Origin of the sequence: Pseudomonas peli (genome assembly GCF_050563605.1) — a bacterium.
GTDB lineage: Bacteria > Pseudomonadota > Gammaproteobacteria > Pseudomonadales > Pseudomonadaceae > Aquipseudomonas > Aquipseudomonas peli_A.
Window position 1 is genome coordinate 111,377 of record NZ_JBNXUH010000009.1, and the last position, 115,343, is coordinate 226,719.

Here is a 115,343-nt window from a genome sequence, read left to right on the forward strand (position 1 = left end):
CAGGCCGGTGATGCTGACCAAGTAGAACCACCACTCTGAACCCGCCAGCGCCGGGTACAGGCGCGCCAGCAGAAACACCCCGGCCTTGACCATGGTCGCCGAGTGCAGATAGGCCGACACCGGCGTCGGGGCGGCCATCGCATGGGGCAACCAGAAATGGAACGGGAACTGCGCCGACTTGGTGAACACCCCCAGCAGCACCAGAATCAGCGCCAGCGGGTACAGCTCGTGAGCGCGAATCGCGTAACCGGCAGCCAGCACCTGGGACAACTCGAAACTGCCGACGATATGGCCGATCAACAGAATCCCGGCAAACAGCGCCAGGCCGCCACCACCGGTCACGGCCAGGGCCATACGCGCGCCTTTGCGTGCATCCGTACGGGCGCCCCAGAAGCCGATCAGCAGGAACGACGACAGGCTGGTCAGTTCCCAGAACATCAACATCAGCAGCAGGTTTTCCGAGAGCACCACGCCGAGCATCGCACCCATAAACAGCAAGAGGAAGGCGAAGAAGCGCCCCATCGGCTCCTTCTTCGACAGGTAATAACGCGCGTAGAGAATGACCAGCAGGCCGATGCCGAGAATCAGCAGGGCAAACAGAAAACCCAGGCCATCGAGACGCAGACTGAGGTTCAGGCCCAAGGCCGGCAACCACTCCAGCTTGACCTTGAGCAGCTCGCCGGCGAACACCGCAGACTGCTGCGAGAGCAGCAGTACCAACGCCGTCAGCGGCGCTACCCCTGCCGCCGCAGCGCAGGCGGAACGGCCCAGGCGTTCGGCCAGCAGCGGCAGAAAGATGCCGAGAAATGGCAAGGCGATGATCAGCGCAAGCGTCATAGAAAAACCCCTTAATACGAACCCGGCACGTACCCGTCCCCGGCTGACTCCCTAACCTGCTCACTGCGGTCAACCGCAGGCTTTTGCCTGCGCAGCAACCCGCGCAAAAGTATTGCACCGCGCGGCGACTAAAGCCCGTCGGCGCAAAAGCGTGCGCGATTATCCATAACTATCGGCAAACCGTCATGGATAGAATTATTACTAAACACTGTGTTTTCCGCGAGCTTGCCTGAATAACCCGCCAAACACCGATAAACATCTGGTTTATCTAGAAAAAAGACATAAAAAAACCGGATCAGTCAGGACTGATCCGGTTTCTTGGACACTCAGTGAGTAACGCGGCTGGTGCCATTCACAGTCATGATGCGCACGCGCTCGCCGACCCGGAAAATCTGATTTTCTTCGACCGCCTGGACGTAGGCACGCATGCTGCCGTCATCTTCGCGCACGGTGATTTCCACGCCTTGGGTGCGGGTCAGACCTTCCTCGGTCATCGCACCCAGCAGGCCACCGGCCACTGCACCGATCACCGCAGCGACAGCGCTGCCACGCCCGCCACCGACGCCGCTACCGGCCACGCCGCCGATTACCGCACCGGCACCGGCGCCGATCGGGGTTTTCGTGCCTTCGATCTTCACTGGGCGCAACGCTTCGATGGTGCCCATGCGCACGGTCTGCACGGTGCGTGCTTCATCGCGCGAGTAGGTGTCGCCCGTCAGGCTGGAGGCGCAACCGCCCAACAGGGCCAGCGCGGCAAACGAGGCAGCCAACAGAAAGGGTTTACGCATGATTGTTTCTCCAGTTATGCAGATGCTCATTAAAACGCCTGCGCAGCGCCGCTGTCACCCGCCAATATGCGGCAAAACTTTACCCAAGCTGCAGCGCAGGGCCCGGCGCGACACTTCGCCACGTGCAAGCGCAGCACCCAATCAGCCTAAGCTAAGGCTTGGCTTGGGGGATTTATGGATTACTTTATCGTCGCCATCACCAGCATTGCCGGGCTGTACTTCCACTGGTGGCTGTATGTGCGGATCAAGCGCTGGATGGACCGGGACCTGGCGCTATCACTGGCCGGCGAATCAGCGGCCAAACGCAGCTATATGCTCGCCCGTCTGGCAGAGGCGCAAACCGCCGGCATCAAGCGCAGCGACCTGCCCGCCTGGCTGGAGCAAGCCGCCGCGCAGTACTCCGGCGACTGAAGCGCGCTCAGGGCGCCAGGCGCTCACGCAGCCAGGCGGCGTCCTGCAAACGAAAATTGAGACGGTCATGCAGGCGGCTGGAACGGCCCTGCCAGAACTCGATGCGCTCCGGCAGCAGGCGATAGCCGCCCCAGTGCGGCGGGCAATGCGGCGCGCGATCGAGAAAACGCTGTTCGGTCTCGGCCAGCAGGCCTTCCAGCTCGGCGCGGTCGGCAATCACCCGGCTCTGCGGAGAAGCCCAGGCGCCCAGACGGCTGCCCAGCGGACGCACCTGGAAGTAGGCATCACACTCTTCGGCACTAACCCGCTCGACACGCCCCTCGATACGCACCTGGCGCTCCAGGCTGGGCCAGAAGAAGGTCATGGCGGCAAAGGGATTGGCAGCCAGGTGCTGGCCTTTGGCACTGTCGTAGTTACTGAAGAAGGTAAAGCCGCGGGCATCCAGACCTTTGAGCAGCAGCACCCGGCAGTGCGGGCGCCCTTCGCCATCGACGGTCGCCAGAGTCATGGCATTGGGTTCGACCGGCAGTTGCTCGGTCTTCACCGCATCGGCAAACCATTGCTCGAACAGCGCAAACGGCTCAAGCGGCGCTTGCGCCTCGCTCAAGCCATCGCGGGTGTAGTCACGGCGCATATCAGCCAGGGTTTGAGTCATCGGCAAATCCTCTCGAACAAGTATTGCCTAGCTTACCCGCGAGCGCTCTATCTGGCTTGATCTGCGGCAACACGCCGCTGCCTAGCGACTATTGGCGTAATGCGTTACTGGCTGCTGGCTGGCTTATCAGCCTTCGCTACGGTTTTCGCGCTCTTGTCAGCGGCAGGCTTGGCAGCGGCTACTGCATTGGCAGGCGCAGGTGCTGGCTGGCTGTACTTGGAGATCAGGGCGTTAAGGGTGGCTTTCGAAGTCAAGAGGATTTCCACTCGGCGGTTCAGCGCACGGCCTTGCTGGCTGTCGTTGGCGGCACGTGGCATGTCCGAGCCTAGGCCTTTAACCATCAGACGGTTCTGTTTGAGACCGCTGAGGCGGAAAATCGAGGTGAACGCGCGGGCACGCTGATGACTCAACTCACGGTTGGTACTTACTTCACCGCTGCTGTCGGCGTGGCCGAGAATCAGTACACCGATGGTTTCATCGCTTTCCAGCAGCTTGGCCATGCGGCTCAGCGGGCCGAGGGTGGTCGGCAGCATCATGTGTGGACGGTCCGGGTTGAACGAACCCTGCACCGGAGCGGTAACGACTAACAGGTTTTCACGACGCTCGAACTCGAAATGGGTGCCCTTGATCGCTTCCCGCACCTTCGGCTCGTACACATCCAACCAGGCCTGGGTCACTGCCGGTGGCGGCATTGGCACCACTTTCGGCGCAGGCTTTGCGGATTTGTCGAAAAGACTGCAACCGCTGATCAGTACACACAGAGCGATGGCGAGAGTTTTATTGGCGAGCATCGGGTATCCACACGTGATGAGCAAAAAAGAAGCCGGTCAGTGGCCCGCTCAGACGGCCGGCCATGCCATGTTGCGCAGCAGTTTAGCCGAGCTGGCTATAAACAATCAGCCAATAGACGCGCAAGTTTCTGCGCACGAGGGTCCATCAAGACGAACGGTCCTAGGTTGTTGGTGACAAAACCGAAGGCCACATCCCGCTCCGGATCAGCAAAGCCAATGGAACCGCCGGCTCCAGGGTGACCAAAGGCACGCGGGCCCATGCCGTAGGTGGCGTTGGCGACCTCGGGCTGGTCGAGCATGCAACCCAGACCGAAGCGGGTACGGGTCAGCAGGGTCTTGTCCTCACCCACCGCGTGCTCGCGGGTCAGCTCGGCAAGCAACTCGCTTTCCAGCAACTGACCATCCAGCAGGCCGCTGTAGAAGCCAGCCAGGCTACGGGCATTGCCGTGGCCGTTGGCCGCCGGCTGCTGCATGCGCCGCCATTCGGGCTTGTTAGTGCTGGTCATGATCGACGGCGGGTTGGTAAAAGCCCGCGTACTCATGGCTGCCGGCTCACTCATCATGGTTTTGAGTAGGCGCTGGGCTGCCGCATCGCCGAAGTTGCCCTTGCCGCGGGAGATGATCGATACGCGATCGAACTCCTCATCGGCCAGACCGACATGGAAATCCAGGCCCAGCGGTTTGGCCGTGCGCGCGACGATGGATTCGCCCGGCCCGCGCCCCTCAACTCGGCGCAACACCTCACCGACCAGCCAGCCATAGGTGATCGGCGCATAACCATGGCCCTCGCCCAGTGGCCACCATGGCTGTTCGGCGGCTAGTGCGGTGGTCATGGCCTGCCAGTCGTACAAGGCTTCGGCCGGCAGCATCTCGCGCAAGGCTGGCAGCCCGGCCTGATGGCTGAGCAAGTGACGCAGGGTGATCTTGTCCTTACCGGCTGCAGCGAACTCGGGCCAGTAGCGCGCCACCGGCGCATCCAGTTCGAGCTTGCCCTCGCCCACCAGTTGCAGCGCGGTGACAGCAGTAAACGTCTTGGTACAGGAAAACAGATTAAGGATGGTGTCGCTGTGCCAGGCCTGCTGGCCATCCTTGTCGGCAACCCCGGCCCACAGGTCGAGCACAGTTTCGCCGCCGATTTGCACGCAGAGCGCCATGCCGCGCTCCTGCGGCTCATCGAACAATGCCGCAAAGGCATCTCTCAGCGCCTCGAACTTGAGGTCGAAATAACCCTGTATCTGCACCACCCTGCCCCTTCTCTTACTCGGCCAAATGCTTGGCAGATTGTTTCAGCTGTAACGCCCGCGGTGAACCCTGCGCAAGGCTGGCAGCGGCACTATCAGACCGCTGAATAGCTCTTACGGCGCAGCAGGAACTGGCGCTGATACGGGTTTGAGCAGCGTTTTCGGCACATCCAGGTTGGCTTTGCGCACGGCTTTGACGAAACCATCCCACGGCCGGTCAGTGATCCCGACTAGGCCCAGGTGACCATTCTCGCCGTCCAGAAGACGCCCGGTCACCGGCTGGTCGAGGTACTGGAACCAGTGCAGACCGACGATCTGTGGCTCTTCCAGGGCCTTGCTCAGAAAATGCGCATAGGCCGGGCCGCGTTCTTCTTCCTTGTACACCTCGGCAACCCCGCCCCAGAACGGCCCACGGTCACGCGAACCAAAGTGGAACTCGGTGATCATCAGCGGCTTGTCCAGCTGGCGCAGCATGGCGAAGTCATAACCGTGCTGCGGCTCGCGGGTGTAGAAATTGAAGCTCAACACATCGCAGAAGCTCGCACAGGCATTCACCGCCTCGGGGATGCTGCTGGCGAAACGGCCACCCAGCAGCAGGTGATTGGGCGCATGCCAGTCGAGCGAATCGGCAATGGTCTTGAAATAGGTGTCGGCATACAGGCGCAAGAATGCCTGCATGTCCTTCTCGATGGCCGGGAACTCGGCACTTGGCAACGGCGCCTTAAAGCCCGGATCCTCCATCAGCTCCCAGGCCGGCAGCTCGATACCCCAGGCGCGGGACAGGCCATTCTGATTACGATACTTGTCACGCAACTGCTTGAGGAACGCGCGCTTGGCTGGCACATCAGTGGTCAGGCGCAGCGTGGCGTACGCCAGGGCGTAACGGCCATGGGGATCATCCGCAGGACCGGCCCAGGCCAATTCGTTATCGGCGAAATAACCGAGCAGCCAAGGGTTGTCGCGGTGATCGCGCGAGGCAATCGCCACAGCGCGCTCGGTGGCCATGGCAAAGCGCGGGTCGAACGGATCAGGCATCGCGCCCCACCAATCGACGCCGGTGCTGATGGTGGCATAGTCACCATGAATCGACAGCGGAATGCTAAACGGCATGCGGCTATCACCACCAAAGGCCGGCTCGCTCCAGTTACCCAGGGTATTGAAACCCCAGGCCTGCAGGCGGTCCTGGCTCAGCGTGCGCCAGGCAGCCGGATCAACCTGGCCATAACTGCGTTGCAGGTTGGCCTTGTAGAAATCGAACCAGCGCCCACTGGCAAATGCCCGGCCCTGATTGGCGCCGGTGTCGCTGCGGCTGTCGGACGTGCCGAAATAGGCCGCCAGCGCCTCGCCCGGTTGTGGCAAGCCGGCAAACATCGCCTCACGCCCCTCGACGTAAGTAGCGCTCTGCTGCGCGGTGACCGCATTAACGCCCAGCGAGTAGAACGGATGGCCCTCTGGCGTTACCAGATACCAACGGCCGTCGCGTTTCTCAGTGCGAAAGAAGCCACTCGCCTCAAACGGCAGCCCGCCGGTCCAGCCAGCAAACTTGTCCTGCGCAGGGCGTTCAGCCAGCCAGGTATGCAGTTGCTTCTGCTCCTGGATCACGGCCTGCTGCAATTGCTCGTCGTTCTTGACCTTGCCCGGCCAATCGGCCCGCGTGTACTGGCCGTAACTGTCGACGATGCCAACATAGGCCGCCGCCGAAAGCAGCTCGGCGTTCACGCCAAATTGGCTAATCAGAATATGTTGCGCGGCTTTCGGCTGCGGCATGGACAGGGTAACCGCGCTGACCTTGCTCAGGTCCAGCGCACCCGTGACGGTGTCCGCCAACAGCAGCCGCTGGCCCTTATGCGTCCAGGGCATCGGTACACCGGCTCGCATGCCTTGATCGCGGGGCGACGTGGCCTGCAAGGGTATCAACAGGGTTTGCGCGGGACCGGCAGGCAGGGCAATGCGCGCGCTCAGCCGTTGACCATCCGTGCTCTCGACCAGCACATCCAGGGTCAACGCCCAATCCATGGCGTTCTGCACACGCAGGCTCATTTGGGTTTGCTGCGACCAGTCCCAGCTGCCGCTTTGCGGAGTCAGGCGCAGGCTCGGCTGCTCGGCGGGATGGAAGGTCACCCGGCGCAGCACTTCGCCTTGCGGGGTCGGCTCGCCGATGCGGTTGGGCAGATCGGCATCCTGCGTCGTGACCTGCACGGCATCCATTGGCCGGACAAAGTTGAACAGCTCCTGCTGCTCTGTCGCCATGGCCGCCCCGTAAAAGCCCATGAGCGCTGATACCAGAACAGCCGTTTGCAGCCTGCGCTTAACCTTCACGAACCACACTCCCCCATTGTTTCAACCGCCTCGGGCAACACTGCCGGAGGCATAATTCTGGCCTTGGTGCTTACCAAGGCATTGTCCATGCGCCACTTGGAGCCGATAAGGCTCAACGAGTTGCTTACCAGATGGACTGCTAACTGATTTCCCGACGAAACGGCGGCAAGGCATTGAGAATCGATTTGCCGTAGCGCTGGGTGACCACGCGCCGGTCCAGCAGGGTAATAATGCCGCGATCCGCTTCGGTGCGCAGCAATCGGCCGCACGCCTGCACCAGACGTAGCGAAGCATCCGGCACGGCAATTTCCATAAAGGGGTTGCCGCCACGCGCTTCGATCCACTCGGCCAGCGCCGCTTCCACCGGATCGTCCGGCACGGCGAAGGGAATCTTGGCGATCACCACATGCTCGCAGTAGGCGCCCGGCAGATCGACACCTTCGGCAAAGCTGGCGAGACCAAACAGCACGCTCTCCTCGCCGCTGTCGACCCGCGCCTTGTGTTTGTTCAGGGTTTCCTGCTTGGACAGGTTGCCCTGGATAAACACCCGCTTGCGCCAGTCGCGCTCCAGCCCTTCGAAGACTTCCTGCATCTGCTTACGCGAGGAAAATAGCACCAGGGTGCCGCGCGAACCTTCAACCAGACCGGGCAGATCGCGAATGATTGCCGCCGTATGCGCCACCGCATCACGCGGATCGGCATTCAGGTTGGGCACCCGCAGCACACCAGCATCGGCATGATGGAACGGGCTCGGCACCACGGTGGTAACTGCCACTTTCGGCAAACCGGCGCGCATGCGATAGCGATCAAAGGTGCCCAGCGCCGTCAGGGTCGCCGAGGTCACCAAGGCGCCATAGGCGACATTCCACAGGTTGCGCCGCAGGGTTTCCGCCGCCAGGATCGGGCTGGCGTTAACCTCGATATCGAACAGCGCACCGCTGTCGGCCAGGGTCAGCCAGCGCGCCATTGGCGGGCTTTCCTCCGGATCTTCAGCAGTAAAGGCCAACCACAGCTCCCAATTGCCCTTGGCCCGCGCCAACAGGCTGCCGAACAGCGGGTACCATTCCTCGGCCTGGTGACTGGCAATACCGACAGAGCCCTCGCCATCCATCGCTTCCTTGAGCTGCTCAGTCACTCCGGTGAACAGATCATTGAGCTTGGAAAAACCCTTTTTCAGCTCCAGACCCAGCTCGGTCAAGTGCTCCGGCACCACACCGCCGATAAAGCGATGGCGCGGCCGCTCGCGGCCCTGCATATCTTCTCCCGGCTTGAAGTCGGCCACCTGCTCACAGGCGGCGAACATAAATTGCTGCTGGGTTTTGAGCTCCCGCGCCAGTTCCGGCACCTGCTCAATCAGCCTGCCTAGATCCCCGGGCAGCGGATTTTGCGCCAGCAACTTGGTCAGATTCTTGTCGATCTGGGTCAACCAATCGGCAGTCGAACGCAACCGAGTAAAGTGGGCGAAATGGCCGATGGCCTTGTCCGGTAGGTGATGGCCTTCGTCGAACACGTAAAGGGTGTCGCGCGGGTCCGGCAGCACCGCACCGCCGCCGAGGGCCAGGTCGGCCAGGACCATGTCATGGTTGGTGACGATGACATCGACCTTACCCATACCCTCGCGCGCCTTGTAGAAGGCGCATTGCTGAAAATTCGGACAATGGCGGTTGGTGCATTGGCTGTGATCGGTGGTCAGTTGCGACCAGCGTGTGTCTTCCAGCTCTTCCGGCCAGCTGTCGCGGTCGCCGTCCCATTTATTGCCGGCGAGTTTTTCGATCATCGTGGTGAAGAGCTTCTGGCTCTGCTCATCCACATCGATCTTGAAGCCTTCTTCCTCGAACAACTGGGCGGTGGCGCTCTGCGCCTGGCCTTCCTGCAGCAGAATATCCAGCTTGGATAGACACAGATAACGGCCTCGACCCTTGGCTAAGGCGAAGCTGAAATTCAGCCCGCTATTGCGCATCAGATCAGGCAGATCCTTGTGCACGATCTGCTCTTGCAGGGCCACGGTGGCCGTGGCGATCACCAAGCGCTTGCCCGCCGCCTTGGCAGTGGGAATCGCCGCCAGGCTGTATGCCACGGTCTTGCCCGTACCGGTGCCGGCCTCAACCGCGACCACCGCGGGATCACCCAGGCGCCGGCCTTCGTCGTCAGTCTTGATCGCACCCAACACCTTGGCGATTTCAGCAATCATCAGGCGCTGGCCGTAGCGCGGCTTGAGCGACTTGGCTTCAAGAAAACGGGAATAGGCGCCCTGAATCTGGGACTTGAGTTCGGTACTGAGCATGGGGTCTTGGCGCGAAAAGGCTGGATAAATTTTCAGTGTTTGTAATCGGCGGCTATCATAGCGCGCTAATCGATCCAGCGCTGAACCGCTTAACCAACAGGAGTGCCTGCATGACCCCTTATGCCTTCATCTACAGCCTGCACCTGCTCGCCGCCCTGGTTTGGGTGGGCGGTATGTTCTTCGCGTGGATGATCTTGCGCCCGGCAGCCGTCGCCGCATTGGAAGCCCCGTCCCGCCTGAAACTCTGGCTGGAAGTCTTTCCGCGGTTTTTCTACTGGGTATGGGCGGCGGTGATTGTGCTGCCGGTCACCGGCGTGGGCATGCTGCACCTGCGCTTTAGCGGCTTCGATACCGCGCCGCGCTACGTGCACATCATGATGGGGCTATATATCGCCATGCTGGCGCTGTTTCTGCGCATCCAAGCACTGCAACTGCCGGAACTGCGCCGCGCTGTGGCGGCAGAGGATTGGCCGAACGGCGGCGCGGTACTTGGACGTATTCGCAAGCTGGTAGGCATCAATCTGCTACTGGGGTTGCTGGTAGTGGCAATCGCCGGTATCCGCCCCTCGCTCTAACTGCACTAAATCAACCGCTGCCTGAGGGCAGCGGTTAGACACACGTGACCGGTTAGAACTGCACGACATTCAGAGCGCCTGCCGGTCCTGGCTCACCGGGCTGGCCGGCCTGCCCAGGCTTGCCGTCGCGAGCACCATCAGTGCTGTACAACCAGCAACCCTTGCTCATACCACCTTGACCACCTGCACCTGGCACGCCCGGCTGTCCGCCGCTGCCGCCATCCAGACGCACCTGCAACTGCTCAACCGGGAAACCTTGCGGTACTTCCAGACGCACCTGCGCACCGGCGGCACCCGGCTGACCGTCACCACCATTCAAGCCATCATGGCCGCGACTGGCTTCACCCCAGGTGCAGCCACCCGGTTTGCCATCGGCACCGGCAAGGCCGGCATAACCAGGCGCACCTGTACCGCCCCGGGCGTCCAGCACCAGGTTTTCCAGAGTCACTGCCTGCATGCGCAGGCTCAGGTTACGCCCCGGCAGAGCCGGCTTCTCAGCACTGCCCTGGGCGCCGCGCGCACTGATCTGGGCGCCACTGGCAATCTCGGCGGTTTCCACTTCAAGACGCAGCACCTGATCACTGGGAGCAATCGCCAGGCGCGCATCGCGCCCCAGGCTTAGCTGCGCCACACGGATTTCGGTCAAACCTGGAGGAATCAATAAGGTGCCGTGATCGGCAATCTCCAGGCGGTCCAGCAACAACACGCTGGTATTGCTCGGCAGACGCATAACCGCATGGGAGTCGACTTCAATCACCGCCTGGGCCAATGCCAGTGGACTGAACAACGCAGCGAGGGCGAGCAGCTTACGCATTTTCGGCCTCCATCTGCAGCGCTTGCTCAGGCTCTGCTACGCCGGCAACAGCAGTTTGCGCAGCAGGCAAGCCAAGCAGTTGGAAAATCCCGAACAACATGACCTGCACACGCTCCTGAACAGGCTTGGAGCAAGCGGCGATGCGCTTGTCAAAGAACCAAAGCTCCAGCGCATGGATCAGCAGAATAAAAGCCCCGGCGCCGTTCAACAGCAGCGCGAAAGGCTGTGCGAAGGGTTGCAGCAGATTGGCCAGGACGACGCCCCAGAACAATGCCGTCAGCACCTTACCCAACGTGAGAAATGTTTTCATACCCGGCCCCAGCAGTTTTTTATTTCGCTGCACCTTATCTGCTTTGGGAGTGTGCTGCCAGAAGACCAGTAAAAACCATGGAGGCTGAATGCCTTCATAGCTTTTACTGGGTTGAAACTATCTCTGGCTGGCAGGCCGTTGCGAACCCGGCAAATAGGTTCGCAACGGCCTGCCAGCGCGTCACATCGGTTATGGCTGCGCCTCGACCTCCGCTTCAACCCGGCGGTTGATCGCCCGTCCGGACTCACTTTCATTATCAGCGACTGGCTGCGACTCACCGTAGCCGACAGAAGAGACCCTGCCGCTGTCGATACCATGCTGATTGACCAACACATCACGCACCGCATTGGCGCGGCGCTCGGACAGTCCCTGGTTATAGGCATCACTGCCTACAGCGTCGGTATGTCCTTCAACGGTTGTGGTGGTTTGTGGGTACTGCTTCATAAAGTCGGCAAGGCTCTTGATATCGGCCTGGCTGTCTTCTTTAACATCGGACTTGTTGAAATCGAACTTCACATCCAGCTCTACCCGAACCGAGTCCACAACTTCGATGGGCTCAGGCTCTGCTTCGGCAGGCGTACTGGCATATTCTTTGATCGGACAGCCGTTGTGATGCACCGGCGTATTAGGAGGGGTTCCTGGGCAACGGTCACGACGGTCAAACACGCCGTCATCGTCTTCATCACCATCCTGGGCGTAACAAATCAGCGTACCAATGACCGCACCGGCCACGGCTCCACCTGCTGCCCACGTTGAACTTTCGATTGCGCCCAGACCAGCACCGGTCAGACCGCCAATTACACTGCACAGGGGCCAGTTCCCTTGGTTGAGCGGCGCATCTCCCGTACTGGAAGTTGTGACGCAACCTGAAAGAACACTGCTGACCAAGAGAATGGGGGCTACCCCCATCATGGATCTAACTCTCATGGTAGAAATCTCCTGTAATGCCGGCTACTGCCGGTAACTTAGGAGTAAAGACCTACCCTTCGAGCTGCACAAGCCAGACCCCGAGGGGTCTGGCTTGTTTTCTTCAGAAAGTCTGGAATCAGACGATCAAGGACGAGCTTCTACTTCTGCTTCTACGCGGCGGTTGACGGCGCGACCGTCGGCACTGGCGTTGTCCGCAACCGGACGAGATTCGCCATAGCCCACAGCGTTAACGCGATCACTGCCTACGCCGTACTGGTTAACCAGTACGTCACGTACCGCATTGGCACGACGCTCAGACAGAGTCTGGTTGTAAGCGTCGCTACCAACGGAGTCGGTATGACCTTCAACCACGGTGGTGGTTTGTGGGTATTGGGTCAGGAAGTCAGCCAGGTTTTTGATATCGCCATAGCTTTCTGGTTTGACCTGAGCCTTGTCGAAGTCGAACTTGACGTCCAGCTCTACGCGTACTGCTTCGGCTGGTTCGGCAACTACAACTTCTTCAACCACTTCTTCAACCACAACAACTTGCTCATCGCTGGCGCCATGCACCCAGCAATATGCAGCTGCCATACCAGCGCCAACTACTGCACCGCCACCAGCCCAGGTAGAGCTTTCAATAGCGCCCAGAGCAGCACCGCCCACACCGCCAATCGCGGCACAGGTTGGCCAATCCGTTTTCTGCAGCCCGGCACAACCGGTCAAAAAGGTACTCGCGACAATCAGGGGTAATGCTTTCCTGGTGATGCTCATATATACGTCTCCTATTGGTAAATCGGCAAAAACCGATACTGACGAAGTAAAGACGCCAGTAACAAAATATGCCAGAGAATATGCAAACACATTACTAGCACAATCCGCACTAGGCCGCGTTACTGCTGCACGTTAGTCTTTGCGCACTTGAGCGAGGAGCCGTCATGTCTGCAACCCCGTCCACCCGAACACCCCAGCAAGCCCTTGCCGCTCTGTTGGCGCGTTACACCCCAGAACGCCTGTTGGTAGTCGGTAGCCGAAAATTACCTGCGATTGATGCATTTATCCAGGCCCATCCAAGCTGCCACCTCGTTCATGCGGATGCCGGAGCGCTACCGGGTGAAGTAGCTGCGCAACGTTTCGATCTGGCACTGATCGTCGATTGCCTTGAACATCTGCCGAAACGCGCCGGACTAGAGCTGCTCGGTGGCATTCGTAACCTGAATGCCAGCCGTATGGCCGTACTGGTCGACCTGCACGCCTGTGAATGGCAAGAGACCGACTTCTTTGCCTTGGCCCTGCAAGCCAGTGAGTGCTTCCAGCGCGATGAACAGACACTCAACCTGTTCACTTACGACTTGCTCGACTACAAGCAAGTACCCGACTGGCTGAATGCCAAGTTCTGGGCCAACCCGGAAAATTTCGGCAAGTACTGGTGGTAAACCCATGAGCAGCACAACCTGCCCATGCGGCAGCGGCCAACCGCTGACAGCCTGCTGCGGCCGCTTTCACGGAGGCATTCCAGCGCCCAGCGCAGAAGCATTAATGCGCTCACGTTATAGCGCCTACGCCCTGGGGCTGATCGATTACTTGGTGCACAGCACACTACCGGCCCAACAAACAGGTCTCGACCACGAGGCTATCCGCGCGTGGAGCTTGGGCAGTACCTGGCTCGGGCTTGAGGTTGAAGAAGCGCAGTTGGTCGAGGGCGAACCCCAGCACGCCTATGTCACCTTTACCGTTCACTGGCGTGATGAGAGTGGCGCGCACAGCCACCGTGAACGCTCGGCATTCGTGCGCAATAACAGCAACTGGTATTTCATTGACCCTACAGTCGAGTTGAAGCTTGGCCGCAATGACGCCTGCCCTTGCGCCAGCGGGTTGAAATTCAAGAAGTGCTGCGCCAGTTATTTTTGACTGCTGAAGCGAGTTGATCGCGCAGAAAGCACCGATAAGGCGCGCTCTGAGCTGCGCAGACTAATCCTGCAATTTCAGATGGGAGATATCCGGCGGCGGCCCGGCCGGAGCTTTTTTCGCCTCGCCCATGTCGCTGCCGGCTGGCGCCAGACTGAACTGCGACAAATCCAGGGCTGGGGCCTGCACCTGCGGCTTGCCGTCCTGCACATCATCACCGAGCGGCGCAATGCCGAAATCCGGCGCATCCACCTCAGCGAATGCGGCCATATATTCATCACGCGGTGCTACCTGCAGGCGCCCCGCCGGTTTGCTGGTGACCGCTGCCTCAACAGGTGACGCAGCCGACGCAGCAGCTGGAGCCGCGACTACAGCAGGCGGCGCGGCCAACTCGATTTCTTCGATCTCATCGTCCAGGCAGGCCACTTCGGCAACAGCCCCAGCGCGCTCCAGCGTCGAGCGATATTTTTCCGCGCCGGCCGCATCCAGGTTGCTTTTGATCACGATACGTCGCCCCGAGAACAACAGCGCCAAACGCTGCTCATCCGCCTGGAACAACTTGGCCAGATTGGCTTTCACCAACTCCAGCTGGGCACCCGGGACCAACTGCGCACTAAAGGCAATTTCGTAGCGAGCCATGGTCATACTCCTGTCCTATTCGTTGCTCAGTATGGCGCAGGTTTTTTTACCGTCACAACAGGTTGCAGCCAAGCACTTGCTTGTTACACTGATGCGTCATTCGGAGTATGCAATGTTTTATCAGGCGCAAACGATAAGAATTCTCAGCCTATTGATGTTTTTTGGCCTCCTGTCGGGCCTTAGCGGTTGTTCCTCTCCAGGCGATATGAAATCGCCCGAAGTACGTCTCGTTAAAGTCGACGTCGTTAAAGCCAAACTGCTGGAGCAGCATTTCACGCTGCGCTTTCGCATCGATAACCCCAACAACTTCAGCCTGCCAGTGCGCGGGATGGATTACTTGGTGCATCTGAACCAGGTCAAACTGGCTGAAGGCGAATCCAGCGTTTCGTTCACCGTGCCAGCCCACGGCCACCACAACTTCTCCATACCAGTGCGCACCAACCTCTGGCGCCACCTGCGACAAATCGTTAAAGCCCTGGAAAAACCCGACCAGCCCATCCCTTATCGCCTGCAAGGTGCGGTAAAAACGGGCTGGCTGTTCGGACAGAGCGTGCACATGTCGCGCAATGGCGAGATAATTCCCGGCGATTACATCCCGGAGTAACTCGCATGACCCAGCAAGAACACGTCCACGGTCCTGACTGCAATCACGACCACGACCACGACCACGCTCACCACCATGATCACGGCCACGTGCATGGTCCAAACTGCAACCACGGCCACCAGGAGCCTGCGCGCAACGCCCTGAAAGACGTTGGCCGCAACGACCCCTGCCCATGCGGTAGCGAGAAGAAATTCAAGAAATGCCACGGCGCATAAGCCTGCGATGAACAACCTCACTCTACTCGTACTGATCGGCAGCGCAGTATTGATTGCCGCACTGACGCTCTACGCCCTGCACCTGTGGCGGCGCGTCTGGGCCCAGGAAAAAGCCCAGGCTGCAGCGCTCAACACGCAGCGCGAACGTATCGGTGGCGATCTGCATATCCTCGCCAGCAGTTTGCTTGAGGGTCAGCTGCCGCTGATCGAGGGCGCGATTCGGATCAAGGTGCTGCTGGATAACTACGACAGCCGCCTCAGTCAGGATCAGCGCTGTGAGGTTTTTCACCTGCTGTTCGCAGCAACCGCCCAGGTGCCGACCCACGCCGAGTGGAAGGCCCTGGAGAAAAGCGTGCGCCGCCAGCATGAGCAGCGTTTCAGCGAACTGGAGCTGCAGCACAAGGCAGCTGCTCGCGCCGCCGCCCGCTGGCTGCTCGATGAAGCCCTGCCGCCCCTGCGCCAAAGCGCCTGATTTGCCTACCCTGCGCCTTGTCAGGCGCAGGGCCGCTGGCTAACTTAGTACGTCCGCACCTGCGCGCCCACGCACCGGTCGGAAAGCGCACACCCCAATCGACCGTTTTCCACCCGCAAGGAGCCTGCTGCATGCTAGCGCGCGCGTTACGCCCCATGGCCCACCTCAGCCTCGCCGCCGTTCTTACGGCCGTCGTCGCGCTCACTGGCTGCCAGTCATTTCTGAACAGCCGTTACAGCGACAGCGTGCACCCGGACCAGGGCATTGTCCGGGTCAAGGGCCTGGCGCAAAGCGTGGTGATCCGTCGCAATCCTTTGGGCATGCCGCTGATCGAAACCACCACCTTCCATGACGCGCTGTTCGCCCTGGGCTATGTACATGCCAGCGACCGTCTCAGCCAGATGGTAGGCCTGCGCCTGATGGCCGAGGGCCGACTGGCCGAAATGGCCGGCCCCGGCGTGCTGGAAATGGACCGTTTCATGCGCGCGGTCAATCTGAAGAAAAGCGCCGAGGTGCTCTATAGCAACTCCTCGCCGCGTATCAAACGCTTCTTCGAGGTGTATGCCCGCGGGGTCAACGCCTACCTGTTCCGCTACCGCGACAAACTGCCGATGGATCTGGCCGAGTCCGGCTATCGCCCGGCGTACTGGAAGGCCGAAGACTCGGTGCTGGTGTTCTGCCTGCTGAACTTCGGCCTGGCGGTGAATCTGCAGGAAGAAATCGCCTCTCTGGTGCTCGCACAAAAAGTCGGTAGCGAACAGCTGGCCTGGCTACTGCCAACCTACCCTGATGAGCCGTTGCCACTTGAAGAAGCTGCCAAACTCAAAGGCCTTGACCTCAAGGGCCAGCTGGCTGGCTTGAGCGATGTCAGCGCAGCCGTCAGTCAATTTGCCGATGCGCATATGCTCGGCGTGGCGGCGTCCAACAACTGGGCCTTTGCCCCGCAGCGCACACGCAGTGGCAAAAGCCTGCTGGCCAACGACACCCACCTGCCGCTGTCGATGCCCTCGGTGTGGAATTTCGTGCAAATTCGCTCACCCAAATACCAGGCAGCCGGCGTATCGATTGCTGGCGTACCGGCGGTGGTGGCCGGTTTCAACGGTAAACTGGGCTGGGGCATGACCATGGTCATGGGCGACAACCAGGACCTGTTCCTCGAGCAGGTCAAACGCCAAGGCGGTCGCCTGCATTACCTGGCCGACGGCAAATGGCTACCGGCACAGCAACGCCAGGAGACCTTCTTTATCAAAGGCCAGCGGCCAATCCGCGAAACCATTTTCGAAACCCGCCACGGCCCACTGTTGAATTCTGTGCTGGGCGAACGCAAGCACATGCTGCAACCCATGCAGCTGAGCAGCGGTTATGGCCTGGCGCTGAAAACCACACAGCTCGAAGCGGATAAAACCCTCGATGCCTTCTTCGACCTGTCGCGCGCCCAGTCGGTCGAGCAGGCCTTTGAAGCCACTCGCGAAGTACGCGCCATGCCGCTGAACATCGTGTTTGCCGATGCCCAGCATATCGGCTGGCAAGTCACCGGACGCTTCCCCAATCGCCGCGCGGGCCTGGGTCTGATGCCCTCCCCTGGCTGGGATAGCCAATATGAGTGGGACGGTTTTGCCGACCCAATGCTGCATCCCTACGATCAGGATCCGCCGGATGGCTGGCTGGGCACGGCCAACCACCGCACCGTACCGCGTGGCTATGGCATGCAGCTGTCCAACTCCTGGTTCTATCCGGAACGGGCCGAGCGCATCGCCGCTCTGGCAGCAACGGGCAGGCATGACACTCAAAGCATGATTGCCATGCAGTACGACCAGACCTCGCCTTTTGTTGCCAAGCTGCAGAATATGTTCCGCGCACCAGGCATGGCTGAGGGCCTGAAAGCGGCTATCGACGCCCTGCCGGCAGCCGAGCGCAGCAAAGCCGGCGAAGCGTACAGCCGACTGATGAAGTTCGACGGCAAAATGGCCGCCACCTCGGCAGACGCAGCGCTGTACAGCGCCTTCCTCTACCAGAGCGCACGGGAAACCTTCCTCGACGAATTGGGCCCGGACAGCACACCAGCCTGGAAGACTTTGGTCGAAACCGCCAACAGCTCCTACTCCGCCCAGGCGGACCACCTGCTGGGTCGTGAAGACAGTCCGTTCTGGAACGACACCCGCACCGCACAGCGTGAAGACAAACCCGCCATCCTCGCGCGCAGCCTAGCCGGCGCCGTCACCCTGCTGGAAAGCAAGCTGGGTAGCGAACGCAGTGCCTGGCAGTGGGGCAAGTTGCACACCTACAACTGGACCACCGAAACCAGCCAACTGGCGCAATACATGAGCTCCAGCCAACGCACCAGCATCAACGCCATCAAGGGTTATCTGGATCGCGGCCCCTATCCAGCAGGCGGCGATCACGGCACGCTGAACGTGGCAGCCTACAACTGGGGCGAGAACTTCGACACCTGGCTGATTCCGGCCATGCGCATCGTCGTCGACTTCGGCCGCGAAGAGCCACTGATCGGCCTCAACAGCTCCGGACAGTCCGGCAACCCGGCCAGCAAACACTACGCCGACGGCATCGATGCCTGGCTCAAGGGCAGTTATATGAGTTTCCCCTTCCAGTCGCAAAACCTCGACAAGGTGTATGGCAACAAGCGCCTACTGCTGATGCCAACTAAATGAGACGGTGCTGCGATTAACGACCGTTCGTCGGCAGCTGCTGAACCAATTCAGCGGCTGCCACTCTGAGTAAGCGGACTTACTCCATAGATCATCATCGTTTTAGGGCGCTTTTAGCGCCCTTTCTTTTGCCTGCGATTTAGTTCAACAGGCTGCGATCAAAGGTGAAGATTCCAGATGCCTGGGGCTTATGCGCCAATAGGTATTGAGGCCGCCCCATCTTCGGGTAGTTCTTCTCGCCGGTATCACTGATCCAGCCCTGCTGCTTCATCTTCTCCAGGCGCCCGCGCAGGGTAGTGTGCTGTACCGCCTGGCCCAGGCAGGCCTGAAACGCTGCCAGCGCCTCGGTCACGGTAAAGCACGGAGCCAGCAGATAGAGCGGCAGAGAGGTGTACACCGACTTGCCGGCCAGCCGCTCCAGCGCTTGCGCCACCAACTGCACATGGTCGAATGGCAGCGCAAAGCGCTCATCGAGCACCTGCGCCAGGCTGGCAAAGCACAGATCCTCACCCGGCAGCTCGGTATCGGCGGGCAACAGGGCCAGGTAGATGGTGCTCAGCGACCAGCCGCGCGGGTCGCGCAGCGCATTGCCCACCGTCGCCACCTGTTCCAGGTGCTGCGGCTGCACCCGTGCCTTTTCCTGCAACGCACGGGTCGCCGCGGCATCCAGGCTGAGGTCGGCACACCGGCCGTTGACCAGCACACCGGGCAACGCCCACTGCCCGGCGAACGGCGCCTGCGCACGACGAATCAGCAGCAGCTCCAGCTCGCCCGCCTCGCTCAGGCGCAGCGCGACGATATCCACACTGGCCAGCACTTCTGCAGAACCCATTACCCCTCCAATCCCTTCGACTTATTTCATCTTGACCAATAACCCGGCGAATTTCACTTGTTTCGGAGAAAAGCGCTTGACCACATATTACATCAGATGGAATATGTAGCCACGCAAACCAGCGGAAAGGAGTGTCAGCATGAAAATCGCCAGCTTCGACGTCGATGCACAAAAGGGCTTCACCCCGCTGTGCCCGAATGAGCTGCCGGTAGCCGGCGGCGAGCAGATCGCGCCTGCCCTGAATGAGCTGGCCAGCCGCGCCCACCTGCGCCTGGGCAGCAAGGACGCGCACAGCCCGCAAGCCGCCTGGATCGCACCGAGCCATGCGGAGATGCTCAAACCGCTGCCGCTGGCCAACGCCGATGTCAGCTGGGTCAGCCACTGCGTGCCGGGCACGCCCGGTTTCGAGTTGCTGGATGAGCTGCCACAGCCGCTGGACTACGACTACTTCGTGTGGAAAGGCGTGGAGCCGGACCTGCACCCCTACGGCGCGTGTTACCACGACCTGGCCGAGAAACGCAGCACGGGCGCCATCGAGTTTCTCCTGCACAATGGCGTGCAGCGCGTACTGGTCGGCGGCCTGGCCCTCGACTACTGCGTGAAGACCACCGCCCTGCAACTGCGCCGCGCCGGTTTTGACGTCGGCGTCTACCTGCCGGCCTGCCGCGCCATTACCGAAGCAACCGCGCAAACCGCCTGCAACGAGATGCGCGCAGCGGGTATCGAGCTGTACGCCAGCCTGGATGAGCTGGACGCGGCCCTCAATACGGACAAGAGGATCTGATCATGGGTGAAAGCGTATTTGCCGAGCGTATCGTGCAGAACCTGCTGGATACCGACTTCTACAAGCTGACCATGATGCAGGCGGTGCTGCACAACTACCCCAACGCCGAGGTGGAGTGGGAATTCCGCTGCCGCAATGCCGAGGACCTGACGCCCTACCTGGCGGAGATCCGCTACCAGATCGAGCGCCTGGCCGAGCTGAGCATGAGTGCCGACCAACTGGCCTTCCTCGAACGCATCCCGTTCATCAAGGCCGACTTCATCCGCTTTCTCAGCCTGTTCCGCTTCAACCTGCGCTACGTGCACACCAGCATCGAAGACGGCCAGCTGTGCATCCGTCTGCGCGGCCCCTGGCTGCACGTGATCCTCTACGAGATCCCGCTGCTGGCCATCGTTAGCGAGGTGCGCAACCGCTATCGCTACCGCGAGGTGGTGCTGGAGCAGGCCAGCGAGCGCCTGTACGAGAAACTCGACTGGCTCAAGGGCGAGGCCTCGGCCAGCGAACTGGCCAATTTCCAGATCGCCGACTTCGGCACCCGACGGCGCTTCTCCTACCGGGTGCAGGAGCAGATGGTGCACATCCTCAAGCGCGACTTCCCCGGACGCTTCGTCGGCACCAGCAACGTGCACCTGGCCCGCGAGTTCGACCTCAAGCCGATCGGCACCATGGCCCACGAATGGCTGATGGCCCACCAACAGCTCGGCCCAAGGCTGATCGACAGCCAGAGCGCCGCGCTGGACTGCTGGGTGCGCGAGTACCGCGGCCTGCTCGGCATCGCCCTGACCGACTGCATCACCATGGATGCTTTCTTGGCTGACTTCGACCTGTACTTCGCCAAGCTGTTCGACGGCCTGCGCCACGACTCCGGCGACCCGCTGCAGTGGGCGGAAAAAGCCATCGCCCACTACGAAAAGCTCGGCATCGACCCCAAGAGCAAGACCCTGGTGTTCTCCGATGGGCTCACCTTGGAGAAGTCACTGCGGCTCTACCGTGCACTTTGCGGGCGGATCAACGTAAGCTTCGGCATCGGCACCAACCTGACCTGCGACATTCCCCGGGTCGAACCGATGAATATCGTGATCAAGATGACCGCCTGCAATGGCCAGCCGGTCGCCAAAATCTCCGATGCGCCGGGCAAGACCCAATGCCGCGACGACAACTTCGTCAGCTACCTGAAACATGTTTTTCGCGTCAGCGACGCCAATTGAGGAACCCGAGATGAGCAATCGCCAAGCCGAGATCGCCGCAGCCCTAGATGTGGTACCGCCCTTCGCCGACGAAGCGGCGCTGGTGGCGCAGATCAACCAGCGCAAAACCTTTATCAAGAACTGCCTGAAGAACTCCGGGCTCAAGGTGCTGGTACTGGGCATCAGTGGCGGCGTTGACTCTCTGACCGCAGGTCGCTTAGCACAACTTTCGGTGGAAGAGTTGCGCAGTGAGACCGGCGACAACGCCTATCGCTTTATCGCCGTACGCCTACCGCATGGCACTCAGCACGATGAGCACGACGCCCAAGCCTCGCTGCAATTTATCCGCGCCGATGAAGAAGATACGGTGAATATCGCGGACAGCGTGCAAGGTCTCGGTGAGCAGGTTACCCACCTGCAGCAGCTGAGCGATGCCCGCCGCGACTTCGTCACCGGCAATATCAAGGCGCGCATTCGCATGGTCGCCCAGTTCGCCATCGCCAACGCCAACAACGGCCTGGTGATCGGCACCGACCATGCAGCAGAAGCTGTTATGGGCTTCTTCACCAAGTTCGGTGACGGCGCCTGCGACCTCGCCCCGCTGTCCGGCCTGGTCAAGGGTCAGGTACGCGCCATCGCCAAACACCTCGGCGCCCCGGAAAACCTGGTATTCAAGGTGCCGACGGCCGACTTGGAAGAACTGCGCCCCGGCAAACCGGACGAAGAAGCCCACGGTGTCAGCTACGCCGAAATCGACGCTTTCCTGCACGGCCAACCCGTGCGCGACGAGGCATACGCCATCATCGTGCGCACCTACGACAACACCCGGCACAAGCGCGAGCTGCCGTTAGTCCCTTAACAACTCGCCAAGGGCACAGGCGGCGCTTGATCTGGCACTAAAGGCCCACCCGGTTCAGTAGGCTGATCCGGCAGTACTGGCTCATCCGGGGTATCTGGTTCAGGCTGCCCCGGAATGCCGCCAGCAAATCTGACGACCCCAAGGGGCATGGATAGGGTGCTGCACAGTTGAGGCGTATGCATGTCGTTTAACTCCTTCGATCAGTAATGACACTGAGCATTAGAGCGCCATGCCCGAACAAGAATTCCCAAAATATTTAGCCTGGGCTGCAACCCACCTCGATTAAGCAGTTTAACGAGCACATAACGGGCAGACATGGCACACAAAGCATGATTGCCATGCAGTACAAGCAAACCTCGCCCTTGCCGCCAAGCTGCGGGATATGCTCAGCACACCGGGCATGGCCGCAAGCCTGCAAGCCGCCATCGACGCCCTGTCGACAGCAGAACGCAACAAAGTCCACGAAACGCACGGCCGACTGATGAAGTTCGACGGCAAAATAGCTGCCACCCCAGCAGGTGATCGGCACCGACCATGCCTCCGAGGCATATGCCACCACCGCGCGCACCTACGGCAACACCCGTCACAAACGCGAACTGCGCTAAGCACCTAAGCCGCGGGCTGACATGCCCGCGGCAGGCTACGCTTTTTTGAAGAACTGCTCAGCCACTCAAGCCAGGCAGGCCTAAGGGTACTTCAGGAAAGGAAAGCCATATGTCGCCGAACGCCACACCTGAGCAGATTATCACTCGCACCCTACTCGATACCCTGATCCGCGCAGGCTTGGTCGCCGCCCTGGTGGTCGCCTGCTTCCAGGTGTTCAGCCCGTTCCTCAGCCTGATGATCTGGGCACTGATCCTCGCCGTCACCCTCTATCCGCTGCACAACATGATCAAGGCGCACACCGGCCACAGCGATAGCCGCGCAGCCACGCTGCTCATATTGCTTGCCATTGCCATTCTATTGATCCCTGCCTACCTGCTCGGCACATCCCTGACAGAGTCGGTGGAAGTGGTCATCGCCAACGTCAAAGCGGACGGTGTGCATATCCCGCCACCGCCGGATGCGGTTGCCCAATGGCCGCTGATCGGCAAGTCACTGCATGGTTTCTGGGAACAAGCGGCTTCCGATCTAACCGGAGTCTTGCAACGCCTGGCACCGCAGCTCAAGGATGTGACGCTGGGCTTACTCGGCAAGCTCGCTGGAGTAGGCATCGGCATGCTGGTATTCATCGCTGCGTTGATGATTGCCGGCATCATCATGGCGTTTGGCAACACCGGCCACCGCAGTGCCCAACGCATTGCCGCACGGGTGATAGAGGCTGAGCGCAGCGACGCCCTGGTCGAGTTATGCACCGCGACCATCCGCGCCGTGGCTCAGGGGGTGATAGGCATTGCCTTTATCCAGATGCTGCTGATTGGTGCTGGCTTCATCTTCATGGGTGTTCCCGGTGCCGGCCTGCTGGCCTTGGCCGTACTGCTACTGGGGATCATGCAGCTGCCGGCCACGCTGATCACCCTGCCAGTAATCGCCTTCGTGTTCTTCAGCGAAGGAGCCTCCCTAGCAACCATCATCTTCGCCATCTACGTCTTCGTCGCCGGCCTCGCCGACAACGTGCTCAAGCCGCTGCTACTGGGGCGCGGTGTGGATGTGCCAATGCCCGTGGTGCTGATTGGCGCGCTGGGCGGGATGGTAAGCGGCGGCATCATCGGCCTGTTTATCGGCCCGGTGCTCCTGGCGGTGGGCTACAAACTGTTCTGGCAGTGGGTCGACACGCCACAGGCCAACAGGGCGACCAGCCCGCAGGATGACGAATAAACATCGGCGCGCCTAAAAGCTACCAAGGAGAAGCCATGTTCCTGAGCCTGATGATCGGTCTGCCGCTGATACTGCTGTGCCTGCTTCTACAAACCGTGATGGTTGCCCTCAGCCTGCGCCGCTATGCCGAGTACCGGCGTAGCCTCAGCCAACCCTCGCTGGGCAGTACCATCTTGATTCTGAGTCTGGTGATGCTATTGCTTCTGGTGGGCAACTTTGTGCAGATGGCCATCTGGGCTGTGCTGTTTATCGCCCTTGACGAATTCCAGAGCTTTTCCCAAGCGCTGTACTTCTCCGGCGTGACCTTCACTACCGTTGGCTACGGCGACCTTGTGCTTTCAACCCCACGGCAACTGCTCAGCCCGATAGAAGCGGCCAACGGCATCCTGATGTTCGGCGTATCCACCGCAGTAATGACTACGGCCCTCGGCGACGTGGTCAAGCACTACACCCAACATCAGAAAAGTTCGCAGGCATAATCTGCACAGAACAGCCAGAAAGAACGTGTATCAGTGACTGACTTACCTGAGGCAAAAATAGAAAAAGCCGGGCAATGCCCGGCTTTTTCTATGGATCGACTGAAGTGACTCAGGCCCTAGGCAGGGTCACACCCAGCTGGCCCTGATACTTGCCACCGCGATCTTTGTAAGACACTTCGCAGGCCTCATCGGACTGCAGGAACAGCATCTGTGCCACGCCTTCGTTGGCATAGATCTTCGCCGGCAAGGTGGTGGTGTTGGAAAACTCCAGGGTCACGTGGCCTTCCCACTCCGGTTCCAACGGGGTGACGTTAACGATAATGCCGCAGCGCGCGTAGGTGCTCTTGCCCAGGCAGATGGTCAGCACATCGCGGGGAATGCGGAAAAATTCCACAGTGCGCGCCAGGGCGAAGGAGTTCGGAGGAATAATGCAAACATCGCTTTTCACATCGACAAAGCTCTTCTCGTCGAAGTTCTTCGGGTCGACAGTTGCCGAGTTGATGTTGGTGAACACCTTGAACTCATCGGCGCAGCGTACATCGTAGCCGTAGCTGGAAACGCCGTAGGAAATCAGTGGCTGTGCGCCCTCGGCACGTACTTGACGCTCAACGAAGGGCTCGATCATGCCGTGCTCTTGAGCCATGCGGCGAATCCACTTATCCGATTTGATGCTCATGGCGTCTGTCCTGCTATAGCGAAGGGTGAAAAGTGCACGCATCTTACCGGGGCCAGCGACTGGGTTCAAAGGCTCTTGAACCAGCGCGGCGCGCAAAACGGCAAACAGTCTGTCTGTCGCTAAATAACAGAAAGATGCACAGAGCATTCGCGCTTAGCGTTAAAAGCGAGTATGGTTGTTTCACTGTGCTGCATGTGTCACCGCGAATCGCTACTTGATGCCTAGATTTCGATCCAAACATCGTCCGACTCCTAGTACTCGTTGCACTCAGTCCCGGCCTGGGCTTTTCCAGGGCTGTTAATAAATTTGTTAGGAGACATAACATGTCGAATCGTCAGAATGGCACCGTCAAGTGGTTCAACGATGAAAAAGGCTACGGCTTCATCACCCCACAGTCCGGTGACGACCTCTTCGTACACTTCAAAGCTATCCAGAGCGATGGCTTCAAGAGCCTGAAAGAAGGCCAAGCAGTGACTTTCGTCGCTACCCGTGGTCAGAAAGGCATGCAAGCTGAGGAAGTTCAGGTTGTATAACCTGCACTAACCTCGCTTGATAAAAAGCCCCGCCTAGTGCGGGGCTTTTTTATGGGCGCTTATTTATCTGCGCGCACGATGTGGCGCACGTGCGTGCGCCACTACCGGATCAGTCTTCGCTAATCACTATGGTTGGCATTGCCTGCTGCGCACCACCCTGAGCAATCCGCGCACCGACGTTGCGTGCAGTTTCCTGATAGATCATCGCAATCTGGCTTTCCGGATCGGCAATGGTAGTTGGCTTACCGCCATCGGATTGCATGCGGATGGCCATCGACAGCGGCAAGGACGCCAGCAGATCGACGCCAAACTGCGCCGCCAGCTTCTCGCCACCGCCTTCACCAAACAGATGCTCGGCATGCCCGCAGTTTGAGCAGATATGCACGGCCATGTTTTCCACCACACCGAGCACCGGGATATTCACTTTGCGAAACATCTCCACGCCCTTCTTGGCATCCAGCAGGGCCAGATCCTGTGGCGTGGTGACGATCACCGCACCCGCCACCGGCACCTTCTGCGCCAGGGTCAGCTGGATATCGCCGGTACCTGGCGGCATATCGACCACCAGATAATCCAGGTCATCCCAGGCAGTCTGGGTGATCAACTGTAGCAGCGCGCCAGAAACCATCGGCCCGCGCCAGACCACTGGAGTGTTCTCATCGGTGAGAAAGGCCATGGACATCACCTCCACACCGTGGGCCTTGAGCGGCACAAACCACTTCTGGTCTTTCACCTGCGGCCGAGTGCCTTCCGGAATACCGAACATGATGCCCTGGCTCGGCCCGTAGATATCGGCATCGAGAATGCCGACCTTAGCGCCTTCGCGAGCCAAGGCCAGTGCCAGATTGGCTGCCGTAGTGGACTTGCCCACCCCGCCCTTGCCAGACGCCACGGCGATCACGTTTTTCACATTGGCCAGCGCCGGCACCTGATCCTGAGCCTTGTGTGCTTCGATCACACAGTCAATCTGCACCTGAGCACGCTCGACGCCGTCGAGGTTTTCCAGAGCCATTTGCAGCATCTGCGCCCAGCCGCTCTTGAACAGCCCGGCCGCGTAACCCAGCTGCAAACGCACCTTGACCTGCCCACCCTGGATATCCACCTCACGCAGGCAACCAGCGCTGACCGGGTCCTGATTCAGGTGCGGATCGGTGTATTGGGACAGGGCGGCTTCGACCGCTGCGCGGGTAACGACACTCATGGAAGGCTCCGAAAGGCTGAGTAAAGCAGGCAGGCATCTTACCCCAGGCTAACTCCATAGGCGCGCACCGGCAGGCATTGCCCGTGCAAGGATGAAAAATATCCGCTGCCCCTATATAGTTGCCGGCTTCCCTGAGTTACCAGTGCAGCCGATCCCATGAGCCAAGCCCGCAAGATTCTCGTCACCAGCGCCCTGCCCTACGCCAACGGTTCGATCCACCTTGGCCATATGCTCGAGTACATCCAGACCGACATGTGGGTGCGTTTCCAGAAGCTGCGCGGCAACCAGGCCATCTACGTCTGCGCCGACGACGCGCATGGCTCGGCGATCATGTTGCGCGCCGAGAAGGAAGGCATCACCCCGGAACAACTGATCGCCAATGTGCAGGCCGAACACACCGCCGACTTTGCCGATTTCGGGGTCAATTTCGATAACTACCATTCGACCCACTCGGACGAAAACCGCGAACTGTCGGCGGCTATCTACCTGAAGCTGCGCGACGCCGGGCATATCGCCACCCGCTCGGTAACCCAGTACTTCGACCCCGAGAAGGGCATGTTCCTCGCCGACCGCTTTATCAAAGGCACCTGCCCCAAGTGCGCGGCCGAAGACCAGTACGGCGATAACTGCGAAAAATGCGGCGCCACCTACGAGCCCACCGAGCTGAAGAACCCGCGTTCGGCCATCTCCGGCGCGGTGCCTGAACTGCGCGACTCCAAGCACTTCTTCTTCAAGCTGCCGGACTTCGAGGCCATGCTGAAGAGCTGGACCCGTGGCGGCGCGTTGCAGGATGCAGTAGCCAACAAGATCGCCGAATGGCTGGATTCCGGCCTGCAGGAATGGGATATCAGCCGCGATGCGCCCTACTTCGGCTTCGAAATCCCCGACGAGCCGGGCAAATACTTCTACGTCTGGCTGGACGCGCCGATCGGCTATATGGCCAGTTTCAAGAATCTTTGCACCAAGCGCCCGGAGCTGGACTTCGACGCATTCTGGAACAAGGACTCAACCGCCGAGCTGTACCACTTTATCGGCAAGGACATCGTCAACTTCCACGCCCTGTTCTGGCCGGCCATGCTCGAAGGCGCCGGCCTGCGCAAGCCAACCGCAGTGGCCGTACACGGCTACCTGACAGTCAACGGACAGAAGATGTCCAAGTCACGCGGCACCTTTATCAAGGCGCGCACCTACCTGGATCACCTGAACCCGGAATACCTGCGCTACTACTACGCGGCCAAGCTGGGCCGTGGCGTGGATGACCTCGATCTGAACCTGGAAGACTTCGTACAGAAGGTCAACTCGGACCTGGTCGGCAAGGTTGTGAATATCGCCAGCCGTTGCGCCGGTTTTATCCACAAAGGCAACAACGGTCTGCTGGTGGCTGGCAATGCCGCACCCGAGCTAACTGAAGCCTTCCAGGCTGCCGCACCGAGCATCGCCGAAGCCTACGAGGCCCGCGATTTCGCCCGCGCCATGCGCGAGATCATGGCCCTGGCCGACCGCGCCAACGCCTGGATCGCCGACAAAGCACCCTGGTCCCTGGCCAAACAGGACGGCAAGCAGGACGAAGTGCAGGCCATCTGCGCCCTGGGCGTGAACCTGTTCCGCCAGTTGGTGATCTTCCTGAAACCAGTGCTGCCGCAGCTGGCCAGCGACGCCGAGGCCTTCCTCAATGTCGCGCCGTTGACCTGGGACGACCACCAGACGCTGCTGGCCAACCACCAACTGAACCCGTTCAGCGCCCTGCTGACCCGTATTGAGCCTGCGAAAATCGACGCCATGATCGAAGCCTCCAAAGAAGACCTGGCCGCCAGCGAAGCCGCTCCAGCAGCCGCTGGCAACGGTGAGCTGACGAAAGACCCACTGGCCGCCGAAATCGCCTTCGACGCCTTTGCTGCGGTCGACCTGCGTATCGCCCTGATCGAGAAGTGCGAGTTCGTTGAAGGTGCCGACAAGCTGCTGCGCCTGACTCTGGATATCGGCGACGCCAAGCGCAACGTGTTCAGCGGCATCAAGAGCGCTTACCCGGACCCGAGCAAACTGGAAGGCCGCCTGACCCTGTACGTAGCCAACCTGGCCGCGCGCAAGATGAAGTTCGGCATCAGCGAAGGCATGGTCCTGGCGGCGGGTCCTGGCGGCGAGGAAATCTACCTGCTCAGCCCAGACAGCGGTGCCAAACCAGGCCAGCGGGTCAAATAAACCTGCGACCCAATAGCGCAGCCACTCTGATCAGGCTGCGCTAGCCTTATGGCAGCACCTCAGGAAGGCTGATCCGGCTTGTATGGCAGGATCGGCTTACCGATAATAGCCACCCCTTTCCTGCGGCCTTTGCCCGTCCATTCACGGAACCTGCAATGACCGAACTCGCCTTGATCATGGTCAGCGCCATCCTGGTCAACAACTTCGTGTTGGTCCAGTTCCTTGGCCTGTGTCCCTTTATGGGCGTCTCGAAGAAAATCGAGACGGCTATCGGCCTGTCGCTGGCCACCACCTTCGTGCTGACCCTGGCTGCCATGTGCAGCTACCTGGTGCAGCAGTACGTGCTCAAGCCGCTGGATATCGAATACCTGCGCACCATCAGTTTTATTCTGGTGATTGCCGTGGTGGTGCAGTTCACCGAAATGGTGGTGAACAAGACCAGCCCGCTGCTGTACCGCGTGCTCGGCATCTTCCTGCCGCTGATCACCACTAACTGCATCGTTCTGGGCGTGGCCCTGCTCAACGCCAACAAGGCCGAATTCACCTTTATCACCGCCACCGCCAACGGCTTTGCTGCCGGCCTCGGCTTCTCCCTGGTACTGGTGCTGTTCGCCGCCATGCGTGAGCGTATCGCCATCGCCGATGTACCAAAGTCCTTCCAGGGCGCGGCCATCGGCATGATCACCGCCGGGTTGATGTCTCTGGCGTTTATGGGCTTTACCGGGCTGATCAAGCTATGAGCCTGGTGCTGATCGCCGTTCTCGCCCTGCTCGCCCTGTGCCTGGTGGCCGGCGCCATCCTCGGTTTCGCGGCCGTGCGTTTCAAGGTCGAAGGCAACCCGATTGCCGAGCAGATCAACGCCCTGTTACCACAAACCCAATGTGGCCAGTGCGGCTATCCGGGCTGCAAACCCTACGCCGAAGCGATTGCCGGCGGCGACAAGATCAACAAGTGCCCCCCCGGCGGCGAAGCCACCATCCAGGCTCTGGCTGACCTGCTCGACGTTGAAGCCGAGCCGCTCGACGCGGTGGAAGGCGAAAAACCGCAGATGGTCGCCTATATCCGCGAGGCCGAGTGCATCGGTTGCACCAAATGCATCCAGGCCTGCCCGGTGGATGCCATCGTCGGCGCGGCCAAACAGATGCACACAGTGATCGTCAGCGAATGCACCGGCTGCGACCTGTGCGTCGAACCCTGCCCGGTGGACTGCATCGACATGATCGAAGTGGGCAGCACCGTGCAAAGCTGGAAATGGGAAAAACCCCTGCTGCCCGGCCAACTGATTGCCAGTGACCGGGAGCAAGCGGCATGAGCGCATTGCACAAAGCTGAAGCACTGATCTGGGATATCCCCGGCGGCATTCACCCAGCCGAGCGCAAGGAGCTGTCCAACCGCACGCCAATCCAGCCGGCACCGCTACCCAAGCGCCTGACGCTGCCGCTCAACCAGCATATCGGCGCGCCCGCAGAGCCCGTGGTAACCGTGGGTGAGCGCGTACTGAAAGGCCAGCTGATCGCCGCTGCCACAGGTTTTGTCAGCGTACCCGTGCACGCGCCGACCTCCGGCACCGTGAGCTTTATCGGCCCACAGCCTTACCCGCATGTATCCGGCATGCTCGCCCCGGCCATCGTGATCGACAGCGATGGGCTGGAGGAATGGATCGAGCTGACCCCACAAGCTGACTATCGTCATCTTGAAAACAGCGCCCTGGTTGAGCTGGTTCGCCAGGCGGGCATCAGCGGTCTCGGCGGTGCGGGCTTTCCCACGGCGGTGAAGCTCAACGCGCGGCCGACGCAGAAGATCCACACGCTGATCATCAACGGCACCGAGTGCGAGCCCTATATCAGCGCCGATGATCTGCTGATGCGCGAGCGCGCCAGTGAGCTGATCAGCGGCATCGACATTCTGGTGCAGCTGATCCAGCCGGATCAGGTGCTGATCGGTATCGAAGACAACAAGCCCGAAGCCATCGCCGCCGTTCGCCATGCACTGGCCGAGCGCAGCTATCAGCTCAAGGTATTCCCCACCAAGTACCCGTCCGGTGGCGAAAAGCAGCTAATCCAGATTCTTACTGGCGTGGAAGTGCCGAGCGGCGGCCTGCCGGCGGATATCGGCATGCTCTGCCAGAACGTCGGCACCTGCGTGGCCATTCATAACGCGGTGATCCACGGCAAACCGCTGATTTCGCGCATCACCACCCTCACCGGCGAAGCCCTGGCGCAACCGACGAACGTCGAGGTGCTGCTCGGTACCCCGGTGGGTGAGTTGCTGGAGTTTGCCGGCCTCGACCGCAGCAAGCTGAATCGCTTGATCATGGGCGGCCCGATGATGGGCTTTACCCTGCCCGACTTTGCCGTGCCGGTGATCAAGACTACCAACTGCCTGCTGGCCTCGACCACCGACGAGCTGCCGCCACCGCCACCGGCCATGCCGTGCATCCGCTGTGGCGAGTGTGCCGAAGCCTGTCCGGCCAGCCTGCTGCCGCAGCAACTGCACTTCTTCGCCATCGGCCAGGAGCATGAACAGCTCAAGGCGCATAACCTGTTCGACTGCATCGAGTGCGGCGCCTGCGCCTATGTTTGCCCGTCGAGCATCCCCCTGGTGCAGTACTACCGCGCCGCCAAGGGCGAGATTCGCGACCTGGAGCAGAAGCAGCTCAAGGCAGAACAGTCGAAACAGCGCTTCGAGCTGCGCCAGGAACGCCTGCGCCGCGCCGAAGAACAAAAGGAAGCCGAACGCCAGGCCCGTGCCGCTAAAGCAGCCCAAGCCAAGGCCGCTCAAGCCCAAGCTGCACCAGCGGCGGCTAGCAGTGATACAGCAGCGGCCAAACCGGCCGGGCTGAGTGATGAACAGAAGAAACTCAAGATCGAAGCCAGCATGGCCCAAGTCGCCCTGAAAAAAGCCGAAAAGCAGCTGGCAACCCACGCCAGTCCCGAGTTGCAGGCCCAGGTTGACGAACTGCGCAGCGCAGCAGCCATCGCCCAGCAAGCGCTCGACAGCGCCATGGCCGCCAACCCGCCTGCCCCGGCCGCAGCGCCAGCAGCCGACGATGGCGCATTGAAAAAGGCCAAAATCGACGCCGCCATGCTCCGCGCCCAGGTGCGCAAGCTGGAAAAGCTCGAAGCGCCAAGCGACGAGCAGCAAAGCGAACTGCAACAACTGCGCAGCCAGCTGGAAGCCGCCGAAAAACTGCTGGCCAGCCTGGAAGCCCAGGCGCCAGCACCAACCGCCAAACCGGCTACCGACGATGGCGCATTGAAAAAGGCCAAGATCGACGCTGCCATGCTCCGCGCCCAGGTGCGCAAGCTGGAAAAGCTCGAAGCGCCAAGCGACGAGCAGCAAAGCGAACTGCAACAACTGCGCAGCCAGCTGGAAGCCGCCGAAAAACTGCTGGCCAGCCTGGAAGCCCAGGCGCCAGCACCAACCGCCAAACCGGCTACCGACGATGGCGCATTGAAAAAGGCCAAGATCGACGCTGCCATGCTGCGTGCCCAAGTGCGCAAGCTGGAAAAACTTGAAGCGCCAAGCGACGAGCAGCAAAGCGAATTACAGCAACTGCGCAGCCAGCTGAAAGCTGCCGAAAAACTGCTGGCCAGCCTGGAAGCCCAGGCACCGACCGCTCCCGTAAAAGCGCCTGATGCAGAAGCCCCCGACCCGCTGAAAAAAGCCAAGATCGAATTGGCGATGAAACGTGCCGAACTGAAAAAAGCCGAGAAAGCTGGCAGCGATGAAGCCGCGCTTGGCAGCCTACGCGAAGCATTGGCGGCCGCCGAGCAGGCGCTGCACCAGGCCGAGGATGCATCTGGCAAGCCCGCGCCAGAGCTGGTACGCACCGACAAGAAGCCAATCGACGAAACCACCCGCGCCTTGAAAACCGAAGTGGCCTTTGCCCGCGCCGATCTGCGCAAACTCGAACGCGACACCGACAGCCCAGCCGACGCCCTGGCCGCCGCACGCCAGCGCCTGGCGGATGCTGAAAGCCAATTACAGGAGCACGCAGGCAGCTGATAACAGCTCTGCGTAGCCAACCCAAGCAACAACCGGAGCGCCAATGGCCCTGCCCCGCATCACATCGCCCCACGCCAAGGGCAGCAATCGCACCCAGCAAGTTATGCTGCAGGTGCTGCTGGCTACGGTGCCAGGCATTCTCGCCCTGACCTGGCTGTTCGGCGCCGGCACACTGATCAACCTGCTGTGGGCCAGCGCCTGCGCCCTGGGGGTTGAAGCAGCCATCCTGGCGCTACGCAAGCGCCCGGTGCTGTTCTTCCTCAAGGACTACAGCGTATTGGTCACCGCTGTGCTGTTGGCCCTGGCGCTGCCGCCCTACTCGCCCTGGTGGCTGACGCTGGTGGCCACCGGCTTTGCCGTGCTGCTCGGCAAGCAGCTGTATGGCGGCCTCGGGCAGAACCCGTTCAACCCGGCCATGCTCGGCTATGTGGTGGTGCTGATTTCCTTCCCGGTGGAGATGACCAGCTGGCCAGCGCCACATACGGTCGGCCTGCTTGAAGGCCTGCAACAGATTCTCGGCATCGCCAGCCTGCCTGACGGCTGGGCCCAGGCCACTGCGCTGGACGCACTGAAGGTCAATAAGAGCCTGACCATCGACGAGCTGTGGGCACAGAACCCAGCGTTCGGCTACCTCGGCGGCGCCGCTACTGAGGCGGTCAATCTGGCCTTCCTCGCCGGCGGCCTGTATCTGCTGCACAAGCGCCTGTTCACCTGGCATGCACCGGTGGGCATGCTCGCAGCACTGGCCGTGATGAGCCTGCTGTTCTGGAACGGCTCAGGCTCGGACTCCAACGGCTCGCCGCTGTTTCACCTGCTGACCGGCGCGACGATGCTCGGCGCCTTCTTTATCGTCACCGACCCGGTCAGCGGCGCCACCAGCAACCTCGGCCGGCTGATTTTCGGCATAGGCGTTGGCGTGTTGGTCTATGTGATTCGCGCCTGGGGCGGTTACCCGGACGGCGTCGCCTTCGCTGTGTTGCTGATGAACCTGGCAGCACCGACCATCGACTACTACACGCGGCCGCGCACCTACGGCCACCGTAAGCCGACACGCGGCTTCAAGTTGGGAGAGTAACCGTGGCCCTGCCTGAAATTAGCCGCTCGATGCTGAAGAACGCCCTGGTGCTCGGGCTGTTTGCCATCGCCACCGTGGGCCTGGTGGCCGTGCTGCAACAAGCCACTGCCGAGCGCATCGCCAACGCCGAGCGCGAAGCTCAGGTGCGCGCCCTGAGCGAAATTCTGCCCCAGGACAGCTACGACAACCACCTGCTGGATAACAGCATCCAGCTGCACGATCCGCTGCTCGGCAGTAAATCGCCGCAGACCGCCTATATCGCCCTGAAAGACGGCAAACCCAGCGCGGTGATCCTGCGCGCCACCGCGCCGGACGGCTACAGCGGCGCAATCCATTTGCTGATCGGTATCCATGCAGATGGTCGCCTGGCCGGCGTGCGCGTCCTCGGCCATCGGGAAACCCCGGGCCTGGGTGACAAGATCGAGCTGGCCAAGAGCGCCTGGATTCGTAGCTTCGACGGCAAGTCATTGAGCAATCCCGGCGAGGATGGCTGGGCGGTGAAGAAAGATCGCGGCGAATTCGACCAGTTTGCCGGCGCCACCATCACCCCGCGCGCGGTGGTCAAGGCCGTGCATAAGGCCCTGCAGTATTTCGATGCCAATCAAGAGCAGCTGTTCGCAGCCCAGGTGAAGTCCAATGGCTAGTCCCAGCTACCGCGAAATCACCCTTAACGGCCTCTGGAAGAACAACCCGGCGCTGGTGCAGCTGCTCGGCCTCTGCCCGCTGCTCGGAGTAAGCAACTCGGCGGTCAACGCCCTCGGCCTGGCGCTGGCTAGCGCCGTGGTGCTGGTGTGCTCCAACACCGCGGTGTCGCTGGTGCGCGGCGTGGTCAACACGGCGGTGCGGCTGCCGGCCTTTGTGATGATCATCGCCGCCCTGACCACCTGCATCGAACTGCTGATGCAGGCCTTCACCTACGAGCTGTACCAGATTCTCGGCATCTTTATCCCGCTGATCACCACCAACTGCGTGATCCTCGGCCGCGCCGATGGCTTCGCCGCGAAGAACGACCCGGCCCGCGCCGCCTATGACGGCCTGGTGATGGGCCTGGGCTTTGGCGTGGTGCTGGTGATGATCGGCGCCCTGCGCGAGCTGTTCGGCACCGGCGCGGTGTTCGCCAATATGCATTTGCTGTTCGGCCCCATCGCCGCCAACTGGCAGCTGACGCTGATCCCCGAGTACAAGGGCTTCCTGCTGGCTATTCTGCCGCCTGGCGCCTTTATCGTGCTGGGCCTGCTGATCGCCTGCAAAAACCGCGTGGACGAAGTGCTGGCCGAGCGAGCCAAGGCGCAACAGGTTGATACCCCGGTGCAAAGCCGCCGCGTGCGGGTGACCGGAGTAATCGAGTGAACGCCGCCAAGCGCTACGAGATCTTCCGCCGTCTGCATGAGGACAACCCCGAGCCGAAGACCGAGCTGGCCTACAGCTCGCCGTTCGAACTTTTGGTAGCGGTCACCCTGTCCGCCCAGGCCACCGACGTCAGCGTCAACAAGGCCACCGCCAAGCTATTCCCGGTCGCCAATACCCCGGAGGCAATCTACGCCCTGGGCGTGGATGGGCTGAGCGGATATATCAAGACCATCGGCCTGTACAACAGCAAGGCAAAGAACGTCATTGAGGCCTGCCGCCTGCTGATCGAAAAGCACAACAGCCAGGTGCCGGACAACCGCGAAGACCTCGAAGCCCTGCCCGGGGTCGGGCGCAAAACCGCCAACGTGGTGCTCAATACCGCGTTTCGCCAGTTGGCCATGGCGGTGGACACGCATATTTTCCGTGTCAGCAACCGCACCGGCATCGCTCCCGGCAAGAACGTGCTGGAAGTGGAAAAGAAACTGATGAAGTTTGTGCCCAAGGAATTTCTTCTCGATTCACACCACTGGCTGATCCTGCATGGCCGCTATGTGTGCCAGGCGCGCAAGCCACGCTGTGGCAGCTGCCGCATCGAAGACCTGTGCGAATACAAACAGAAAACCTCCGACGATTGAGCCGCTATTCAGCCGCTCAATAAGGCGATTGAAAAAATCTTTTTTACCCGCCCAGGTTTTGCCGCTATAAGGTGCGCAAATGGCCCTAGTAGCCTGGAGTGGATTTGATGAGCACTGATAAAGAAGAACTTGAGCTCGACGAAGATTTTGTTGCCGAAGAAGCGGATGACGCCGAAGCACCAGTAGAGGTTGCCAAAACCAACCTGACCAAGCGCCGCATCATCGACAACTTCCTCGAAGAGCGCCGCCTGCACAAGCAATTGGCCGAATACGACTTCGACCTCTAACGCCGCCCGCAATAAAAAGCCCCGCTACACTGCGGGGCTTTTTAGTTGCTCAGCCAACAGCCTGCAAGCTGCGTCGTGAACACTTGTTGGCATACATCGCAGCATCCGCCTGAGTCAGCAACTGCTCCAGGCTTTGATCAGCCTGCAACGACGACTCCGCCGTACCCACGCTTAACGACAATGGCCGCCCCGTGCGCTGACGGAAGGTCTGCAAGGCTTTGTCCAACCGCGTCAGCACCTCTTCACTGGTGCTGTAATGACTGGCCAGCACCACGAACTCGTCGCCGCCAATCCGCGCCACCACATCGGTGGTGCGAAACAACGATTTGAGCAAATCGGCGGCGTCGACCAACATGCCATCGCCGGCAGCATGGCCGAAACGGTCGTTGGCCAACTTCAGGTAGTCCAGATCGACATACAGCAGCAGGCTGCGCCCCCGCCGCCTGCGCGCAACTTGCAGCTCGCGCTCAGCCAACAGCAGGAAGCCCCGGCGGTTGTACAAACCGGTCAGTTCGTCGGTCAGCGACATCTGTCGCACCAACTGCTCGGCGCGCAGACGCTCAGCCACCTCGTCCTGCAGCAGCTGGTTGGCCTGCGCCAGTTGCGCCGTGCGCTCCTCGACCCGGCGCTCCAGTTCGGCATACACCTGAACATTCTCCAGGGCCACCGAGGTCGCATCGGCCAGAGCTTGTAGCATCTCGACCTGATCGGCCGTGGCGCGGTACTGGCTGGCCCAATAGGTGCCAATTGCGCCGATAGGCTCCAGGGTGCGGATCGGCACCATGACCAGGCTTTTGACGAAGGTCGGTCGATAGGCGGCGTGGGGAATTCGATCATCCAGGTAGATGTCTTCGATCACCGTCGCCTGCCGGTTGAGCATGGCCCAACCGCTGATACAGGCTTGCAGGGGAAAACGCTGACCTTTCCATAACGGACAGATGGCATCTTCATCACGGTAAAAACACTGCTCGCCATCACGCAAGACAAAGGTGGCGCCATCGGCTCCCACCAGTTCACGCGCGGCGTAGCGCACCACTTCGGCAACAGCATCCATATCCCTTGCCATGGACAACTCCTGCACGGCCCGAATCAGCCGCTTTGCATAGTTTCCGCTGGTCATGGAACACCTCGTCTGGCCGGGTAGATTGGCCATTCGCTTTGTAAGCCATTACTTACAAAGATAGCAGCTATCAATCGGCACGCGAAGGCGACAGCAGCTCAATTTTGTAACCGTCGGGATCTTCGACAAACGCCAGAATACTGGTGCCATGCTTCATCGGGCCCGGCTCGCGGGTGATTTTGCCACCACGGGCGCGAATGTCTTCGCAGGCTTTGTAGACATCGGCTACTTCCAGAGCGATATGGCCGTAACCCGTGCCCAGCTCGTAGCTCTCCACGCCCCAGTTATGGGTCAGCTCGATCACGCTGTTGTGCGCCTCATCGCCGTAACCGACGAACGCCAGGGTGAACTGCCCTTCTGGGTAGTCTTTGCGGCGTAGCAGGGTCATGCCCAGCACTTCGGTGTAGAACGCGATGGATTTATCCATATCGCCGACGCGCAGCATGGTATGCAGCAGTCTCATCAGGTGTCTCCTCATCGTTGCCCATCTTGCGGGCTTATAAATGCAAACCCCGGCTTATGGCCGGGGTTTGGTGTGGCTCAGGCGCTCCAGTCTATCAGAGCATCTTGCGCCCTTTGCCCGCCGCGATGCGCATGCGCAGGGCGTTGAGCTTGATAAAACCACCAGCGTCGGCCTGATTGTACGCGCCGCCATCTTCTTCGAAGGTGGCGATATTGGCGTCGAACAGCGAATCATCAGACTTACGACCAGTGATGATCACGTTACCCTTGTACAGTTTCATGCGTACCACGCCGTTCACGTTGGCCTGGGAAGCGTCGATCATCTGTTGCAGCATCAGACGCTCAGGGCTCCACCAGAAACCGTTGTAGATCAGGCTGGCGTATTTCGGCATCAACTCGTCTTTCAGGTGAGCGACTTCGCGGTCCAGGGTGATCGACTCAATGGCGCGGTGGCCCTTGAGCATGATGGTGCCGCCAGGAGTCTCGTAGCAGCCACGGGACTTCATGCCGACAAAGCGGTTTTCAACGATATCCAGACGACCGATGCCATTCGCGCCGCCGATGCGGTTGAGTTCAGCCAGCACGGTGGCCGGGCTCATTTCCTTACCGTCGATGGCAACGATGTCGCCCTTGCGGTAGGTCAGTTCGATATAGGTCGCTGCGTCAGGCGCTGCCTCGGGGGAGACAGTCCATTTCCACATGTCTTCTTCGTGCTCGGTCCAGGTGTCTTCCAGCACGCCACCCTCATAGGAGATGTGCAGCAGGTTGGCATCCATGGAGTACGGCGACTTCTTCTTACCGTGACGCTCGATCGGGATGGCGTGCTTCTCGGCGTAGTCCATCAACTTCTCGCGCGACAGCAGGTCCCACTCACGCCATGGGGCAATCACTTTGACGCCGGGCTTGAGCGCGTAGGCGCCCAGTTCGAAACGCACCTGGTCGTTACCCTTGCCGGTAGCGCCGTGGGAAATGGCGTCTGCGCCGGTTTCATTGGCGATTTCAATCAGACGCTTGGCGATCAATGGGCGGGCAATCGAGGTGCCCAGCAGGTATTCGCCTTCGTAGACGGTGTTGGCGCGGAACATCGGGTAGACGAAATCGCGGACGAATTCTTCGCGCAGGTCGTCGATATAGATTTCCTTGACGCCCATGGCCTTGGCCTTGGCGCGTGCCGGCTCGACTTCCTCACCCTGGCCGAGATCCGCGGTGAAGGTCACCACTTCGCAGTTATAGGTATCTTGCAGCCACTTGAGGATCACGGAAGTGTCCAGGCCACCGGAATATGCCAGGACTACCTTGTTTACGTCGGCCATGCCATCAACTCCACGGGGTTGTGCGGGAAAACCGACGATTCTACTGCCCATGCCGCCTGATTTACAGAGGCGCGACAGCTTGTGACGACCAAGCGACGGATAATTGTTGGACAACCGACGAACCGCCTGGCGCTGCAGGCGGTGGGAACGTGTCGGGATAAGCGCCGCAATCCGGGAAAAACACAGACAAATACGGTGTTTTAGGAGGTGGCCGCTGGTTCTGCTGGTTCGGCGGCGGGTGCAGGCGTGGGAGCTGGTTCTGCAGCAGGTGGTTCTGTAGCAGGTGGCACCGCCGCTTCGGGAACCCGATCAAGCAGGATACTGACCCGGCGATTCTTCGCCCGGTTGGCTTCGTTGGTGTTCGGTGCCACCGGGTAGCGCTCGCCATGAAAGCGCATGGTGATCTGCTCAGCTGGAATGCCATTGGCCTTGAGGTACTCCATCACCGCCAGGGCGCGGCGGCGCGACAGGTCACGGTTGGTCAAGCGATTGCCGCCATTGTCGGCATGCCCATCGAGTTGGATGCGGTTGACGCTGGGGTCGGCCTTGATGAAGTCCAGGATGATGTCCAACTTGGCCTGGGCCAGCGGTTCCAGCGCCACACCGCCACCTGGAAAGCCCACCTGGCTCTTGCGCACCTGGTCGAAGTTCACCGGTAGCAGTTTGGCCGTGCAATTGAGGTAGTCGTTGTAGGCCTTGTTGAACTTGGCCGGCAGCAGACGCACTTCCACGGCATCGCCGCCCATCGTCATGCGATGGCGCACCAGCGGGCTGCGGCCTTCGAGTAGGCCGGTGAGCAAGCGCGTGCCCTGCTCCTCGGAACTATTGAACAGCACCTCGGCGGGCGCCACCCTGACCGAACCCAAATTAATGTCACCACGCCCGGGCTGCCAGGGCGCAGCAGCAGCCAATAGCGTGGCCTCGCCAGTGCCCATCCAACGCTCGCGGCTCTTCAGGCTGAAAGTCACCTGCTCGCCGGCGCGGCGCACAAACATCCCGGAACCGAAATCGGTGATCGGCTGCGACAGGCGACACTCGAACTGATCACCTTCGACCTGCCACTCGATCTTCTCCAGACGAGTCTGGAAGCTGATGGCTAGGACGGGCTGGCTTGCCAGCAGGCAAAGCACCGCGAGTGAATAGGGTCGCACGACAGACTCCGGGGAATACGGCTTACCTGTTGTCTATCGGTGCCACGGCGGAAAACTTGAGCGGCGCTTTACTGCTCTTGCGCAGAGCTCGCTGCGGCGAACCGCGACCTTGCATCCGCCTTTGTCCGCCGCGCCTGCTTTCAACGTGCTGCCACGGGGCTTTTCCGGTAGCATTCTCGCCACGTTTTGCCCGCCTGGAAGCTTCCATGACTGACCGCCTTACCCTGCTGCGTCCCGACGACTGGCACATCCACCTGCGCGACGGTGGCGTCCTGCCCCACACCGTCGCCGATGTAGCCCGCACCTTCGGCCGCGCCATCATCATGCCCAACCTGGTGCCGCCGGTGCGCAACGCCAGCGAAGCCGATGCCTATCGCCAGCGCATTCTCAGCGCCCGCCCTACCGGCAGCCGCTTCGAGCCGCTGATGGTGCTGTACCTCACCGACCTGACCCAACCTGAAGATGTGCGCACGGCCAAGGCCTCGGGCTTTGTGCATGCAGCCAAGCTCTACCCGGCCGGCGCGACCACCAACTCAGATTCTGGCGTGACCAGCATCGACAAGATTTTCCCGGTGCTCGAGGCCATGGCCGAAGTCGGCCTGCCGTTGCTGGTACACGGCGAAGTAACGCGCAGCGAGATCGATGTATTCGACCGCGAGAAGATCTTTATCGGCGAGCACCTGAGCCGTGTGGTCGAGCGTTTCCCGACCCTGAAAGTAGTGTTCGAGCACATCACCACCCGTGATGCGGTGGAGTTTGTGCAAGGCGCTTCGGCCAACGTCGGCGCCACCATCACCGCCCACCACCTGCTATACAACCGCAACCACATGCTGGTTGGCGGTATTCGCCCGCACTTCTATTGCCTGCCAATTCTCAAGCGCAACACCCACCAGGACGCTCTGCTGGATGCGGCCACCAGTGGCAATGCCAAGTTCTTCCTCGGCACCGACTCGGCGCCGCACGCCAAGCACGCCAAAGAAGCCGCCTGCGGCTGCGCCGGTTGCTACACCGCCTATGCGGCCATCGAGCTGTATGCCGAAGCCTTCGAGCAGCGCAATGCCCTGGACAAGCTGGAAGCCTTTGCCAGCCTGAACGGCCCGGACTTCTACGGCCTGCCGCGCAACAGCGACAGCATCACTCTGGTGCGTGAAGACTGGACCGCACCTGCCAGCTTGCCGCTGGGCGAGCAAACCGTTATCCCGCTGCGCGCCGGTGAAACCCTGCGCTGGCGTCTGCTGGAGAGCCAAGCGTGAGTGAAGACCTGTACGACGACGAAACCGAAAGCGGCAGCCACTCCGGCCCGCGCCACCCGATGGCCGCACGCTTTCGTGGCTACCTACCGGTAGTCGTGGACGTGGAAACCGGTGGTTTCAACTGCGCCACCGATGCCCTGCTGGAAATCGCTGCCACCACCATCGGCATGGACGAAGGCGGCTTCCTCTATCCGGAGCACACCCAGTTCTTCCGTATCGAGCCGTTCGAAGGCGCGAATATCGAACAGGCTGCACTGGACTTCACCGGCATCAAGCTCGATCACCCGCTGCGCATGGCGGTCACCGAAGAGCACGCGTTGACGGAAATCTTCCGTGGCCTACGCAAATCGCTGAAAGCCAACAGCTGCAAGCGGGCGATCCTGGTCGGCCATAACAGCAGCTTCGACCTGGGCTTCCTTAATGCCGCGGTTAACCGCACTGGCATCAAGCGCAACCCGTTCCACCCGTTCTCCAGCTTCGACACCGCCACCCTGGCCGGCCTCGCCTACGGCCAGACCGTATTGGCCAAGGCCTGTCAGGCCGCTGGTATCGATTTTGACGGCAAGGAAGCGCACTCGGCCCGCTACGACACCGAGAAGACTGCCGAGCTGTTCTGCGGCATCGTCAATCGCTGGAAGGAGATGGGCGGCTGGATGGATTTCGACGACTAAAACCCATAGTCGCCGCATAACCATCGCTCATAAAAAAGCCCCGCACTTGGCGGGGCTTTTTATTGGGGCAGGAACAGCGCAGGCCAGGCCTGCGCTGCTTCTATCAGGCGCTTTGCGCCAGGTCCATCAGCTCGCGGTTAGCCACAGCGTACATTGCGTAATCGGTGTTGGTGGCCGCGCGCAGCTCGCCCAGCATGACCTTCCAGCGATCCACCAGGCGGCGGTGCTGATCCAGCCACACGCCGACCCGCTCTTCGATATCCGCAGGGCCTTCGGCCATTTGCAGTACCGACACGGTGATGGCGCGTTGCTGCCAGTCCAGGTCATCGCGGAAGGCTTCACGGGCCAGCGCTTGCCAGTTGTTTTCCACCGGCAGGCTGGTGATCTGCTGCAGGTACCAGGACAGCTCCAGCGACCCGCCAATGGCAAAGTACGCCGCTGCTACGCGATCCGGCTCCTGCCCGGTCACATCCGACGCCTCGATGATCGGCAGCAAGGTGTACAGATGGCTGGTGCCAGCAACAACACGCGCTAGTTCTTCCGGCACACCGGCTTCGACATACGCTTGGAAGCGCGCCAACCATTGTTCACGGGCCGGGCCTTCAAGCAGTTCGTCGAGTCGGCCAACCAGGGCTTCGATACGCGGTGCGAAATGCGCCACATCACGGGCAGCGTCCAGCTCGTTGCGGCGGCTGCGCAGGAACCAGCGGGTAGCGCGGCGGCCCAGACGCATCAGCTCGTCCATCAGCTGCAGTTGCAGCTCGGCCGGGACCTTGTAATCCAGCGCTTCGATCTGCTTCCACCACTGCGGCAGACGGAACAGGTCACGCACGATCACATAGGCGCCTGCGACATTCGCCGCGCTCATGCCGGTGGACTCCTTCAGGCGCTGCACGAAGGTGATGCCCATATGGTTGACCAGATCGTTGGCGATCTGCGTGCTGACGATTTCGCGCTTGAGGCGATGGCGACGCATCGGCTCACCGAACTTCTTCGCCAGCAGCGGCGGGAAGGCGGTTTCCATCTCACGCGCCAGGTACTCGTCATCCGGCACCAGGGACTTAAGCAGCGACTCCTTGAGGTCGATCTTGCTGTAGGAGATCAACACCGACAGCTCCGGCCGGGTCAGACCCAGGCCATTGGCAGCGCGCTCGTTGAGTTCGTCATCGGTGGGCAGGAACTCCAGGGCGCGGTCCAGCTTGCCGGCCGCTTCCAGGGCGTTCATCAGACGTTTGTACTCACCGACCCGCTCGCGGGCGCGGCGTTCGGCCAGGGACAACGCCTGGGTCTGCTTGTAGTTGTTGCCCAGCACCAGGCCGCCAACCGCGTCGGTCATTTCCACCAGCAGCTTGTTACGCTGCTTGCCGGTCATGTCGCCAGCGCCGACGATTTCGCCGAGCAGAATCTTGATGTTTACCTCGTGGTCGGAGCAGTCCACCCCACCGGCGTTGTCGATAAAGTCGGTGTTGCTCTTGCCGCCATTCAGACCGTATTCGACGCGGCCCAGCTGGGTCATACCGAGGTTACCGCCCTCACCCACCACCTTGGCGCGCAGTTCGCGACCATCTACGCGCAGCAGGTCGTTGGCCTTGTCGCCGACATCGGCGTGGCTTTCCTTGCTGGATTTCACGTAGGTGCCGATACCGCCGTTCCACAGCAGATCCACCGGCGCCTTGAGCAAGGCGTTCAGCAGTTCATTCGGCGCCAGCTTGTCGGCGCTGATATCAAAACGCTCTTTCATCTGCGGGCTGATGGCGATGCTTTTGGCGCTGCGCAGGAAGATCCCGCCGCCCGCCGAAATCAGCTTGGCGTCGTAATCGGCCCAGCTGGAGCGCGGCAGGTCGAACATGCGCTTACGCTCGACGAAGCTCTTGGCCGCATCCGGATTCGGGTCGATAAAGATGTGCATATGGTTGAAGGCGGCGACCATCTGCAGGCTTTCCGAGAGCAGCAGACCGTTGCCGAACACGTCACCGGCCATATCGCCGATGCCGATCACGGTGACGTTGTCCTTCTGCACGTCGATGCCGCGCTCGCGGAAGTGGCGCTGCACCGAGACCCAGCCGCCCTTGGCAGTGATGCCCATGCCTTTGTGGTCGTAACCAGCCGAGCCGCCCGAGGCGAAGGCATCGTCCAGCCAGAAGCCGTATTCGGCAGCAATGCCGTTGGCGATATCGGAGAAGGTCGCGGTGCCTTTGTCGGCCGCTACCACCAGGTAAGGATCGTCACCATCGTGACGCACCACGTTCTGCGGTGGCACCACGGCGCCGTCTTTCAGGTTGTCGGTGATATCCAGCAGGCCGCTGATAAAGATGCGGTAGCAGGCAATGCCCTCAGCCAGCACATCATCACGGGTGCCGCCGACCGGCATACGCCGTGGAATAAAGCCACCCTTGGCGCCCATCGGCACGATGACCGCGTTTTTCACCTGCTGCGCCTTGACCAGGCCCAGCACCTCGGTGCGGAAGTCTTCCTCACGGTCCGACCAGCGCAGGCCGCCACGGGCTACGTCGCCAAAGCGCAGGTGCACGCCTTCAACACGCGGCGAGTAGACGAAGATTTCGAACTTCGGCGTCGGCCGTGGAATATCCGGAATCGCTCGCGGGTTGAGCTTGAAGCTGAAGTAGGACTTATTCTGCCCGGCCGCATCGGTCTGGTAGAAGTTGGTGCGCAAGGTGGCTTTGATCAAGTCCAGGTAGCGGCGCAGGATGCGGTCTTCGTTAAGTACCGCAACGTTGTCCAGCGCGGCGAGAATCGCCTGCTCGAGCTTCTGCTGCTTGTCTTCCAGGTCATCGGCGGTGAGCTTGCGCGCCAGGTAGAAACGCGTTTTGAACAGACGCACCAGCTCCTTGGCGATATCGGCGTGGTTGACCAGGGTGCTGGCGATATAGCTGAGGTCGAAACCCAGGCGAATCTGCTTTAGGTAGCGCGCATAGGCACGCAGCAGCGCGACGTCACGCCACGGCATGGCTGCCATCAGCACCAGACGGTTGAAGCCGTCGTTCTCCGCCGCGCCGCCAACGATATTGACGAAGGCGCCCTGCAGGGTGTCGTTGAGCTGCTGGATATCGACATCCAGGCCTTCGGCATAGGTGAAGGCGAAGTCGTGAATCCAGAACTCGCGGCCATCGGCGCGACGCAGTTTGTAAGGGAATTCGCCGAGCACGCGCAGGCCAAGGTTCTCCAGAATCGGCAGCACGTCCGACAGCGGCAGCGGCGTATCGGCGTGGTACAGCTTGCAGTGCAGCTGCTGCTCGCCCTGGGTCAGCGGCTGGTAGAAGCTCATCACCAGTTGGCGCTCGCTGTTCAGGCTGAGCAGGTGCTGCATGTCCACCACCGCCGAGTGCGGGGCGAAACGCTCGCGGTAGCCGGCCGGGAAGCCGCCGGGGAACTCGCTGAGCACTTCGGTGCCCTGGGCTTCGCCGAGGCTTTCGACGATCAGGCTGGTGTAGTCGTCCTTCCACGAACGGCAGGCCTGGATGACTTCTTTTTCCAGGCGCAGCGGGTCGATCTGCACACGGTTCTTCGGGTCGACCTTGAGGATGAACTGCACCCGCGCCAGTACCGACTCGGAGAAGAAGGTCCAGAACTCGCAATCGGTGGCCTGCAGGCGCTCCATCAACACCTGCTGGATCTTCATGCGGGTTTCGGTGGAGTACACATCACGCGGCACATAGGCCAGGCAGTAGCAGAAACGGCCATAAGGATCGCGGCGCAGGAACACGCGAATCTTGTTGCGTTCCTGAATCTGCACGATCGCCATGGTGGTGTTGAACAGCTCGTCCACCGGGGTCTGGAACAGGTCATCACGCGGCAGCACTTCCAATACCTGTGCAAGCTCTTTGCCCAGGTGCGCGCTGCTGTCGAAACCGGAACGCTGCTTGATCACCGCTACCTTGCGGCGGATAAACGGAATGTTCCACACGCTCTCGGCGTACACCGCCGAGGTGTACAGGCCCATAAAGCGGCATTCCTTGATCACCTTGCCCTTGGCGTCCAACTCGCGGATCGACACCAGATCAGGATAAGCCGGACGGTGCACGCGGCTCGGCACGGCAGCCTTGGCGAAGGACAGCAGCTGCGGCTCACGCAGGTAGGCGACGGCTTCAGGCTCGATATGCAGTTCATCAGCCTTGAGGCCGCTGCGCAGGCGCTTGGACATACCCAGCAGGGACTTCTCGTCGTAGACCATGCTGCCGCCGCCGGCGCTGTCGGCAACGGTGAATTCTTCATAGCCGAGGAAGGTGAAGTGGTCGTCGAGCAACCAGCTCATGAACACCTTGATCTCTTCCAGCTCGGCGCCTTCGACCTTGAGCTTGGCCTTATCCAGCCAGGCCAGCAGTTCCTTGGCCTTGGCTTTCATCGGCTGGAAGTCGGCGACGCTCAGGCGTACATCGCTGAATACTTCGTGCAGGTCTTTTTCCAGGGTCTTCAACTCGCCGACGTTGGCGCAGCGGTCAATCTCCAGGAACATCAGTGCTTCTTGCTGCACATCCTTGCCCTGGGCACCCTTGGGCAGGATTTCCTGCAGCTCGCCGCTCTTGTTGCGGCGCACGCTGAACACGCTGTTCTGCAGGGTGTGGATGCTGTAACCGCGACGGTTCAGCTCCATGCGCACCGAGTCGACCAGGAACGGAATGTCGCTGTGCAGAATTTCCACGGCAGTGTGGGTGGACTGCCAGCCATGTTTTTCATAATCGGGGTTGAATACCCGCACTTCGGGCTTGGCCGGTTCAAAACGCTCCAGCACGCGCCAGGACGACAATGTGCAGCCGACCAGATCAGAGAGGCGACGCTGAGTCAGCTCCTCGAGGGCGATGATGCCGAAGAATTGCTCGGCGAACAGGGCTACTTGTGGCAGAGCCTGTTCACTGACGTGCTGCGCCAGCGCCGTTTGCAGGTGATGCTGAAAATCGGCTTTGCTGGCCGCCGTAAAGAACGCCATGGGTTTGCTCCGTTTGGCTTGTTATTCGTCAGGGGACTCGGTCAAGGCAGTCGCGAGTAATGACCTTCGCCACAACCTTGTTGTTCAACGTTAGTCTAGGAGGCAGCGATTGCATTAAAGTGGCTGCCACTTAACTCTGGCGAGATTCAAGACTCGCTGGTCACATTTGCCGGATGAGCTTAACGATGGAACACCGTGAAGCGCTTGTCGCGCTGCGACATTTTCTTTCAAGTCAGATCCTCGGCCAGGAAAAACTCATCGAAAGGCTGCTGATTGCCTTGCTCGCCGATGGCCACATGCTGGTCGAAGGCGCTCCCGGTCTGGCCAAGACCAAGGCAATCAAGGAGCTGGCCGAAGGTATCGAGGCCGAGTTCCACCGCATTCAGTTCACCCCCGATCTGCTCCCGGCAGATATCACCGGCACCGAAATCTATCGTCCGGAAACCGGCAGCTTCGTGTTCCAGCAGGGGCCGATCTTCCACAATCTGGTGCTGGCCGATGAGATCAACCGTGCACCGGCCAAGGTGCAGTCGGCACTGCTCGAAGCCATGGCCGAGCGCCAGGTCAGCGTGGGCCGCAGCACCTATCACTTGTCGCCGCTGTTTCTGGTGATGGCCACGCAGAACCCGATTGAGCAGGAAGGCACCTACCCGCTGCCCGAAGCCCAGCTCGACCGTTTTCTGATGCACGTAAAGATTGGCTTCCCCGACGCCAGCGTGGAACGCAAGATCCTCGCCCAGGCCCGTGGTGAAGCGCTGAATGGCGAAACCAAGCCCGAGCAGCTGGTCAGCCAGCAGGCGATTTTTGCCGCACGCCAGGAAATCCTTGGCCTGTATATGGCCGATGCGGTGGAAGAGTATTTGGTGCAACTGGTCATGGCCTCGCGCACCCCGGCCAAATTTGATCCGGAACTGGCCGAGTGGATTGCCTACGGCGCCAGCCCGCGCGGCTCGATTGCTCTGGACCGCTGCTCACGCGCCCACGCCTGGCTCGCCGGGCGGGATTTCGTCAGCCCCGAAGATATCCAGGCGGTGCTATTCGACGTGCTGCGCCACCGCATCATTCTGTCGTTCGAGGCGGAAGCCGCCGGCATCGACCAGGACCGCGTGGTGCAGCGCATTCTCGACGTCGTGGCGGTCGCCTAACCACCATGCACGACCAACCCACGCAACCCGGCATTCGCGTCAGCCTCGGTGAACTGATCGAGATGCGCCACCGTGTGCGTGAGGTGCAGCTGTTTTCCACGCCGGCGCGGCGCAGCCCGCTTATTGGTCTGCACCACTCCAAACTGCGCGGGCGCGGCGTGGACTTCGACCAGGTGCGCGTGTACCAGCCAGGCGACGACGTGCGCACCATCGACTGGCGAGTGACCGCGCGCACCCAGGAACCGCACACCAAGCTGTTCCACGAAGAGCGCGAGCGGCCGATCTACATCATGGTCGAGCAGAGCAAGCGGCTGTTCTTCGGCTCCGGGCTGATGTTCAAGTCAGTACTCGCGGCTCAAGCCGCCAGCCTGATCGGCTGGGCCGCCCTGGGCCACAACGACCGCATCGGCGGCCTGGTATTTGGCGATCTGGAACACCACGAAATCAAACCACGGCGCAGCAAGCAGAGCCTATTGCAGCTGCTCAGCCGTCTGGCCAAAGCCAATCAGGCCCTGAGCAATGACACCCAGGGCGGCCGCGACAGCTTCGGCCTCGCTCTGCGCCGCGCCCGCGAAGTGCTGCGCCCTGGCAGCCTGGTGGTGATTCTGTGTGATGAGCGCACCTTGAGCGACAGCAGCGAACAGCAGTTGCTGCTGCTGGCGCGGCATACCGACTTGCTGTTGCTGCCACTTTCCGACCCGCTCGACCATGCTCTGCCAAATGCCGGCCTGCTGCGCTTTACCGAGCACGGCGCGCAGCTGGAGCTGGACACCCAGGACGCCGAACTGCGCCAGGCCTACCGCAGCCTGGCCGATGCCCGCCAGGCGCGCTGGCAGCGCTTAGCACAGAAACTCGGCGTGCCGCTGCTGGCCCTGAACACCCAGAGCGAGATGATCGAGCAGCTGCGTGAGCACCTAAATGCCCAGCGGCCGAGGAAGGCCCTGTGAACCCGCTGGACCAGCTCGAACCGCTGATCGCCCCTGCGCCGATCAGCTGGTGGCCGCCGGCACCCGGTTGGTGGCTGCTCGCGGTTCTGCTGCCGCTGCTGTTGTGGGCCGCTTTCAAGCTGCTTAAACGCCTGCCGCGCAAAGCTGCCGGGCAGTCAGCCGAAGCAACCCTCGACCCACTGCGCCAGGCAGCACTGAACGAACTCGAACGCCTGAGCAAACCCTACGACGGCGTCGATGCCGGCCCCTGGCTGCAGCAACTCAATGCCATCCTCAAACGCCTGTGCCGCGAGCGTTACCCGCAAAGCCACAGCCATATCCTCAGCAGCCGCGCCTGGCTGGCTTTTCTCGACAGCCGTTGCCCAGCCGCCGGCCTGACTCGCTGGATGATTCTGGTGGAAGGCGCCTATCGCCCGCACTGCAGCCTGGATGACAAGGCCATCGCCGGCCTCAACCAGGCGGTGTCGATCTGGATTCGCAAACATGTTTGAGTTTGCCTGGCCCTGGGTCTTTCTTATCGCCCCCCTGCCCTGGCTGCTGCGCGCCTGGCTACCGCCTGCGGACAGCGGCGAGGCAGCGCTGAAAATCAGCTTTCTGGCGGAGCTGGAAGGCCTGAGCGGACGCCGCGCCCGCGTGCGACTGCCGGCCCTGCGGCAACAGGCTCCGTTTGTCCTGATCTGGTTGTTACTGCTGCTCGCCAGTGCGCGTCCGCAATGGCTGGGTGAACCACTGCCGTTGCCGGCCAGCGGCCGTGATCTGCTGCTGGCGGTGGATGTGTCCGGTTCCATGGATTACTCCGACATGCTCTGGGAAGATCAGGAAGTCAGTCGCCTGACCCTGGTTAAACACCTGCTCGGCGACTTTATCGACGGCCGTCAGGGTGATCGGGTCGGCCTGATCCTATTCGGCAGCCGCGCCTACCTGCAGTCGCCGCTGACCTTCGACCGACAGACCGTACACACCTGGCTGGATGAGGCGCAGAAGAACATCGCCGGGCCGCAGACCGCCATCGGCGACGCCATTGGCCTGGCGGTCAAGCGCCTGCGCGAGCGCCCGGCGCAGAGCCGCGTACTGGTGCTGGTGACTGACGGTGCCAACAACGGCGGGGAAATCGATCCCTTGACTGCCGCACGCCTTGCCGCCGAAGAAGGCATCACCATTTACCCCATCGGCATCGGGGCCGATCCTGAGCAAGGCGGCGTGCTCGGCATGCTCGGCTTCAACCCCGGTATCGATCTGGACGAACCAAGCCTGCGCGCGATTGCCGAGGCCACCGGCGGTGAATACTTCCGTGCCCGCGACAGCGAAGAGCTGCAAGCCATCGAAGCGACCCTCGACCGGCTGGAACCGGTGGCGCAGAAGCCGACTCTGGCGCGGCCAACCTTGCCGCTCTATCCCTGGCCATTGGGCTTGGCCCTGCTGCTCAGCCTGCTGCTAGTCAGTCAAACACTCTGGCCGAGCCTACAACAACGCTGGCGCAATCAGCTGACACTGCTGCGGGGGAAACAGTCATGAGCGAACTGACCAGCCTCTGGCCGCACTGGCAGCGGCCCTTCTGGCTGCTGCTGATTCCGCTACTAGGCATCCTGCTCTGGCAACTCTGGCACCGGGAAAAACGCACCGGCCGCTGGCAGGCTCTGCTCCCAGCCGCCTTTCAAGCTGCACTGTTGACTGCCACCGGCGGGCGCAACAGTCGTCTACCCTGGCTGGCCCTCGGCCTGGCATGGCTGCTTGCCCTGCTTGCGCTGCTTGGCCCGAGCTGGCAACGCATCGAACAGCAAAACCCCAAGCCGGCCGACCCGCTGGTGGTACTGCTCGAACTGACGCCAGAGATGCTCGCCAGCGACGCCTCGCCCAATCGCCTGGCCCAGGCCAAGCGCAAGCTGCTCGACCTGCTGGAAGCGCGCCAGGATGCGCAAACCGCCATCGTCGTATATGCCGGCAGCGCGCATACCCTGGTGCCGCTGTCCGACGACCTGGCGACCAGCCGCAATCTGCTCGATGTGCTAAGCCCTGAGATCATGCCGGAGCCTGGCAAACGCGCCGACCTGGCCGTGGCAAAGGCCTTGCAACTGCTCGAACAGGGCGCCCAGGGCAATGGCCGCCTGCTGCTGCTGACCAGCAGCCTCGACGAAACCCAACGCCAAGCCATCAGCCAAGCCCTCGGCCGCCGCGGCGAGCGCCTGCGTATTCTCGGTATTGGCAGCACTCAGGGCGCGCCGATCATTCAGGAGGACGGCTCGTTCCTCAAGGATGCTCAGGGCACCATCCTGCTGCCGCGCCTGGACAGCAACGGCCTCAAGCGCTTTGCCAGTGAACTGGGCGGCCTGTATCAGGGCGTCACCCTGGATGAACGCGACCTGCGCAACCTGGGCTTACTCGATGCACCGCAACAGCTGCGCCGCGATGGCGAGCTGACCCGCCTGCAAGCCTGGGCCGATCAGAGCCACTGGCTGCTCCTGCCCCTGCTGCTGCTCGCTGCCTGCGCCGCGCGCCGCGGTTGGCTGCTGTGCCTGCCGCTGTTGCTGCTGAGCCTGCCGCAGAACAGCTACGCCTTCAGCTTCGACGACCTCTGGCTGCGCGCCGACCAGCAAGGCCAGCGCCTGCTTGAGGCGCAGCAGCCAGCGGCAGCCGCGCAGCGTTTCCACGATCCACGCTGGCAAGGCCAGGCGCTCTACCAGGCCGGTGATTACGCCGCGGCCGCCGAACGCTTCGCCAATGGCGAAACCGCCAGCGACCACTACAACCGTGGCAACGCCCTGGCGCGCAGCAATGAACTGGAAGCCGCCGTGGACGCCTACACCCAGGCGCTGGAACTGCAACCCGACTTGGCCCAGGCGCAAAAGAACAAAGCCTTGGTCGAAGAACTGCTGCGCCAGAACCAGCAGCAACAGAATCAAGCCGACAATCCGCAAGAACCCAACGAGCAGCAGAATCAGCCCAGCAGCCAGCCGCAGGCAGGCCAGTCCGATCCAGATGCCCAGCAGCAGGCCGAGCAATCGCCGGCCAAGCCGTCAGAGCCAGAGGACAAGGGGGAAAACCCCGCACAACCTGGCGCAGATGAAGACGCGGATACGCCGCCGAAACAACCAGAAGAAGACGACAGCGACAGCGGCGAAGAACAAATCGCCAGCGCCGAGCCGAGCCTCGACGGCGAGCGGCGTCAGGCATTGGAACAATGGCTGCGGCAGATCCCCGACGATCCGGGCGAGCTGCTGCGGCGTAAATTCAGGCTGGAACAACAACAGCGCCAGGAACAACTGCAATGAGCCGACTGCTCTGTACCCTTCTGCTTGGCCTGCTGGCCCTGAATGTCAGCGCGCAAAGCCTGACCGCCAGCGTCGACCGCACCCGCCTGGATGCCGGCGAGAGCGTTGAGCTGACCCTGGAATCGGATGACGCCACGCTGTTCGGCAAACCCGATCTGCAGCCGCTCAATGAGCTATTCGAAGTGCTCGGCACCCGCCAGGTCAACCGCCTGACCAGCGGCAGCAATGGCGCCCAGGCCAGCACGCGCTGGATCGTCACCCTGCAACCCAAACACAGCGGTTATGTGGTGATACCGCCGCTGAGCCTTGGCCAGCTGCAAAGCGAACCCATCACCCTGCATGTACAACAAGCCTCCAGCGCCGATGACAGTCGCCTGGCCCCGGTATTTATCGACGCCAGCCTGGATCAGGAAAGCGTCTACGTGCAGGCGCAAACCGTGCTGACGCTGCGCATCTACCACTCTGTTTCGCTTTACGACGACAGCAGCCTGACCCCGCTGGACATGCCCCAGGCGCGCGTTGAGGCGCTCGGCGAGCCGCGCACCTACGAGAAAGACATCAACGGCGTGCGCCATGGGGTGATTGAGCTGCGTTACGCGATCTTCCCCCAGGAAAGTGGCGAGCTGCTGATCCCCGCACAGGCCTTTACCGCCACCGCGGTTGACCGCTCCGCCAGCAATACCTACAACCCGTTCGGCCCGCGCCCAGGCAAGGTGGTACGGGTCAGGTCTCCGGAAATCCCGCTGACGGTAAAAGCCAAGCCGGGCAGCTACCCAGCCGATGCCCCCTGGCTGCCAGCACGCGCACTGACCCTGAGTGAAGTCTGGAGCCCGCAGCCGGAGACAGCCCGCGTCGGCGACTCGCTGACCCGCAGTCTGCTGCTCAAGGTCGAAGGCCTTGCCAGCGCACAACTGCCGCCCTTGCCAGCCACTCAGGTTGCCGGCCTGCGCCGTTACCCCGATCAACCGCAACTAGCCAACCAGGCCAGCGACAACGGACTGGTGGCCAGCCGTGAAGAGCGCGAAGCACTGGTGGCCAATCGTGAGGGAATGATTGCCTTGCCGGCAATCGAAGTGCTGTGGTGGAACACCAAGACCGATCAGCTGGAACGCAGCAGCTTGCCGGCTCGCAATCTGCAAGTAGCCGCCAACCCGAATCTGGAAACCCTGCCGGTTGAAGCAGCGCGCCCTGCAGTCAGCGAGGTGGCCAACGTACAACTCTGGCCCTGGCAGCTGAGCAGCGCACTGCTGAGCCTGACCACCCTGCTCGGCTTTACCCTGTGGTGGCGCGCGCGTCGCCAGCCTCCCGTATTGCCCAGCCAGCAGACTGGCCCCAGCCAACGCAACCTGCTCGATGACCTCAAACGCAGCTGCCTGGCCAACGACTCGCAGGCCACTCGCCATGCGTTGGACGCCTGGGCGCGTCAGCAACCGGAAACCCTGGCCGATATGGCTGCGCGCTTTACCCCGCTGTCCGAGGCCCTCGACGGCCTGAATGGCGCACTGTACAGCGAAAGCGGCCAGCACTGGCAAGGCCGCAATCTGTGGCTGGCCATTCGCAGCCTGCCCGCTGTAGAAGACCTCGAAAGCACCGCCAATCAGGACACCAGTGCCTTGCCACCACTGTATCCGCGCTAGCAAGTTAAGCTCCGGCGCAGCGGTTGTAGGGTGGGTTAGTGGCATACGCTGGGGTTGAACCACAACTGCGCAACTGTTCTGCCAGGTACCCCACCAAGCGGTTATCGGTTTACCTCGAGTAATGGATTACCCGTCACCCTTGTAGGCGCGGGCTTGTCCGCGAAGCTGCTGGGGTCTAGCGCAATTCGCGGGCAAGACGGAGTGCCGCCCAGCCGCTCCTACAATCCGTAGCCCGAATGAAATCCGGAAAATGTTCGTTTACGCAGCCCCATGGACTACATCCGGCTACAAACCGAGGGCAGCGCGATTCACGGGCACGCCTGCGCCACAAAAGCCATCTGCAAACCTAACCCTTAGACAATAAAAAACCGCGACCCAAGGGCCGCGGTTTTTAGTGTTGCGACTGCGTATCAGGCTTAGCCCTTGTTACGCAGCTTCTCCGGGTTGATCAGGAAGCGTGCCAGAGCAGGCAGCAGCCAGATCGCACCGATCATGTTCCAGAGGAACATAAAGGTCAGCATCAGGCCCATGTCGGCCTGGAACTTGATCGCCGAGAAGATCCAGGTCGCTACACCGATCGCCAGGCAGATGCCGGTGAACAGCACCGCTTTACCGGTCGACTTGAGGGTCTCGTAGTAGGCCTCCTGCAGCGACAGCCCCTGACGCAGGTAAGTCTCCAGACGGCTGTAGATATAAATGCCGTAGTCGACACCAATACCCACACCCAAAGCGATTACCGGCAGAGTCGCCACCTTCACACCGATGCCCATAAAGGCCATCAGGGCGTTACCCAGTACCGAGGTCAGTACCAGCGGCAGCATCACACACAGCGTCGCAGCCAAGGAGCGGAAGGTCAGCAGACACATGATGCCCACTGCGGCGTATACCGCGAGCAACATGGTGGTCTCGGACTTGGCAATCACTTCGTTGGTAGCCGCTTCGATACCAGCGTTACCGGCTGCCAGGATGAACTCCAGGCCGTCCTTGTTGTTTTCCTTGGCAAAGTCTTCGGCAACCTTAACCGCACGAGACAGGGTTTCTGCCTTGTGGTCGGTGAGGAACACCAGCAACGGTGCCACCGAGCAATCACCGTTGTACAGGCCATCGGCCCGAGCAATGGAGTTGTTCAGCACGTCCTGGTTACGCGACAAGGTTTCCCATTTCAGGTTGCCCTCGTTCATGCCTTTGATCACCTGACGCGACACGGTGACCATGGAAATGGCCGACTGCACGCCTTCGGTGTTCTCCATCTTCCACATCAACTCATCCATGGCCGACAGAGTCGGGTAAGTCGAGCAGCCTTCAGCCGCCGTCTTGACCATGATCACCAGTACATCGGAGCTGGTGGAGTAGTTGCGGATGACGAAATCGTTATCCAGGTTGTAGCGCGAATCCGGATGCAGCTCAGGCGCGCCCTGGTCGAGGTCACCGATCTTCAGGTTCTGCCCGTACCACACACCACCTGCCAGCGCCGCGACTGCAACCACCACGGAAATCGGGGCTACCATCGGGTGCGCACAGTTGGAGATAAAGCGCCAGAACGGATGATCCTTATCAGCTTCTTCGCGGCTGATCTTCACCGCCTTCTTGCTGATGCCGACATAGGAAATCATCACCGGCAGCAGAATCAGGTTGGTCAGAATGATCACCGCCACACCCATGGATGCGCCGATGGCCAGCTCACGGATCACACCGATATCGATCAGCAGCAGAGTGACAAAACCCACGGCATCCGACAGCAGCGCCACTAAGCCCGGAACAAACAGCTGACGGAAGGCCATACGTGCGGCAGACAGCGAATCGGTCGCCTCACCAGAGGCCATGGCAATGCCGTTGATCTTCTGCACGCCGTGGGAAATACCGATGGCGAAGACCAGGAACGGCACCAGCATCGAGTACGGATCAAGCCCGAAGCCCAGGGTGTGCAGCAGACCCAGCTGCCAAACCACCGCAATCAGCGTGGCCAAAACCACCGCCAGGGTGCTCTTGAAGCAGTGGGTGAACCACAGCAGCAGAACGAAGGTAATGGCGATTGCCACCGCAAAGAACAGCGCCACGCCAATCAGACCATCGATCAGGTCGCCGACTTTCTTGGCGAAACCAATGATGTGAATTTTGACGTTGGGATTCTGCGCCTGGTATTTATCGCGGATTTTCTCTTCCAGCTCGTGGGAGAACTTCTGGTAATCCAGCGGGATCTGCTTGCTCTGATCGTTCGGGTCGGCATAGGTCTCAAGCAACGGCAAATCGACGATGCTCGACTTGAAGTTGTTGGCCACCAGACGGCCAATCTGCCCGGACTTGAGAATGTTGCTGCGCAGCTCTTCCAAACTTTCCGCAGAGCCGTCGTAGGTTTGCGGAATTACTTCACCGCCGGCAAAACCTTCTTCAGTCACTTCGGTCCAGCGTACGCTTGGGCTCCATAGAGACTTCAGGCCGGAACGGTCGACACCCGGAATATAGAAGGCTTCGTCGTTGATCTGACGCAGCGTCTCCATGTATTCCTTGCTGAAGATATCGCCGTCTACCGCTTCCACCGAGATACGCACGGTGTTGCCCAGGTTCGCCAGGTCATTGCGGTGTTCGAGCATCTTCTGAATATACGGATGCCCCAGCGGAATCATCTTCTCGAAGCTGGTCTGCGGACGCACCTGCGCCGCCTGGAAGAACAGAAACAGACTGATCAACAGGCACAGCAGAATCACGGCCGGGCGATTGTTGAAGATCAACCGCTCCAGGAAGGAGGCAGGTTGTTGTTGATGCTTACTCATGCAAAGGCTCCTGGCTTATTGTTGTTGGCCCAGATCGGCGCCAGTAGGCGCAGCAGCATGAACGCCACCCTGCCCTACCAGAATCAGATTGCCGTTTTCCATTGCTGCAACGCCTGCCAGCGAAAGCCGGTCGGCACGATTGATCACACTGAAATTGCGGCCGCTGTCGGTGCTCTTGAGTACGGTGCCGCCATGGCCAACCACCACAATGGAACCGTCGGCCAGACGATTACCGTCAGCCAGACCAAACTCCAGAGGGCCATTGTTGGCGGTGCTCAGGCTGATCGCCTGCCAGGTCATACCGAAGTCTGCCGAACGGAACAGATGCCCACGCAGGCCATAGACCAGCAGCGCTCCGGCTTCATCAGTGCCCAAGGCACCGAACAGCGACCCCTCGTAAGGGCCTTCCAGGGTTTCCCAGGTTTGCCCCCAGTCCGGGGAGCGGAACATCGCGCCCTGCTCGCCCACAACAAACAGGCCGGAGTCTTTGACTTCGACAATGGCGTTGAGGTGGTAGGCGTCTTCGTTGTCCATGCGGTCGCTGACATCTTCCCAGTTGGCGCCACCGTCAGTGGTTTCCAACAAGGCGCCGTAAGCACCTACGGCATAACCGTTGTTACGGTCTTTGAACCACACATCCAGCAGCGGCGCCTCACGCTCAAGGTCTTCGAACTGCTTGACCCAGGTAGCGCCGCCATCGGTGCTAGCGAGAATCTGCGCATCATGACCAACCGCCCAGCCGTGGCTGTCGTCGATAAAGAACACGGCAGTAAGCATCTGCTTGGTCGGCACCTTGGCCTGAACCCAGCTTGCGCCGTTGTCGTCGGAGTACAGGATATGCCCACGATCACCGACGGTGACTAGGCGCTTACCCAGGCTGGCGACATCCAGCAGCAGGCTTTGATGAGCTTGGGCAGAGGTTACCGAGTAATGACTGGCGTCATCGCTGGCAGCCTGCAATGGCGCACTGGTAAACATCAGCACGGATAGCACACTACACAGCGACAGCGCTTTGGCTATCGGTGAGTGGACGCGGAGCGCCGGTGCGCGGGACAACCCCACAACACGACCGGCCTGGGTGCGCCGCATGACGGGCTCACTCATATACCTTCCCCCTTATTCTTATAGGTAGCACTACCCTTATAGCAGTGCGCCTATCCTACTGAGCTTTCAAAAGGCCTGACAATCGGCGCGACGTTATGTTTTGTTAAACCCGCCCGCCTACCATGCCCTGTTGGACTGACAAATAGCAAAAGGCCGCTACAACAGTAGCGGCCTTTTGCTCAACCTACACGCGGATTAACGCGTACCGCGGCGACGCAGCGCAGCAGGTTTGAAGTAACCATCATCCGGCACAGCCTGGCTGAAGTCGATGGTGCTTGGCTCTTCGTTATCCAGGTTCTGCACGTGGTAACGACGCGCCTGCAGGTCGTGGAAGCTATCCAGCGCAGACCAGGTGGTCGGCAGGTCGTAGTAGTTTTTCAGGTAGGCAATCGAAACGCGCCACAGCTCGCCACGACCGTCGTACTGATCAACCACTGCTGCTTGCCAGCTGTCCTCGTCGAGGAACAGGGTACGCTTGGAGTAGATGTGACGCGAACCCGACTTCAGCGTGCCCTCGACTACCCACACACGGTGCAGCTCGTTGCGAGTAAACGCTGGGTTCAAGTGACCGACTTGCAGCAGGTCCTTGTACTTCACTTCAGGGCTGGTGACCTTGTAGCTGTTGTAAGGAATGTAGATTTCCTTCTTGCCGATCAGCTTCCAGTCATAACGATCTGGCGAACCGTTGATCATGTCGGTGTCGTCTGCAGTACGCAGGCCGTCAGCGGCAGCGATCGGGGTGTCATAAGCCAGGTTCGGCGCACGACGTACGCGACGCTGGCCGGCGTTGTAGCCCCAAGCCTGACGCGGCTCTTTTACCTGATCCAGGGTTTCGTGCACCAGTACCGCACCACCGGCCAGACGCGCCGGGCTCTTGGTGAAGGACAGGTAGTAGAACATGATGTTGTTCAGGTCAGCGGCAGTCCCTTTCGGGTTGTAGAACTTGAACATGGCTTCCTGCTGCGAGGTCACCAGGGAGTAGCTGCCGTTACGCTGTACGGCCACTTCCGAAGCGCGACGCACGATGTAGGTACCGCGATAGCGTGCGATGTGGTTCCACAGCGCTTCTACACCATTTTGCGGGATCGGGAACGGGATGCCGCCGTAAGCGTCGGAGAAGCCGTTACCACCATCAAGCAACTTGGCCGTGCTGGCGTTCTTGATGGTGTTGTCATACACCCACTTTGGCGCAGAACCGGAGCGGCGGGTCTGGTAGACCGGCATCTGGTAGCTGTTCGGGTAGGTATTGAACATCGCAATCTGACCTGGGGTCAGGTTGTCTTTGTACTGATCCAGGTTGGCTTTGGTGATGGTGAACAGCGGTTTGTCATCAGCAAAAGGATCGACATGGTGCTGGCCTGGCGTCTTGTAAGCCGCTGGTGCCTGAGTAATACCACCGGTCCACTCAGGGATGGTGCCTGCCGCGTTGCCGGCTTTCTCGGCACCAAACGGGGTGAGGCTTGCGCCCAACTTGGCCGCTTCCGCAGGCGAAACTGCAGCGAACGCGCTGCCAGCGGACAGGGCCAGCGCAATGGCAGCACCAATCAGCGTGTGCTTTTTCAGCATCTTGATTCTCCGTGAAATAAGTCATCAACCGAGTGCCCGCAGGCACTCGATATTTTCTAGTTATGTTTAGAAAGAATACTTGACGTTCAGGCCGATATTGTCGCGGTCGCGGCCAGAATTGCTTTGACCGGCGCCCATAAACTCGGTGTATTGAATTTCAGCTTCCAGGCTGTTCAGGTAGCTGGCGCGAAGACCCAGCGTGTATGCCTTGCGGTCTTCAATAAAGTTACCAGTCTGATGGCCATTACCTTCAAAATCATGTTTGAAAATAGTAAATGGCGACAGATTTACACCCGCATAAACGTCGTTCCAAGTACCGGACAGCACTAGCGTATAGCCATAAGCATCAGTCGATGCACAGTCTTGCTTGGCCATGGCGGCATCTGTTGAATAGGAGGTATTAGCACGACCAGCAATGCAGCGATCGCCATTGATAGCGCTATATTTCAGGCTATCGCCACGAAGATGTTCAGAAGCAAGTTCCGCAACACCAAACAGCGAATCGAAGCTCAGCACATTACCGAAGTTATGGATAGCACCAATAGATGCATTAAACGCTTCAACGCGACGATAGTTGCTTACAGAGCCATCACGCGTAATTTGCTGACCAGAAATAAGCGCCGTGCCTGCACCAGGAAGAGCACCTGAATTATCTGCGAGCTTAGCGCCCTGCAAAACCAGATCACCCAGCAGATCGTTGGTCGCAGCAATACCTACAGGAAGATTAGGGCGATAGGCCAACTCACCGAAAACTGACGTCTCGTTTACGGTAGTGTTAAAGCTGAATCCATACATACGAATATCTTCAGCATATTCGCGCTTGGCCTGAGTAGAGCCTAACAAGTCAACGGTTGCCAAACCGCCTGCAGCTGCCGGCCCCACCAAGCCTGACAGCGTTGTTAAGTCAACTCCCGTATAGCCATTCAGATCAGCATAAATAGCTGGTTCCTTAGCATGATAATTAACAAAGTAAGCACCAAACTCGGTAGAGTTTAACTCTTCAGCAATATATTTGAATGAAAAACCATACTGACCATCATCCTTGGCGTTAATGTCACTAGTAACATCAGCAACTTTCAGAATATCGCCAAACGAAGAATTAACGCCATTCTGATACAAGCCTGTCGCTTGCAGCAATGGCAATGCTGGGTTCAGTGGGTTAGCAGCAGCATTATACCCAGCAATAGCCGGAGCCAGAGCCGTACCTGCAAAATTGTTATAAGCAGTATTACCACCCTCACCAAAAAGATCCGTCTCAGAGAAGAAGGTACCTACCGGATCAATAGCTGACTCTTTCCAGTTGAATTGATAAAAAGCGTCCATAGAGATATTGTCAGTCAGGCCAACGCTAAAGCTCAGTGCTTCAACTGGAACTAACACCTCTTTAACTTCAGCACCTGGCAGGCGGAATTTGCCAGCGTCCACCGGATTGGTGGTATTCACGCCACCGCGATAGAACAGACCTTCGCCCCAGTTGAACACTTGCTTACCGAAGCGCACGCCAACCGGCATGTCAGCAACATCCCAGTTACCATAAACGTATGCATCGAGAATTTCCGCATTACGACCAGCTGAGTGACGAGTAGCTCGGGTAAAACTGTCATCGTTTGGAGCATTCTGGCTTGGCTGATAAGCCAAGCTGGTGTCGTAGTAATTGTTGCGTTTATCCATGATCTGGGTGTCATAGAACGCAGTACCGCGCACAAAAGCACCGTAGTTCTGGTAGGTCACTTCCATATCGGTAGTGATCTTGAACACTTCAGATACCAGACCGGTATTGAAGTTACGGTTACCGTCGTTGGTGTTGATGTCGTTGTTGGTCTTGTCCTGGCCCTGTACGCGCCAGAGTTGGCCGTAGGACACGGTGGTATCGATGGAGCCGCTGATTTCATCGTCGGCGAAGCTGAATTCCACTGCCTGGGCGTGAGCTGCTACCAGCAGAGGAAGAAGACCGACAAAAGCAAAACCCGCCTTGGCAGGTGCGAAACGCAATACGGGCTTACGGGACTTAATTTCCATCGAAACATTACTCCGTGGACAGATCATCTTTTTTGTACCCCAACCGCTGAGGCACGTTATGGCCATACTGATGACGGCCTTAAATGTTGATTGGAAGGCAAGCCCCCAACGCGCTTACACGCACCTCACTGTTTGGCGTGCACCATGACGAGGTCAAATCAATTTAGTTCCCTGCAACCATGGTGCCAATTCAAACGGCCGTATAAAAAAATCAGCAACACGCAACTCAAACCAAAAAACCATTTTATGACTGATCATTCAGCAACCAATCAACTGTATGCGGTGACGGATTTTTCCTATTTTGTCCTACCATCTGGCGTGATCAGTCACCCCACCCGGGATTAAGCATTCAGACGCTTCAAACAAATCGGCCAAGGTCAAGCCAAGCAGGCCAATTCAGATTGTGCAAACTTTGCTTACATCTAATCGGGTAACACAAAAAGTGTTACCCGATCGAAACAGGTAACACTTTTATGCGACTCGGAAGGACTTCGTGAAGAGCATCTAACCCCATGCATTGCACACAGGCCTGTTTGATCGGTCTTTAGTATTAACGAATTGATCGAAAAACGATCAGACACATACAGATTTAAGTAGGGGCAGCATGACCGCCCCTACTTTGTTACCGCTGATCAATTAACCAGCCAGACTCTTGCTGACCACTTCATACACGTCGCTAGACAGCTCACCCGAAGCCAGAATTCGTTGTAGCTGCTCCTTCATTTGAGCCTGGCGTGCACTGCCATATTTGGCCCAACGAGTCAGCGGCGCCAGTAAACGCGACGCGATCTGCGGGTTGAGGGCATTCAGGGTAATAACCTTGTCGGCCAGGAAACGATAGCCGCTGCCATCAGCCTGATGGAAACCCAGCAGGTTCTGCCCGGCAAAAGCACCGATCAGAGCGCGTACCTTGTTCGGATTCTTCAGGGTAAACGCCGGGTGCTGCATTAATTGCTCAACGCGCTGCAGCGCGCCGGGCAAGGCGCAAGCGGCCTGCACGCTAAACCACTGATCCATGACCAGCGGGTTGTCCTTGAAGAAGTCGGCGAAGCTGGCCAAGGCAACAGCCTTCTCAGCCTCGAACGGTGAATTGACCAGCACCGCCAACGCGGTCAGGCGCTCGGTCATATTGTCGGCGTTCTCGAATTGCTCAAGACAAACCGCCAACACGTCGGCCTTGCCGCTGAGCATCAGGTAGGACAGCGCGATGTTCTGCAGGCTGCGCCGAGCAAAGTGTTCGGCCTCTGCCACATAGGCGCTGGCACGGGACACCTCGCGATTGCGCTGGTAGCGCTGCCACAGCAGATCGAACAGCGCATCCGACAGTTGCTTACGGGCAAACTCACGGGCGGCGTGGATGGCCTCAACATCAGCCACTTCGCTGATTTCAGTCAGGTAGGCCTCACCAGGTAGCGAGAGCATTTCGGCGACCATGGCCTGATCCAACGACTCGTCCACCAGCAGAGTACGACAGGCCTCAACCAGGCGCTGATCGAGCACCAACGGCTCGCTACGCTGATGCTGACCAATCAACTCCTGCAGCACTTGCACGGACAGTTGCTGCCCCGCCTCCCAGCGGTTGAAACCATCGCTGTCGTGCTGCATCAGGAACATCAGCTGATCACGGCTGTAGGGGAAACTCAGTTTGATCGGCGCAGAAAAGCCACGCAGCAAGGAAGGCAGCGGTTTTTCCGCCAGATTGACAAAGGTGAACGCCTGCTCGGCTTCGGTCACCTGCAGCACACGCGAAAGCCCTACCGACGTGTCTTCACCGACCAGTTGCAGCGGTAGCTCACGGCCCTGGGCATCCAGCAGGGCCAGCTCCACAGGGATGACAAAGGGTTGCTTCTCAGCCTGCCCTGGCGTGGCCGGGCAACTCTGGCGGAATTGCAAGCGATAGCTGTTAGCGGCGGCATCGTAGCTGTCGCTGACTTCCAGGCGCGGCGTGCCGGCTTGGCTGTACCAGCGCTTGAACTGGGTCAGGTCGATACCATTGGCTTCTTCCATCGCGCGGATAAAGTCGTCGCAAGTCACGGCCTGACCGTCGTGGCGAGCGAAGTATAGGTCGCTGCCTTTGCGGAAACCCTCGGCGCCAACCAGGGTGCGGATCATGCGCACCACTTCCGAGCCCTTCTCGTACACCGTCAGGGTGTAGAAGTTGGAGATTTCCATAAAGGCGTCTGGACGCACGGGGTGGGCCATCGGACCGGCATCTTCGGCGAACTGGTGAGTACGCAGATAAGCCACGTCCTCAATACGTTTGACCGTGCGCGAGTGCATATCGGCGCTGAACTCAGCATCGCGGAAGACGGTAAAGCCTTCTTTCAATGACAACTGGAACCAATCGCGACAGGTCACGCGGTTGCCCGACCAGTTGTGGAAGTACTCGTGGGCCACCACTGCTTCAACGCGCTGGTGCGCAGCGTCGGTGGCGGTTTCGGCCTTGGCCAGTACGCAGCTGGAGTTGAAGATATTCAGGCCCTTGTTTTCCATGGCGCCCATATTGAAATCGTTGACCGCGACGATCATAAAGATGTCCAGGTCGTACTCACGGCCGTAGACCTCCTCGTCCCACTTCATGGATTTTTTCAGGCTGTCCATGGCGTGCTGGCACTTGTCGATGTTTTCCGGCTCGACATAAATGCGCAGCGCCACTTCGCGCTTGCTCATGGTGGTAAAGCTGTCTTCCACACACCAGAGGTCACCGGCGACCAGGGCGAACAGGTAGGCCGGCTTCATAAACGGGTCTTCCCAGGTCGCCCAATGCCGACCGCCTTCCTCACTGCCGCTGGCAATCGGGTTGCCGTTGGACAGCAGCACCGGGTAACTGTGCTGCTCTGCGCTCAGGGTGGTGGTGAACTTGCTCATCACGTCCGGGCGGTCGAGGTAATAGGTGATCTTGCGAAACCCTTCGGCCTCGCACTGGGTGCAAAACATGCCACTGGACTTGTACAGCCCTTCCAGCGCGGTGTTGCTCTCCGGATGGATGCGCACGCTGCTGTCGATAACAAAGCTGGCCGCCGTTGGCTGCAGGGTCAGATGGCTGTCGCTCAGCTGGTAATCGCCGGCACTCAGTTCGCGGTCGTCAAGCGCCACGCTGAGCAGTTCCAGCTGCTGACCGTCCAGCACCAGCGGCGGCAGACCGCTGCCGGCAGCCGGGTTGCGGCGCATTACCAGTTGCGCGTGCACCAGGGTGTGGTCGTCGAACAACTCGAAGGTCAGGTGCGTTTCATCGATCAGATAATCCGGGGCCTGGTAGTCCTTGAGGTAGATCATCTTCGGCTGTTCGGTGCGCATGGCTTGTGGCCCTTTGTCTGCGGCGCGCGGGCGCCGGGTTCGCGAATAGAAAACTCAGGCGGCCAGTTCGTGAACGGCCAGCTGGTAAGCGGTGTACTTGCGGATATTGATCACGCCGGTATCGAACATCAGGTACTGGCCCTTGATGCCCAGCAACGTGCCCTCGGCCAGCGGATTCTTGTCCAAATTAAAACTAGTGATCTTCGCCGGATAAGCCTCAATCGGGTAGGCAATCTGCACCACGGCTTGATCGCTGAGCGGCTGGATGGCCTGGATGCCAAAGCGCTGCTGCAACTCAGTGAGCCCGCTGCCACAACTGGCAAACAGCTGTTCGCGCACGGCGAGCAGATCAACCGGCGCGGCATCGCCCTTGAGCAGCGCGCGCCAGTTGGTTTTATCCGCCACCTGGCTACGCAGCAGGTCTTCGACAAAGCCGGACTGCTGACGGGTCGCCACCCGCAGAATCGGCAGAGCCTGGGTCGCGCCCTGGTCGATCCAACGGGTAGGAATCTGCGTGGCGCGGGTGATGCCGACTTTGACGCCACTGGAGTTGGCCAGGTAGACCACATGATCAGTCATGCAGAACTGCTCGCCCCAACTCGGCTCGCGGCAGGTGCCGGCCTCATAGTGGCAGCGCTCCGGACTCATGATGCAGATATCGCACTGCGCCAGCTTCTGCATGCAGGGGTAACAATAACCCTGGCTGAAACTGCTCTTGGTTTTGCGTCCGCAATGCGTGCAGTGGATTGCGCCAAGGAACTCCAGACGCAGGCTCTTGCCGATCAACGGATTAACCGGCAGCAACTCATCGCCCAGGCGAAAGCTGTACTGCACCGGCGCATCCAGCTGCGCCGTCATTTTGCTCAGGGCACCACGGGCCAACTCGCTCATCAGTGCAGGGTATCCGAGGACTTGAACAACAGGTTGGGCACCGGCTCGGACTTGGAGCTGCACTCCTGCGGTCCCATATAACCGATGCGCTCGTCTTCCGGCAGGTTGTGGATTTCCCAGGCAATCAGGGCTTGCAGGGTCAGCTCCTTCTGCTCTTGGGTCAGCTTGCGGCCATCCGGCCATTTGCCGATTTCCACCGCCAGCTTGAGGCTCTGGTAGATCTCAGGGGTGATGTTTTCAATCGCTTCGAGAAAGGACGACATGGCGCCTCCAAATGCAAAGTGGCAGTTTACCAGCCTGTAGAACAACTAACTGTGTCGCCGACGCGCCAGCTCACCGCCGACCAGCCCGGTCAGACAACCGGCCAGCAGGCCGCCGACATGCGCCGCGTTGGCAATAGCGCCGAATTGCAGCAGCTCGAAGATGCCGGTCATGCAGATCAGTAACCAAGCCAGCATCATCACCAATACGCCTGGCGGCAGCCGATAGGCGGGAGTAGGCGCCAGACGCTGGAAGATCCAGCAATGCCCGAGCAAGCCGTACAGCACCCCAGACAAGCCGCCAAACAGCGATGGGCCGGCATGCAAGTACTGGGCGAAATTGGCCGCCAGGCTAAATAGCAGGGACAGCCCCAAGAACATCACGGCACCCTGACGCGCCTCAATCCGCCGGCCCAGCTCCCAATACCACAGGGTATTCATCGCAAGATGGAGGATGCCGAAGTGAATCAGCATCGGTGTCAGCAGCCGCCACCACTGGCCGCTGGCCAGTGTGTCGTTGAGGTAGCTGAAGTAGATGTAATCGCCCTGCACGCGGTAATCGACAAAGCTCAGCCAGCTTACCGTCGCCAGGTTATCGCCCAACAAAGTGATGGCTGCGGCAATAAAAGTCAGCAATAGAACAACAGCCGTCATGCGACTGGCTTTCAGCTGTTGAACAAAGCCCGGAGCGGCCTCCGCAGATTCCTGCGACCGCTCAAGCAGCACCTCGGCATCGCCCTGCGGGTAGCGGCCATAGAGTTCGCGCACCTGTTCGGCCAGCTGTTCTTCTGGCACCCAGAGCACCTGCTCGCCCGCCTCTTCCGCAACGCGGTGCGGCACCTGCAGACGCTGCAACAAACTGATAAAGCCGCTTAGGTCGACATGCTCGGGCAAACGCATCGCCGCTACTGCACTCATGGTCGTGCCTCCGGGCTTTCGACGTCGACCCAGACAAACTTGCTGGCATCCAGACGCGATTCCTGGTCGAGGCGATAAGCCACCAGCTTGCCGTTGAGCACGGCGCTGTAATCCAGGCAGGCCAGGTTGCTGCGAATTGGCGCGGGTTTGCCGCTGCGCCAGTAGTGGCCGACAAACAGCAGCGGCTGATCGCCTCGGTACTTGAGCAGTTCAGTCTTCTGCATCTCGCTGAGCGGCATCTGCGCCGCCAGTTCCGGCAGGGCATCGGGCTGGAAGACAATATCGCCGTAGGTTTGCGGGTCTTCTTCCCAGAACTTGGTGCGAAAGTGCGCGCGGGTAAAACCGTCATCGCTGGTCAGGGTCATACCATGCGGCAGGCGCATGTCGGTGCCGCGCAGCAGACGATCAAACGCGGTATTGGCAAAACTGCCATGCACGGCGGCGGCCTGGAGAAAATGCTCATCGATGCAGCCATCGGCAAACTGCGCGCGCAACGGCTCGATCAGGCTGTCGTCCCAGCAGGCATGCACCACGCGGAAACGCCCGGCATCGATAAACAACGGCAGCTCGTAGAACCAGTCGAGAAACTCTTGCCACTCCAGCGGGTAGGCGTCGAATTGCTCCAGGGTTTCCTTGATCAGCCGCGCATGCCGTGGCGTGTGCTCACGAACGAACTGCCGACCGCTGCCCGGGGCTGCCGGCGTGCTCCAGGCCAGGGCATTGAATTCATGGTTGCCCATGATGCACAGCGCCTGGCCGGCCACGACCATATCGCGCACCAGGTGCAGCGCCTCACGGATGCGCGGGCCACGGTCGACCAGATCACCAAGGAAGATCGCCATACGCTGCGGATGGCGCCACACACCTGCCTGCAGGCGATAACCCAGGGTGCTCAGCAGATGCTCCAGGGTTTTCGCGCAGCCATGGATATCGCCGATCAGGTCGTAACCACGAGCGGGATCGAGGTGCATTAATCACCCCCGCCGAGCCGGCTACCCCAACCCAGCTTGTTGCGGCAGACCTCGTAATAGTTGTGGTCCAGCGGGTGAATCAGGCGCAGCTTCTGCGGCCGCTTAGCCACGGTAACCGTGTCACCGGGGGCGCAGGTGAAGTGATTTTGTCCGTCACAGGACACCTGCGGATAGAGCTGCAGATCCTTGGACACGACGATTTTCAGCTCGCTGTTGCCATCCACCACAATCGGCCGGCTGGAGAGCGTGTGCGGGTACATCGGCACAATCACGATGGCGTCCAGCTTGGGGTGCATGATCGGCCCGCCGGCGGACAGCGCATAGGCCGTGGAGCCGGTCGGTGTGGCGACGATCAGACCGTCGGCCTTCTGACTGCAGACGAACTGGCCATCGATAAACAGCTCGAACTCGATCATGCGTGTGGATTTACCCGGATGCAGCACCACATCGTTGAGCGCATCGCCCTGGCCGATGGCCTCGCCGTTGCGCCGTACTTCGGCCTCTAGCAGAAAGCGGTTTTCCGTCAGGTAGTGCCCTTCGAGCACCTGCGCCACCTTCACTTCCAGCTCATCGGGGCGAATATCGGTAAGAAAACCCAGGCTACCGCGGTTGACGCCCAGCACCGGTACCTTATGCCGCGCCAACGCACGCGCTGCGCCAAGCATGCTGCCATCACCGCCGACCACGATCACCAGGTCGCACACTTCGCCGAGAATTTTCCGCGAAGAGGTCTGCAGGCCATGACCCGGCAGCACTTCGGCGATGGTGTCTTCGAGGATCACATGCAGGTGACGAGCGAGCAGAAATTTCTTCAGCCGGCGAATGGTGTCGAGAACCTGGGTGCTGCCCAGTCGACCGATGATGCCGATATTACGAAACTGCTCCATGGTGCTCCCGCCAGGCTCTGGATCTAGTGGGTCGGATTATGGGCGAAAGCCCATGGCAGCGGCAAACCGCTGACCGGCTATGATGGCGGTCAAACGCTTGGAGAAGAGCTCGCGAGGCTGTTTTCAACCCCGCAGAACCGACGCGCAGCAGATCGTAAACAGCCTCTAAGCGCTATGCTCGCAACATGACGCCCTTCCCTTCACTCATCGACCTACCCTCGCAGTTACGCCAGCCCGCTGTGCGCGACCTGGCCTGGGCGCTGCTTTCTCCGCCGCTACTGGCGCAGACACCCTGGCCACAACGTCACCCACTCAAGGCCAGCAGTTGGAGCCAGCAACCCGATGCGCTGGCGGACTGGTTGCTAAGCCTGGATGCCGACAGCCATACCCTGCAACATTGGCTGAGCCAGAGCTCGGTGCGCCGCCTGGGGCTGTATTACGAACGCCTCTGGCAGTTTGCCCTGCATGCCGCACCCGGTATCGAGGTGCTGGCAGCCAACCTGCCTATTCGCCAGCAGGGTCATACCCTGGGCGAGCTGGATATGCTGCTGCGCGATGCCGAGGGTGTGCATCACCTGGAGCTGGCGATCAAGCTGTACCTCGGCCAGCCGCATTGCAGTGGCGTTGACCCGGCGCATTGGCTCGGCCCCGGCAGCCACGACCGCCTGGATATAAAACTGGCACATCTCGGCCAGCACCAGCTACCGCTGTCCGCACGCACGGAAGCCCAACAGAGGCTGGCCGAGCTGGATATTCAGCAACCTCAGGCGGCGCTGTGGCTGGGCGGTTATCTGTTCTACCCCTGGCAGCAGCCCGCCTATGTCGCACCGCGAAATGGCAACTCTGCGCACCTGCGTGGGCGCTGGCTGCATCGAGGAGACTGGCCAAGCTTTGCTATGCATAACCCAGGTCACTGGCAGCCGTTAGCACGGCACGCCTGGCTGGCGTCAGCGCGTATCGAGAAAGAGCATCTGTGGTCGCCCGAGCAATTCAATCAGTGGTTCGCCGCGCTACCGGGCGATGCCAACGCGCAGTTGCTCGTACGCCTGACTGAAGGCCCACAGGATGACTGGCTGGAAGCCGAGCGGGTGTTTCTGGTGAATGATCACTGGCCGGCGCAACCGGCCAGCTAGCTCACAGGCTGCGTTCGGTGCGCCCGCCCGAGCGCGCCAGATAGCCCGAGCCACTTTCACACAACAGCGCATCACGCTGGATCGCCGGCAAGGCATCCACACCATCACGCAGGGCGTAGGCGCTGTAGCCAAGCTGCGAGAGGAGAAACACCGCACTACTGCTGCGTTTGCCGCTGTCGCAGTAGCACAGGTAAGTACGCGTCTTATCCAGAAGACGCGCTTTCAGACGCAGCAGCTGCAGCGGCATATTCAGTGACTGCAACGCGTGGGCCCGCTCGTATTCTTCCTGCAGGCGCACATCCAGCCACTGCGCCCCCGCGGCGAGCAACCGCGACGCCTCACCCAGCGATACCTCATCGACCACCGGGGCCTTCAGCAGGGCGAAGAAGTCCTGGCGATCCAAACGCAGCACTACGCCGTCTTCCAGCATGGTCACTGTGGCGTTGCGCGGGCTGTCGGCCAGCAAGGCCTCCTCACCAAAGCAGGCGCCAATTTCCAGCTCGGCCAACACCTGCTGCGCACTGTCTGCCCCGCGGATCACCTCGGCCCGACCATTTTTCAGGAAGTAGCAGCTGTCACCCAGATCACCTTCCTGCAACACGGTACTGCCAGCAGCCAATTCGATACGCTGCAAACGCTCCAGCATGGCGCGCACGTTGGACGGCGGCACCTTGGCAAACAGCGGGTTTTCCAGCAGACGTTCCAGCCACTCGACCTCGGCATGGTTCTGCCCCAGCTCCAGCAGCAGATCCTGATAGGCCAGGCGCCAAGTCAGCAGACGATTAAGGGTCGCGGTGTCCAGCGCCAGCACGCTGGCATCGGTCAGCGCCCGTGCTTCATGCAAGCGCGGCAGGCTCGGTGACAGCGGGTGACAACTGGCCTCGCTGCCGGCCTGCAAGCGTTGCTCCTGACCATCAACCGATTGCAGCAGCAACTCGCCCGCCAGCAGGTAGTAGGTCAACCGCGCCTGATCCCCCGGACGAAACAACAACTGCCCCGCCAGCAAAGGCTGCGGCACCAGCTGTGTACGCAGCTCGCGCCACTGCTGCTCGGACAGCACATTAAGTGGCGTCAGGCTGCGTAACTGTTCGGGGTTAAGAGGTTCGCTCATGGAATATCCAGGCTCCGCTGGTGAAATTCAGTGTAGCCGGGTTAATCGGCCGAGCATGCTTTAAGCGCCGCAGCACGGCCCTGCAAGCCACCCGTATGCACAAACACCAGGCGGCTGCCGCGAGCAAAGTAACCGGCCTCGACCTGCTGGCGCAACGCCATTAATGCCTTGGCGGTATACAGCGGCTCCAGCGGCACGCCACTTTCGGCTTCCGCCGCATGCATAAAATTGAGCAATTCGGCATCCACCTTGGCAAACCCGCCACGACTGGCCTCCTGCAACTGATAACGTCCCACAGGCATGCCAGCAGCCTGAACAATCGCCTGCACCTGCTGCTCGACGCCATGATCGGCCGGCACCGCCAGCGCCGCATACACCGGATGCGCGGCAGCCTCACCAAGCAGCAGACCTGCCAGCGTGGTGCCCGTCCCTGCCGCCAGCCACCAGGCGTCGTAATCCGCCCAGCTCAGACTTGGCAGCTGCTCACGAACCTGCTGCACCAGACTCATGCACCCCAGCGCGCCCGGCAGGCCACCACCACCCTCGGGCAGCGGATAAAAGCCCGGATAGTGTGCCTGCCAGGGCAACCAGAAGTCGGCTGCATGTCGAGCTCGGTAGCCCGCATAACCCAGCCAGTGCAGCTGCATACCAAAGGCCTGCAGATCATCCACAGTCGGGGTCTGCTGCGGATGGCCACGCAAAAGCCCGACCGCCTGGAAATTGAAACGTTTACCGGCAGCGGCCAGGGCATGCAGATGATTGGAATGCGCGCCGCCCAGGCTGATCACGCCAGTGGCACCACAGGCTTCTGCGGCGCGTAGATGCTCGGAGAGTTTGAACCATTTATTGCCGCTGATCAGTGGATCAAGCAGGTCCAGACGCAGCACCGCCAGCTCGATTCCGGCAGCTAGCGCCCACTCCAATCGCAAGGGTTGCAAGGGCGCGCGCGGCGCCCAGTCAGGCAGGACAACCGGCAAGGTTAACTGACAGTACGCAGACGACTACTGGCCTTATGCCGCGCACAGCAATTGGATTCACCCAGGGCAAAGCGGCTCGGCGTGTCGATACGGTCGATCGGGATGGCGCAGCGCTCGCCACTTGGTAGCGAGGCCTCACAGCTTGGCTGCTGATAATGCGCCAGCCAGTGACGGTACTGCTCTTCGCTGACAAAACACTTGGCCGCGGCATAAGCCAGCGGGTTGTCCTGGTACGAAGCGATGTCCTGCAGCGGGATGGTCAGGTGACCAGCACCTGGGTGATAGACCACGAAGACCACACCGAGCTTGGCCAGGCGCTCGAGAATCTGATCACCGCCCTGGCTGGCCAGATCGGCGTAAGCGCGCTTGAGGCGATTGATCTCCTGCAGCGCCTGGGTGTCCTGCTCGCTGCGATAAGCCAGCTCAACGTCGCGAATAGCAATCTGCTCTTTGTATTCAGCCACTGCCGAGGCGATTTTGGCCTGCATCTCACCTTCGAACTGCGCACGCAGGCTATCGCTCTCGCTGCGACCGTCACGCTCCAGCGCACGCAGCTGTTCGGTCATATCCTCGCGGGAAGTCTGGAAACTCGCGGCCTGAGCTGCCAATTGCGTCTTCAGCGCAGCGTTATGCTCTTCCTGCTGACGCAACGCCTGATGGAGGCCGTGGATTTGCGCCTGCAGATTCTTGCTCTGTTCATCGCTGGCCAGCTTGAATTTGGCCAGTTCTTCTTCGTGCTGCTGGGTCAGGCTGCTGATGCGCAAACGCTGCTGCTTGATCAACTGCGCGGCTTTCAGGCGCTGTTCCTGGTCAAGCTTTTCAGTGGCCTTGGCGGCTTCTTCCTGAGCGGGATCGGCTGCGTACCACTTGTCCTCAGAGGCCATCTGCAGACGTTCGGGCGCAACCGCCTGAGCGTTCTCATCTTCGGCCAGCAAACCCAGGCTGTTGCGCTTGACCACATCGCGCAGCAGCGCCAGGTCGTTATTGCCGGGAGTCAAGCTAGGGTCCCAGAGGTGCATCTGATGCCAGGACACAGGGCACTGGCTGCGGCAAGCCAGACGAATCGGCCCGGCACCCAGATCAGGCCCACGCCCGGCACGCTCGGCCAAGGCTTGCAAAGGGATATTCCAGCCGGAATCCGGCGCGCCCTTCTCGTCGAAATCCAGGTAGAAAAACACCAGCGCCTTGATCAACAGGCGCGGATTGATCAGCACGTACGCCACACGCATCTGCTCGTCGGCGAACTCCGGCATATTCACTACGCCATCGAGCAAGGCTTCGAATTCGGGGAAAAACATTTGCTTGCAGATGCCGCCGCGCTCACTGAAGAACAGTACGGCCTCGACCATCTGCGGCTTGTTCTGCATGCTCATCGGTTTTCCTCTAGGCCGAAACGGACGCTCCGCTCAGCGCGTGACACATCCGGCCTATGCTGCGCAAAAACTGGCACACATAGCAAGACTGCCAACATTCTGACGGGTTAAGCAAGGCCTATGCTGCAGGCGCTATACCCTTGTTCAGGCAAGTCTAGGGGAAAAACCAAGCCCAGCAATGTGACTGGGTTGGCAGTCGCCCTGCCAGCCAGCCGCTAAAAACCGGCTTACAGGGCGAAACTGTGATGGATTTGGTGCAACGACTCAGCCTTTCGCCGCAGCCAGGAATGGAGCCAGGCGCCGCCCCATTTCCTCGCCCAAGGCCTGCAGGCCACTCATGGGGCGAACCATCACTTCAAAATCGACGATCTTGCCGGCTTCATCGAAGCGAATCATGTCGATGCCCTTGAGCTCGCGCTCGCCCACCTTGGCACTGAACTCCAGCACCACATTGAGACCATCGGCGCTGGCCAGCTCGCGGTGGTAGGCAAAGTCGACGAACACCTTACTCACGGTATTGAGAATCAGCGACACCATGGGCGCCCCGACATAGGGTTTGTGCGCCATGGGTGAACGGAACACCGCCTGCGGGTGTAGCAATTCCGGCAGGCTGCGCAAATCGTTGTTCTGCATCAGGCCATGCCACTGAGCGAGCGTGGCGGCCGCTGCCGGTTGTAATTGAGGATTATCGGACATGAGCTTCTCCTTATTGTTGTGAGCCACATGCAAAACGCCCCGCACTAGGCGGGGCGCTTGCTATCAGAGTTCGGCGGCGAGGCGCGAGCCCTGGTTGATCGCGCGCTTGGCGTCCAGCTCGCTGGCCACATCGGCACCGCCTATCAGGTGCACGTTCTGCCCGGCATTTTCCAGCCCCTCCTGCAGCTCGCGCAGCGGGTCCTGACCGGCGCAGACGATTACTGTATCCACTGGCAATACCTGCGGTTCGCCACCGGCGATGCTGATATGCAGGCCGGCGTCGTCGACCTTGAGGTACTCGACCGAGTTGAGCATCTGCACATTCTTGTTCTTCAGGCCGGTACGGTGAATCCAGCCAGTGGTCTTGCCCAAGCCGTCGCCGACTTTGGATTTCTTGCGCTGCAGCAGGAACACTTCACGCGCTGCCGGGTGCGGATGGGCCTGAATACCCGCCACGCCGCCACGGGCTTCCAGCGCGCCGTCGATGCCCCACTCCTTCCAGAACTCCTCGCGGTTGAGGCTGGTGGCCTCGCCCTGATGGGTGATGAATTCGGACACATCGAAGCCGATACCGCCGGCGCCAATCACCGCAACCTTCTGGCCGACCGGCTTGCGCTGCAGGATGGCGTCCAGATAGCTGATCACCTTGGCGTGCTCGATACCCGGGATGGCCGGAGTGCGCGGCGCGATACCGGTGGCCAGGATGATTTCATCGAAGCCGCCCTTGGCCAGCTCGTCGGCCGAAACACGGGTGTTCAGGCGCAGATCAACGCCAGTGGTTTCCAGCTTGCGCTTGAAGTAGCGCAGGGTCTCAAAGAACTCTTCCTTGCCCGGCACGCGCTTGGCCACGTTGAACTGGCCGCCGATTTCGCTAGCCGAATCGAACAGGGTCACGCTATGGCCACGCTCGGCGGCCACGGTGGCAGCGGACAGGCCAGCAGGACCGGCCCCGACTACGGCAATCTTCTTAACCGCAGTGGTCGGGATGTAGTTCAGTTCGGTCTCGTGGCAAGCGCGCGGGTTGACCAGGCAGCTGGTCAGCTTGCCACCAAAGGTGTGATCCAGGCAGGCCTGGTTACAGCCGATGCAGGTGTTGATTTCATCGCTACGGCCTTCTGCGGCCTTGTTGACGAAATCCGGGTCAGCGAGGAATGGACGGGCCATCGACACCATATCGGCGTCGCCTTCGGCCAGCACTTGCTCGGCCACTTCCGGGGTGTTGATGCGGTTGGTGGTGATCAGCGGAATGCTGACCTCGCCCTTGAGCTTGGCGGTGACCTTGGTGAACGCCGCACGCGGCACCTTGGTTGCGATGGTCGGGATACGCGCTTCGTGCCAGCCGATACCGGTGTTGATGATGGTAGCGCCGGCCTTCTCGATGGCCTTGGCCAACAGAACGATCTCATCCCAAGTGCTGCCGCCTTCGACCAGATCGAGCATCGACAGGCGGTAGATGATGATGAAATTCGGCCCCACAGCCTCCCTGACGCGGCGGACGATTTCCACCGGCAGGCGCATGCGGTTCTCGTAGCTACCGCCCCAGCGATCAGTACGATGATTGGTGTGGGCAGCGAGGAACTGGTTAATGAAATAACCTTCCGAGCCCATGATTTCCACACCGTCGTACTCAGCCTGTTGAGCCAGCACAGAGCAGTTGATGAAATCCTGGATCTGCTTCTCGATGCCTTCCTCGTCCAGTTCTTTCGGCTTGAACGGGTTGATCGGCGCCTGGATCGCGCTTGGTGCTACCGATTTCGGGCTGTAAGCGTAGCGGCCGGCATGCAGGATCTGCATGCAGATCTTGCCGTCCGCCGCGTGCACCGCACGGGTAACGATCTTGTGCTTTTCCGCCTCTTCCGGGGTGGTCAGCTTGGCCGCGCCGGAATACACGCCACCCTCATCGTTCGGGCCGATACCACCCGTCACCATCAAGCCAACGCCACCACGGGCACGCTCAGCAAAATAGGCCGCCATGCGCTCAAAACCATTGGGCTTTTCTTCCAACCCGGTGTGCATCGAGCCCATCAAGGTGCGGTTCTTCAGGATGGTGAAGCCCAGATCGAGCGGGGCCAGCAGGTGGGGGTACTGAGCAGTCATGGAAATCTCCACATCGGGTGTTGGCTTTCACGGATGCCGCAACCTCTTAGCGGGTCGCGGTCGAATATGGTCTAGACGATAATCAGCCGCGCCGAACAGCTCAATGACCTAAAGTGACAACCTAATGATCAAAAAGAGCACCTTGCCTTGGCAAAGCCCAAGTACCCACCTACCCTGGCGCCCTATCTAAATGCCCAGCACTGAATGGGCGCAGACGGAATAACGCTGCAATGCTGAAAAACACACGGGTCAAACTCGGCGATCTGTCGGTGGGTTTTGTCGATAGCCTGGCGGACGCCATGCGCCGCTGCGCCCAGGACCCACAACCGCTGCTCGACAGTTACGGCCTGGATGCCGCGCGCCTGGCCGAGCCGCGCGCACGACTGTCGATTCCGCGCTATATGCGCCTAGGCCATAGCGCCATCCAGCAATGTAGCGAACCTGGTTTGGGCCTGCTGATGGGGCAAACCAGCCGCCTGAGCCAACTTGGCCTGGCCGGTGTGACGGCTATGCAGGCACCGACCGTGCGTGAAGCGGCGCGCGCGCTGACTCGCTTCGAGCCGCTGTATGCCAGCAACTACCGCGGCCAATCCAGCCTGCACGAAGACAATCGGGGGGCCTGGCTACGCTTCTATTCGATCAGCCCGTACAACGCCTACAACCGCTTCGTGGTCGACTCGGTACTGGCAAGCTGGACGCAACAACTGAGCAAGCTGGCGCAACAGGCCCTGCCCGTGGAGAAAGTGCAGATAGAATTTCCCGCGCCCGTCTATGCAGCGCAGTACAGCGAACTGTTTAACTGTCCGGTGGAGTTTGCCAGCGAGTATAACCAGCTGCGCCTGAGCCAGCAGAGCCTGAACCTGCGCAACCCTGAGCACTGTCCGAGCACCTGGCGGCACTTGCTGGAAATCTGTGAGCGGGAACTGACGCAGTTGACCCGCACCCGCAACCTGCGCGAGCGCATTACTCAGCTGCTCGGCCCATTGCTGCACGGCCGCGAACCGGACCTCGCCGAAGTAGCCGCACGCCTGCAGCTACCGACCTGGACCCTGCGGCGCAAGCTGGCCGAGGAAGGCACGCAGTTTCGCAGCATCCTTAACGACACCCGCCGCGACCTGGCCATGGCCTATATTCGCGACACCGAGCTGGCTTTTGGCGAAATCGCCTACCTGCTCGGCTTTGCCTCCGCCGAAGCCTTCCAGCGCGCGTTTAAACGCTGGAACCAGCAAACCCCAGGCGAATATCGCCGCGAACAGCGCCGGGCGCTCTAGCAGCTCTAAAAGGATCAGAGCTCGGTGGCGTCTTCGTCACGCTCCGGCACATCCTGCTCGGTGGCGCGAGCTTCCAGCAGCTCTTCTTGATACTCATCCATTGCCTATTCCTCCCACTCGATATGTCAGCAAACACTCATTGCATAAACAAAGAGCATGCCAATCAAGCTAGAGCAGGCAGATGAACGCAAGATGACAGTTTGTCGCGTAACGCGTCTTCGGAGTGAAGACCTAGACGGCAGGCAATAAAAAACCCGCTGATATTGCTATCAGCGGGCTTTCTAATATGGCGCAGCGGACGGGACTCGAACCCGCGACCCCCGGCGTGACAGGCCGGTATTCTAACCGACTGAACTACCGCTGCATGTCGGTGGACTTTCGTCCGTACAACTCTTGCTTCGTCTGATAAAGCCGCCTGTTAGGGCTTTTCCATCTCAACCTGAGCGAGCTCAAGCAGGAAAATATGGCGCAGCGGACGGGACTCGAACCCGCGACCCCCGGCGTGACAGGCCGGTATTCTAACCGACTGAACTACCGCTGCGCGTCGGTGGACTTTCGTCCGGTTTCACAAGAGTGGTGGGTGATGACGGGATCGAACCGCCGACCCTCTGCTTGTAAGGCAGATGCTCTCCCAGCTGAGCTAATCACCCGCTGCTTGCGAGGCGCGAAATTTACGCAAGGGCCGCACCTAAGTCAACACCCTGCTTCAAGTTTTTCTAAAAAAGTGCAAAAAACGCTGCCCTTGCAAGGTGCTATCACAGGGCACGCCGCACCATTATTGCGCCACCCGTAGGCTTAGCCTAGCAGCCACCTTATTGTCTTCGGCACGATCCAGTCCGGCTTCAGCGATTTGCACGCCCTGCTCCTGCAGCACCGTGAACCAACGCAGCAACTGGGCAAAAGGCGCCGGTTGCAGATTGAGCTGCACGGCGCCATCGCCGGAGTTGTCCAGACGCTCGATAGTCAGGCCCTGGGTCGCAGCCGTGGCCGTGACCATGCCTTGCAGCCGCTCCGGATCAATCGCCTGCTGCGGGGTGCTGGCCACATTGCGCGCCGCCGGCGCCTGGCTATGCAGATAGGCATTCAACTCGCGCTGTGTTTCAAACGCACTGCGTGCTGCGGCCAGGCGCTCCTGCGTCGGTTGCCAGAGCGTCAGATAAAGCAGCACCAGCAGCAAAAACGCCCCAAGACTGCCAAGCGAGAATTGCTCACGCGGCGCCAGAGCACGCCAGCGTTGCAGCAACAGCGAATTATCCAACTGCGCGGTAAAGCCTTTGCCTTGCGAAACCATACTCATCCTCCGATCACCACGCGCGCGCTGACGCCTGCACCCTCACGGCTGGCCGAGCCCAGTTGCACCGCCAAGCCACTTTCCTGCAAGCGCTCACGCAGACGCTCCAGTTCGGCAAAGCCGGCAGCCTGTACCTGCATAGCCAGATCGCCACGTACTTCACTGAAATCCACCTGACTGATCTGCACCTGGCCGCCCTCAGCAGCCAACGCGCCGCTGACTTGGGCGAGCAAGCCGAGCAGACGGGTTTGCCCGCTGCCCGCGCCGGCCTGCAGATGCTGATCAAACTGCGCACGCAGATTGACCAGCTTGCTGTCCTGCGGGAACAGCTCCTTGTACAACGCGGCGCTGGCAGCGGCATATTCATCGGCCTGACGCTGCAGGTGCCAGCCCTGCGCCAGATTGAAGCCCCACTGCAGCACCAGCCACATGCCGACCAGCCCCAGCAATGGCCGCCAGCGCTGCCACTGGCCGCTACTGCTTTGCACGGCGAACTCGCCCTGGGCCAGGTTATTGCGCAGCGGCTGCTGGGCCAGCCAAACATAGGGATCGGCCACCTCCATGCTTTCATCCACCGGTTGCGGCGCCGGGTGCTGCGGATCACACCAGGCAACCTGCGGCTGCACACACAAAGGGCTCAGCTGCGGCCAGTCCTGCGCCTGCAGCGCCATCCGCGTAACATTCTCGCCACCCAGCAACCAGCGGCCGTGCAGCGGCAAGAGCGCTGTACCCGATCCAGGCAGCAGATCGGCATCCACGGCAATCGCCTGCGGCGCTGTGGGGCACAACGCCAGCCAGCCGGACAGCCAGCTGCGGCGCACGGCAAACACGCGATGACGGCCATCGGCCAATTGCTCGCCCAACGCCAGGTGCATCAGCTCGACCTCTTCAGCAAGCAGCTCTTCCACTGCAAACGGCAGCGCCTGACGCAGCCAGCGGGCTTTGCGCGTCGGCAGATTGACCGCGCAGGAGGTTACCGCCTCAACCGGCAGGACCAGGGTCCAACTGCCGCCAAGCTGCGTCTGCGCCTCACCGAATTCCAGGGTTTCGCTTACCCCGTCGGCCACCCACTGCACGGGTAGATCCGCCTGCGCGCCGGTACAGGCGGCGGGTGGCAGAAATACATAGGTCTGACTCATGGTTCGACTTCCTCAACGGGCACCGGCGGCATACCGCCCTGCCCCAAATCACGGGCTAGAACATACAGCTGACCATCGCTGGCGCGCTGCAAAGTGCTGCGTAAAACCTGACGACGCTCACCAACAGTGACTTCGCTGAGCACCTGAAAATACTGACTGCCTACCGCCAGGCCCTGGCTCTGCACCTGCAAGCCGCTGAGCTGCGCGGTAAAGCTCGGTAAATCACGATAGCCCTCACTGCCCCGCGCGGCGACCAGGCCCTGGGCGGTGCTCAGCGGCAATCCTTCAGCCACGCTGGCCAGCACCCGCGCGCTGGCGGTATTGACGTTAAGCGTGGCATCCGCCGGCAAGGCGCTGACATAGGGCGACAGGCGCTGGTAGTCCGCCTCGGTCATTTCCAGCAACAGGCGCAGCTCGGAGACATCCTTCAACTCTCGGTTGCCCGCGCGATAAGGCGGCTGCGCCAGCAGGTATTGATTGTCTTCCGCGCCGTAACCGCCGCTGGGCTGATCGTCAGCGTCCAACCAATCGAGCAGCCGCTCGGCGTAAGGCGCTTCAATCTGCAGCCCCAGCAACAGACGGCGCAACTGCGCAACGGCGGCCTCGTTGGGCTGGCCCTGACGCAGCAAGCTGTTGAGGTTGAAACGCGCGGTCAGATCGGTGATCTGCACACGCAAGGCTCCACCCTCATCCAGGGCAAAGGGCGCCCGGGCTTTGGCCCAGGCCTCGCCCGGATGATCCACCGGCGCACCCGGGTCACCCTCCCGCAGATCGCGCTGCAGAATAGCCTTGGCCAGGGTCTCGCCGCCCAGGGCGTAATGCCAGGCCTGGCGCACATGCAGCTGATTGGCGCTGCTACGGATCGACAGCTGCTGGCGGGCGATAATCCCGGCGCTGACCACTGTGACCACCGCCACCACCAGCAAGACGGTGATCAGCGCCATGCCACGCTGCCGACTCATGAGCGCGGCTCCTCGGGAATATCGCCACCGGGCTCGGCGGGGTCGTCAGGGCTCGGCTCGGGCGCCTGCTGCAGACGCTCCGGCAAGCCTTCTGGCAGGCGTAGCACACGGCGTAATTCGCCATAACGGCGATGCTCCAGCACCAGCTCAACGGCCTGCGGCAACAGCTTGAGCGCATCATCCGGGTTATTGCCCAGCGGCGGCCAACTGGTCTGCCAGGTGCCCTCCTGATCCAGATAACGCAACTGCATACGGGTCACCCCATCCAGCGCTTGCTGCACCTGCGGCTGACTGTCTTGCGCCTGATCTAGCACCGTCCAGTAGTGGCGCTGCCACTGCTCGCCACTGAGTTGCCAGCGCACCCGCTGCAAGCCGGAGCGCGACTGCCCCAAAGGATTGCGCCAACCGCTGCGAGTCAGTTCCAGAGCTGGATTATCGAGGTCTTCACCCAGCAAAGCGGCGCGTGGATCACCAAAGGGATCGCGCGTGGGCCGGGCCTGCACCTGCAGCACATCTCGTTCGAATGCAGCCATGGCGCGCACCAGCTCACGCAATTGCATTTCATGGGCACGGGTGACCTTGTCGGTTTGCAGCACGCTGTCGAGCATGCGGTAGGTGCCCAGCCCCAGCAGCGCAAAGATGGCGATAGCGATCAGCAATTCGAGCAGGGTAAAGCCGCGCGCCGCCCTCATTGCATCACCCCGAGAAAACCATTCAGGCTGACCACCGCGCGCTCACGTACATCACCGCCCGAACGCCCCTGCTCTGCGGGCGCGACCCACAGGGTGACGCGGCGCATATCCGCCTCGCTGGTGGCCAGCACCTCGCTTTGCCACTGCCAGCGCCGCCCGGCGAAATCCACCTCGCCCTGGTCGCGGCCATCAGCAACCGGAGTCTTCGACAACTGCAACCCAGCCAGCTGGTTATCGGCGATCCACATGGCCAGGGTCTTTTCTTCCAACCGCGAGGCGGTTTGCAGGCTGCGCGCGGTTGCGGTCAGCACGCTGGCGGCGACCAGCGCGAAAATTGCCAAAGCAACCAGCACCTCAAGCAGAGTAAAACCGCCCGCGCGCCTCATCGTTTGCGCCCTGCCGGCTGCTCGCTCTCGACCTTGGGCAGCTGAAAACCATCGCTAACCAATTGCAGGCGCAGCCCATCGGCGCGGCGCTCGGCCAAACGCAAACGAAACGGGCTGATTTCCCCGCTCGACAGCAACAACAACTGTGGCGTCAATGCGCCTTTACTGGGTTCTTCACCTTCTGGCAGCGGCAACTCCAGAGCAGCGCCTTCCAGCTCGACACTCAGTTCGGCCCAGCCCGGCAGCTTATGGGGCTTGGCCGACAAGGCCTGCCAACTCTGCGTCGCCGAGTCATAACGCAGCACTTGGTATGCTTCACGACTGAGCAGCAGGCCGTACTCCTGGTTATCCAGCACCGCTTCCTCGGCCAGTACACCAATCAACCCGGCCAGCCGTTCGGCTTCGTTATGCAACTCGCGCCCCGGACCGGCGATGCCCACGCTGAGCACCGCAATACCGATCAGGCTGCCAAGAATCACCAGCACCACAAGCAGTTCGATCAGGGTAAAGCCCCCAGCCTGGCTCGGTTGCTGGCGCATGGGGATCAGAGGTCCCAGTTACCGATATCGGTATCCTGATCGCTGCCGCCCTCCTTGCCGTCGGCGCCCAGCGAATACAGGTCGAAAGTACCCTTGGTGCCCGGCGCCAGGTATTGATAGACGTTGCCCCACGGATCGACCGGCAGGCGCTTGAGGTAACCGTCGCGGTTCCAGTTCTTCGGCTGCGGGTTGCCGGAGGGCTTTTTCACCAGCGCTTCCAGGCCCTGCTGGGTACTCGGATAGGCATGGTTATCCAACTTGTACATATCCAGAGCGGCCGCCACGGCCTTGATATCGCCCTTGGCCACGGTGACCTTGGCCTGATCGGGCCGACTCATTACCTGCGGTACGACCAGGGCAGCCAAAATCCCCAGAATGACCACCACCACCATGATTTCGATCAGCGTAAAACCTGATTGACGCTTGTTCACTGCTTACCCCACCAACTGATTGAGAGACAGAATCGGCAGCAGAATGGCCAGTACGATCACCAGCACCACCGCCCCCATAAAAACCAGCATAAAGGGCTCGAACAGCCCCACCAGCAGTGCCACCTGGGCACCCAAATCGTTTTCCTGATTACGCGCGGTGCGTGCCAGCATCTGGTCCAGCTCACCCGAGCGTTCACCACTGGCGATCATATGCAGCATCATCGGCGGAAACTGCCCGCTAGCCTCCAGCGCCCGGGTCAGACTGCCGCCCTCGCGCACCTTCTGCGCGGCAATCACCACGTCTGCGCGAATCACCCGGTTGGCGATCACCTGTGCGCCGATGCCCAGGGCTTCAACCAACGGCACGCCGCTGCGGGTCAGAATCGCCAGGGTCGAAGCAAACCGGGCGCAGTCAGTGGCACGAATCAAGCGCCCCACCAACGGGATGCGCAGCAGAAAGCCGTGCCAGCGCGCCTTGACCGCATCATCACGCAACGCCCAGCGCAGGGCGAACACGCCCAAGATGGCGAGAATCACCGCCAGCCAGCCCCAGCCTTTGACCCAATCACTCAAAGCAATCAGACCACGGGTTAACGCCGGCAGTTGCTGGCCGGAGTCGATAAATACGCGCACCACGTCCGGCACCACATAACCGAGCAAGAAGCCAACGATCAGCAGGGACGCGCACATCAGGATCAACGGATAGAGCAACGCCAACTGGATTTTCTGCCGCGACTGCTGACGTTGTTCTGTGTAATCGGCCAACTGCTCCAGCACCGGACCAAGGTGGCCAGCATGCTCGCCCGCCGCTACGGTGGCGCGGTAAAGCTCGGGAAAAGCCGAGGGGAATTCTTTCAGGCTGCTGGCCAGGTCATGACCTTCCAGCACCCGCGCACGCACCGCCAGCAGCATGCTCTGAATACGTGGCGAACTGGCTTGAGCGGCGGCCGCACGTAAAGACTCTTCGATGGGCAAAGCAGCCTGCACCAAAGTCGCCAACTGCCGGGTGATCAACGCCAGATCGCGGGCGGAAATGCCGCGGGCAAAACTGAAATGTGAGCCTGCTCCAGCATTTTCACGGGTACGGGTGGCTTTGACATCCAGCGGCGCCAGTTGCCGTTCACGCAAAATCTGCCGCACCTGGCGCGCGCTGTCGGCTTCCAGCACACCTTTCTGCTGGCGGCCTTTGCCATCGAGGGCGAGGTATTCGAACGCGGCCATTATTCTTCCCCGCTCATTCTTCGCGAGTCACGCGCAGCACTTCCTCAACCGTGGTCGCCCCTTCCAGCACCTTGCGTCGGCCATCCTCACGGATGCTCGGGCCGAGGGTGCGAGCGTGGCGGGTCATGTCCTGCTCGGAAGCGGCGTTGTGAATCAGCGTGCGCAGGTGGTCGTCGAACACCACCAGCTCGTAGATACCGGTTCGGCCGCGGTAACCCTGCTGATGGCACTCGGCGCAGCCGCGGGCGTGGAACAGAGTCGGTGGCTGTGCGAACGGCACGCCGAGCAATTTGCACTCGGCTTCGTCGGCCTGGTAGGCCTCTTTGCAATGCGGACAGAGCACCCGCACCAGGCGCTGAGCCAGCACGCCGAGCAAGGATGACGACAGCAGGAACGGCTCAATGCCCATGTCCACCAGACGGGTAATCGCGCCGATGGCACTGTTGGTGTGCAAGGTCGAGAGCACCAGGTGGCCGGTCAACGAGGCCTGCACAGCGATTTCGGCGGTTTCCTTGTCGCGAATCTCGCCGACCATCACCACATCCGGGTCCTGACGCAAGATGGCGCGCAGGCCACGGGCGAAGGTCATATCGACCTTAGAATTGACCTGAGTCTGGCCGATGCCTTCAAGGTGATATTCGATGGGATCTTCGACGGTCAGGATATTGCGTGTGCGGTCATTCAGGCTGACCAGGCTGGCGTACAGCGTGGTGGTCTTACCCGAACCGGTAGGCCCGGTGACCAGCAGAATGCCGTGGGGCTTGCGCACGGTGGCTTCCATCTGATCGCGATCACGCGCACTCATGCCCAGATGCTGCAAGTTGAGACGTCCAGCCTGCTTGTCGAGCAAACGCAGCACCACCCGCTCGCCATTGGCCGACGGCAGGGTCGAAACCCGCACATCCACCTCGCGACCGCCGACTTTCAGAGATATCCGTCCATCCTGAGGAATACGCTTCTCGGCGATATCCAGACGCGCCATGACCTTGATCCGCGACACCAGCAAAGCCGCCAGTTCGCGCTTGGGCTCCAGCACCTCACGCAGAATGCCGTCGACCCGAAAGCGCACGACTAAACGCTTCTCAAAGGTTTCCAGGTGAATATCCGAGGCGTTTTCTTTGATCGCTTCGCCGAGGATGGCGTTGATCAGGCGGATGATCGGTGCGTCATCTTCCTGCTCCAGCAGGTCTTCGGTTTCCGGCACCTGCTCGGCCAGCGCGGCCAGATCCAGGCTACCGCCGATATCCTCGGCCAGCTGCATGGACGCCGAATCATGCTGATAGGCCTTGGCCAGGGCCTGCTCGAAGGCCTCTGCCGACAGCGCATGCAGCGGTAACTGCGCGCCAACAAAGCGCTGCGCCTCGGCCAGCGCCACCAGTTCGACGCCCACACGATAAGCCAGGCAAGGGACACCGCCCTCCACTACGAGGACCACACCGTGACGCCTGGCAAAGCTGAAAGGTAAACGCCGTGATGGCACTTCTGTAAGCAACGCATTCATCCGTAATATGCCTTAAGCACAGAAAGCTGATGATGAACCCAAGAATAACAAGCGAGGGCTCAAAAACTGGGGTTTTGCAACATAGTTGTTGTAAGTTAGCCGCAATAGAGCGACAAACAGCGCGCTATCTTTAGCACATTGAACTGGTCTACACACTACCCCAACCAGGGGCTGCCAAATGCTTGGCAAATGTCTATGATCAGCGCGCGAACCACACCACATAATAATAAGTTACGGAGTGACGCCCCCCTTGCAGCTTACGGCTCCCCAACGCTGGCTACAGCGCCAGGCCACCTCCCTTGTTGGCATCGTGCTGATTCTTGCCATGAGCATCAGCCTGGCCTGGCAGAGCGCCGATTGGCTGCGTTTGCTGCGCGCGCCCGTAGCCGCCAGTAGCAACAGCGCAAGCGAAGCGCCAGTGGCAGCAGTCAACCCCGAGATCGGCCAACTGTTCGGCACCAGCAGCGCCGTCAGTGATGGCCCAGCCCCCAGTACCAACCTGCGCCTGACCTTGCTCGGCAGCTTTGTCCATGCCGATCCGCAACGCTCCACTGCAATCATCCTCAGCGAAGGTAGCACTGCCCAGCGCTACAGCGTCAACAGCGAAATCAGCAGCGGCGTGCGCCTGCATTCGGTGGCTGCCGACCGCGTCGAGCTGATGCGCAATGGCCGTCGCGAAAGCCTCAGTTTCCCGCTCAACAGTTCGACCGCTGGCAGCCTGCAAAGCAACACCCAGGATGCCATGGCCGATCCGCTAGAGCAGCTCAGCGAGATGGAATCCGATGATCTGAGCCAACTGCGTGAGCGTATGGACGCCCTACGCCAGCAGATGCAGGACTCCGGCAGCCTGCCTGAGACTGCAGAACCCACCGAACAGCCCATGGAAGAAAACTGACACGATGACTCCGACTCTCTCGCGCCTTACCTTCGCCCTGCTGGCCGCTGGCCTCGCCTGTAGTCCGCTGCAGCTGAGTGCTGCCGTTACCGCCGTCGCGCCGAGTGCCAGCCAGCAGGAAGAAAGCTGGACCATCAACCTCAAGGGCGCCGATATCCGTGAGTTTATCGACCAGGTCGCGCAGATCAGCGGGCAGACTTTTGTCGTCGATCCACGGGTCAAGGGCCAGGTCAGCGTGGTGTCCAATAGCCCGCTAACGCTGACCGAGGTCTATCAGCTGTTTCTCTCGGTGATGGCCACCCACGGCTTCAGCGTGATGACCCAGGGCGACCAGGCGCGCATCGTGCCCAACGCCGAGGCCAAGGCCGACGCGGATGCCGGGCGCAACGCGCCGGACCGCCTGGAAACCCGACTGATCCAGGTACAACATGGCTCGGCCACCGAGCTGATCCCGCTGATTCGCCCACTGGTGCCGCAATACGGCCACCTGGCAGCCATCACCAGTGCCAATGCGATCATCATCAGCGACCGCACAGCCAATATCGAACGTATCGAAGACCTGCTGCGCCAGCTCGACCAGAAGGGCCAGAACGACTACAGCGTGCTCAATCTGCAGCATGCCTGGGTCATGGACACCGCCGAAGTACTGCGCAGCGCCGTGGATCGCGGCCAGGCCAAGGGCGCTTCCGGCACCCAGGTGATCGCCGACGGCCGCACCAACCGCCTGATCCTGCTCGGCCCACCGGCAGCGCGGGCCAAACTGATGACCCTGGCGCAATCGCTGGACAGCCCCACCAGCCGCTCGGCCAATACCCGAGTGATTCGCCTGCGTCATGGCGATGCCAAGAGCATGGCGGAAACCCTCGGGGAGATTTCCGAAAAGCTCAAACCGGAAGCCGGCGGTGAAACCACCGGCAAGCCGCAGACCATCCTGATCCGCGCCGACGAAAGCCTCAACGCCTTGGTGCTGCTGGCCGAACCGGATGTAGTGGCGACCCTGGAAGACATCGTGCGCCAGCTCGACGTACCGCGCGCCCAGGTGATGGTTGAAGCGGCGATTGTTGAAGTGTCCGGCGATATTACCGACGCTCTGGGCGTGCAATGGGCCGTGGATGGCCGCGGCAGCACCGGCGGCCTAGGCGGCACCAACTTCAGTGGCACCGGGCTGTCGATAGGCCGCGTGTTGCAGGCTATTCAGGACAACGAAAACGACACCGATAACAACGCCCTGGCCACCCTGCCGGACGGCGCAATCATTGGCTTGGGCACCGACAGTTTTGGCGTACTGATTACCGCACTGTCGGCCAACAGCAAGAGCAACCTGCTGTCGACGCCGAGCCTGCTGACTCTCGATCACCAGAAGGCCGAAATCCTGGTCGGGCAGAACGTCCCCTTCCAGACCGGCTCCTTTACCACCAGCGGTTCGGGCGCCGACAACCCCTTCACCACCATCGAGCGCCAGGACATCGGCGTGACCCTGAAAGTCACCCCGCATATCAACGATGGCGCCAGTCTGCGCCTGGAAATCGAGCAGGAAATCTCCTCCATCGCGCCCACCAGTCAGGGCGTAAATGCTGTCGACCTGATCACCAACAAACGCTCGATCAAGAGCACCATCCTCGCCGAAAACGGCCAGGTCATCGTGCTCGGCGGGCTGATTCAGGATGACGTGACCGAGGCCGACTCCAAGGTGCCGCTGCTGGGCGACCTGCCGCTGATCGGTCGGTTGTTCCGCTCGACCAAGGAAACACGGATCAAGCGCAACCTGATGGTGTTTCTGCGCCCGACGGTTATCCGAGACGCGGCCGGTATGGCGGCGTTGTCCGGGAAGAAATACAGCGACATCCGCGTGCTGGGCGATATTCGTGAGAACTACAGCCCCGGCATCCTGCCACGCGACCCGGTACAGCTGTTCGACCAAGGCGAGCCTGAAGCTATCGATCTGCGCGAGTAACCTCGCGCCATACCTCAAGGCTATGGACAGAGCGGCATAGAAATAAAAAAAGGCCTCGGTAGATACCGAGGCCTTTTTGTTTAGCGCGACTAACGCTTATTTGTCTTCGTTACGCTGGTGTTTGAAGAACACCCCGTTGTCGCCAAAGGCCGAGGCGATAAAGGCCGAGGTCAGCTCCATCTCGCCAATCTTCACCGCGCTGTTACGCCGTTGAGCGGCGTAGCTGCGACTGATGGATGGGATGATCGAGGTCTTGATCTCCATCGAGGTGGCATACAGGTCATAGACCTTGGTGCCGGCATTCAAGGTCAGCAGGTCCGTGCGGAAATCATGGGCTGTGCTGGCAAAGCGGTTGCGCAGTTCCGTGCGCGGCACAAAGTAGATCTGCGTTGGCGCCTTGGGTTTAGCCACGGCGGCGCCAGCCTGGGTCACCTCGGCCATATCATTGAGCAGCAGCAGGGTCGGCTTCAGGCTTACCGCCGAGAACAGAATGGTGGTGCCCAGGGTGTCGTTGACTTCCGGCACCACGTACTGCGACAGCTCGTTGGCGAAGAAGTTATGGTTAGTGCCCTGCCCGCTCAGGGTGTACAGCGCCGAGACGTTCTCCGACGGCTTGCCATCGACAAAGGCCTTCCACGCCAGGCCTGGAGCAAAACCACGGTCAGCCGGATCACCGGTCACCGACAAACGCAGCAAACCACTATCAGAGCCCTGGAACAGGCCGCTGTAAGGGTTGTTCGGTACCGCGACGAACTTGACCTTGGCCATCACGCCATGAGGGTGAATCGGCTTCTCATAGCCGGCCGGGGCCACGTCGCTGCGAACCTTCACCTTGTTCCACAGAATCGAGCCGATCAGCCCACCGACATTGACGCGCTGCAACGCCGGCAGCTGGTCTGCCACGTATTGGGTGCGCAGTGCGCCGTTGACCCAGAGGTTTTCCTGTTTGTTGGCCCCAGGCCAGCTTTCGTAATCCGCCGGAATATTCAGGCCCCAGGGTTTGAAGGCGTTTTCCACTCCGGCCAGGCTGGCTTGCAGCTGCGGGTTATGCCGACGCAGCACATCGACCATGGTGGTGTGCTCGACCCAGTCGATCCCTTCCTGGGTGTACACCTCTGGGCGGTAGTCCTTGGTATAGAAGCGGTCCGCCATCAAGCGGCGTGAGGCGTTCATGATAAAGATCTGAAACGCCGTTTCACCGAAGGCAAAGCCCTCAGGGCGTACGGTTTCCGCCAACTGGCCGACCAGGGTGTCGATCTTCTCGATGTCGTTGCTGTACAGGCGCTTGAGCTCGGCCAGGGTCGCGGCGTCCTTGGTCAGGTCCTCGAACTTGGTGATCGGGTTGAGGCCGATCTGCCGGCGGAACTCGTTATAACGCGGCACGCCACGCTCACGGTCACGCAGCACGTCGATGGCGGCCAGGTCGATATCGCCCACCAGCGGCATCGACAGGTTACGCAGGAAGTTCGGGTAGTTGTTCAGCGTCAGCGAACCCGGGTTGGTGATGCCGAAGGAGTACCACAGGCGCTCCGGGCGCTCGTCGCTCAGCAGGTTTTCCGCGTCGCGATCACGGGTGTTCTGCAGCGCGATGGTGCGCGCAAACTGGTTCGAGCCGATGTCATACACCTGCACGTTGTCGCGCATCAGCGGGTGCATGCGGTACACCGCGACAAACTCTTCTGTGAGGGTGAACGGCACGCCGTAGTTGTTCGGCGCAGTAGAGCCAACGATGCCGGTCAGGGCGTGGTCGATGGCACTGTTGCCGACGCCTGGCGCGACGTTCGGGTCGAAACCGAGGATGCGTTTGACGAAAGAATCGGAGCGCGCCAGGTCCGCCTGGAGCATACGCACTTCGGCCTGGAAGTCGTCACGCGGGCCGCCCTGGCCGAGCAGGCCCCACCAGTTGGAGTACATGGCGCGCTCGGTGATCGGGTTGGCGATCACCGCCGGGGTCCACTCCACGGTATGGATCTTGGCCATCAGCGCCGAGTTGATCAGGCGCGTGCGGTCGTACAGCCACTGGTCGCTCTGCGCCGGGTACTTCTGCTTGAGCTTGCTGGCGATGGCGTTGTGTTCGAGGGTGAACAGCTGATGCAGCATGCTCAGCCCCACCCACCAGTTTTCGTTGAAGCCGGTGACCGGTTTGCCGCTGAGCAGCTCGGTAGGCAGGGTACCGTTGGCATTGATCTTGAGCTTGCCGTCAACAAACGAGCGCACCTTGTCGTTGGTTTCCTTGCTGCTGCCATACAGCTGCGAGCCGTCCCACCAGTGGGTGTTGTGGTTGCGGTAGGTTTGCGGCTTGCCGGTGTCACTGCTGCTGCGCGTCGGGTCAGGCCGCGTGCGCTTGACCGACATATTGCCGCTGCCCAGCACATCGCCTGGGGGCAGCGGGAACTGGATCGGGTCGGCGTCGGCATTCGGGCCGTGGTCGAACCAGTCGTGCACCATAAATTGAATCCAGGCGGCGGCGATAAAGTTCAGGCTCGGCGCCGGCTTGAACTCCTCGCGCGCCATCAGGCTGTTACTCACCTCACGCGGGTTGGGTGTGAGCAAGGTGCTGGTCTCGCCCTGGGTCACCGCCGGGTTGACGTTACGGCCAAAGCGCCGATACACCGAGCCCTCGGCCGGGTTGCTGAGAATGTTGCAGGTGCCGTCCTCAGTACGGGCCGCCAGGCTGCGCGCATCGCAGGTGATATCGGCGTTGTAGCCCGTGTAATTTTCGACATCGAAGAGGTTGTTCTCGAACAACGCCTGGCGTTCAACCGCCAGTACCAGTAGCCCGGAGACTACGCCCAACGTTCCCAGCTTGGTCAAAGCTGGCCAAGTGACCCATACCGACATGGCTATTGCTCCCGTTTTATTGTTGTAGGGACAAGGCGGCTACTGACATAGCAGCGCAGGATCAAGCCTATCGACGGGTATGGCGCAACGCCCCCTTCCGGCGGAGGGGCTATAGCCAATCAGTTATGCAGGGCGGTCTAGTTGAGCGAGGCGCGCGGCCGGACGGCGAGAATCGCCTCGGTGCGGCTGGAGACATTGAGCTTGGAGTAGATATTTTTCAGGTGCCATTTGGTGGTGGACAAGGCAATACCGGTCTTGTCGCTGATCTGGGTGTTCGAAAGGCCGCTAAGCAGGCACTCGAACACTTCCAGCTCACGCCCGGTCAGCAGGCCGCAGGCCAACGCATCAAGCGGCGGCGCAGCCTGGACACCCTGGAGAAATTCGCCGTAGTGCTCACGGTACTTGTCCGGCACCACCAGCAGCCCGGCCTGCGCCAGGTCCAGTACGCCTGCGGCAAACCCCGGCGCCTCATCGAATACCGAGCGGTTGATATTGACGATGCCATAGGTTTCAACCAGCCCCGCCAGAGCAGCCAGTTGCTGGCTCTTGCTCTGGCGGGGCGCTGCCAGCACCAGGCGGTTGGCTTCGACGATCAGCAACCGCGCACGCATCTCGCTTTGCCGCAACGAGGCCGCCAGCACCTTGAGAATCCGCTCGGCCTGGGCCAGGGCGCCGCGTGCCTGCAGCCAGTACACACAGGCCAAACCCTGGCGCTCCCAGTTTTCGTCATACGTGCGTACGCTCTCCCACTCCCCAGCCTGCAACCGCGCAGGCAGATCGTAACGCTGAGCCACGGCGTCCATGGCGGCACTCTTACCGCTCAGGTAGGCCTGACGCATGCTCTCCTGGGCCACCTGGCTGACAAAACGCGCGTAGTTGCCCAGCTGCAGGATGCACGACAACTGGTCGAGCAAACGGCTAGCACGCGCCATTTGCTGCTGACGATGCAGCAGCCGCGACAAGGTGATATAGACCGTGGCAATCGCCTCGGTGGCCGAGGATGAGTTGACCATCGCCATCAGCTCGTCACACAGCTGCTGCGCCTCGACCAGCTGATTCTGCTCATACAGCACCACCACCATCGCCGTGGCACGATTAACCCAGGCCGGCGCGCTTTTATCGGTGCGCAGGTAATCGCTGCACACCTCTTTGCGCGCATGGGTGGCGCGGCCGGCATTGCGGTGGCAGAGCGCGATAATCAGATCGGTGTAGCTCTCCAGAAAGCTGTGCCCGCACTGCGCGAGCAACTGCTTGGACTCGCTGGCAAAACGAATCGCATCCTGCAGGCGCGCCGCCAGTAGATGCTGGTAAGCAATCACCACCAACGTGCAGGCGCGGATTTCCAGATCCTGCCCCGGCCCGAGCAAATCGCGCCAGGCCGGCGGCGGCACAAAGTCCTTGTCCTGTTCGAACAAGCCCAGCAACAGGGCGAGAAACTGCCGCGTGGCCGGCTCCAGATGTGCGCCTGGCGCGGTGTGCTCGAGAGTATCGAGCAACTCCAGATGGTAGTGCGCCTGATGAAAACGCCGCGACAACGACAGCGCGGCAATCAGCCAGCCGAGCAGATTGGGTTGCGCCAGCAGCAGCGCCTCTGGCAGCGGCTCGAGCCAACGCAGAATGTCGCCGAACTGCCCGCTGCGTACCCATGACGCGCAGCAGTGCTCCAACAGCCCGAGGAAGATGCGCTGAGAGCTACAGCGCCGGGCATGCTGCAACGCCTGCTCATACTCGCCAAGACTCAGGTAATAGTCGGCAGCGCGGCTGTGCAGCTGATCCAGGCGGGCGTACTCCTCGACCTGCAGGCGGCGACAGAGAAAATCCTGCAACAGGGCGTGAAAACGGAACCAGCCGGGCTGATTTTCCACCGGCAGCAGGAACAGCTGGCGCTCAGCCAATTCTTCCAGCAGCAACGCCGAGCCACTGCGCTGCATCACATGATCGCAAATTGCGCCGTCAAAGCGCTCGAACAGACCACTGCACAGCAGAAATTCACGCAGGTTAGGCGGCAACTGACGCAGCACCACATGGCCGAAGTAATCGACGATTTCTGGCTGGCTGCCGTTAAAGCGCTGCAGCGCCTGAGTGCCGAAGCGCGCATAGGCCAGCAGCGCAATCTTCACCCCCGCCACCCAGCCTTCAGTCATGCCCAAGAGGCTGTCGACATACTCCTGACTCAATGCCTGACCGCCCAGGTGAGTATTGAGCTGCTGCACCTGCTCGACCGACAGACGCAGGTCATGCTGATCAATGCACAGCAGGCGGTTTTCCAGCTTCAGCTGGCTCAGGGCAAAGCCTGGGTGATTACGGCTGGCGATGATCAGGTGGACATGGCCTGGCAGCTTGTCGAGCAGCGCCGCCATCACCTCGAGAATGCTGCGCGATTCGATCCACTGAAAATCATCGAGCACGATAAACAGTGGTCCGTCGACCCGCACAAGGGCATCAGCGAGCAGGTCGCCCAATAGCTGCGGCGACAGGCTGGATGCCACCGCCAGAGGGTTGAACCAGGACGTATCGAAATCGCCCACTTGAGCGCGGATGCTGTCAGCCAGACGGCGGAAAAAACACAGCGGGTCGTTGTCCCGCGCTTGCAGCGGGTAATGCACCACCGCCGCAGCACAACAGCCGCGCCAGTGTTGCAACAGCGTCGACTTTCCCGAGCCGGCCGGGGCCAGCAGCAAAGTCAGGGCAAAGCGTTCACTGCGCGCCAGCAGCTCCAGCAGGCTCTGGCGGAGCACACCGTTGGCAGGCAGCACGCATGGCTGAAGTCGGTCCATCAGGCAGACCCTGTTCTTATTATTCTTCGCGCAGTCAGACGCCGCGCTTGGCGGTGGATGCTAGCGCCTGCGCACCTTCAGACTTTGAAGTGCGTCATGTTTTACCCGCCGCTAGCCAAAGGTTTGCCCACAGCCATACCCGCCAGAGAATGTGGCGAGGCAAGGGAATGCATTTGGGGGGAAATGAAGCAGCCTGGCGGGCCGGTTAAGGCCCGCCAGGTAAACAGAACCGCTTAAAGCGCAGCCAGACCGCGAGCCAGATCGGCTTGCAAATCGGCCAAATCTTCCAGACCGACCGCGACGCGGATCAGGTTGTCGCGAATACCGGCGTTAGCACGCTCGGCAGGGCTCAAACGACCGTGGGAAGTGGTCGCCGGATGGGCGATGGTGGTCTTGGTGTCGCCGAGGTTGGTGGTGATCGAGATCACCCGCGTGGCATCGATAAAACGCCAAGCCGCCTCTTTGCCGCCCTTGACCTCGAAGCTGACCACGGCACCGAAAGCACTCTGCTGGCGCTTGGCCAACTCATGCTGCGGGTGGCTGGGCAAGCCGGCGTAGTACACATGCTCAATGCCTGGCTGCTGCTCCAGCCACTGAGCCAATTGCAGCGCGCTGGCGCAATGCGCCTGCATGCGGATGCGCAGGGTTTCCAGGCCTTTGAGGAAGATCCAGGCGTTGAACGGGCTGAGTGTAGGCCCGGCGGTACGCAGAAAGCCCACCACTTCGGTCATCAGCTTGGCCGAGCCTGCGACCACACCGCCCATGCTGCGGCCCTGGCCGTCGATGTATTTGGTCGCCGAGTGCATCACCACGTCGGCACCGAGCTTGAGCGGCTGTTGCAACGCCGGGGTGCAGAAGCAGTTATCCACCGCCAGCAGCGCGCCTTTGCTGTGGGCGATGTCCGCTAAGGCAGCAATGTCCACCAGCTCGGCCAGCGGGTTGGACGGCGACTCGACAAACAACAGCTTGGTATTGGGTTTGAATGCAGCGGCCCAACCATCAAGGTCCGCCAGCGGCACGTAGTCAACCTGCACACCAAAGCGCTTGAGGTACTTCTCAAACAAGCTGATGGTCGAACCGAATACGCTGCGCGACACCAGTACGTGGTCACCGGCGCTGCACAGGCTCATGACAATGGCCAGAATCGCCGACATACCGGACGAGGTCGCGACCGCCTGCTCGGCGCCTTCCAGAGCGGCGATGCGCTCCTCAAAGGCACGAACAGTCGGGTTGGTGTAACGCGAGTAGACGTTGCCCGGCACTTCGCCGGCAAAGCGCGCGGCAGCATCGGCCGCGGTGCGGAATACGTAGCTGGAGGTTGGGTAGATCGCCTCGCTGTGCTCACCTTCTGGCGAGCGATGCTGCCCAGCGCGCACCGCCAGGGTATCGAAGCCCACGCCGTCGAGATCGCTGTCCAGACGCCCGGCTTGCCATTCAATCGTCATTGCCAATCCCCTCAACCGGCCCGCCGCAGCAGGCCGGACTGCAACCTAGTTGTTGTACAGGTCGATAATCGCGCTGACGGCCTGGGACTTGACCTTCGAGGCATCGTTGCGGGCCTGTTCAATCTTGTCCAGGTAAGCCTCATCGATATCGCCGGTCACGTATTTACCGTCGAACACCGCACAGTCGAAATTGTCGATCTTGACCTTCTTGCTACCACTGACCGCTTCGATCAGATCCGGCAGATCCTGGTAGATCAGCCAGTCGGCGCCGATCAGCTCGCAAACTTCCTCGGTGGTGCGGCCGTGCGCAATCAGCTCATGGGCGCTAGGCATGTCGATGCCGTACACGTTCGGATAACGCACCGCTGGCGCGGCCGAACAGAAGTACACGTTCTTCGCCCCGGCTTCTCGGGCCATCTGGATGATCTGCTTACAGGTGGTGCCGCGCACGATGGAGTCATCCACCAGCATCACGTTCTTGCCGCGGAATTCCAGCTCGATGGCATTGAGCTTCTGCCGTACGGATTTCTTGCGGGCAGCCTGGCCCGGCATGATAAAGGTGCGGCCGATATAGCGGTTCTTGACGAAGCCTTCGCGGAACTTCACGCCCAGATGGTTGGCCAATTCCAATGCTGCGGTACGGCTGGTATCCGGAATCGGGATAACCACATCAATGTCATGCTGCGGACGTTCACGGAGGATCTTGTCGGCCAGCTTCTCGCCCATGCGCAGACGCGCCTTGTACACCGAGATACCGTCCATAATCGAATCCGGGCGCGCCAGATAGACGTGCTCGAAGATGCACGGGGCGTATTTCGGATTCGCCGCGCACTGACGGGTGAACAGCTTGCCTTCCTCGGTGATGTACACCGCTTCGCCCGGCGCGAGGTCGCGAATCAGGGTGAAGCCGAGCACGTCGAGCGAGACGCTTTCCGAGGCGATCATGTATTCCACGCCTTCGTCGGTATGACGCTGACCGAAGACGATCGGGCGGATACCGTTAGGGTCACGGAAACCGACGATGCCGTAACCGGTGATCATCGCGACTACCGCGTAACCACCCAGGCAGCGCTCGTGCACGTCGGTGACGGCGGCGAACACGTCTTCTTCGGTGGGCTGCAGCTTGCCGCGCTGGGCCAGCTCGTGAGCAAACACGTTGAGCAGCACTTCCGAATCGGAGTTGGTGTTGACGTGGCGCAGGTCAGACTCGTAGATCTCCTTGGCCAGCTGCTCTACGTTGGTCAAGTTGCCGTTGTGCGCCAGGGTGATGCCGTACGGCGAGTTGACGTAGAACGGCTGGGCTTCGGCCGAGCTGGAGCTGCCCGCAGTCGGGTAGCGCACGTGGCCAATGCCCATATGGCCGACCAGGCGCTGCATGTGGCGCTGTTGGAACACATCACGCACCAGGCCGTTGTCCTTGCGCAGGAACAGGCGGCCATCATGGCTGGTGACAATACCGGCAGCATCCTGGCCGCGGTGCTGGAGGACGGTGAGCCCGTCATACAGCGCCTGATTGACGTTCGATTTACCGACGATACCGACAATGCCGCACATGTGACGCAACCCCTACTCAATGAAACACGATGATTCGCAATGCACTTACGGCAGCTTAGGCTGCTGCAGCGCCTCTTTGAACGGTAACTCCACCGGCGCCGTAACGCCGCTGGCCAGCCACTCACTGGACAGACCCAGGATCAGGTTTTTCGACCAATCAGCAACCATCAAGAAATGCGGCACAAGTGCTGACTCCTGCCACCAACTGTCTTGTTGAACCGGAGCCAGGCTGATCAAACCGACCAGCACCACGACCAGCAGGCCTCCGCGCGCCGCGCCGAAAACCATGCCGAGAAAACGATCGGTCCCCGACAGTCCGGTCACCCGGATCAATTCACCAATCAGGTAATTGACCAGGGCACCGACCAACAGGGTGACCACAAATAGAATCGCGCAACCTGCAATGACGCGCGCCGAGGGCGTCTCGATAAAGTCCACCAGGTGCTGCGACAGTGCGCCGCCGAACATCCAGGCAACCACGCCAGCAATAATCCAGGTAAGCAGTGACAGGGCTTCCTTGACGAAGCCTCGGCTCAGACTGATCAGACTTGAAACGGCGACAACGGCGATAATCGCCCAATCGACCCAGGTGAATGCCACGATGCAGGTTACCGACGAGAAAGGCGCTGCATTTTAGCAGAGCACCTGCGCGGGGCGTAAGCAAAGGATTCACCAACCGCTGAAATGCCCGGCCCGCCTAGTAGCGGGCCAGGTAAATCGGCTTGGCGATGAACGCCAAGCCGCTTGCTCAGCCCGCTTCGGGCTGAAAACGCACCACAAAACCATTGAGTTTGTGCTGACGATTGAGCTGATCACGCAGGCGATCCGCCTCGGCACGCTCGATCAGCGGCCCGACAAACACCCGGTTCATGCCATCGACGCTGCGGATATAGGCGTTGTAGCCCTGGCTGCGCAGGGTTTTCTGCAGCTTCTGCGCGCCATCACTGCTGGACAGGCTCGCCAACTGCACCGACCAGCTGATTGGCAGGCTGTTGGCATCCAACTTACCCGGCGCAGGCTGAGGCGCCGTTATTACAGGCTCAGGTACTGCAGACTCAGGTGCTGTAGCCGGTGTAGCCGGAGTTATTGGCGCGGTCGGTTGCTCGGCCACAACAGGCTCGCCTGGCTCCAGGCTTTGCGCGGCTTCAGCACCAATCGGCTCATCGGGCAATATTTGCGGCTGGGGAACGGCCACCGGTTGCAGTTCAACCTCAGGGACCTCGGGCGCCACCGGCATTGCCGGCGCATCAACCTGAACCCGCTGCGACTCATCTTCACGCGACAGCAGCATCGGCAGGAAAATCACTGCCAGCGCCAGCAATACCAGCGCACCGACCATGCGCTGCTTCAACCCCTTATCCAGCAAAGCCATCCTGCACGCCCCCATTGGCTTGGCGGGCCAGCCAATCCAGGGCCTCGGCCACGCAGTAGAAAGATCCAAACAGCAGCACTTCATCGCCATCCGAAGCCTGCTCACACTGAGCTTCAAGCGCTGCCTGCACACTGGCATAAGCGACCACTTGCGCCCCGCTGTTATGCAGATGCGCCTGCAACTCGGCGGCTGCGCGCGTGCGACTGGTCGGCAAAGCCGCCACCGCCCAACTGTCCACTTCGCTTAACAACGGCGCCACTACACCAAGTAGGTCCTTGTCAGCCAGCAAACCAAACACGGCCAGGCGCTTGCCTGACAACGCCCGACTAGCCAGGCGCTGCGCGAGATACTCGGCAGCATGGGGATTATGCCCAACATCGAGCAGCAGCGTGAGTGACTTGCCCTGCCAATTAATCATTCTGCGATCCAGTCGCCCGGTCACCCGCGCCTGCTGCAGTGCCTGACTGATCACCTCGGGCTGCCAGGGTAATTGCATCACCGCGTAAGCCTGTAAGGCCAGAGCAGCGTTTTCCATGGGCAGATCGAGCAGCGGCAAGTGCTCCAGACTCAGCACTTCGCCCTGATGGTTGAGGCCGTACCAAGACCAACCCTGCGCGTTGATGCTCAGGTCATAGTCACGGCCACGCAGGAAAAACGGAGCGTCGAGCAACGCCACCTGATCAAGCAGAGGCTGCGGCGGCTCAAGATCGCCGCACAGGGCAGGCTTACCCGCGCGGAAGATACCGGCCTTCTCGAAGGCAACCGACTCACGGGTATCACCCAGCCAGTCGGCATGATCAATGCCGATGCTGGTGACCAGAGCGATATCGGCATCCAGCAGATTCACAGCATCCAGTCGACCACCAAGGCCGACCTCCAGCACCAGAGCATCCAGCCCAGCTTGCTGGAATAGCCAGAAGGCGGCCAGGGTGCCCATCTCAAAATAGGTCAGCGAGGTTTCCCCGCGCGCGGCTTCCACCACGGCGAAGGCCTCACAGAGCATGGCATCCGTGGCTTCGACGCCCGCGACCTGCACCCGCTCGTTGTAACGCAGCAGATGCGGCGAGCTGTAAACACCGACCTTTAGCCCCTGCCCTTGCAGCAGCGAGGCAATAAATGCGCAGGTCGAGCCCTTGCCATTGGTTCCGGTGACGGTAATCACCCGCGGCGCCAGCTTGGCCAAGCCAAGGCGCTGCAGCACTACCCGAGAACGCTCCAACCCCATATCAATGGCGCTCGGATGCAGCTGCTCCAGATAGCTCAGCCAATCAGCAAGGGAGCGCTCGGTCATGCAGTCGCCGGCAAGGCTACAGGCGACGGCAGCCCCATAAACTGAGCCAGCAGACGCGCCAGGCGCGGACGCAATTCGGCGCGGTGAATGATCATATCGATGGCGCCGTGCTCCAGCAGGAACTCGCTACGCTGAAAGCCTTCCGGCAGTTTCTCGCGCACGGTTTGCTCGATCACGCGCGGGCCGGCAAAGCCGATCAGTGCACGGGGCTCGGCGACAATTACATCACCGAGCATGGCCAGGCTGGCAGACACACCGCCATACACCGGGTCGGTCAGCACGGAAATAAACGGAATACCTTCTTCACGCAAACGCGCCAGTACGGCCGACGTCTTGGCCATCTGCATCAGCGAGATCAGCGCTTCCTGCATACGTGCGCCGCCGGATGCGGAGAAACACACCAGCGGGCAACGCTGCTCCAGAGCGGCATTGGCGGCGCGGACAAAGCGCTCACCAACGATGGCGCCCATCGAACCGCCCATGAAGGAAAACTCGAAAGCGCAGGTCACAATCGGCATGCCTTCCAGAGTGCCGCGAATGGCCACCAGGGCATCTTTCTCACCGGTCTGCTTTTGCGCACCGGTGAGGCGATCCTTGTACTTCTTGCTGTCGCGAAACTTCAGGCGATCAACCGGTTCAAGGTCGGCGCCCAGCTCTTCACGACCCTCGGCATCCAGGAAGATATCCAGGCGCGCGCGAGCATCGATACGCATGTGGTGATTGCACTTGGGGCAAACATCCAGGGTCTTTTCCAGCTCGGGCTTGTACAGCACCGAATCGCAGGACGGGCACTTGTGCCACAGGCCTTCGGGTACCGAACTCTTTTTGACCTCGGAACGCATGATCGATGGGATCAGTTTGTCTACCAACCAGTTGCTCATGCTCTTGACTCTCCAAAGCTGTTAACCGGACGGGCTGCGCTAAATGCGACCAGGCCTAACCGGGAAAATTCATGGGTACAGTCGTTTCAGGGGTCGGTGCACTGCCATCAGCACTTACTCACCCGCCGCCTCGAACGACCGCCTGCAGCGTTTATCCAACCTGCAACAGGGTTATGGACGGCCAAGCCCGCAGTGCCGTCACATCAACCAGGCACACCTCAAGCAGCCTTCACCGCCTGCATAAAAGCGCGAATCTTCTCGGCGTCCTTGATGCCTTTGGCCATTTCTACACCGCCACTGACATCCACGGCATAGGGACGCACCTGAGCGATGGCCTGCGCGACGTTCTCAGCCGTCAGGCCGCCTGCCAGAATAACCGGCTTGCTCAAACCTTCAGGCACCAGCGACCAATCGAACGCTTCACCTGTGCCACCCGGAATGCCTGGCACATAGGTATCGAGCAACACGCCACTGGCATTCTTGTAGAGCGCCACTTGGGCGGCAATATCATCGCCTGGCTTGACCCGCAGCGCCTTGATATAGGGACGGTGATAGCCATCACAGTCTTCCGGGCTCTCATCGCCATGGAACTGCAGCAAATCAAGCGGCACTGCATCGAGAATTTCGCCCAACTCGCAACGGCTGGCATCGACAAACAGGCCCACAGTGGTCACAAAAGGCGGCAACGCGGCAATGATCGAACGCGCCTGCTGCAGCGTGACGGCGCGCGGACTCTTGGCATAAAACACCAGGCCAATCGCATCCGCACCCGCCTCCACTGCCGACACTGCATCCTCTATGCGGGTAATGCCACAAATCTTGCTGCGAACGGCTGACAACAGGATGACCTCGATAAATTCAGTTGGAGCCGGATGCTAGCAAATAGCTTTTCAGGCGTCAGCCGCCACATCAGGCAAGCCGGAAAGAAAGTGCGGCCCCAGGTAGCGCTTGGGCAAGTCGAACTCCTCAGGGTAGTCGACCTGCACCAAGTACAGCCCATAGGGATGCGCGGTCACTCCACCGGTGCGACGCACGCGGGTTTCCAGCACTTCCTGCGCCCACTCAACCGGCCGCTCGCCCGTTCCAATGGTCATCAGCACCCCTGCGATATTGCGCACCATATGGTGAAGGAACGCATTGGCGCGGATATCCAGCACGATAAAGCGCCCGTGCTGCAGCAGCTCCAGGTGATGCACCGTCTTGATCGGCGACTTGGCCTGACACTGGCGCGCGCGGAAGGCACTGAAATCATGGGTACCGATAAATGCGCGGGACGCCTGACGCATGCGTTCGACATCCAGCGGCCGATGATTCCAGGTGACTTCTTCGGCCATATGCGCCGGGCGAATCTGGTCGTTATAAATCACATAACGGTAGCGCCGCGCCTGGGCGCAGAAGCGCGCATCAAAGTGCGCTGGCATCGACTTGGCCCAAGTCACGCTGATATCACCGGGCAGGTTCATATTCGCGCCCATGACCCAGGCATGCATGGAGCGATCGACCGGCGTATTGAAATGCACCACCTGCGCACTGGCATGCACCAGTGCATCGGTGCGCCCGGCGCAGCTCAGGGTTACGGAAACGCCGCCAGCGACTTTCGCCAGGGCTTTTTCCAGCGACTCCTGAATGGAAGGCACACCGGCACACTGGCGCTGAAAACCGCGATAACGCGAACCTTTGTACTCGACACCCAGGGCTATCTTGAAAACGCCAACGGCAGCCGAGTCGGCTGCCGTTGTAGTAAGACCATCAGACATGTATCAGACCAATTTAGCGATCAGCTCACGCGCTTCATTTTGCTGACCTTCGTTACCTTCGGTGATGACTTCATCGAGGATATCGCGAGCACCTTCGGTATCGCCCATGTCGATGTAGGCGCGAGCCAGATCGAGCTTGGTCGCCGTCTCGTCGGTACCCGAGAGGAAGTCGAAGTCATCGTCATTATCCATGCTGGACGAAGCGGCGCTTGCCGGCATACCCAGATCAGCGGGTTGATCCAGATCATCAGACAGCAGATCCAGTTCGGCGCTGACTTCATCCAACTGAGCTGCGAAGCTGTCACTCGATGGCTGCGCTGGCACGTCATCATTCAGCGACAGATCGAAATCAGCCGACAGATCGAAATCACTGCCCGCTTGCTCACTCGGCAGATCAAAACCTGGCTCAGCCGCTACCGGCGATGCACTTGGCTCGTCATCCAGACTCAGCAGGAAATCATCTTCGGCAGCCGCAGCTGGCTTGGCCGGGGTATCCAGATCCAGGCTGAAATCAGCCAGATCACCACTCAGATCCAGGCCGCTGTCGCCGCTATCAGCAAGGCTCAGGTCAAAACCCAGGTCGTCGTCTTTGTTATCGGCTTGCTCAACTGGCGAACTGAAATCCAGGTCGTTATCCAGCGACAGGCTGTCCAGATCATCCAGGGAAGCATTATTACCAGCAGCCTGCAGATCACGATCCAGTTCGGACTCAAGATCATCCAGACTCAGATCGAATGCATCGTCCTGATCGCCAGCAGCGGCTTTCGGACTCGGCTCGTCCAGGGCCAGATCGTCCAAACTGAAGGTGTCCAGGCTTTCTTCAGCAGCAGCCGCGGCAGCAAAGCCTGCGCCAGCAGCAACGACCATGGCTGGGTAGCGGGCCTTGATCTGATCAAGTTCAGCGGCACTACCACCGATTTCACGCAATTCGTTGTCCTGACGGGCGAAACCATTGCGGTCACCCATCTCGGCATAGACTTCCATCAATTTCAGACGCAGATCACTGCGCTGCGGCTCATCATTGATGGCGCCCTGCAACAGTTCAGCAGCCTGCGGGAAGCGGCCATAAGCGATGTAGATATCCGCCTCGCCCAGCGCATCACCGGTTTGTGCGGTCACGCGCTCTTCATTCGGCAGATCGGATTGCTGACCATCGAGATCGTCAGCCACACCGGCAAAGCTGTCATCCGGCAGATCCAGGCCTGCGCCCAGATCAGACGAGCCATCGTCAGCCGCCAAGCTTTCCTGCAACTCGGCTTCTTTCAGTGCATTGCGGCGCGACAGCATCATCAGCGCAATCAGCAATACCAGCAGCGCACCACCACCTGCGGCGCCCAACAACATCGGATTGGCCAGCAGATCATCAATGGTGCTGCTTTCAGCCTGCGGCTCGGCCACTACCGGCGCCTCGACAACTGGAGCAACAGGCGCTACCGGAGCAGGCTCAGGCGCAGCAATAGGTGCCGGCTCAGGCACCGCGACTGGCGCCACGGCTTCTGGCTGGGCAGCGGGCTCTTCGCTGTAATTAAAATCCGTCTCAGGTGTGGCAGCAGGCACTACAGGAGTAGCAGCAGCTGGATCCTGTGGCGCGGCCTCTGGAGCTGGCTCAACCGGAGCAGCCGGCGTTTCAACTACCGGAGCTACTGGGGCGACAGGTGCAGCAGCTGGGGCCTGGCCTTGCGCAGCAAGGTCAGCCTGCAGCTTGGCCATCTGGTCGTCTTTCAACTGGATCAGACGCTGCAGTTTGTCGAGTTGACTCTGTAGATCAGTCATGCGGCCTTTCAGCTCATCGTTTTCACGACGGCTGGAGTCCAGGCTTTCCTGGGTCACGGCCAATTTGTCAGTCAACGCTTTGCTGTCGGCTGCGCCCTTGTCGCTGCCGGCAGTGGCTTTACCGCTGTCAGCGGCAACCAGTTTCAGGCTGTCGCCGGTTTCAACTTTGGCCGGTGTAGCTGCGGCACTGGTGCGTTTAGTGGCATCCAGCTGACGAGCGCTAGCGGCAACACTGCGACCTTCACGCCAGGCTGCGTTCTGCTCGGCAACCTGAGCGAGGGCTTCGCCCTGGGCACGGCTCTTGACTTGTTGCTCATCAGGCAGACGCAGCACCTGACCGTTTTTCAGGCGGTTGATGTTGCCACCGATAAAGGCATCCGGGTTCAGATCCTGGATCGCCAACATGGCCTGATGCACGCTGCCGCCAGCACGCGCCCGCTGAGCAATTTCCCAGAGAGTGTCGTTGGCGGTGGTTTTGTATTCATTACCTTCCAGCGGTTTGGCCGCTGGCGCAGCAGGTGCTACGGGAGCCGCCGGGGCGGCTGGCTGAGCGGCAGCAGCTGCTGGGCGCGGCGCTGGAGCTGGAGCCTGTACACGTGGCGCTGGAGCCGGGGCGGCTACAGGCAGGCGTGCGGCAGCAGGGGTAACGCTTTGCGGGGTATAGAGTGGCGGATCAAGCAGCAGGGTGTATTCGCGCAGCAAGCGGCCATTTGGCCAGAGCACTTCCACCAGGAAGTTCAGGTAAGGCTCACGCATTGGCTTGCTGGAGGTCACCCGAATAACGCTTTTGCCATTGGGTTTGAGCACCGGAGTGAATTTCAGGTCCGTCAGGAAGTACTGACGATCAACTCCGGCTTTGTTGAATGCTTCCGGGGACGCCAGGGTAGGCAGGACTTCATTGGAAGCCAGGTCGCGCACCTCCAGCAACTCAATCTCAGCCACCAGCGGCTGATTGAGCGCCGATTGCAGGGTCACCTCACCCAGCCCCAGCGCGTGCGCCATACCGGATGACATTGCCGAAGCAGCTGCGATTGCCAGCACCAGTTTGCGAACCCGAACCATAGCGTTATCCCTTGTTTTATCTTTTTTTCTCGACCAGCGAGAGGATGTTGAAAATTGCCGCCTGCCACGCCCGAAGACGCAACCCCATTCAGCAATCAACTCAGCCAGTATTGCCAAGCTCGAAAGATTCTTCAAATTTCTAGGTAAGTATCTTTTACAGATAGTGTTTTATCAACAACTCGGCTAATTGCACAGCATTTAGCGCTGCGCCTTTTCTCACGTTATCAGACGCAATCCACAAATTGAGTTCGGCTGGATCGGCCAAACCTGCGCGCACCCGGCCAACATAGACCACATCCTGGCCGACTGCGTCGCCGACCGCAGTCGGATAATCATCCATTTCCACCAATTCCAGAGCCGGTGCGGCGTCCAGAGCGGCGTACACCTGTTTCAGGTCGATGGCCGACTCGGTCTGCAGTGAAACGCTCAGGCTGTCGCCAAAGAACACCGGCACCTGGATACAGGTCACCGCAACCTGCAAATCGGGCAATGCCAGCAACTCCTTGAGCTCGCCGGCAATCTGTCGCTCCAGCGCTGCGTGCCCCGCGCTATCGGTCTGCTCGACCTGCGCCAGCAGATTGAAGGCCATTTGCCGATCAAACAGCTGCGGCTCGAATGCTCGGCCATTGAGCAGTTCGGCGGTTTGCCGCGCCAGTTCGGACACCCCCTCCCGCCCGCGACTGGAGACAGCCAGGCAGGCCGTCACGGTAACCCGCTGAATGCTGACCTGCTCAGGCAAAGCCGCCAGCACGGCGGCCAAAGCAATACCCGGGGCACTTGGACTGGTCAACAGATAAGGCGCGGACAGACTCGCCAATACCGCAGGATTGACCTCGGGAATCACCCGTGGCGCCTGCGCGGCAGGCAAACCGCTGGCCAGATCAATCACTGCACAGCCAGCCGCAGCAGCTTGCGCGGCATATTTCTGCGTCACTTTGCTGCCAGCAGCAAAGAACACCAGCCGCACGCTGGCAAAATCAAAGGTTTCCAGATCTCGTACGCGCAGGTTCTTGCCCTTGTAGGACAAGGAGCGCCCAGCCGATTCACCGCTGGCTACCAGATGCAGATTGGCCACCGGGAACTCGCGCTCCTCCAGCAGCTGCACCAGGGCTTCGCCAACGCTGCCGGTGGCGCCGATGACGGCAATATCAAAGGTACGGGTCATGACAAGGCTCGAGGAAATAAGCCCAGCACTGTATAGGCGCACCCGCCAAATGCAAAGGAGCGGACTGCTGAGCGCTCGATTTGACTCGAACACCCAACAGCCCGCCCCTCGCAGACAGCCAGTGCGCGTATCAGCGCAGCGCGATTAACGCTCCAGCAGGATCCGCAGCATGCGCCGCAGCGGTTCGGCCGCGCCCCACAGCAGCTGGTCACCCACGGTGAACGCGCCAAGGTACTGCGAACCCATATTGAGCTTGCGCAGACGACCAACCGGCACACTCAGGGTGCCCGTCACAGCAGTCGGGCCCAGCTCGCGGATGCTCGCTTCGCGCTGATTAGGCACCAGCTTGACCCAAGGGTTGTGCTGGCTGATCAAGCCTTCGATGTCCGACAGCGGCACATCCTTGTTCAGTTTGATGGTCAGCGCCTGACTGTGGCAACGCATGGCGCCGATACGCACACACAGGCCATCGACCGGGATCGGGTTCTTGAAGCGGCCGAGGATCTTGTTGGTCTCGGCTTGGCCCTTCCACTCTTCACGGCTCTGGCCGTTCGGCAATTCCTTGTCGATGTAGGGGATCAGGCTACCGGCCAGCGGTACGCCGAAGTTGTCGACCGGGAACGACTCGCCGCGCATGGCTTCGGCCACTTTACGGTCAATATCCAGAATGGCGCTGGCGGGATCAGCCAGCTCATCGGCCACCGAGGCATTGATTGCGCCCATCTGCTTGATCAGCTCGCGCATGTTCTGCGCGCCGGCGCCGGATGCCGCCTGATAGGTCATGGCGCTCATCCACTCGACCAGACCGGCCTCGTACAGACCGCCCAGCGCCATCAGCATCAGGCTGACGGTGCAGTTACCGCCGATATAGTTCTTGGTGCCGGCATCGAGTTGCTGGTCGATCACCTTGCGGTTGACCGGGTCGAGCACGATGACCGAGCTGTCATCCATGCGCAGCGACGAGGCAGCATCGATCCAGTAGCCCTGCCAGCCGGCTTCGCGCAGCTTGGGGAAGACTTCGCTGGTGTAGTCGCCGCCCTGGCAGGTCAGAATCACGTCCAGGCTTTTCAGCTCGTCAATGCTGTAGGCGTCCTTCAAAGGCGCCGTTTCCTTGCCAATTGCCGGGCCTTGGCCACCGACATTGGAGGTGGTGAAGAACACCGGTTCGATCAAATCGAAATCCTGTTCTTCCAGCATGCGTTGCATCAGCACGGAACCGACCATGCCGCGCCAACCGATCAGACCTACACGTTTCATAACCACTACACCTATATAAGCTGACCGCCGGAGCCCCGGCGGGCCAGGAAGATTACAGACTACGCAGCGCTTCGACTACCGCATCACCCATTGCCGCGGTGCCGACCTTGGTCGTACCAGCGCTGTGGATATCGCCGGTGCGCAGGCCTTGATCGAGCACCTTGCTCACGGCCAGTTCGATGGCATCAGCTGCCGCCGTCTGGTTGAAGCTGTAACGCAGCATCATCGACACAGACAGAATGGTCGCCAACGGGTTGGCAATGCCCTGCCCGGCGATATCCGGCGCGCTGCCGTGGCACGGCTCGTACATGCCCTTGTTGTTGGCATCCAGGGAGGCCGACGGCAGCATGCCGATGGAACCGGTGAGCATCGAAGCTTCATCCGAAAGAATGTCGCCAAACATGTTGTCGGTGACCATCACGTCGAACTGCTTCGGCGCGCGCACCAGTTGCATGGCAGCGTTGTCGACGTACATGTGGCTGAGTTCAACGTCCGGATAATCCTTGGCCACTTCAATAACCACCGCGCGCCACAGTTGGCTGGAAGCCAGCACGTTGGCTTTGTCCACCGAGCAGAGCTTCTTGCCGCGCACGCGGGCCATGTCGAAACCGACGCGGGCGATACGACGGATTTCGCTCTCGCTGTACGGCAAGGTGTCGTAGGCCATGCGCTCGCCGTTTTCCAGCACCTTGCTTTCGCGCGGTTGGCCGAAATAGATCCCGCCGGTCAGCTCACGCACAATCAGGATATCCAGACCGGCAACGATCTCGCGTTTGAGGCTAGAGGCATCGGCCAGCTGCGGGTAGAGAATCGCCGGACGCAGGTTACCGAACAGGCCCAGCTGCGAGCGAATTTTCAGCAGGCCGCGCTCCGGACGAATCGCCGGATCAATGGTGTCCCACTTCGGGCCGCCTACGGCGCCGAGCAGAATGGCGTCAGCGGCCTTGGCGCGGGCCAGGGTTTCGTCAGCCAACGGCACGCCGTAACGGTCGATGGCCGCACCACCGAGGTCATCGAAACTCAGCTCGAAACCCAGGTTGTACTTGTCGTTGGCCAGGTTCAGCACCTTGACCGCTTCGGCCATGATTTCCGGGCCGATACCGTCGCCGGGGAGAATCAGAATCTGCTTGGACATGCTTTTCTCAACTCATTAATCGGCGAGTGATGGATGCACTCGCCCGCTGATTACTTGATGGCGCCGAACAGCCAGGGGCTGCGCTGCTGATAGGTGGTTTCAAAGGTCTTGATCGCGTCACTGTCCTGCAGGGTCAGGCCGATATCATCCAGACCATTGAGCAGGCAATGCTTGCGGAAAGCATCGACCTCGAAGCTGTACTGCACGCCATCCGGACGGGTCACGGTTTGCGCGGCCAGATCGACGGTCAGCTGGTAGCCAACCGTGGCTTCTGCCTGCTGAAACAGCGCATCGACCTCATCCTCCTTGAGGATGATTGGCAGCAGGCCGTTCTTGAAGCTGTTGTTGAAGAAGATATCGGCAAAGCTCGGCGCGATGATCGTGCGGAAACCGTATTCCTCAAGCGCCCAAGGCGCGTGCTCACGACTGGAGCCGCAACCGAAGTTCTCCCGCGCCAGCAGCACGCTGGCCCCCTGGTAACGCGCGAAGTTCAGTACGAACTCCTGATTCACCGGGCGCTTGGAGTTGTCCTGATTGGGCTGGCCAACATCGTGGTAACGCCACTCATCGAACAGGTTAGGGCCGAAGCCTGAGCGCTTGATCGACTTCAAGAACTGCTTGGGGATGATCTGGTCGGTATCGACGTTGGCGCGATCCAGTGGAGCGACCAGGCCGGTGTGTTGAGTAAAGGCTTTCATCAATCTGTTCCTCAGGCCTGGATCAATTCGCGCACATCGATAAAGCGGCCGGTCACTGCCGCCGCCGCCGCCATCGCCGGGCTGACAAGGTGAGTACGCCCACCGGCACCCTGACGGCCTTCGAAGTTGCGGTTGGAGGTGGACGCGCAATGCTCGCCACTGCCGAGTTTGTCCGGGTTCATCGCCAGGCACATGGAGCAGCCCGGCTCGCGCCATTCAAAACCGGCTTCGATAAAGATGTGGTGCAAACCTTCTTTTTCCGCCTGAGCTTTGACCAGACCGGAGCCCGGCACCACCATCGCCTGCTTGATCGTGCTGGCGACCTTGCGGCCCTTGGCCACTTCAGCAGCGGCGCGCAGGTCTTCAATGCGCGAGTTGGTGCAGGAGCCAATAAACACGCGATCCAGCTGGATATCGGTGATCGCCTGATTGGCCTGCAAGCCCATGTATTTCAGCGCGCGGATGATCGAATCCTTCTTCACCGGGTCGCTTTCGGCGGCCGGGTCCGGCACGTTCTGATCCACGGCCAGCACCATTTCCGGCGATGTACCCCAGCTGACCTGCGGCTTGATGTCTTCGGCACGCAATTCGACCACGGTGTCGAAATGCGCATCGGCATCGGACACCAGGTCCTGCCACTGCGCCACAGCAGCGGCCCAATCGGCGCCTTTGGGTGCAAACGGACGACCTTCGACGTAAGCGATGGTCTTTTCATCCACCGCCACCAGGCCAACGCGGGCACCGGCTTCGATAGACATATTGCAGATGGTCATGCGCCCTTCCAGCGACAGGTCGCGGATCGCGCTGCCGGTAAACTCGAGGGCATGGCCATTGCCGCCGGCAGTGCCGATCTTGCCAATTACCGCGAGCACGATGTCCTTGGCAGTCACGCCGAACGGCAGCTGGCCTTCGACCGCGACCTTCATGTTCTTCATCTTTTTGGCCACCAGACACTGGGTGGCCAGCACATGCTCGACCTCGGAGGTGCCGATACCGTGAGCCAGCGCGCCGAATGCGCCATGGGTCGAGGTGTGCGAGTCGCCGCAGACCACGGTCATGCCCGGCAAGGTCGCGCCCTGCTCCGGGCCGACCACGTGAACGATGCCCTGACGGATGTCGTTCATCTTGAACTCGAGGATGCCGAAGTCATCGCAGTTCTCATCCAGAGTTTGCACCTGAATTCGCGACACTTCATCGGCGATGGCTTCCAGGCCACCCTGACGCTCGGCCTTGGTGGTCGGCACATTGTGGTCTGGAGTAGCGATGTTGGCGTCGATGCGCCAGGGTTTGCGGCTGGCCAGACGCAAGCCCTCAAAGGCCTGGGGCGAGGTCACTTCGTGGAGGATATGCCGGTCGATATAGATCAGCGACGAACCATCGTCGCGGCGCTTCACTTCGTGCATTTCCCAGAGCTTGTCGTAGAGCGTTTTGCCGGCCATCAGCTTTCCCTCATCAGCGTCTTTCGGGCACCTCTAAAAACTATCTGCGTTGCCATCGCGGCGTTAAAAACAGGCTCAGAATGCTCATTTACAACACGTAAACTGCGCTTCTTCGCCTGTTTTACTCGCTGGCGCTCGCCCTTCAGGCCAGCCTGCGGCTGTTACTCCCGTTGGTCGTTGCGCCTTGCGCTGGCTGCCTCGCCTACGTTTTTAGAGGTGCCCTTTTCTATGCCTGGGCAAATAGCCCTTTGGCTTATGGGGTAATCCTATGGGCTTGAATTAAATTACTCAAATTCATATTTTTCATCCAAAGGATTCCTCACTGGAATACAAGTAAGCTTGAGCAGCGCCTATTGCGCCCCGCCCACTGCCAGGAACAGCCGCATGGATCTCGCCACACTTAATGCCTTTATTGCCATCGCCGAGCTGGGCAGCTTCTCCGAAGCGGCGGAACGCCTGCACCTGACGCAGCCGGCGGTGAGCAAACGCATTGCCAGCCTGGAACAGCAGCTGAGTGTGCGCCTGTTCGATCGCCTAGGCCGCGAGGTCAGCCTGACCGAGGCCGGCCGCGCCCTGCTGCCGCGGGCTTATCAGATTCTCAATGTGCTCGATGATACGCGCCGCGCGCTGACCAATCTGAATGGCGAGATAAGCGGCCGTCTGACTCTGGCCACCAGTCACCATATTGGCCTGCACCGCCTGCCGCCGCTGCTGCGTGCCTTTACCCGCGCGCATCCGCAGGTGGCGCTGGATATCCAGTTTCTCGACTCCGAAGTGGCCTATGAAGAAGTGCTGCATGGCCGCGCCGAGCTGGCAGTCATCACCCTAGCTCCGGAAACCCGCGAGCCGGTGCATGCGGTGGCTGTGTGGGACGATCCACTGGATTTCGTCGCCGCCCCCGAGCATCCACTGGCACGTAGCAAGGCGATTAGCCTGGCCGATGTGGCGCACCACCCGGCGGTATTTCCCGGCGGCAACACCTTTACCCACCATATCGTGCGACGCCTGTTCGAAGCCCAGGGACTGACGCCGAACATCGCCATGAGCACCAACTACCTGGAAACCATCAAGATGATGGTTTCCATCGGCCTGGCCTGGAGCGTGCTGCCGCGCACCATGCTCGACGACCAAGTCGCGCGCCTGCCATTACCCGGCATCCAGCTGACTCGCCAGCTGGGCTACATCAGCCACACTGACCGCACCCTGTCGAATGCCGCGCGCGCCTTTATGAACCTGCTGGATACCCAGCGTGACGGCCTTGCATAGGCCCGGTGCTAAGGGCTAACGTGGGCTTATAACGATAAGAAAGGTTTCTGCATGACTCAGCCCCGTTGCTCAGCCAGCGACCAGGAAACCCACGCATGCACAGGAAGAGTTGGTCGTGGCTAAATCCAGTGATCGCCGTCCGCCACTGCCGTTTATCCCGGCACTGGACCCTGCCGAATTCGAGAGCACCTGGAACGATGCTCCACGCCTATTGCGCGCACTCAACGGCGCCAAACTGGGCACCTGGTACTGGGATATCGAAAGCGGCCGGGTCAGCTGGTCACGCGGGGCGCAGGCTTTGTTCGGCCTCGACCCCAAGCAGCCGCTGGAAAAGCGCATCGACTATATCGAGCTGATCCCCGAGGAAGACCGCCCCGATGTGCTGCGCCTGTTCGAGCAACTGCTCGCTGGCAACCCGAGTAACCGCGCCTTTCGCCACCGCATCCTCTGGCCCGACGGCAGCCTGCATTGGCTGGAGATCAGCGGCAGCCTGCAGCTAGATGCCGACGGAAAACAGCGGGTCATGGGCGTTATCCGCGATATCAGCAGCCAGCAGGCCCGTGAGCAGGCGCTGCGCAACAGCGAGGAAAAATTCTCCCAGGCCTTCCACTACAGCCCGGATGCCGTAGTGATCACCGACAAGGTCAGCGGGCGCTTTATCGAGGTCAACGCCGGCTTCGAACGCCAGTTTGGCTGGAGCAGCGAACAGACCCTGGGCCGCACCTCTCTGGAAATGGGCATATGGGCACGTCTGGAAGATCGCCAACGAATGATGGAGGCGGTCAAGCACGATGCCCTCAATGGCCTGGAAGTAGACCTCTACCATCGCGACGGCAGCATCCGCAGCAACCTGCTGTTCGGCGGTGAAATACTCCTCGACGGCATCCCCTGCCTGGTCCTGTCGCTGCGTGACATCACCCAGCAACGCCAGCAGGAACAGGCACTGCACGACAGCCAGGAGCGCCTCAACCTGGCCCTGGACTCAGCCGACCTCGGCACCTGGGACTGGCATATCCCCAGCAATATGCTGTTCGGCTCGGTCCGCGCCGCAAAGCTGCACGGCCTGGCGGACGAGCCCTTCCATGACGATTTTCGCAAGTTCTTCAGCTTTGTCCCGCTGGAAGACCGCCACGCCATGCGCAAGCACTTCAATAACCTGGCGCAGGGTCTGACCGAGGATTACCAGGTCACCTACCGGGCGATATACGACAACCAGGAAGTGCATTACCTGGAAAGCACCGCCAAGCTCTACCGCGATGCCGACGGCAAGCCCGAGCGCATGGCCGGCATCCTTATCGACATCAGCGAACGGGTGCGCCGCGAGCAGAGCCTGGCGGCCTCGGAAGCCAAATTCGCCAACCTGTTCCAGGCCAGCCCCGACCCCGTCGCCCTGACCACCCTGCCGGACGGCGTGGCCATGGAAATCAACGCAAGCTTCAGTCAGACCTTCGGCTGGCAGCCCGAGGAAGTCATCGGCCGGCGGATGACCGACCTGAACTTCTGGGCCGACCTTGAGGTGCGGGCGGCGCTGTATGACAAGCTCGAACGCGAGCAGAGCCTGCACAACGAAGTGGCCGATTACCTCGACAAGCACGGCCGGGTGATCACCTGCGTGGTCTCCTCCAGGCCGATGATGCTGAATAACCAGCGCTGCATCCTCACCACTTTTCGCGATATCAGCGAGCGGCAGAAAGCCCAGGCTGAGCTGCAGGCCAGCCAGGAGAAGTTCGCCCTGGCGTTCCACTCAAGCCCCGACGCCATCACCATCACCGAACGCGACAGCGGCCGCTATATCGAAGTCAACGAAGGCTTCGGCCGCCTGACCGGCTACAACCCCGACGAGGTGATCGGCCGCAGCTCCATGGAGCTCAATGTCTGGGCGGACCTGTCTGAGCGCGACTTGATGGTGCAGAAGCTGCAGCGCGAGGGCCATGTCTACCACATGGAAATGCACGGCAAGCACCGCGACGGCACGGTCAAGCTGGTCGAGGTATCGGTCGAGCCCATCGAACTCAACAAAACCCCCTGCCTGCTGCTCACCGCCCGCGACATCAGCGAGCTCAAGGCAGCCCAGGCCCAGGTGCAGCACCTGGCCTACCACGACTCGCTGACCAACCTGCCCAACCGCGCCCTGCTGCTCGACCGCCTGACCCAGCAAATATCCCTGCTCAAACGTCACGAACTGCGCGGCGCCCTGCTGTTTATCGATCTCGATCACTTCAAGCACATCAATGATTCACTCGGTCACCCGGTCGGTGATGCCGTGCTCAAGCTGGTCACCGCACGCCTGGAAGCCAGCGTGCGCCAGGAAGACACCGTGGCGCGCCTGGGCGGTGACGAATTTGTCGTGCTGATTTCCGGCCTGGAAGGCAAACGTTCGAAAGTGGTCCAGCAGGTCCGCGCCTTGGCAGAAAAACTGCGCCACCTGCTGGCCGAACCGATGCTGCTCGACGGCCATCAACTGCAAGTCACCCCGAGTATCGGCATCGCCCTGATTCCCGACCATGGCGACACCCCCTCGGACCTGCTCAAGCGCGCCGATATCGCCCTCTACCGAGCCAAGGATTCCGGGCGCAACTGCATCCAGCTGTTTCGCAACACCATGCAGAAGGCCGCCAGCGAACGTCTGCGCCTGGAAAACGACCTGCGCCTGGCCTTGGCCCGGGGCGAATTCGAGCTGCACTTTCAGCCCCAGGTGGACGCCCGAGATAACCAGATCATCGGCGCCGAAGCCCTGCTGCGCTGGATGCACCCGACCCTGGGCGCGCAGTCGCCGGCGCTGTTTATCCATGTTCTTGAAGAAAGCGGGCTGATTCTTGAAGTCGGCGGCTGGGTGCTCGCCGAAGCCTGCCACGCCTGCGCCCAACTGCTTGAGCAGGGCATGGTCAACGCCACGCAGTTCAGCCTGTGCGTGAATATCAGCCCCCGGCAGTTCCGTCAGAATGACTTTGTCGAGCTGGTGGAAAGCAGCCTGGCCAGCAGCCACCTGCCGCCGCATATGCTCAA

The 115,343-nt window shown here is 60.7% G+C and carries 96 protein-coding genes, 3 tRNA genes and 1 pseudogene (2 of these 100 running past the window's edge); 37 read left to right on the forward strand and 63 right to left on the reverse strand.

Going from position 1 to position 115,343, the window contains the following annotated elements; translation table 11 throughout:
- Nucleotides 1-837: the start of a monovalent cation/H+ antiporter subunit A gene (locus tag ACQ4LH_RS12965; protein ID WP_430697533.1), read on the reverse strand. It extends 1,956 nt beyond the left edge of the window; 837 of the gene's 2,793 nt are visible here — the first part of the coding sequence; it begins with the start codon at nt 835-837; the stop codon falls past the left edge of the window.
- 326 nt (nt 838-1,163) lie between these two features.
- The gene (locus ACQ4LH_RS12970) at nt 1,164-1,625 is read right to left on the reverse strand and encodes a glycine zipper domain-containing protein (protein ID WP_430697534.1); all 462 of its coding nucleotides are present in this window, start codon (nt 1,623-1,625) and stop codon (nt 1,164-1,166) included.
- Nucleotides 1,626-1,799: 174 nt separating this feature from the next.
- On the opposite strand from ACQ4LH_RS12970, the gene ACQ4LH_RS12975 reads away from it, so the two are divergent.
- The gene (locus tag ACQ4LH_RS12975; RefSeq protein ID WP_430697535.1) at nt 1,800-2,036 is read left to right on the forward strand and encodes a hypothetical protein; all 237 of its coding nucleotides are present in this window, start codon (nt 1,800-1,802) and stop codon (nt 2,034-2,036) included.
- Nucleotides 2,037-2,043: 7 nt separating this feature from the next.
- On the opposite strand, the gene pdxH is transcribed toward ACQ4LH_RS12975, so the two are convergent.
- The 5 genes from pdxH to dinG form a co-directional block, all read right to left on the reverse strand.
- The gene (gene pdxH / locus ACQ4LH_RS12980; RefSeq protein ID WP_304868813.1) at nt 2,044-2,691 is read right to left on the reverse strand and encodes a pyridoxamine 5'-phosphate oxidase; all 648 of its coding nucleotides are present in this window, start codon (nt 2,689-2,691) and stop codon (nt 2,044-2,046) included.
- A 104-nt stretch (nt 2,692-2,795) separates the two neighbouring features.
- A complete protein-coding gene (locus ACQ4LH_RS12985) occupies nt 2,796-3,482 on the reverse strand; it encodes an OmpA family protein (RefSeq protein WP_430697536.1) in 687 nt (228 codons plus the stop codon).
- Nucleotides 3,483-3,577: 95 nt separating this feature from the next.
- Nucleotides 3,578-4,723: a serine hydrolase domain-containing protein gene (locus ACQ4LH_RS12990; RefSeq protein WP_430697537.1), complete on the reverse strand. Its 1,146-nt coding sequence runs from the start codon at nt 4,721-4,723 to the stop codon at nt 3,578-3,580.
- Between the two features lie 114 nt (nt 4,724-4,837).
- Nucleotides 4,838-6,994: a beta-agarase gene (locus ACQ4LH_RS12995; protein WP_430697538.1), complete on the reverse strand. Its 2,157-nt coding sequence runs from the start codon at nt 6,992-6,994 to the stop codon at nt 4,838-4,840.
- 187 nt (nt 6,995-7,181) lie between these two features.
- Nucleotides 7,182-9,326, reverse strand: coding sequence for an ATP-dependent DNA helicase DinG (gene dinG, locus ACQ4LH_RS13000; RefSeq protein WP_430697539.1), 2,145 nt, complete (start codon nt 9,324-9,326; stop codon nt 7,182-7,184).
- A 110-nt stretch (nt 9,327-9,436) separates the two neighbouring features.
- Here dinG and ACQ4LH_RS13005 point away from each other — a divergent pair, with 110 nt between their 5' ends.
- Nucleotides 9,437-9,901, forward strand: coding sequence for a CopD family protein (locus ACQ4LH_RS13005; RefSeq protein WP_430697540.1), 465 nt, complete (start codon nt 9,437-9,439; stop codon nt 9,899-9,901).
- A gap of 52 nt (nt 9,902-9,953) precedes the next feature.
- On the opposite strand, the gene ACQ4LH_RS13010 is transcribed toward ACQ4LH_RS13005, so the two are convergent.
- From ACQ4LH_RS13010 to ACQ4LH_RS13025, 4 genes and pseudogenes are all read right to left on the reverse strand, one after another.
- Nucleotides 9,954-10,715 (reverse strand): collagen-like protein, encoded by a 762-nt coding sequence (locus tag ACQ4LH_RS13010; RefSeq protein WP_430697541.1) that lies wholly within the window; start codon nt 10,713-10,715, stop codon nt 9,954-9,956.
- Entirely contained in the window at nt 10,708-11,025 is a 318-nt protein-coding gene (locus ACQ4LH_RS13015; protein WP_430697542.1) for a DUF1145 domain-containing protein, read from the reverse strand. Before ACQ4LH_RS13015 ends, ACQ4LH_RS13010 begins: the two co-directional genes overlap by 8 nt.
- A 189-nt stretch (nt 11,026-11,214) precedes the next feature.
- A complete protein-coding gene (locus ACQ4LH_RS13020; RefSeq protein ID WP_430697543.1) occupies nt 11,215-11,937 on the reverse strand; it encodes an OmpA family protein in 723 nt (240 codons plus the stop codon).
- A 141-nt stretch (nt 11,938-12,078) separates the two neighbouring features.
- Nucleotides 12,079-12,432 (reverse strand): annotated as a pseudogene (locus ACQ4LH_RS13025) (OmpA family protein); the annotation flags it as partial.
- A gap of 437 nt (nt 12,433-12,869) precedes the next feature.
- Between ACQ4LH_RS13025 and ACQ4LH_RS13030 the strand changes: the two are divergent.
- Nucleotides 12,870-13,367: a DUF6231 family protein gene (locus ACQ4LH_RS13030; protein ID WP_430697544.1), complete on the forward strand. Its 498-nt coding sequence runs from the start codon at nt 12,870-12,872 to the stop codon at nt 13,365-13,367.
- Nucleotides 13,368-13,371: 4 nt separating this feature from the next.
- Complete coding sequence (locus ACQ4LH_RS13035) at nt 13,372-13,842, forward strand: YchJ family protein (RefSeq protein WP_430697545.1); 471 nt, start codon at nt 13,372-13,374, stop codon at nt 13,840-13,842.
- Nucleotides 13,843-13,902: 60 nt separating this feature from the next.
- On the opposite strand, the gene ACQ4LH_RS13040 is transcribed toward ACQ4LH_RS13035, so the two are convergent.
- Nucleotides 13,903-14,478, reverse strand: coding sequence for a hypothetical protein (locus ACQ4LH_RS13040; protein WP_430697546.1), 576 nt, complete (start codon nt 14,476-14,478; stop codon nt 13,903-13,905).
- A gap of 112 nt (nt 14,479-14,590) precedes the next feature.
- Here ACQ4LH_RS13040 and ACQ4LH_RS13045 point away from each other — a divergent pair, with 112 nt between their 5' ends.
- The 4 genes from ACQ4LH_RS13045 to ACQ4LH_RS13060 all read left to right on the forward strand — a co-directional run bounded on the left by ACQ4LH_RS13045 (nt 14,591) and on the right by ACQ4LH_RS13060 (nt 18,438).
- The gene (locus tag ACQ4LH_RS13045) at nt 14,591-15,082 is read left to right on the forward strand and encodes an LEA type 2 family protein (RefSeq protein WP_430697652.1); all 492 of its coding nucleotides are present in this window, start codon (nt 14,591-14,593) and stop codon (nt 15,080-15,082) included.
- A 5-nt stretch (nt 15,083-15,087) separates the two neighbouring features.
- A complete protein-coding gene (locus tag ACQ4LH_RS13050; protein ID WP_430697547.1) occupies nt 15,088-15,297 on the forward strand; it encodes an SEC-C metal-binding domain-containing protein in 210 nt (69 codons plus the stop codon).
- 7 nt (nt 15,298-15,304) lie between these two features.
- A complete protein-coding gene (locus ACQ4LH_RS13055; RefSeq protein ID WP_430697548.1) occupies nt 15,305-15,769 on the forward strand; it encodes a DUF2489 domain-containing protein in 465 nt (154 codons plus the stop codon).
- A gap of 155 nt (nt 15,770-15,924) precedes the next feature.
- The gene (locus ACQ4LH_RS13060; protein ID WP_430697653.1) at nt 15,925-18,438 is read left to right on the forward strand and encodes a penicillin acylase family protein; all 2,514 of its coding nucleotides are present in this window, start codon (nt 15,925-15,927) and stop codon (nt 18,436-18,438) included.
- A 136-nt stretch (nt 18,439-18,574) separates the two neighbouring features.
- On the opposite strand, the gene ACQ4LH_RS13065 is transcribed toward ACQ4LH_RS13060, so the two are convergent.
- Nucleotides 18,575-19,267 (reverse strand): NUDIX domain-containing protein, encoded by a 693-nt coding sequence (locus tag ACQ4LH_RS13065; protein ID WP_430697549.1) that lies wholly within the window; start codon nt 19,265-19,267, stop codon nt 18,575-18,577.
- A 139-nt stretch (nt 19,268-19,406) separates the two neighbouring features.
- Here ACQ4LH_RS13065 and ACQ4LH_RS13070 point away from each other — a divergent pair, with 139 nt between their 5' ends.
- From ACQ4LH_RS13070 to ACQ4LH_RS13090, 5 genes are all read left to right on the forward strand, one after another.
- Nucleotides 19,407-20,051, forward strand: coding sequence for a nicotinamidase (locus ACQ4LH_RS13070; RefSeq protein ID WP_430697550.1), 645 nt, complete (start codon nt 19,407-19,409; stop codon nt 20,049-20,051).
- A 2-nt stretch (nt 20,052-20,053) separates the two neighbouring features.
- Entirely contained in the window at nt 20,054-21,259 is a 1,206-nt protein-coding gene (gene pncB, locus ACQ4LH_RS13075) for a nicotinate phosphoribosyltransferase (RefSeq protein ID WP_430697551.1), read from the forward strand.
- 10 nt (nt 21,260-21,269) lie between these two features.
- The gene (gene nadE / locus ACQ4LH_RS13080; protein ID WP_430697552.1) at nt 21,270-22,097 is read left to right on the forward strand and encodes an ammonia-dependent NAD(+) synthetase; all 828 of its coding nucleotides are present in this window, start codon (nt 21,270-21,272) and stop codon (nt 22,095-22,097) included.
- Nucleotides 22,098-22,811: 714 nt separating this feature from the next.
- Complete coding sequence (locus ACQ4LH_RS13085; RefSeq protein WP_430697553.1) at nt 22,812-23,915, forward strand: AI-2E family transporter; 1,104 nt, start codon at nt 22,812-22,814, stop codon at nt 23,913-23,915.
- A gap of 35 nt (nt 23,916-23,950) precedes the next feature.
- Complete coding sequence (locus ACQ4LH_RS13090) at nt 23,951-24,394, forward strand: potassium channel family protein (protein WP_430697554.1); 444 nt, start codon at nt 23,951-23,953, stop codon at nt 24,392-24,394.
- Nucleotides 24,395-24,503: 109 nt separating this feature from the next.
- On the opposite strand, the gene dcd is transcribed toward ACQ4LH_RS13090, so the two are convergent.
- Complete coding sequence (gene dcd / locus ACQ4LH_RS13095) at nt 24,504-25,070, reverse strand: dCTP deaminase (protein WP_090384763.1); 567 nt, start codon at nt 25,068-25,070, stop codon at nt 24,504-24,506.
- A 323-nt stretch (nt 25,071-25,393) separates the two neighbouring features.
- On the opposite strand from dcd, the gene ACQ4LH_RS13100 reads away from it, so the two are divergent.
- A complete protein-coding gene (locus ACQ4LH_RS13100; RefSeq protein ID WP_090242762.1) occupies nt 25,394-25,603 on the forward strand; it encodes a cold-shock protein in 210 nt (69 codons plus the stop codon).
- Nucleotides 25,604-25,712: 109 nt separating this feature from the next.
- On the opposite strand, the gene apbC is transcribed toward ACQ4LH_RS13100, so the two are convergent.
- Nucleotides 25,713-26,804 (reverse strand): iron-sulfur cluster carrier protein ApbC, encoded by a 1,092-nt coding sequence (gene apbC, locus ACQ4LH_RS13105; RefSeq protein WP_430697555.1) that lies wholly within the window; start codon nt 26,802-26,804, stop codon nt 25,713-25,715.
- A 156-nt stretch (nt 26,805-26,960) separates the two neighbouring features.
- On the opposite strand from apbC, the gene metG reads away from it, so the two are divergent.
- The 9 genes from metG (at nt 26,961) to ACQ4LH_RS13150 (ending at nt 36,358) form a co-directional block, all read left to right on the forward strand.
- Complete coding sequence (gene metG / locus ACQ4LH_RS13110) at nt 26,961-29,003, forward strand: methionine--tRNA ligase (protein WP_430697556.1); 2,043 nt, start codon at nt 26,961-26,963, stop codon at nt 29,001-29,003.
- A gap of 155 nt (nt 29,004-29,158) precedes the next feature.
- Nucleotides 29,159-29,743: an electron transport complex subunit RsxA gene (gene rsxA / locus ACQ4LH_RS13115; protein WP_090252381.1), complete on the forward strand. Its 585-nt coding sequence runs from the start codon at nt 29,159-29,161 to the stop codon at nt 29,741-29,743.
- Nucleotides 29,740-30,315, forward strand: a complete 576-nt coding sequence (rsxB, locus tag ACQ4LH_RS13120) for an electron transport complex subunit RsxB (RefSeq protein ID WP_430697557.1) — start codon at nt 29,740-29,742, stop codon at nt 30,313-30,315. Before rsxA ends, rsxB begins: the two co-directional genes overlap by 4 nt.
- Entirely contained in the window at nt 30,312-33,011 is a 2,700-nt protein-coding gene (gene rsxC / locus ACQ4LH_RS13125) for an electron transport complex subunit RsxC (RefSeq protein ID WP_430697558.1), read from the forward strand. Before rsxB ends, rsxC begins: the two co-directional genes overlap by 4 nt.
- Before the next feature lie 43 nt (nt 33,012-33,054).
- Nucleotides 33,055-34,086: an RnfABCDGE type electron transport complex subunit D gene (locus ACQ4LH_RS13130; protein WP_430697559.1), complete on the forward strand. Its 1,032-nt coding sequence runs from the start codon at nt 33,055-33,057 to the stop codon at nt 34,084-34,086.
- 29 nt (nt 34,087-34,115) lie between these two features.
- Nucleotides 34,116-34,730, forward strand: a complete 615-nt coding sequence (gene rsxG / locus ACQ4LH_RS13135) for an electron transport complex subunit RsxG (protein WP_430697654.1) — start codon at nt 34,116-34,118, stop codon at nt 34,728-34,730.
- The gene (locus ACQ4LH_RS13140; protein ID WP_430697560.1) at nt 34,723-35,436 is read left to right on the forward strand and encodes an electron transport complex subunit E; all 714 of its coding nucleotides are present in this window, start codon (nt 34,723-34,725) and stop codon (nt 35,434-35,436) included. The genes rsxG and ACQ4LH_RS13140 overlap by 8 nt, the downstream gene beginning before the upstream one ends.
- A complete protein-coding gene (gene nth, locus ACQ4LH_RS13145; protein ID WP_430697561.1) occupies nt 35,433-36,071 on the forward strand; it encodes an endonuclease III in 639 nt (212 codons plus the stop codon). The genes ACQ4LH_RS13140 and nth overlap by 4 nt, the downstream gene beginning before the upstream one ends.
- A 107-nt stretch (nt 36,072-36,178) precedes the next feature.
- A complete protein-coding gene (locus tag ACQ4LH_RS13150; RefSeq protein WP_090252365.1) occupies nt 36,179-36,358 on the forward strand; it encodes a PA3496 family putative envelope integrity protein in 180 nt (59 codons plus the stop codon).
- A 49-nt stretch (nt 36,359-36,407) separates the two neighbouring features.
- Here ACQ4LH_RS13150 and ACQ4LH_RS13155 read toward each other — a convergent pair whose 3' ends face one another.
- The 4 genes from ACQ4LH_RS13155 to ACQ4LH_RS13170 all read right to left on the reverse strand — a co-directional run bounded on the left by ACQ4LH_RS13155 (nt 36,408) and on the right by ACQ4LH_RS13170 (nt 40,404).
- The gene (locus ACQ4LH_RS13155) at nt 36,408-37,424 is read right to left on the reverse strand and encodes a GGDEF domain-containing protein (protein WP_430697563.1); all 1,017 of its coding nucleotides are present in this window, start codon (nt 37,422-37,424) and stop codon (nt 36,408-36,410) included.
- A 124-nt stretch (nt 37,425-37,548) separates the two neighbouring features.
- Nucleotides 37,549-37,941 carry a lactoylglutathione lyase gene (gene gloA / locus ACQ4LH_RS13160; RefSeq protein WP_397493827.1) on the reverse strand — a complete coding sequence of 131 codons (393 nt, stop codon included), beginning with the start codon at nt 37,939-37,941 and terminating at the stop codon, nt 37,549-37,551.
- A 94-nt stretch (nt 37,942-38,035) separates the two neighbouring features.
- Entirely contained in the window at nt 38,036-39,253 is a 1,218-nt protein-coding gene (locus ACQ4LH_RS13165) for an argininosuccinate synthase (RefSeq protein ID WP_430697564.1), read from the reverse strand.
- A 200-nt stretch (nt 39,254-39,453) separates the two neighbouring features.
- Entirely contained in the window at nt 39,454-40,404 is a 951-nt protein-coding gene (locus tag ACQ4LH_RS13170) for a flagellar protein MotY (protein ID WP_430697565.1), read from the reverse strand.
- Nucleotides 40,405-40,610: 206 nt separating this feature from the next.
- On the opposite strand from ACQ4LH_RS13170, the gene pyrC reads away from it, so the two are divergent.
- Both pyrC and rnt read left to right on the forward strand, forming a co-directional pair.
- The gene (gene pyrC / locus ACQ4LH_RS13175; protein ID WP_430697566.1) at nt 40,611-41,657 is read left to right on the forward strand and encodes a dihydroorotase; all 1,047 of its coding nucleotides are present in this window, start codon (nt 40,611-40,613) and stop codon (nt 41,655-41,657) included.
- The gene (gene rnt, locus ACQ4LH_RS13180; protein ID WP_430697567.1) at nt 41,654-42,328 is read left to right on the forward strand and encodes a ribonuclease T; all 675 of its coding nucleotides are present in this window, start codon (nt 41,654-41,656) and stop codon (nt 42,326-42,328) included. Before pyrC ends, rnt begins: the two co-directional genes overlap by 4 nt.
- Nucleotides 42,329-42,431: 103 nt before the next feature.
- Here rnt and ACQ4LH_RS13185 read toward each other — a convergent pair whose 3' ends face one another.
- Complete coding sequence (locus ACQ4LH_RS13185) at nt 42,432-47,273, reverse strand: NAD-glutamate dehydrogenase (RefSeq protein ID WP_430697568.1); 4,842 nt, start codon at nt 47,271-47,273, stop codon at nt 42,432-42,434.
- Between the two features lie 185 nt (nt 47,274-47,458).
- On the opposite strand from ACQ4LH_RS13185, the gene ACQ4LH_RS13190 reads away from it, so the two are divergent.
- Genes ACQ4LH_RS13190 through ACQ4LH_RS13215 form a run of 6 tightly spaced genes read left to right on the forward strand, consistent with a single transcriptional unit; the run spans nt 47,459 to nt 54,271 of the window.
- Nucleotides 47,459-48,418, forward strand: coding sequence for an AAA family ATPase (locus ACQ4LH_RS13190; RefSeq protein WP_136662503.1), 960 nt, complete (start codon nt 47,459-47,461; stop codon nt 48,416-48,418).
- Between the two features lie 5 nt (nt 48,419-48,423).
- The gene (locus ACQ4LH_RS13195) at nt 48,424-49,365 is read left to right on the forward strand and encodes a DUF58 domain-containing protein (protein WP_430697569.1); all 942 of its coding nucleotides are present in this window, start codon (nt 48,424-48,426) and stop codon (nt 49,363-49,365) included.
- Nucleotides 49,362-49,856 carry a DUF4381 domain-containing protein gene (locus tag ACQ4LH_RS13200; protein ID WP_430697570.1) on the forward strand — a complete coding sequence of 165 codons (495 nt, stop codon included), beginning with the start codon at nt 49,362-49,364 and terminating at the stop codon, nt 49,854-49,856. The genes ACQ4LH_RS13195 and ACQ4LH_RS13200 overlap by 4 nt, the downstream gene beginning before the upstream one ends.
- Nucleotides 49,849-50,880: a vWA domain-containing protein gene (locus tag ACQ4LH_RS13205; RefSeq protein ID WP_430697571.1), complete on the forward strand. Its 1,032-nt coding sequence runs from the start codon at nt 49,849-49,851 to the stop codon at nt 50,878-50,880. The genes ACQ4LH_RS13200 and ACQ4LH_RS13205 overlap by 8 nt, the downstream gene beginning before the upstream one ends.
- Nucleotides 50,877-52,634, forward strand: coding sequence for a VWA domain-containing protein (locus tag ACQ4LH_RS13210; RefSeq protein WP_430697572.1), 1,758 nt, complete (start codon nt 50,877-50,879; stop codon nt 52,632-52,634). The genes ACQ4LH_RS13205 and ACQ4LH_RS13210 overlap by 4 nt, the downstream gene beginning before the upstream one ends.
- Entirely contained in the window at nt 52,631-54,271 is a 1,641-nt protein-coding gene (locus tag ACQ4LH_RS13215; RefSeq protein WP_430697573.1) for a BatD family protein, read from the forward strand. The genes ACQ4LH_RS13210 and ACQ4LH_RS13215 overlap by 4 nt, the downstream gene beginning before the upstream one ends.
- Before the next feature lie 416 nt (nt 54,272-54,687).
- Here the strand turns inward: ACQ4LH_RS13215 and ACQ4LH_RS13220 are convergent, their stop codons facing one another.
- The 10 genes from ACQ4LH_RS13220 to ACQ4LH_RS13265 all read right to left on the reverse strand — a co-directional run bounded on the left by ACQ4LH_RS13220 (nt 54,688) and on the right by ACQ4LH_RS13265 (nt 68,955).
- The gene (locus ACQ4LH_RS13220) at nt 54,688-57,042 is read right to left on the reverse strand and encodes an efflux RND transporter permease subunit (RefSeq protein ID WP_430697574.1); all 2,355 of its coding nucleotides are present in this window, start codon (nt 57,040-57,042) and stop codon (nt 54,688-54,690) included.
- 15 nt (nt 57,043-57,057) lie between these two features.
- A complete protein-coding gene (locus ACQ4LH_RS13225; protein WP_430697576.1) occupies nt 57,058-58,146 on the reverse strand; it encodes a WD40/YVTN/BNR-like repeat-containing protein in 1,089 nt (362 codons plus the stop codon).
- A gap of 195 nt (nt 58,147-58,341) precedes the next feature.
- Entirely contained in the window at nt 58,342-59,712 is a 1,371-nt protein-coding gene (locus ACQ4LH_RS13230; protein ID WP_305593745.1) for a DUF1329 domain-containing protein, read from the reverse strand.
- 66 nt (nt 59,713-59,778) lie between these two features.
- Nucleotides 59,779-61,731: a DUF1302 domain-containing protein gene (locus tag ACQ4LH_RS13235; protein ID WP_430697577.1), complete on the reverse strand. Its 1,953-nt coding sequence runs from the start codon at nt 61,729-61,731 to the stop codon at nt 59,779-59,781.
- A gap of 636 nt (nt 61,732-62,367) precedes the next feature.
- Nucleotides 62,368-65,028 carry an aminopeptidase N gene (pepN, locus tag ACQ4LH_RS13240; RefSeq protein ID WP_430697578.1) on the reverse strand — a complete coding sequence of 887 codons (2,661 nt, stop codon included), beginning with the start codon at nt 65,026-65,028 and terminating at the stop codon, nt 62,368-62,370.
- Nucleotides 65,029-65,082: 54 nt separating this feature from the next.
- Nucleotides 65,083-65,919, reverse strand: a complete 837-nt coding sequence (locus ACQ4LH_RS13245; protein WP_430697579.1) for a DUF2797 domain-containing protein — start codon at nt 65,917-65,919, stop codon at nt 65,083-65,085.
- Nucleotides 65,919-66,182: a YeaC family protein gene (locus tag ACQ4LH_RS13250; protein ID WP_430697580.1), complete on the reverse strand. Its 264-nt coding sequence runs from the start codon at nt 66,180-66,182 to the stop codon at nt 65,919-65,921. Before ACQ4LH_RS13250 ends, ACQ4LH_RS13245 begins: the two co-directional genes overlap by 1 nt.
- Before the next feature lie 45 nt (nt 66,183-66,227).
- Nucleotides 66,228-67,097 (reverse strand): rhomboid family intramembrane serine protease, encoded by an 870-nt coding sequence (locus ACQ4LH_RS13255; protein ID WP_430697581.1) that lies wholly within the window; start codon nt 67,095-67,097, stop codon nt 66,228-66,230.
- The gene (locus tag ACQ4LH_RS13260) at nt 67,094-68,068 is read right to left on the reverse strand and encodes a metallophosphoesterase (RefSeq protein ID WP_430697582.1); all 975 of its coding nucleotides are present in this window, start codon (nt 68,066-68,068) and stop codon (nt 67,094-67,096) included. The genes ACQ4LH_RS13255 and ACQ4LH_RS13260 overlap by 4 nt, the downstream gene beginning before the upstream one ends.
- Nucleotides 68,068-68,955 (reverse strand): NAD(+) kinase, encoded by an 888-nt coding sequence (locus ACQ4LH_RS13265; RefSeq protein ID WP_430697583.1) that lies wholly within the window; start codon nt 68,953-68,955, stop codon nt 68,068-68,070. Before ACQ4LH_RS13265 ends, ACQ4LH_RS13260 begins: the two co-directional genes overlap by 1 nt.
- Before the next feature lie 185 nt (nt 68,956-69,140).
- On the opposite strand from ACQ4LH_RS13265, the gene ACQ4LH_RS13270 reads away from it, so the two are divergent.
- A complete protein-coding gene (locus tag ACQ4LH_RS13270) occupies nt 69,141-70,088 on the forward strand; it encodes a DUF1853 family protein (RefSeq protein ID WP_430697584.1) in 948 nt (315 codons plus the stop codon).
- 1 nt (nt 70,089) lies between these two features.
- Here ACQ4LH_RS13270 and ACQ4LH_RS13275 read toward each other — a convergent pair whose 3' ends face one another.
- From ACQ4LH_RS13275 to ACQ4LH_RS13295, 5 genes are all read right to left on the reverse strand, one after another.
- Nucleotides 70,090-71,199 carry a cyclic nucleotide-binding domain-containing protein gene (locus ACQ4LH_RS13275; RefSeq protein ID WP_430697585.1) on the reverse strand — a complete coding sequence of 370 codons (1,110 nt, stop codon included), beginning with the start codon at nt 71,197-71,199 and terminating at the stop codon, nt 70,090-70,092.
- 41 nt (nt 71,200-71,240) lie between these two features.
- Entirely contained in the window at nt 71,241-72,176 is a 936-nt protein-coding gene (locus tag ACQ4LH_RS13280) for a 1-aminocyclopropane-1-carboxylate deaminase/D-cysteine desulfhydrase (RefSeq protein WP_430697586.1), read from the reverse strand.
- A 2-nt stretch (nt 72,177-72,178) separates the two neighbouring features.
- A complete protein-coding gene (locus ACQ4LH_RS13285) occupies nt 72,179-73,549 on the reverse strand; it encodes a chromosome partitioning protein ParA (RefSeq protein ID WP_430697587.1) in 1,371 nt (456 codons plus the stop codon).
- 264 nt (nt 73,550-73,813) lie between these two features.
- Entirely contained in the window at nt 73,814-74,245 is a 432-nt protein-coding gene (locus tag ACQ4LH_RS13290; protein WP_430697588.1) for a nuclear transport factor 2 family protein, read from the reverse strand.
- Nucleotides 74,246-74,308: 63 nt separating this feature from the next.
- Entirely contained in the window at nt 74,309-76,342 is a 2,034-nt protein-coding gene (locus ACQ4LH_RS13295; protein ID WP_430697589.1) for an FAD-dependent oxidoreductase, read from the reverse strand.
- A 230-nt stretch (nt 76,343-76,572) separates the two neighbouring features.
- Between ACQ4LH_RS13295 and ACQ4LH_RS13300 the strand changes: the two genes are divergently transcribed.
- Nucleotides 76,573-77,613, forward strand: a complete 1,041-nt coding sequence (locus tag ACQ4LH_RS13300; protein WP_430697590.1) for an AraC family transcriptional regulator — start codon at nt 76,573-76,575, stop codon at nt 77,611-77,613.
- A 287-nt stretch (nt 77,614-77,900) separates the two neighbouring features.
- Here ACQ4LH_RS13300 and ACQ4LH_RS13305 read toward each other — a convergent pair.
- The 12 genes from ACQ4LH_RS13305 to gspE form a co-directional block, all read right to left on the reverse strand.
- Nucleotides 77,901-77,977, reverse strand: a tRNA-Asp gene (locus ACQ4LH_RS13305).
- A 100-nt stretch (nt 77,978-78,077) separates the two neighbouring features.
- Nucleotides 78,078-78,154 (reverse strand) — tRNA-Asp (locus ACQ4LH_RS13310).
- Between the two features lie 33 nt (nt 78,155-78,187).
- Nucleotides 78,188-78,263, reverse strand: a tRNA-Val gene (locus ACQ4LH_RS13315).
- Between the two features lie 125 nt (nt 78,264-78,388).
- The gene (locus ACQ4LH_RS13320) at nt 78,389-78,910 is read right to left on the reverse strand and encodes a type II secretion system protein M (protein ID WP_090252293.1); all 522 of its coding nucleotides are present in this window, start codon (nt 78,908-78,910) and stop codon (nt 78,389-78,391) included.
- On the reverse strand, nt 78,907-80,043 hold the full coding sequence (gene gspL, locus ACQ4LH_RS13325) for a type II secretion system protein GspL (RefSeq protein ID WP_430697591.1): 1,137 nt from the start codon (nt 80,041-80,043) through the stop codon (nt 78,907-78,909). The genes ACQ4LH_RS13320 and gspL overlap by 4 nt, the downstream gene beginning before the upstream one ends.
- Complete coding sequence (gene gspK, locus ACQ4LH_RS13330; protein ID WP_430697592.1) at nt 80,040-81,005, reverse strand: type II secretion system minor pseudopilin GspK; 966 nt, start codon at nt 81,003-81,005, stop codon at nt 80,040-80,042. The genes gspL and gspK overlap by 4 nt, the downstream gene beginning before the upstream one ends.
- Nucleotides 81,002-81,697 (reverse strand): type II secretion system minor pseudopilin GspJ, encoded by a 696-nt coding sequence (gene gspJ / locus ACQ4LH_RS13335; RefSeq protein WP_430697593.1) that lies wholly within the window; start codon nt 81,695-81,697, stop codon nt 81,002-81,004. The genes gspK and gspJ overlap by 4 nt, the downstream gene beginning before the upstream one ends.
- Nucleotides 81,694-82,083 (reverse strand): type II secretion system minor pseudopilin GspI, encoded by a 390-nt coding sequence (gspI, locus tag ACQ4LH_RS13340; protein ID WP_430697594.1) that lies wholly within the window; start codon nt 82,081-82,083, stop codon nt 81,694-81,696. The genes gspJ and gspI overlap by 4 nt, the downstream gene beginning before the upstream one ends.
- A complete protein-coding gene (gene gspH / locus ACQ4LH_RS13345) occupies nt 82,080-82,622 on the reverse strand; it encodes a type II secretion system minor pseudopilin GspH (protein WP_430697595.1) in 543 nt (180 codons plus the stop codon). The genes gspI and gspH overlap by 4 nt, the downstream gene beginning before the upstream one ends.
- A 5-nt stretch (nt 82,623-82,627) precedes the next feature.
- On the reverse strand, nt 82,628-83,053 hold the full coding sequence (gspG, locus tag ACQ4LH_RS13350) for a type II secretion system major pseudopilin GspG (protein WP_430697596.1): 426 nt from the start codon (nt 83,051-83,053) through the stop codon (nt 82,628-82,630).
- A 3-nt stretch (nt 83,054-83,056) separates the two neighbouring features.
- Entirely contained in the window at nt 83,057-84,274 is a 1,218-nt protein-coding gene (xcpS, locus tag ACQ4LH_RS13355; protein ID WP_430697597.1) for a GspF family T2SS innner membrane protein variant XcpS, read from the reverse strand.
- Between the two features lie 13 nt (nt 84,275-84,287).
- Complete coding sequence (gene gspE, locus ACQ4LH_RS13360; protein WP_430697598.1) at nt 84,288-85,775, reverse strand: type II secretion system ATPase GspE; 1,488 nt, start codon at nt 85,773-85,775, stop codon at nt 84,288-84,290.
- A 250-nt stretch (nt 85,776-86,025) separates the two neighbouring features.
- Here gspE and ACQ4LH_RS13365 point away from each other — a divergent pair, with 250 nt between their 5' ends.
- Nucleotides 86,026-86,670 (forward strand): type II secretion system protein N, encoded by a 645-nt coding sequence (locus ACQ4LH_RS13365; RefSeq protein ID WP_430697599.1) that lies wholly within the window; start codon nt 86,026-86,028, stop codon nt 86,668-86,670.
- A gap of 4 nt (nt 86,671-86,674) precedes the next feature.
- Nucleotides 86,675-88,624, forward strand: a complete 1,950-nt coding sequence (gene gspD / locus ACQ4LH_RS13370) for a type II secretion system secretin GspD (protein ID WP_430697600.1) — start codon at nt 86,675-86,677, stop codon at nt 88,622-88,624.
- Between the two features lie 96 nt (nt 88,625-88,720).
- Here the strand turns inward: gspD and ACQ4LH_RS13375 are convergent, their stop codons facing one another.
- The 16 genes from ACQ4LH_RS13375 to leuC all read right to left on the reverse strand — a co-directional run bounded on the left by ACQ4LH_RS13375 (nt 88,721) and on the right by leuC (nt 111,071).
- On the reverse strand, nt 88,721-91,465 hold the full coding sequence (locus ACQ4LH_RS13375; protein ID WP_430697601.1) for a peroxidase family protein: 2,745 nt from the start codon (nt 91,463-91,465) through the stop codon (nt 88,721-88,723).
- 137 nt (nt 91,466-91,602) lie between these two features.
- Nucleotides 91,603-94,242 (reverse strand): LuxR C-terminal-related transcriptional regulator, encoded by a 2,640-nt coding sequence (locus ACQ4LH_RS13380; RefSeq protein ID WP_430697602.1) that lies wholly within the window; start codon nt 94,240-94,242, stop codon nt 91,603-91,605.
- A gap of 233 nt (nt 94,243-94,475) precedes the next feature.
- Nucleotides 94,476-95,687 (reverse strand): O-succinylhomoserine sulfhydrylase, encoded by a 1,212-nt coding sequence (locus ACQ4LH_RS13385; RefSeq protein ID WP_430697603.1) that lies wholly within the window; start codon nt 95,685-95,687, stop codon nt 94,476-94,478.
- A 45-nt stretch (nt 95,688-95,732) separates the two neighbouring features.
- Nucleotides 95,733-97,241 carry an amidophosphoribosyltransferase gene (gene purF, locus ACQ4LH_RS13390; RefSeq protein WP_305593628.1) on the reverse strand — a complete coding sequence of 503 codons (1,509 nt, stop codon included), beginning with the start codon at nt 97,239-97,241 and terminating at the stop codon, nt 95,733-95,735.
- Between the two features lie 45 nt (nt 97,242-97,286).
- Nucleotides 97,287-97,841, reverse strand: a complete 555-nt coding sequence (locus ACQ4LH_RS13395) for a CvpA family protein (RefSeq protein WP_282876907.1) — start codon at nt 97,839-97,841, stop codon at nt 97,287-97,289.
- A 148-nt stretch (nt 97,842-97,989) separates the two neighbouring features.
- Nucleotides 97,990-98,613, reverse strand: a complete 624-nt coding sequence (locus tag ACQ4LH_RS13400; RefSeq protein ID WP_430697604.1) for an SPOR domain-containing protein — start codon at nt 98,611-98,613, stop codon at nt 97,990-97,992.
- Nucleotides 98,597-99,904: a bifunctional tetrahydrofolate synthase/dihydrofolate synthase gene (folC, locus tag ACQ4LH_RS13405; RefSeq protein ID WP_430697605.1), complete on the reverse strand. Its 1,308-nt coding sequence runs from the start codon at nt 99,902-99,904 to the stop codon at nt 98,597-98,599. The genes ACQ4LH_RS13400 and folC overlap by 17 nt, the downstream gene beginning before the upstream one ends.
- Nucleotides 99,901-100,785 (reverse strand): acetyl-CoA carboxylase, carboxyltransferase subunit beta, encoded by an 885-nt coding sequence (gene accD / locus ACQ4LH_RS13410; protein ID WP_411174000.1) that lies wholly within the window; start codon nt 100,783-100,785, stop codon nt 99,901-99,903. Before accD ends, folC begins: the two co-directional genes overlap by 4 nt.
- Nucleotides 100,786-101,003: 218 nt before the next feature.
- Nucleotides 101,004-101,624 (reverse strand): phosphoribosylanthranilate isomerase, encoded by a 621-nt coding sequence (locus ACQ4LH_RS13415; RefSeq protein ID WP_430697606.1) that lies wholly within the window; start codon nt 101,622-101,624, stop codon nt 101,004-101,006.
- 51 nt (nt 101,625-101,675) lie between these two features.
- Nucleotides 101,676-102,542: a tRNA pseudouridine(38-40) synthase TruA gene (gene truA / locus ACQ4LH_RS13420; RefSeq protein ID WP_430697607.1), complete on the reverse strand. Its 867-nt coding sequence runs from the start codon at nt 102,540-102,542 to the stop codon at nt 101,676-101,678.
- A 3-nt stretch (nt 102,543-102,545) separates the two neighbouring features.
- Nucleotides 102,546-105,377, reverse strand: a complete 2,832-nt coding sequence (locus ACQ4LH_RS13425) for a FimV/HubP family polar landmark protein (RefSeq protein ID WP_430697608.1) — start codon at nt 105,375-105,377, stop codon at nt 102,546-102,548.
- Between the two features lie 154 nt (nt 105,378-105,531).
- Entirely contained in the window at nt 105,532-106,542 is a 1,011-nt protein-coding gene (locus ACQ4LH_RS13430; protein ID WP_430697609.1) for an aspartate-semialdehyde dehydrogenase, read from the reverse strand.
- 144 nt (nt 106,543-106,686) lie between these two features.
- Nucleotides 106,687-107,799: an aspartate-semialdehyde dehydrogenase gene (gene asd, locus ACQ4LH_RS13435; RefSeq protein ID WP_069521323.1), complete on the reverse strand. Its 1,113-nt coding sequence runs from the start codon at nt 107,797-107,799 to the stop codon at nt 106,687-106,689.
- 52 nt (nt 107,800-107,851) lie between these two features.
- On the reverse strand, nt 107,852-108,934 hold the full coding sequence (leuB, locus tag ACQ4LH_RS13440; RefSeq protein ID WP_430697610.1) for a 3-isopropylmalate dehydrogenase: 1,083 nt from the start codon (nt 108,932-108,934) through the stop codon (nt 107,852-107,854).
- Nucleotides 108,935-108,984: 50 nt separating this feature from the next.
- Nucleotides 108,985-109,632, reverse strand: coding sequence for a 3-isopropylmalate dehydratase small subunit (gene leuD, locus ACQ4LH_RS13445; protein ID WP_304864245.1), 648 nt, complete (start codon nt 109,630-109,632; stop codon nt 108,985-108,987).
- 11 nt (nt 109,633-109,643) lie between these two features.
- Nucleotides 109,644-111,071 (reverse strand): 3-isopropylmalate dehydratase large subunit, encoded by a 1,428-nt coding sequence (gene leuC, locus ACQ4LH_RS13450; protein WP_430697611.1) that lies wholly within the window; start codon nt 111,069-111,071, stop codon nt 109,644-109,646.
- A gap of 384 nt (nt 111,072-111,455) precedes the next feature.
- Here leuC and ACQ4LH_RS13455 point away from each other — a divergent pair, with 384 nt between their 5' ends.
- Both ACQ4LH_RS13455 and ACQ4LH_RS13460 read left to right on the forward strand, forming a co-directional pair.
- Nucleotides 111,456-112,337 carry a LysR family transcriptional regulator gene (locus ACQ4LH_RS13455; protein WP_430697612.1) on the forward strand — a complete coding sequence of 294 codons (882 nt, stop codon included), beginning with the start codon at nt 111,456-111,458 and terminating at the stop codon, nt 112,335-112,337.
- Nucleotides 112,338-112,452: 115 nt separating this feature from the next.
- Nucleotides 112,453-115,343 carry the 5' portion of a PAS domain S-box protein gene (locus tag ACQ4LH_RS13460; protein ID WP_430697613.1) on the forward strand. It continues 409 nt past the right edge of the window, so the window shows 2,891 of its 3,300 coding nt (coding positions 1-2,891); it begins with the start codon at nt 112,453-112,455; the stop codon falls past the right edge of the window.

Coding starts and splice junctions, on each gene's coding strand:
- ACQ4LH_RS12970 (WP_430697534.1), bottom strand. CDS start 1,625: ATGCGTAAACCCTTTCTGTTGGCTGCCTCGTTTGCCGCGCTGGCCCTG.
- ACQ4LH_RS12975 (WP_430697535.1), top strand. CDS start 1,800: ATGGATTACTTTATCGTCGCCATCACCAGCATTGCCGGGCTGTACTTC.
- pdxH (WP_304868813.1), bottom strand. CDS start 2,691: ATGACTCAAACCCTGGCTGATATGCGCCGTGACTACACCCGCGATGGC.
- ACQ4LH_RS12985 (WP_430697536.1), bottom strand. CDS start 3,482: ATGCTCGCCAATAAAACTCTCGCCATCGCTCTGTGTGTACTGATCAGC.
- ACQ4LH_RS12995 (WP_430697538.1), bottom strand. CDS start 6,994: ATGGGCTTTTACGGGGCGGCCATGGCGACAGAGCAGCAGGAGCTGTTC.
- dinG (WP_430697539.1), bottom strand. CDS start 9,326: ATGCTCAGTACCGAACTCAAGTCCCAGATTCAGGGCGCCTATTCCCGT.
- ACQ4LH_RS13005 (WP_430697540.1), top strand. CDS start 9,437: ATGACCCCTTATGCCTTCATCTACAGCCTGCACCTGCTCGCCGCCCTG.
- ACQ4LH_RS13010 (WP_430697541.1), bottom strand. CDS start 10,715: ATGCGTAAGCTGCTCGCCCTCGCTGCGTTGTTCAGTCCACTGGCATTG.
- ACQ4LH_RS13015 (WP_430697542.1), bottom strand. CDS start 11,025: ATGAAAACATTTCTCACGTTGGGTAAGGTGCTGACGGCATTGTTCTGG.
- ACQ4LH_RS13020 (WP_430697543.1), bottom strand. CDS start 11,937: ATGATGGGGGTAGCCCCCATTCTCTTGGTCAGCAGTGTTCTTTCAGGT.
- ACQ4LH_RS13030 (WP_430697544.1), top strand. CDS start 12,870: ATGTCTGCAACCCCGTCCACCCGAACACCCCAGCAAGCCCTTGCCGCT.
- ACQ4LH_RS13035 (WP_430697545.1), top strand. CDS start 13,372: ATGAGCAGCACAACCTGCCCATGCGGCAGCGGCCAACCGCTGACAGCC.
- ACQ4LH_RS13040 (WP_430697546.1), bottom strand. CDS start 14,478: ATGGCTCGCTACGAAATTGCCTTTAGTGCGCAGTTGGTCCCGGGTGCC.
- ACQ4LH_RS13045 (WP_430697652.1), top strand. CDS start 14,591: ATGTTTTATCAGGCGCAAACGATAAGAATTCTCAGCCTATTGATGTTT.
- ACQ4LH_RS13050 (WP_430697547.1), top strand. CDS start 15,088: ATGACCCAGCAAGAACACGTCCACGGTCCTGACTGCAATCACGACCAC.
- ACQ4LH_RS13055 (WP_430697548.1), top strand. CDS start 15,305: ATGAACAACCTCACTCTACTCGTACTGATCGGCAGCGCAGTATTGATT.
- ACQ4LH_RS13060 (WP_430697653.1), top strand. CDS start 15,925: ATGGCCCACCTCAGCCTCGCCGCCGTTCTTACGGCCGTCGTCGCGCTC.
- ACQ4LH_RS13065 (WP_430697549.1), bottom strand. CDS start 19,267: ATGGGTTCTGCAGAAGTGCTGGCCAGTGTGGATATCGTCGCGCTGCGC.
- ACQ4LH_RS13070 (WP_430697550.1), top strand. CDS start 19,407: ATGAAAATCGCCAGCTTCGACGTCGATGCACAAAAGGGCTTCACCCCG.
- pncB (WP_430697551.1), top strand. CDS start 20,054: ATGGGTGAAAGCGTATTTGCCGAGCGTATCGTGCAGAACCTGCTGGAT.
- nadE (WP_430697552.1), top strand. CDS start 21,270: ATGAGCAATCGCCAAGCCGAGATCGCCGCAGCCCTAGATGTGGTACCG.
- ACQ4LH_RS13085 (WP_430697553.1), top strand. CDS start 22,812: ATGTCGCCGAACGCCACACCTGAGCAGATTATCACTCGCACCCTACTC.
- ACQ4LH_RS13090 (WP_430697554.1), top strand. CDS start 23,951: ATGTTCCTGAGCCTGATGATCGGTCTGCCGCTGATACTGCTGTGCCTG.
- dcd (WP_090384763.1), bottom strand. CDS start 25,070: ATGAGCATCAAATCGGATAAGTGGATTCGCCGCATGGCTCAAGAGCAC.
- ACQ4LH_RS13100 (WP_090242762.1), top strand. CDS start 25,394: ATGTCGAATCGTCAGAATGGCACCGTCAAGTGGTTCAACGATGAAAAA.
- apbC (WP_430697555.1), bottom strand. CDS start 26,804: ATGAGTGTCGTTACCCGCGCAGCGGTCGAAGCCGCCCTGTCCCAATAC.
- metG (WP_430697556.1), top strand. CDS start 26,961: ATGAGCCAAGCCCGCAAGATTCTCGTCACCAGCGCCCTGCCCTACGCC.
- rsxA (WP_090252381.1), top strand. CDS start 29,159: ATGACCGAACTCGCCTTGATCATGGTCAGCGCCATCCTGGTCAACAAC.
- rsxB (WP_430697557.1), top strand. CDS start 29,740: ATGAGCCTGGTGCTGATCGCCGTTCTCGCCCTGCTCGCCCTGTGCCTG.
- rsxC (WP_430697558.1), top strand. CDS start 30,312: ATGAGCGCATTGCACAAAGCTGAAGCACTGATCTGGGATATCCCCGGC.
- ACQ4LH_RS13130 (WP_430697559.1), top strand. CDS start 33,055: ATGGCCCTGCCCCGCATCACATCGCCCCACGCCAAGGGCAGCAATCGC.
- rsxG (WP_430697654.1), top strand. CDS start 34,116: ATGCTGAAGAACGCCCTGGTGCTCGGGCTGTTTGCCATCGCCACCGTG.
- ACQ4LH_RS13140 (WP_430697560.1), top strand. CDS start 34,723: ATGGCTAGTCCCAGCTACCGCGAAATCACCCTTAACGGCCTCTGGAAG.
- ACQ4LH_RS13150 (WP_090252365.1), top strand. CDS start 36,179: ATGAGCACTGATAAAGAAGAACTTGAGCTCGACGAAGATTTTGTTGCC.
- ACQ4LH_RS13155 (WP_430697563.1), bottom strand. CDS start 37,424: ATGGCAAGGGATATGGATGCTGTTGCCGAAGTGGTGCGCTACGCCGCG.
- gloA (WP_397493827.1), bottom strand. CDS start 37,941: ATGAGACTGCTGCATACCATGCTGCGCGTCGGCGATATGGATAAATCC.
- ACQ4LH_RS13165 (WP_430697564.1), bottom strand. CDS start 39,253: ATGGCCGACGTAAACAAGGTAGTCCTGGCATATTCCGGTGGCCTGGAC.
- pyrC (WP_430697566.1), top strand. CDS start 40,611: ATGACTGACCGCCTTACCCTGCTGCGTCCCGACGACTGGCACATCCAC.
- ACQ4LH_RS13185 (WP_430697568.1), bottom strand. CDS start 47,273: ATGGCGTTCTTTACGGCGGCCAGCAAAGCCGATTTTCAGCATCACCTG.
- ACQ4LH_RS13190 (WP_136662503.1), top strand. CDS start 47,459: ATGGAACACCGTGAAGCGCTTGTCGCGCTGCGACATTTTCTTTCAAGT.
- ACQ4LH_RS13195 (WP_430697569.1), top strand. CDS start 48,424: ATGCACGACCAACCCACGCAACCCGGCATTCGCGTCAGCCTCGGTGAA.
- ACQ4LH_RS13205 (WP_430697571.1), top strand. CDS start 49,849: ATGTTTGAGTTTGCCTGGCCCTGGGTCTTTCTTATCGCCCCCCTGCCC.
- ACQ4LH_RS13210 (WP_430697572.1), top strand. CDS start 50,877: ATGAGCGAACTGACCAGCCTCTGGCCGCACTGGCAGCGGCCCTTCTGG.
- ACQ4LH_RS13215 (WP_430697573.1), top strand. CDS start 52,631: ATGAGCCGACTGCTCTGTACCCTTCTGCTTGGCCTGCTGGCCCTGAAT.
- ACQ4LH_RS13220 (WP_430697574.1), bottom strand. CDS start 57,042: ATGAGTAAGCATCAACAACAACCTGCCTCCTTCCTGGAGCGGTTGATC.
- ACQ4LH_RS13225 (WP_430697576.1), bottom strand. CDS start 58,146: ATGAGTGAGCCCGTCATGCGGCGCACCCAGGCCGGTCGTGTTGTGGGG.
- ACQ4LH_RS13230 (WP_305593745.1), bottom strand. CDS start 59,712: ATGCTGAAAAAGCACACGCTGATTGGTGCTGCCATTGCGCTGGCCCTG.
- ACQ4LH_RS13235 (WP_430697577.1), bottom strand. CDS start 61,731: ATGGAAATTAAGTCCCGTAAGCCCGTATTGCGTTTCGCACCTGCCAAG.
- pepN (WP_430697578.1), bottom strand. CDS start 65,028: ATGCGCACCGAACAGCCGAAGATGATCTACCTCAAGGACTACCAGGCC.
- ACQ4LH_RS13245 (WP_430697579.1), bottom strand. CDS start 65,919: ATGAGCGAGTTGGCCCGTGGTGCCCTGAGCAAAATGACGGCGCAGCTG.
- ACQ4LH_RS13250 (WP_430697580.1), bottom strand. CDS start 66,182: ATGTCGTCCTTTCTCGAAGCGATTGAAAACATCACCCCTGAGATCTAC.
- ACQ4LH_RS13255 (WP_430697581.1), bottom strand. CDS start 67,097: ATGAGTGCAGTAGCGGCGATGCGTTTGCCCGAGCATGTCGACCTAAGC.
- ACQ4LH_RS13260 (WP_430697582.1), bottom strand. CDS start 68,068: ATGCACCTCGATCCCGCTCGTGGTTACGACCTGATCGGCGATATCCAT.
- ACQ4LH_RS13265 (WP_430697583.1), bottom strand. CDS start 68,955: ATGGAGCAGTTTCGTAATATCGGCATCATCGGTCGACTGGGCAGCACC.
- ACQ4LH_RS13270 (WP_430697584.1), top strand. CDS start 69,141: ATGACGCCCTTCCCTTCACTCATCGACCTACCCTCGCAGTTACGCCAG.
- ACQ4LH_RS13275 (WP_430697585.1), bottom strand. CDS start 71,199: ATGAGCGAACCTCTTAACCCCGAACAGTTACGCAGCCTGACGCCACTT.
- ACQ4LH_RS13285 (WP_430697587.1), bottom strand. CDS start 73,549: ATGAGCATGCAGAACAAGCCGCAGATGGTCGAGGCCGTACTGTTCTTC.
- ACQ4LH_RS13290 (WP_430697588.1), bottom strand. CDS start 74,245: ATGTCCGATAATCCTCAATTACAACCGGCAGCGGCCGCCACGCTCGCT.
- ACQ4LH_RS13295 (WP_430697589.1), bottom strand. CDS start 76,342: ATGACTGCTCAGTACCCCCACCTGCTGGCCCCGCTCGATCTGGGCTTC.
- ACQ4LH_RS13300 (WP_430697590.1), top strand. CDS start 76,573: ATGCTGAAAAACACACGGGTCAAACTCGGCGATCTGTCGGTGGGTTTT.
- ACQ4LH_RS13320 (WP_090252293.1), bottom strand. CDS start 78,910: ATGAGTATGGTTTCGCAAGGCAAAGGCTTTACCGCGCAGTTGGATAAT.
- gspL (WP_430697591.1), bottom strand. CDS start 80,043: ATGAGTCAGACCTATGTATTTCTGCCACCCGCCGCCTGTACCGGCGCG.
- gspK (WP_430697592.1), bottom strand. CDS start 81,005: ATGAGTCGGCAGCGTGGCATGGCGCTGATCACCGTCTTGCTGGTGGTG.
- gspJ (WP_430697593.1), bottom strand. CDS start 81,697: ATGAGGGCGGCGCGCGGCTTTACCCTGCTCGAATTGCTGATCGCTATC.
- gspI (WP_430697594.1), bottom strand. CDS start 82,083: ATGAGGCGCGCGGGCGGTTTTACTCTGCTTGAGGTGCTGGTTGCTTTG.
- gspH (WP_430697595.1), bottom strand. CDS start 82,622: ATGCGCCAGCAACCGAGCCAGGCTGGGGGCTTTACCCTGATCGAACTG.
- xcpS (WP_430697597.1), bottom strand. CDS start 84,274: ATGGCCGCGTTCGAATACCTCGCCCTCGATGGCAAAGGCCGCCAGCAG.
- gspE (WP_430697598.1), bottom strand. CDS start 85,775: ATGAATGCGTTGCTTACAGAAGTGCCATCACGGCGTTTACCTTTCAGC.
- gspD (WP_430697600.1), top strand. CDS start 86,675: ATGACTCCGACTCTCTCGCGCCTTACCTTCGCCCTGCTGGCCGCTGGC.
- ACQ4LH_RS13375 (WP_430697601.1), bottom strand. CDS start 91,465: ATGTCGGTATGGGTCACTTGGCCAGCTTTGACCAAGCTGGGAACGTTG.
- ACQ4LH_RS13380 (WP_430697602.1), bottom strand. CDS start 94,242: ATGGACCGACTTCAGCCATGCGTGCTGCCTGCCAACGGTGTGCTCCGC.
- ACQ4LH_RS13385 (WP_430697603.1), bottom strand. CDS start 95,687: ATGACGATTGAATGGCAAGCCGGGCGTCTGGACAGCGATCTCGACGGC.
- purF (WP_305593628.1), bottom strand. CDS start 97,241: ATGTGCGGCATTGTCGGTATCGTCGGTAAATCGAACGTCAATCAGGCG.
- ACQ4LH_RS13400 (WP_430697604.1), bottom strand. CDS start 98,613: ATGGCTTTGCTGGATAAGGGGTTGAAGCAGCGCATGGTCGGTGCGCTG.
- folC (WP_430697605.1), bottom strand. CDS start 99,904: ATGACCGAGCGCTCCCTTGCTGATTGGCTGAGCTATCTGGAGCAGCTG.
- accD (WP_411174000.1), bottom strand. CDS start 100,785: ATGAGCAACTGGTTGGTAGACAAACTGATCCCATCGATCATGCGTTCC.
- truA (WP_430697607.1), bottom strand. CDS start 102,542: ATGTCTGATGGTCTTACTACAACGGCAGCCGACTCGGCTGCCGTTGGC.
- ACQ4LH_RS13425 (WP_430697608.1), bottom strand. CDS start 105,377: ATGGTTCGGGTTCGCAAACTGGTGCTGGCAATCGCAGCTGCTTCGGCA.
- ACQ4LH_RS13430 (WP_430697609.1), bottom strand. CDS start 106,542: ATGACCCGTACCTTTGATATTGCCGTCATCGGCGCCACCGGCAGCGTT.
- asd (WP_069521323.1), bottom strand. CDS start 107,799: ATGAAACGTGTAGGTCTGATCGGTTGGCGCGGCATGGTCGGTTCCGTG.
- leuB (WP_430697610.1), bottom strand. CDS start 108,934: ATGTCCAAGCAGATTCTGATTCTCCCCGGCGACGGTATCGGCCCGGAA.
- leuD (WP_304864245.1), bottom strand. CDS start 109,632: ATGAAAGCCTTTACTCAACACACCGGCCTGGTCGCTCCACTGGATCGC.
- leuC (WP_430697611.1), bottom strand. CDS start 111,071: ATGGCCGGCAAAACGCTCTACGACAAGCTCTGGGAAATGCACGAAGTG.
- ACQ4LH_RS13455 (WP_430697612.1), top strand. CDS start 111,456: ATGGATCTCGCCACACTTAATGCCTTTATTGCCATCGCCGAGCTGGGC.